This window comes from Streptomyces racemochromogenes (genome assembly GCF_044129415.1).
GTDB lineage: Bacteria > Actinomycetota > Actinomycetes > Streptomycetales > Streptomycetaceae > Streptomyces > Streptomyces racemochromogenes_A.
This window is the reverse complement of sequence record NZ_JBBDHD010000016.1, coordinates 1-95178: the sequence shown is the minus strand read 5'-3', so window position 1 is coordinate 95178 and position 95178 is coordinate 1. Positions and strand designations below refer to the sequence as shown.

General features: G+C 71.4%; 78 protein-coding genes and 7 pseudogenes. 41 read left to right on the top strand and 44 right to left on the bottom strand.

Annotated features, from left to right (window positions below; genetic code table 11):
• Positions 1–164: 164 nt before the first annotated feature.
• The gene (locus tag WDV06_RS09280) at positions 165–392 is read left to right on the top strand and encodes a hypothetical protein (RefSeq protein ID WP_395509162.1); all 228 of its coding nucleotides are present in this window, start codon (positions 165–167) and stop codon (positions 390–392) included.
• 113 nt (positions 393–505) lie between these two features.
• Here WDV06_RS09280 and WDV06_RS09275 read toward each other — a convergent pair whose 3' ends face one another.
• The 3 genes and pseudogenes from WDV06_RS09275 to WDV06_RS09265 all read right to left on the bottom strand — a co-directional run.
• Positions 506–751, bottom strand: coding sequence for a hypothetical protein (locus tag WDV06_RS09275; RefSeq protein WP_395509163.1), 246 nt, complete (start codon positions 749–751; stop codon positions 506–508).
• Positions 752–754: 3 nt separating this feature from the next.
• Positions 755–1060 (bottom strand): annotated as a pseudogene (locus tag WDV06_RS09270) (helix-turn-helix domain-containing protein); the annotation flags it as partial.
• Positions 1061–1134: 74 nt separating this feature from the next.
• A pseudogene (locus WDV06_RS09265) lies at positions 1135–1689 on the bottom strand (transposase); the annotation flags it as partial.
• A gap of 213 nt (positions 1690–1902) precedes the next feature.
• Here WDV06_RS09265 and WDV06_RS09260 point away from each other — a divergent pair.
• Entirely contained in the window at positions 1903–2640 is a 738-nt protein-coding gene (locus WDV06_RS09260) for a transposase family protein (protein WP_395509161.1), read from the top strand.
• A 166-nt stretch (positions 2641–2806) separates the two neighbouring features.
• Here WDV06_RS09260 and WDV06_RS09255 read toward each other — a convergent pair whose 3' ends face one another.
• Both WDV06_RS09255 and WDV06_RS09250 read right to left on the bottom strand, forming a co-directional pair.
• The gene (locus WDV06_RS09255; protein ID WP_395509160.1) at positions 2807–3475 is read right to left on the bottom strand and encodes a hypothetical protein; all 669 of its coding nucleotides are present in this window, start codon (positions 3473–3475) and stop codon (positions 2807–2809) included.
• A 31-nt stretch (positions 3476–3506) separates the two neighbouring features.
• A complete protein-coding gene (locus WDV06_RS09250; protein ID WP_395509159.1) occupies positions 3507–11141 on the bottom strand; it encodes a ricin-type beta-trefoil lectin domain protein in 7635 nt (2544 codons plus the stop codon).
• A gap of 484 nt (positions 11142–11625) precedes the next feature.
• Here WDV06_RS09250 and WDV06_RS09245 point away from each other — a divergent pair, with 484 nt between their 5' ends.
• The 5 genes from WDV06_RS09245 (at position 11626) to WDV06_RS09225 (ending at position 19170) form a co-directional block, all read left to right on the top strand.
• Positions 11626–14712, top strand: a complete 3087-nt coding sequence (locus tag WDV06_RS09245; protein WP_395509158.1) for a DNRLRE domain-containing protein — start codon at positions 11626–11628, stop codon at positions 14710–14712.
• A gap of 123 nt (positions 14713–14835) precedes the next feature.
• Positions 14836–15132: a hypothetical protein gene (locus WDV06_RS09240; protein WP_395509157.1), complete on the top strand. Its 297-nt coding sequence runs from the start codon at positions 14836–14838 to the stop codon at positions 15130–15132.
• A gap of 445 nt (positions 15133–15577) precedes the next feature.
• On the top strand, positions 15578–16180 hold the full coding sequence (locus WDV06_RS09235) for an HD domain-containing protein (protein ID WP_395509156.1): 603 nt from the start codon (positions 15578–15580) through the stop codon (positions 16178–16180).
• 1457 nt (positions 16181–17637) lie between these two features.
• Positions 17638–18294: a YncE family protein gene (locus WDV06_RS09230; RefSeq protein ID WP_395509155.1), complete on the top strand. Its 657-nt coding sequence runs from the start codon at positions 17638–17640 to the stop codon at positions 18292–18294.
• A gap of 3 nt (positions 18295–18297) precedes the next feature.
• Positions 18298–19170, top strand: a complete 873-nt coding sequence (locus WDV06_RS09225) for a potassium channel family protein (protein WP_395509154.1) — start codon at positions 18298–18300, stop codon at positions 19168–19170.
• 119 nt (positions 19171–19289) lie between these two features.
• Here the strand turns inward: WDV06_RS09225 and WDV06_RS09220 are convergent.
• Positions 19290–19904 (bottom strand): annotated as a pseudogene (locus WDV06_RS09220) (helix-turn-helix domain-containing protein); the annotation flags it as partial.
• Positions 19905–20001: 97 nt separating this feature from the next.
• Positions 20002–20798: pseudogene (locus WDV06_RS09215) on the bottom strand (IS982 family transposase).
• Between the two features lie 150 nt (positions 20799–20948).
• Between WDV06_RS09215 and WDV06_RS09210 the strand changes: the two are divergent.
• The gene (locus WDV06_RS09210; RefSeq protein WP_395509152.1) at positions 20949–21413 is read left to right on the top strand and encodes a barstar family protein; all 465 of its coding nucleotides are present in this window, start codon (positions 20949–20951) and stop codon (positions 21411–21413) included.
• Between the two features lie 7 nt (positions 21414–21420).
• On the opposite strand, the pseudogene WDV06_RS09205 reads toward WDV06_RS09210, so the two are convergent.
• A pseudogene (locus tag WDV06_RS09205) lies at positions 21421–22241 on the bottom strand (IS5 family transposase).
• Positions 22242–22686: 445 nt separating this feature from the next.
• Between WDV06_RS09205 and WDV06_RS09200 the strand changes: the two are divergent.
• Together WDV06_RS09200 and WDV06_RS09195 are read left to right on the top strand one after the other, a co-directional pair.
• Positions 22687–23052, top strand: a complete 366-nt coding sequence (locus WDV06_RS09200) for a hypothetical protein (protein WP_395509151.1) — start codon at positions 22687–22689, stop codon at positions 23050–23052.
• 50 nt (positions 23053–23102) lie between these two features.
• Positions 23103–23231 (top strand): annotated as a pseudogene (locus tag WDV06_RS09195) (DUF4253 domain-containing protein); the annotation flags it as partial.
• Between the two features lie 232 nt (positions 23232–23463).
• Here WDV06_RS09195 and WDV06_RS09190 read toward each other — a convergent pair.
• Entirely contained in the window at positions 23464–24330 is an 867-nt protein-coding gene (locus WDV06_RS09190; RefSeq protein WP_395509150.1) for an immunity 49 family protein, read from the bottom strand.
• A gap of 352 nt (positions 24331–24682) precedes the next feature.
• Here WDV06_RS09190 and WDV06_RS09185 point away from each other — a divergent pair, with 352 nt between their 5' ends.
• Positions 24683–24922: a hypothetical protein gene (locus WDV06_RS09185; RefSeq protein ID WP_395509149.1), complete on the top strand. Its 240-nt coding sequence runs from the start codon at positions 24683–24685 to the stop codon at positions 24920–24922.
• Positions 24923–24995: 73 nt separating this feature from the next.
• Here the strand turns inward: WDV06_RS09185 and WDV06_RS09180 are convergent, their stop codons facing one another.
• Entirely contained in the window at positions 24996–25811 is an 816-nt protein-coding gene (locus WDV06_RS09180; protein WP_395509148.1) for a sulfite exporter TauE/SafE family protein, read from the bottom strand.
• 607 nt (positions 25812–26418) lie between these two features.
• Between WDV06_RS09180 and WDV06_RS09175 the strand changes: the two genes are divergently transcribed.
• Positions 26419–26988 (top strand): hypothetical protein, encoded by a 570-nt coding sequence (locus tag WDV06_RS09175; RefSeq protein ID WP_395509147.1) that lies wholly within the window; start codon positions 26419–26421, stop codon positions 26986–26988.
• A 458-nt stretch (positions 26989–27446) separates the two neighbouring features.
• On the opposite strand, the gene WDV06_RS09170 is transcribed toward WDV06_RS09175, so the two are convergent.
• From WDV06_RS09170 to WDV06_RS09145, 6 genes are all read right to left on the bottom strand, one after another.
• Positions 27447–28898: an NAD(P)/FAD-dependent oxidoreductase gene (locus tag WDV06_RS09170; protein WP_395509146.1), complete on the bottom strand. Its 1452-nt coding sequence runs from the start codon at positions 28896–28898 to the stop codon at positions 27447–27449.
• A 75-nt stretch (positions 28899–28973) separates the two neighbouring features.
• A complete protein-coding gene (locus WDV06_RS09165; RefSeq protein WP_395509145.1) occupies positions 28974–30191 on the bottom strand; it encodes a helix-turn-helix transcriptional regulator in 1218 nt (405 codons plus the stop codon).
• Positions 30188–31939 carry a phenylacetic acid degradation protein PaaN gene (gene paaN, locus WDV06_RS09160; protein WP_395509144.1) on the bottom strand — a complete coding sequence of 584 codons (1752 nt, stop codon included), beginning with the start codon at positions 31937–31939 and terminating at the stop codon, positions 30188–30190. The genes WDV06_RS09165 and paaN overlap by 4 nt, the downstream gene beginning before the upstream one ends.
• A 354-nt stretch (positions 31940–32293) precedes the next feature.
• Positions 32294–33181 carry an SDR family NAD(P)-dependent oxidoreductase gene (locus WDV06_RS09155; protein WP_395509143.1) on the bottom strand — a complete coding sequence of 296 codons (888 nt, stop codon included), beginning with the start codon at positions 33179–33181 and terminating at the stop codon, positions 32294–32296.
• Positions 33182–33237: 56 nt separating this feature from the next.
• On the bottom strand, positions 33238–34419 hold the full coding sequence (locus WDV06_RS09150) for an FAD-dependent monooxygenase (RefSeq protein WP_395509142.1): 1182 nt from the start codon (positions 34417–34419) through the stop codon (positions 33238–33240).
• A 1-nt stretch (position 34420) separates the two neighbouring features.
• Entirely contained in the window at positions 34421–41659 is a 7239-nt protein-coding gene (locus tag WDV06_RS09145) for an amino acid adenylation domain-containing protein (RefSeq protein ID WP_395509141.1), read from the bottom strand.
• Positions 41660–41835: 176 nt separating this feature from the next.
• Here WDV06_RS09145 and WDV06_RS09140 point away from each other — a divergent pair, with 176 nt between their 5' ends.
• On the top strand, positions 41836–42648 hold the full coding sequence (locus WDV06_RS09140; RefSeq protein WP_395509140.1) for an alpha/beta fold hydrolase: 813 nt from the start codon (positions 41836–41838) through the stop codon (positions 42646–42648).
• Positions 42649–42752: 104 nt separating this feature from the next.
• On the opposite strand, the gene WDV06_RS09135 is transcribed toward WDV06_RS09140, so the two are convergent.
• Positions 42753–43958 (bottom strand): MFS transporter, encoded by a 1206-nt coding sequence (locus WDV06_RS09135; RefSeq protein WP_395509139.1) that lies wholly within the window; start codon positions 43956–43958, stop codon positions 42753–42755.
• Positions 43959–44101: 143 nt separating this feature from the next.
• On the opposite strand from WDV06_RS09135, the gene WDV06_RS09130 reads away from it, so the two are divergent.
• Complete coding sequence (locus WDV06_RS09130) at positions 44102–45013, top strand: LysR family transcriptional regulator (protein WP_387267251.1); 912 nt, start codon at positions 44102–44104, stop codon at positions 45011–45013.
• Positions 45014–45307: 294 nt separating this feature from the next.
• Here WDV06_RS09130 and WDV06_RS09125 read toward each other — a convergent pair whose 3' ends face one another.
• Entirely contained in the window at positions 45308–46300 is a 993-nt protein-coding gene (locus tag WDV06_RS09125) for a hypothetical protein (RefSeq protein WP_395509138.1), read from the bottom strand.
• Positions 46301–46789: 489 nt separating this feature from the next.
• Here WDV06_RS09125 and WDV06_RS09120 point away from each other — a divergent pair, with 489 nt between their 5' ends.
• Positions 46790–46975, top strand: a complete 186-nt coding sequence (locus WDV06_RS09120) for a hypothetical protein (protein ID WP_395509137.1) — start codon at positions 46790–46792, stop codon at positions 46973–46975.
• Positions 46976–46984: 9 nt separating this feature from the next.
• On the opposite strand, the gene WDV06_RS09115 is transcribed toward WDV06_RS09120, so the two are convergent.
• On the bottom strand, positions 46985–47653 hold the full coding sequence (locus WDV06_RS09115; RefSeq protein WP_395509136.1) for a TetR/AcrR family transcriptional regulator: 669 nt from the start codon (positions 47651–47653) through the stop codon (positions 46985–46987).
• A 57-nt stretch (positions 47654–47710) separates the two neighbouring features.
• Between WDV06_RS09115 and WDV06_RS09110 the strand changes: the two genes are divergently transcribed.
• The 4 genes from WDV06_RS09110 (at position 47711) to WDV06_RS09095 (ending at position 51790) form a co-directional block, all read left to right on the top strand.
• Positions 47711–49159, top strand: a complete 1449-nt coding sequence (locus tag WDV06_RS09110; protein ID WP_395509135.1) for an MFS transporter — start codon at positions 47711–47713, stop codon at positions 49157–49159.
• Positions 49156–49560, top strand: coding sequence for a cupin domain-containing protein (locus WDV06_RS09105; protein WP_395509134.1), 405 nt, complete (start codon positions 49156–49158; stop codon positions 49558–49560). The genes WDV06_RS09110 and WDV06_RS09105 overlap by 4 nt, the downstream gene beginning before the upstream one ends.
• 220 nt (positions 49561–49780) lie before the next feature.
• Positions 49781–50950 carry a hypothetical protein gene (locus WDV06_RS09100; protein WP_395509133.1) on the top strand — a complete coding sequence of 390 codons (1170 nt, stop codon included), beginning with the start codon at positions 49781–49783 and terminating at the stop codon, positions 50948–50950.
• Between the two features lie 147 nt (positions 50951–51097).
• Positions 51098–51790, top strand: a complete 693-nt coding sequence (locus WDV06_RS09095) for a DUF6882 domain-containing protein (protein ID WP_395509132.1) — start codon at positions 51098–51100, stop codon at positions 51788–51790.
• Between the two features lie 440 nt (positions 51791–52230).
• On the opposite strand, the gene WDV06_RS09090 is transcribed toward WDV06_RS09095, so the two are convergent.
• The 6 genes from WDV06_RS09090 to WDV06_RS09065 form a co-directional block, all read right to left on the bottom strand.
• A complete protein-coding gene (locus WDV06_RS09090) occupies positions 52231–52638 on the bottom strand; it encodes a TipAS antibiotic-recognition domain-containing protein (protein ID WP_395509131.1) in 408 nt (135 codons plus the stop codon).
• 252 nt (positions 52639–52890) lie between these two features.
• Positions 52891–53493: an alkaline shock response membrane anchor protein AmaP gene (amaP, locus tag WDV06_RS09085; protein WP_395509130.1), complete on the bottom strand. Its 603-nt coding sequence runs from the start codon at positions 53491–53493 to the stop codon at positions 52891–52893.
• A 65-nt stretch (positions 53494–53558) separates the two neighbouring features.
• Entirely contained in the window at positions 53559–54260 is a 702-nt protein-coding gene (locus WDV06_RS09080) for a DUF6286 domain-containing protein (protein ID WP_395509129.1), read from the bottom strand.
• A 33-nt stretch (positions 54261–54293) separates the two neighbouring features.
• A complete protein-coding gene (locus WDV06_RS09075) occupies positions 54294–54593 on the bottom strand; it encodes an Asp23/Gls24 family envelope stress response protein (protein WP_395509128.1) in 300 nt (99 codons plus the stop codon).
• 101 nt (positions 54594–54694) lie between these two features.
• Positions 54695–54874 carry a hypothetical protein gene (locus WDV06_RS09070; protein ID WP_395509127.1) on the bottom strand — a complete coding sequence of 60 codons (180 nt, stop codon included), beginning with the start codon at positions 54872–54874 and terminating at the stop codon, positions 54695–54697.
• Between the two features lie 60 nt (positions 54875–54934).
• On the bottom strand, positions 54935–55414 hold the full coding sequence (locus WDV06_RS09065; protein WP_395509126.1) for an Asp23/Gls24 family envelope stress response protein: 480 nt from the start codon (positions 55412–55414) through the stop codon (positions 54935–54937).
• Between the two features lie 191 nt (positions 55415–55605).
• On the opposite strand from WDV06_RS09065, the gene WDV06_RS09060 reads away from it, so the two are divergent.
• From WDV06_RS09060 to WDV06_RS09040, 5 genes are all read left to right on the top strand, one after another.
• Positions 55606–56250, top strand: a complete 645-nt coding sequence (locus WDV06_RS09060; RefSeq protein ID WP_395509125.1) for an RNA polymerase sigma factor — start codon at positions 55606–55608, stop codon at positions 56248–56250.
• Positions 56241–56903, top strand: a complete 663-nt coding sequence (locus tag WDV06_RS09055; protein ID WP_395509124.1) for a hypothetical protein — start codon at positions 56241–56243, stop codon at positions 56901–56903. The genes WDV06_RS09060 and WDV06_RS09055 overlap by 10 nt, the downstream gene beginning before the upstream one ends.
• A 40-nt stretch (positions 56904–56943) precedes the next feature.
• The gene (locus WDV06_RS09050) at positions 56944–57273 is read left to right on the top strand and encodes an Asp23/Gls24 family envelope stress response protein (RefSeq protein WP_395509123.1); all 330 of its coding nucleotides are present in this window, start codon (positions 56944–56946) and stop codon (positions 57271–57273) included.
• Between the two features lie 208 nt (positions 57274–57481).
• Positions 57482–58087 (top strand): hypothetical protein, encoded by a 606-nt coding sequence (locus WDV06_RS09045; protein WP_395509122.1) that lies wholly within the window; start codon positions 57482–57484, stop codon positions 58085–58087.
• A gap of 256 nt (positions 58088–58343) precedes the next feature.
• Positions 58344–58907, top strand: a complete 564-nt coding sequence (locus WDV06_RS09040) for a dihydrofolate reductase family protein (RefSeq protein ID WP_395509121.1) — start codon at positions 58344–58346, stop codon at positions 58905–58907.
• 160 nt (positions 58908–59067) lie between these two features.
• On the opposite strand, the gene WDV06_RS09035 is transcribed toward WDV06_RS09040, so the two are convergent.
• The 3 genes from WDV06_RS09035 to WDV06_RS09025 form a co-directional block, all read right to left on the bottom strand.
• The gene (locus WDV06_RS09035; protein ID WP_395509120.1) at positions 59068–59607 is read right to left on the bottom strand and encodes an SMI1/KNR4 family protein; all 540 of its coding nucleotides are present in this window, start codon (positions 59605–59607) and stop codon (positions 59068–59070) included.
• Positions 59608–59866: 259 nt separating this feature from the next.
• A complete protein-coding gene (locus tag WDV06_RS09030; protein WP_395509119.1) occupies positions 59867–60154 on the bottom strand; it encodes a hypothetical protein in 288 nt (95 codons plus the stop codon).
• 67 nt (positions 60155–60221) lie between these two features.
• Positions 60222–60476, bottom strand: coding sequence for a hypothetical protein (locus WDV06_RS09025; protein WP_395509118.1), 255 nt, complete (start codon positions 60474–60476; stop codon positions 60222–60224).
• Between the two features lie 595 nt (positions 60477–61071).
• Here WDV06_RS09025 and WDV06_RS09020 point away from each other — a divergent pair.
• Positions 61072–62409, top strand: coding sequence for a hypothetical protein (locus WDV06_RS09020; RefSeq protein WP_395509117.1), 1338 nt, complete (start codon positions 61072–61074; stop codon positions 62407–62409).
• Between the two features lie 120 nt (positions 62410–62529).
• Here WDV06_RS09020 and WDV06_RS09015 read toward each other — a convergent pair whose 3' ends face one another.
• Positions 62530–62811: a hypothetical protein gene (locus tag WDV06_RS09015; RefSeq protein WP_395509116.1), complete on the bottom strand. Its 282-nt coding sequence runs from the start codon at positions 62809–62811 to the stop codon at positions 62530–62532.
• A gap of 125 nt (positions 62812–62936) precedes the next feature.
• Positions 62937–63395, bottom strand: coding sequence for a hypothetical protein (locus WDV06_RS09010; protein ID WP_395509115.1), 459 nt, complete (start codon positions 63393–63395; stop codon positions 62937–62939).
• A 454-nt stretch (positions 63396–63849) separates the two neighbouring features.
• On the opposite strand from WDV06_RS09010, the gene WDV06_RS09005 reads away from it, so the two are divergent.
• The 3 genes from WDV06_RS09005 to WDV06_RS08995 all read left to right on the top strand — a co-directional run bounded on the left by WDV06_RS09005 (position 63850) and on the right by WDV06_RS08995 (position 64888).
• Positions 63850–64170: a response regulator transcription factor gene (locus WDV06_RS09005; RefSeq protein WP_395509114.1), complete on the top strand. Its 321-nt coding sequence runs from the start codon at positions 63850–63852 to the stop codon at positions 64168–64170.
• 113 nt (positions 64171–64283) lie between these two features.
• A complete protein-coding gene (locus WDV06_RS09000; RefSeq protein WP_395509113.1) occupies positions 64284–64463 on the top strand; it encodes a hypothetical protein in 180 nt (59 codons plus the stop codon).
• Between the two features lie 149 nt (positions 64464–64612).
• Positions 64613–64888, top strand: a complete 276-nt coding sequence (locus tag WDV06_RS08995) for an isoamylase early set domain-containing protein (RefSeq protein WP_395509112.1) — start codon at positions 64613–64615, stop codon at positions 64886–64888.
• 110 nt (positions 64889–64998) lie between these two features.
• On the opposite strand, the gene WDV06_RS08990 is transcribed toward WDV06_RS08995, so the two are convergent.
• From WDV06_RS08990 to WDV06_RS08975, 4 genes are all read right to left on the bottom strand, one after another.
• Complete coding sequence (locus WDV06_RS08990) at positions 64999–65811, bottom strand: phosphatase PAP2 family protein (RefSeq protein ID WP_395509111.1); 813 nt, start codon at positions 65809–65811, stop codon at positions 64999–65001.
• A 47-nt stretch (positions 65812–65858) separates the two neighbouring features.
• Positions 65859–66839: a YihY/virulence factor BrkB family protein gene (locus tag WDV06_RS08985; protein ID WP_395509110.1), complete on the bottom strand. Its 981-nt coding sequence runs from the start codon at positions 66837–66839 to the stop codon at positions 65859–65861.
• A gap of 42 nt (positions 66840–66881) precedes the next feature.
• A complete protein-coding gene (locus WDV06_RS08980) occupies positions 66882–68627 on the bottom strand; it encodes a bifunctional phosphatase PAP2/diacylglycerol kinase family protein (RefSeq protein WP_395509109.1) in 1746 nt (581 codons plus the stop codon).
• Between the two features lie 393 nt (positions 68628–69020).
• Positions 69021–69650, bottom strand: a complete 630-nt coding sequence (locus tag WDV06_RS08975; RefSeq protein ID WP_395509108.1) for a hypothetical protein — start codon at positions 69648–69650, stop codon at positions 69021–69023.
• Positions 69651–70011: 361 nt separating this feature from the next.
• Between WDV06_RS08975 and WDV06_RS08970 the strand changes: the two genes are divergently transcribed.
• The 9 genes and pseudogenes from WDV06_RS08970 to WDV06_RS08930 form a co-directional block, all read left to right on the top strand.
• A complete protein-coding gene (locus WDV06_RS08970) occupies positions 70012–70677 on the top strand; it encodes a DedA family protein (RefSeq protein ID WP_395509107.1) in 666 nt (221 codons plus the stop codon).
• Positions 70674–71279 carry a phosphatase PAP2 family protein gene (locus WDV06_RS08965; protein ID WP_395509106.1) on the top strand — a complete coding sequence of 202 codons (606 nt, stop codon included), beginning with the start codon at positions 70674–70676 and terminating at the stop codon, positions 71277–71279. The genes WDV06_RS08970 and WDV06_RS08965 overlap by 4 nt, the downstream gene beginning before the upstream one ends.
• Positions 71276–71953 (top strand): phosphatase PAP2 family protein, encoded by a 678-nt coding sequence (locus WDV06_RS08960; protein WP_395509105.1) that lies wholly within the window; start codon positions 71276–71278, stop codon positions 71951–71953. Before WDV06_RS08965 ends, WDV06_RS08960 begins: the two co-directional genes overlap by 4 nt.
• Before the next feature lies 1 nt (position 71954).
• Positions 71955–72620, top strand: a complete 666-nt coding sequence (locus WDV06_RS08955; protein WP_395509104.1) for a response regulator transcription factor — start codon at positions 71955–71957, stop codon at positions 72618–72620.
• Positions 72617–73228, top strand: a complete 612-nt coding sequence (locus WDV06_RS08950) for a hypothetical protein (RefSeq protein WP_395509103.1) — start codon at positions 72617–72619, stop codon at positions 73226–73228. The genes WDV06_RS08955 and WDV06_RS08950 overlap by 4 nt, the downstream gene beginning before the upstream one ends.
• A 72-nt stretch (positions 73229–73300) precedes the next feature.
• Complete coding sequence (locus WDV06_RS08945) at positions 73301–73984, top strand: sensor histidine kinase (protein WP_395509102.1); 684 nt, start codon at positions 73301–73303, stop codon at positions 73982–73984.
• Between the two features lie 191 nt (positions 73985–74175).
• A complete protein-coding gene (locus WDV06_RS08940) occupies positions 74176–74544 on the top strand; it encodes a BlaI/MecI/CopY family transcriptional regulator (protein ID WP_395509101.1) in 369 nt (122 codons plus the stop codon).
• Positions 74541–75482, top strand: a complete 942-nt coding sequence (locus WDV06_RS08935; RefSeq protein ID WP_395509100.1) for a M48 family metalloprotease — start codon at positions 74541–74543, stop codon at positions 75480–75482. Before WDV06_RS08940 ends, WDV06_RS08935 begins: the two co-directional genes overlap by 4 nt.
• Positions 75483–75638: 156 nt before the next feature.
• A pseudogene (locus tag WDV06_RS08930) lies at positions 75639–75842 on the top strand (imelysin family protein); the annotation flags it as partial.
• A gap of 181 nt (positions 75843–76023) precedes the next feature.
• Here WDV06_RS08930 and WDV06_RS08925 read toward each other — a convergent pair.
• The 5 genes from WDV06_RS08925 to WDV06_RS08905 form a co-directional block, all read right to left on the bottom strand.
• Positions 76024–77544 (bottom strand): ATP-binding cassette domain-containing protein, encoded by a 1521-nt coding sequence (locus WDV06_RS08925; protein ID WP_395509099.1) that lies wholly within the window; start codon positions 77542–77544, stop codon positions 76024–76026.
• Positions 77545–77805: 261 nt separating this feature from the next.
• Entirely contained in the window at positions 77806–79017 is a 1212-nt protein-coding gene (locus WDV06_RS08920; protein WP_395509098.1) for a COG4705 family protein, read from the bottom strand.
• 235 nt (positions 79018–79252) lie between these two features.
• On the bottom strand, positions 79253–80053 hold the full coding sequence (locus WDV06_RS08915) for a COG4705 family protein (protein WP_395509097.1): 801 nt from the start codon (positions 80051–80053) through the stop codon (positions 79253–79255).
• A gap of 58 nt (positions 80054–80111) precedes the next feature.
• Positions 80112–80537, bottom strand: a complete 426-nt coding sequence (locus tag WDV06_RS08910; protein ID WP_395509096.1) for a hypothetical protein — start codon at positions 80535–80537, stop codon at positions 80112–80114.
• A 668-nt stretch (positions 80538–81205) separates the two neighbouring features.
• Positions 81206–81679 carry a DUF6194 family protein gene (locus tag WDV06_RS08905; RefSeq protein ID WP_395509095.1) on the bottom strand — a complete coding sequence of 158 codons (474 nt, stop codon included), beginning with the start codon at positions 81677–81679 and terminating at the stop codon, positions 81206–81208.
• Between the two features lie 74 nt (positions 81680–81753).
• Between WDV06_RS08905 and WDV06_RS08900 the strand changes: the two genes are divergently transcribed.
• Complete coding sequence (locus WDV06_RS08900) at positions 81754–82479, top strand: MerR family transcriptional regulator (RefSeq protein WP_395509094.1); 726 nt, start codon at positions 81754–81756, stop codon at positions 82477–82479.
• 30 nt (positions 82480–82509) lie between these two features.
• Here the strand turns inward: WDV06_RS08900 and WDV06_RS08895 are convergent, their stop codons facing one another.
• The 5 genes from WDV06_RS08895 to WDV06_RS08875 form a co-directional block, all read right to left on the bottom strand.
• Positions 82510–83874 (bottom strand): cytochrome P450, encoded by a 1365-nt coding sequence (locus WDV06_RS08895; RefSeq protein WP_395509093.1) that lies wholly within the window; start codon positions 83872–83874, stop codon positions 82510–82512.
• Entirely contained in the window at positions 83871–84533 is a 663-nt protein-coding gene (locus tag WDV06_RS08890; RefSeq protein WP_395509092.1) for an HAD family hydrolase, read from the bottom strand. The genes WDV06_RS08895 and WDV06_RS08890 overlap by 4 nt, the downstream gene beginning before the upstream one ends.
• A gap of 5 nt (positions 84534–84538) precedes the next feature.
• Positions 84539–85897: a prenyltransferase/squalene oxidase repeat-containing protein gene (locus tag WDV06_RS08885; RefSeq protein WP_395509091.1), complete on the bottom strand. Its 1359-nt coding sequence runs from the start codon at positions 85895–85897 to the stop codon at positions 84539–84541.
• Between the two features lie 702 nt (positions 85898–86599).
• Complete coding sequence (locus WDV06_RS08880) at positions 86600–87676, bottom strand: cytochrome P450 (protein WP_395509090.1); 1077 nt, start codon at positions 87674–87676, stop codon at positions 86600–86602.
• Positions 87677–87918: 242 nt separating this feature from the next.
• Positions 87919–88059, bottom strand: coding sequence for a hypothetical protein (locus tag WDV06_RS08875; RefSeq protein ID WP_395509089.1), 141 nt, complete (start codon positions 88057–88059; stop codon positions 87919–87921).
• A gap of 222 nt (positions 88060–88281) precedes the next feature.
• Here WDV06_RS08875 and WDV06_RS08870 point away from each other — a divergent pair, with 222 nt between their 5' ends.
• The 3 genes from WDV06_RS08870 (at position 88282) to WDV06_RS08860 (ending at position 94954) form a co-directional block, all read left to right on the top strand.
• A complete protein-coding gene (locus WDV06_RS08870) occupies positions 88282–89799 on the top strand; it encodes a glycosyltransferase (protein WP_395509088.1) in 1518 nt (505 codons plus the stop codon).
• A 719-nt stretch (positions 89800–90518) separates the two neighbouring features.
• Positions 90519–93446, top strand: a complete 2928-nt coding sequence (locus WDV06_RS08865) for an AfsR/SARP family transcriptional regulator (protein ID WP_395509087.1) — start codon at positions 90519–90521, stop codon at positions 93444–93446.
• A 1163-nt stretch (positions 93447–94609) separates the two neighbouring features.
• Positions 94610–94954, top strand: coding sequence for a hypothetical protein (locus tag WDV06_RS08860; protein WP_395509086.1), 345 nt, complete (start codon positions 94610–94612; stop codon positions 94952–94954).
• Positions 94955–95178: the final 224 nt, after the last annotated feature.

Genomic DNA, 95178 nt, shown 5'->3' with positions numbered 1-95178 from the left:
CCCGCCATGTCCGTTCTCCCAGTTGACCGTTGCGGAAAGAAGATCGTTTCCCATGGCGCACCCGCCGACCACGACGGGACGCTCGAACCGCACCCCGCCGCACACCCCACCAGCGGCACACCCGGCGGGCGTGCCCGACCTTCCACGTCCTGAGGAGAACCATCGTGCCGACCCGTCGTGGCCCGCGTGGCAGCTTTCCCGTAGAACTGTTGGTGTTCCTGGCGATCCTGACCACCGGCATCATCCTGATCCTCGTCGGCCACATCTCCCCCGAGGCCCTCGCCGGCTACGCCTCCGCCCTGACCGGCCTCTACACCGCCTGGCGCCACTACCCCCGCAGCGAAGAACCCCAGCGGACTCCGCCCCAGGCCCCTCCCGCACCCGAGCCGTAACCACCACCCCCAGCACCCGGCGGTCTGTCGTGCTCGCGGCGGTATCGGAGCCGCCTGCCGACAAGGCAGGTGGCTCCGGTGCCCTCAGGGGCGCGCCCCATCGCCACGATCTTTCAGCGCAACGAGCCCAGCCAGGGTCTCCCGCAGGTAGTGGTCTCGTGGCACAGGTGCCGCTCGGGCCGGTCGGACCACAGAGCGCGCAGGTGGGCGGCGATCTGCTCGGGGCTCCACTCCAGGTCGAACCTGGCTTGGACCTCGGCGTCGAGGCGCAGCTTCGGTCTGCGTGGCCGCTCGGCCCGCTGTCTGGAGCGGTAGTGGACGAGGTCGGCGTCGTAGATGTCTTTGTCATGTTCGAGCATGTTGCGGCGTATCTCGCGGCTGACGGTCGAGGGTGAGCGGTCGAGCCGTTCGGCGATCTCGCATGCCCAGGCCGTGTTCGCGCAGGGTGGCGATGCGCGTGCGCTCCAGCAGCGACAGGTAGCGGCCAAGTGCACGGCCTCGGACACCCGCTCCGGCGGCAGGCCGCCGTTCTCCGACCGCCACTGATAGCCGGTCTTCCGCCCGATCCCAAGCTGCCTGCACGCCTCGACCGTGCCCACTCCTGCCTGCAGAAGGCGCCAGTACTCCGCCTCAACTTCGAGCCTACGCTTACGTCCCACCCGCGCCATCAACACACCCATCGTGATCAAGGAGTGTTGCGACAAGCGTTAGAACCCAGGAACTTGCTGAGGGTCACTTTTCAGAGACTGGCGACAACCCAGGGCCCAGCCCCGATGTAGGCACGGTCGGCGAGGACGGGGACGCCCTGGCGTTCGCATATCCGGATGATGCGGTGGGTGCGGACGGTCACGTCGTGCGTGCGGCCGGGCAGGGCGGGTGAGGTCCACAGCAGGTGGCCCGCGGGATCGGCCATGACCTGCACGTTCACACCGTCACGGCGGTGCTTTTGGGAGAAGTCCGCCCAGGTGTCGCCGACACGGTCGCACTCGGCGAGCGTCCTGTCGAGCAGGACGTAGTCCGGATCGGCTTCGCGTAGGACCCGCAGGAGGCCGGGCGCCCGGCCGGACATGTGCTGGACGACGGCCTTGACGTAGGCGTGGGCGGTGCCGACGGATATTCCGAAGCCGGCGGCGATCTGCATGAGCGTGTCGTGCCGGCGGAGGTAGACCAGGCCGACGAGGGCGCGCTGGTGGGGCGGCAGCTTGCAGCGGCGGTCACCCTCACGGGTGACGATGAGCATGGATACCCACTCGACCAGAGCATGAGGCAGGTCGAGTGCAGCAGGATGGGGAACCAACAGGGCTCCTGTGCCGATGGGTCGAGAATTCGAACACCTCCCTCAACGGCGCGGGAGCCCTGTGCGTTGCGGTCTCGGACTGGGTCACTCGATCAGTGAGCTCTTTCAGAGTGGCCACTGATCGGGTGACGAGCTGACGTCCCACAACACACAAGGCTCCTGTGCCGTTGAGAGAGGTGTTCGACGTCTCAACTCATCAGCTCAGGAGCCTCGTTGGTTCCCTATCCTGCCGCACTCGACCTGCCGCACGCCCTGGTCGAGCGGGTATCCATGCTCATCGTCACCCGTGAGGGTGACCGCCGCTGCAAGCTGCCGCCCCACCAGCGCGCCCTCGTCGGCCTGGTCTACCTCCGCCGGCACGACACGCTCATGCAGATCGCCGCCGGCTTCGGAATATCCGTCGGCACCGCCCACGCCTACGTCAAGGCCGTCGTCCAGCACCTGTCCCGCAGGGCGCCCGGCCTCCTGCGGGTCCTACGCGAGACCGATCCCGACCACGTCCTGCTCGACAGGACCCTCGCCGAGTGTGACCGCGTCGGTGACAGCCGGGCCGATTTCTCGCAGAAGCACCGCCGTCACGGCGTGAACGTGCAGGTCGTCGCCCATCCAGCGGGGAATCTGCTGTGGATCTCGCCCGCGCTTCCCGGCCGCACGCATGACCTGACCGCGGCCCGCACCCACCGCATCATCCGGATCTGCGAGCGCCAGGGCATTCCCGTTCTTGCCGACCGCACCTACATCGGCGCCGGCCCCTGGGAGACCACACCCATCAGACGGCTTCCCGGCCGAGACCTCACCACGACCCAGCAAACGATCAACCGGGCCCTGTCAGCGGCGCGGGCGCCGGTCGAACGAAGCATCGCGAGACTGAAGTCCTGGCGCATCTTCCGCAGAGCCCGCTGCAGCCCCAACCGCATGACCGTCATCCTCACCCTGGAGCGTCAACGCTGAAAAGGCTCAGTGGCCACTCTCAAAGAGATCAGTGAGAGGCAGCCTTAGGGTTACGGCTCCAAGAGATCTTGGAGCCGTAACCCTAAATCTTTTCCACTGCACCTTATCGCTGAAGGTTCAGACTTTCAACCTTCGAAAAGATGGCGTCAGATGAGGCACCCTATACCTATTCTGCCAAATCATTTTCCCGCATCCACACAAGATCACGCATGTAATCCGCAAATTTTCGGGAAGCCTTCGGCGCGACAGCCACCAGGGAGTCAAATGGACTCACCTCGAACCTACTCACCCAGATTCTTGCATAGGGGGGAAAATCACTCGCCGGAATGTCGACAAATTTTTCGCGATGCAAAAGAATCTGAGTTTCGGGGTCTCGGCGAATCAGATGCCCTGGCACGTAATGGAAGTCCGCATCAGAGAAGATGGCTTCCGAGATGTCCACAGCCCAGTCGATTTCACGGTATTTCCTAATGATGCCATCTGCCATCTTTTCGCGCCGGGCAAGACTAGCGTGAGGACCCATAACAATCACAGGGCCAACCTTGCCAAGAAATCTAACATTCCGAAAAACGCATCCGTAGACCCGATGAAGCTGCTTAAATCGCATCCCTTCAATGACCACGTTATCGAACATGACACCCTGGATCGAGCAGCGGTCGAATCCGCAATTTTCGATCGCGGCGTCCTTGATTACGAGGTTAAACTCTGGGTCGTCAAACTGAGCTAGGTGACAGGCAGAGAATTTACATCCGGCAATTCTGGTCGACTGGTACGTTCTATTTGAACCGAGAATCCTAATGTCCCTAAATTCTTCATTCTCGAAGCTGACCGTCACGCTGGCTCACTCATCCCTTCATCACTTGATATTACCTGAATACTTCAGCCAGGAACTCCGCTGAGGGGCTCCCATACGTCATGATCTGATGGCGGCTACTTATGTACGCACGCCGCATGTGTTCCGATATCGATGAGGTGCTAGGTCCCGTCAAGTCAACGCCGAAGGTATTCCCTCCTACTGTGATATGGAAATCAGGGACGGCCTGCCCGGGCATCGAATTTCCAAGATGGGAGATATTTCCGTCCGCGAGTATTGCCGGATCCGAGGCGACCGCACTTTCCACCGAGCTACCGAAGAACATGCGCTGCAGGAATGGCTTCTCTTGCCCTGCCGCTATTTGTTCCGGGCTGAGAGACGCCCGCACCTCGGAAGCACTGCGACTTGCGGCGCGATCGACGGCGGCTTGCATCCGTGCGAAGCTGGCGCGAGCCGGGACACCAAGGGCTGAGATCGGGTTTCGGCCGCAGTTGTGGACCAGGAGCGGTGTGGCCCCCGCCAGCACATAGTACGTGTGAAGGTCAGCGACAGTGAGGTTATGGACTGTGGTGTCAAGGGCAGTCCAGCGCTTGATCGCTGTGACCTGCACGTGTGTACCGCTGCTGGTGCGGAGCCACTGGCCAACCTTGAGGTCGGTTGCGTCGACCCATTGTGCAAGGTCGGCTACCCAGAATGGGTGCTTGTCGGTGGCAGTGATCACTTCGGTGGCAGATCCGACTGCACCATCGGCGTCGACCGTGACGTCGACGAGGTTCTTGGTGCCCTCGCCGTGGATCGCTGCGGTGACGTCCTTTGCGTTGGTTTCGCCAGTCTCAGGATCCGTGGCAAGGACCTTGTCACCCGGTTGGAGTTCATTGATCGGCTTTGTGGTTCCGTCCGCCATAAGGACGAGGGTTCCGGCCGCGAAGCTGTTGGGGATCGGGCAGGCCCCGCCTCCCCCAGATGCAAGCTTCGCTTCAACCCTGGCCGCGATCTTGGCTGCGGCCTTTCCGGCGCCCTTCGCGATGACCTTCGCCACTGCTGCAAGGTACGGGGACGCCGCTGCGGTGGCGGCGCTGCTGGCTGCTCCCCAGAGGGCGCCTTGAGCCATGTCCTTGAGCTGGCCCATGACGCTGTGGTCGGCGTTGGGGTCCATGTAGTTGGCGACCGCGGCGCCGGCAGCGCCGGCGATGGCGCCGCAGCCCGTGACGAGGGCGAAGCCGGCACCTCCTGATGCGGCGCCCGCCGCGCCCGCGGCGGCCACGCATGCCGCGCCGACGACGATTTCGGTGGTCATCGAAACGATGAAGACCTTGTTTTCCTGCCAGACCTTGTTGACCTTGGCGGCCGCCTTCTTGACGCCGCACATGGAGATCCAGCTGCAGCTCGAGGACTTCTTGCTCGCTCCGCCGGTGCCTGCGCTCTTTCCGCCGCCGCTTCCGCTTCCGCTTCCGCTGCTGTTGAAGCACCAGGAGCAGTAGTTGCCGGTGTTGGCGTTGTAGCTGCCGCTGTGCGTGCTGTAGTACTCGGCGCGTTCCTCCACGCGGTCGGGGGCTGCTTGGAAGCCTCCGTCGTTCATCCCTTCGAAGTACTTCAGGCCGCTCGGGTCCGAATTGCCGACGGGGTTGCCGTTGGCGTAGGTGTACCCGTTCATCTGGAGCGGGTCGGTGATGTCGATGACGGGGTCGACAGAGATGAAGCGGCCCGTGGTGGCTTCGTATTCGCGGGCGCCCAAGTGGGTCAGGCTGGTGTTGGTGTCGTCGATGCCCGCGCCGAGGAAGCCACGGCTTCCGGGCCAGTTACCGGGCTGAGCGCCGCGGGGGTTGCCGTACGGGTCGGCCTTGCGGCGGGTGATCGTCTGGCCGGTGCTCTGGTCGACGGTGGTCGTGGCGGTGCCGTGGTGGTCCGCCAGTTGGACGCTGAGCTTGTGGTTGTCGGGCTTGCCGCCGGTCTGGCGGACCGTGGTGGCGCCCGGGCCGGCGTAGTAGCGGACGGCGTCCAGGGGCTGGCCGGCCTTGTTGACGGTGACCTCGGTGTCGCCGAGGTAGAGGGTGCGGCTGCTGCCGGTCTCCTCGATGAGGCGGTTGCCCGAGGCGTCGTAGATGTAGATGGTCGTGGTGTCGAAGGTGAACTGCTGTGGGCCGGTGGTGTTGCAGGACCACAGCTGGAGGTCACTGCCGTCCGCGGCGTTGTTGGGGACGTCGACGCACTGGTTGGTGGCCGGGTTGTTCAGGGACTTGTCACCGGCGCGGTAGACGAACTTCTGCTTGTCGCTGCCGTCACAGGTGGCGAGGACCAGCTTGGTGCCGCTGGTGGTCAGGCATTTGTCCAGGGCGCGGACCGTGTTGCCGGTGATACGCCACTGCTGGGCCTTGGTCTCGTTGCACGGGTAGATCTGGACCGGGGTGCCGTCGGCGGTGCCGCCGCTTTCGACGTCGATGCACTTGCCGGAGGCTCCGATGACAGAGGCTGCTCCGATGCCCGGGCTGCTGGCGGAGGTGATCTTGCCTCGGCGGTCCCAGTTCAGGGTCTGGGTGTCGCCGTCGATGCGCCGGGTCTTGGTGTTGCCGGACGCGTCGTAGGTGTAGTCGGTGAGCGAGGTGACCGTGCGGCCCGGGGTGCGGGTGGTCTTCTCGGCCTTGGCCAGCGCGTGGGGCTGGGTCTTGACGGGCGCCTGGGTGCCGTTGCCGGTGACGGTGACGCCGTAGGTGTACGTCGTCTCGTCGTCCAGCGCCGGGTCGGTCAGGTCGCGGTTGATCAGCTTGGTGCGGTTGCCGATCGCGTCGAACTGGTACTCCTGCCAGAAGCCGTCACCGTCCGGACCGGGGGTGACGTCGGACAGGGAGGGGCCGGTGCATGACGCGGTCTTGCCGGTCCATGCCTTGGTGAGCTGGCCCATCGGGTCGTAGGAGAAGCACTGGCGGTCCTCCCGGCCGCCGGGCTGGGAGTCGGTGATGGAGGTGATGTTGCCGGCCGGGTCGTAGTCGTAGGAGACGTCGCTGATCCGGTTCGGCCCGGTCTCCCGGTCGGTGATCTGGTGGGTGACCTGACCGTTGTTCGGGTTGTACTGCGTCGTGGTCCACACCCGGTTCGGGGCGTTGCCGGACGCGGTGCGCAGGACCTCGCCGAACGGGCTGTACTTGACGTCGGCGGTGTACCAGGCGAGGCCGGACATGCTCTGCGGCAGGCCGTCGGCGTTGTACCGGGTGACGAGTTTCTCGGCGGCCAGGCCGCCGGGGGTGGCCGGGCTGGTGGTCGACTGGACCTTGCCGGTGGGGGTGTAGGTGACGTTGGAGGCGTAGGTGCCGGCGAGGCCCTTCGTGCCGGGCACGTCCGGGATGGTGATCTTGGATCCGGTCGGCCGGTACTCGGCGTCGTAGCTCGTGACCTCGCTCTTGTACGCGGTCGTGCCGTCGTAGCGGGTCGAGGAGACGGGCAGGCCCTTCGCACCGGGCAGGGTGTCGAACGCCCACGAGGCGACGAGCGGCCCGTTCACCGCGTCGTCATGCAGTTCGGTCGCACGGCCGAGGGCGTCGTAGACGGTGTACTGGGTGCGGCCGCTGGAGTCCTTGGTCCAGGTCTGGCGGTCGAGGTTGTCGAAGCCGAACTCGGAGCGGCCCGTGTCGGGGTCCTCGGAGGCGGTCTGGCGGCCGCGGACGTCGTACTCGTACGCCCACTTGTTGCCCGCCGCGTCCGTGACCGACGTCAGCTTGTTGCGGACGTCGTAGGAGTAGGTGGTCCTGTTCCAGGTGGTCAGATCGGTCGACGTGGCACGCTCGACGGCGGTGGTCCGGCCTGCGGGGTCGGTCCAGGTCTTCGACGCGGTGCTCCCCTTGAGCGGGGTCGTGCCGTCGACGGACATGGCCGAGCGCGTGAGGGTGTAGTCACCGCTGTACTGGACGGTGGTGGAGAACTGCGGGACGTCCGCGTACAGCGTGGTGGTGCGTACGGCACGGCCCAGACCGTCGTAGGCCGCCTCGGTCGAGTTCGGGACCTGGAAGTCGCTCTGCGGGACGAAGATCTTCTTCTCGGGTGCGCCCTCGGCGTAGTAGGCGCCGTTGGTGTGCCGGACGGTGCCGTTGGCCCCGTACAGGGTGTCGGTGATGATCCGGCCGCCGCCCGCGGCTTCGCCCTGGCTCTGGCGGGGGCGCAGCAGGCCGTCGTAGATGGTGACGGCCTGGGTGTAGGTGCCGTCGTCCTGGAGGATGCCGGTGGTGACGACGGGCGGCTCGTGCTCGGCGATCTGGTAGGCGAACGTCGAGGCCGGCTTGTCGGTTCCCGGCTTCTGCGACGGGGTCCAGACGGCGGTGGCACGGCCGAGGTCGTCGTAGGTGGTGGTGGTCTTGCGGGCGTTGGCGTCGGTGGTCTCGAGCGTGGCGCCGCGACCGGGGTCGCTCTTGGTGGTGACGGTCTGGCCGAGCGGGTTGGTGGTCGACACGGCGAACGGGGTGCCGCTGGAAGGGCTGTAGGCGGTGGTGGTGGCGTTGCCGGCGGCATCGTAGACCTTGGTGGCGCGGCCGAGCGCGTCGTACTCGGTACGGGCGCTGGTGATCCAGCCGGTGCCGCCTGCGTCGTTGGTGTCGACCTGGTAGATCAGGCCCTTGGTCGGTGCGGTGCCGAAGGCGCCGGGCGCGTCGTAGGAGGTGCGGGAGTCGGCCAGCAGGGCCCCGGTGGCGGTCTGCGTGCAGTCGCCTGCGGTGGTGCGGACGCGCTGGGGGAAGCCGATCAGGTTCTTGTCGGTGTTGTGGACGTACGTCGTCGTGGCGCACGTCTGGTTGGTGGTCTGCCAGCCGCCGGTGCCGTTGGGGCTGATGGCCTCGTTCTGGACGGTCTGGGTGAGTCCGTAGGTGGGCTCGAAGGTGGTGCGGGTGCGCAGGGTACGGGTGGCGCCGCCGCTGATCGTCTGGATCGCCTCGCTGCGCGAGGTGCCCGACCGGAACGCGTTCAGGGGTGTGGTGCCGTCGCGTGGCCGGGTGGCGGTCTGCTGGCTCCACGGCCAGGTCAGGCTCCGGGACTCCACGGTTCCGCCGGCCTTGGTGTAGGCGATGCTCTCCGCTACCTGGCCCTGGTACTGGGGCAGGTCCTCACCGAGGTCCTCGGTGTTGGTGGAGTCCTTGACGGTGATCTTCGGGCGGCCGGCGTCGCCGGACATGCCGCGGAAGAAGCGGGTACGGGTCTGGGACTGCTCAGTCGCGTCAGGCTTGCCCGCGTTGGCGGTGACACCCTTGTTCGTCACCACGCCGGCGTAGCCGCGCCACTGGCTGTAGGTGCGCAGCTCGGGCTTGGAGAACTCGTCGCTGTCCTTCGCCCAGGCGGCGTCGCCCTCATAGGCGTAGGAGGTGGTGACGTCGGGCTGGCGCGCTACGCGGTCCTTCTCGGTGACCTTGTCGACGACGTACTTGTTGAACCACTCCAGCGGCGGCTTCTGCAAATCACCGTCCGGGGACCAGTAGACCGGGAAGCAGCGGGTGGTGTTCTCCTCCGGCTTGGGGTGCGTGCCGCCGACCGGGCAGGGCGCCGAGTAGCCGACGACGATCTCGCCACCGGTCTCCGTGCGGATGGTCTCCACGCGCAGGCGGTCGAAGTCCGGCGTCGCGTCCGTCGCGCCGGTCGCGACGCGGTTGGGCATGTCCTTGACGTTCGCGACGAAGGAGATCGGCGGGAGCGTGGTGGACTGCTGGTTTCCGGCGCTGTCCTTGGTGGTGCCGTAGCCGGTGCGGGTGATGGATTCCAGCCAGAGCGGCGGGTGGGTGTCGGTGCGCTGGCGGGGGAAGGACTGGGTCAGGTTCCAGCGGTCCACCAGGGACAGCGCGGTGGAGCCTTCGGTGCGCTGGGCGTAGGTGGTGACGGCGGTCAGGCGCTTGCGGGTCCAGAACGTCGGGGAGCCGACGTAGCAGTCCTTGGCGGTGGGCTTGCAGTACAGCGTGGAGGGGGTGTCCCACCAGGGCTGCTTGTCACCGTAGTTGTTGCCCTCGAACTCGGCGTCCGAGCACTGGGTCGTGCCTTCTTTGATGCAGCGTTCGGCGACGGTGAACTCGACCTTGCCGGCCGGGGGGCCGGAGAGGTTGTCGTTGCGCAGGCCGTAGGTGATCTGCGTGGGGTAGCCGGCCCGGGCGTAGGTGACCGCTTCCTTGAACTTGGAGTTCTTGGCGTAGCGGTTGGTCTCCTTGGCCCAGTCGATGATCATGGCGTTGCCGTGGACGTCCTCGACGTAGTCGAGGTTCCAGCGCCAGCCCTGGTCGCAGGAGGAGGCGGCGAAGGTGCTCTGGTAGCAGGGCTCGCCGGGGTGGTTGCCGAAGACCGGGACGGTCAGGACCGAGTTGGTGACCGGGCGGCTGCCGGCGCCGTCGACGTCGTGGCGGCCGAAGAAGTAGCGGGTGCCGTCACGGGTGGTGACGATCCAGTACTCGCCGTCTTTGGCACCGTTGGGGACGGTGGTGTCGGTCTTGTGCTCGACGCGGGAGCCGTCGTCGGAGGCGGGGATCCAGTTGCCGGTGGCGGCGTCGTGGACGAGCTCGGTGGTGCTGCCGCCCAGGGACATGACGACGTTGTCGCCCGCCCAGCACAGGTCGCCCTTCTTCTTGTCGGTGGCGTTGTCGTTGTTCGGTGTGGACGGGTTCGCCTTCAGGTCGTCCGCGCAGGAGCGGTAGCGGCGCTCGATGTAGCCGGGCTCGTAGTCCCAGCCGTCACCGACCCACGACGCCTGGCTGTTGGCCACGGACGTCTTGCCGTCCACCGCCTGGGAGGAGTATGCGAAGCCGATCTTGGGCGTGGGTCCGGCCGGAGCCGCCGGGACCGTCAGCGGGTAGGACCAGGAGAATCCGCCGCCGCTGCCGCCCGCGGTCCAGGAACCGGACGGGGAGAGGGACGTGGCCTTGTACGTGCCGCCGGCGCCGGAGGCGCCGTCGGAGGCGGCGAGCACGGTGGGGCCGCCGCTGCCGCCGGCCATCGTGCGCAGGCCCTGGCTCGGCGCGGTGGCCGGGTCGATGGTCGCCCGGACGGTGCCGGTGGCGGGGTCGTTGGTGCTCGGGACGTCCTTGGCGACGGTGCACTCGGGGAGGTCCGGGGTGGTCAGGAAGCACGCGGGGAGCTGCTTGAGCTCCAGGCGGGTGGCCCACTCGGTGCCGTAGAGGTCCTTGAACTTCTTGTAGTCCAGCTGGACGTCGACCGGGGTGGAGCCCTCGGCGGGCGGGGTCACCTTGATGAGCGCGCCGTCGACGTTCGCGGCCTCGGTCGCGGTGCGCGTCTCGACCGCGACCGACCAGGTGCCCGACGGCGCGGGCGGAGTCGGGTTCTCTGCGGTCGGGGATGCCTTGCCGATGCTGACCGGCAGGGTGCCCGCCTGGACCAGCTGGTCACCGGTCAGGGCGACGCTGGCCGTACCGCCGGCCGGCGGTGTCACCTTGGACGGTTCGTACCCGGGCGGGGACTGGACGGGCGCGCCGGCCCAGCCTTCGAGTTTGGCGGCTTCGACCTTGTCGAGCTTGGCCTTCATGTCCTGCTGCAGGCCGGGCAGCTGGACGCCGCTGCGGTCGCCCGGTGGCGCCGCCCAGGCCTGGATCGGCAGGAGTGATACGACCAGCGCCACCGAGACGGTGAGGCCGGTACGCCCGGCGAGGCGCGCGCGTTTCGCGCGTGCTCTTCTGTTTCCGGGCAGGCGGAAATTATGCGCCGAGAACGGCGACATGTGGACCCCCCACGCTCTGCCCACGGGTGACGACACACGTGTGGCAGGAAACTGACAAATAGTCCGCTGATTCTGTGGCGTGACGCACAGGAAATCCATAGGAAGCGGTGCTGTGTGGCCTTTGTCACTTACTGCCCGCATACGACACCGCAAAAGTAATATTTCGGGCTCAGACCCGACATTCCTGCAGGTGACGATGTCGGTGCGATACGTCATGCTCTGCTCGCACATTCATGCGCGGACGGCCGGGTGGGGAGCCGGTATTCGCGCCGCCCGGTCGCCGGGCCCCATTTCGTTTGCGAGTACCCAGGGGTGGCTGAAAACGCGCGCCCGAGGGGGGAGAAGAACCAGCGTGTCCACAATCGAACCAGAGCCCGAGAATGGGCCAGATGGAGCCGCAGGAAAGCCAGTTGGGCGGCAGTCCTGGTATCGCCGGCGCAGAGCGTGGGGCGGGCTCGCCGCACTGCTGGCCGTAGTCGTAGCTGTGCCGGTCGTCCTGAACCACGACGGCGCCCGCAAGCCGGCGGCCAAGCCCTCGCCGAAGGGTGCTGCCACCGCTACGGAGGCGCGTCGGCTGGCGCGGGAGACGGGCAAGGAGGTCGAGGTCACGGGCGAGGCATCGGCGTACACCAGTACCTGGGCGCAGCCCGGCGGAACGTTCAAGTTGCGGGTGTCGAGCCTGGCGAACCGGGCGAAGGTCGGCAGCGAATGGAAGCCGATCGATACCACCCTCCAGCGGGTCGACGGCGGCTTTGCGCCGAAGGCCGTCAACGGGAAGGTCGTCTTCAGCGCGGGGACCAAGTCCCCGAACGCCGGTACCGGCAGCCGGGCCTCGCGTGGTGCCTCGCGGGTGGCGCTCGTCCAGCCCGCGGTCGCGAAGGCCGACACCCCCCAGCCGGCGTGGACCGATCTCGTACGCCTGAACCTCGACGGTCATGATCTGGCCGTCGCCTGGCCGGGTCCGCTGCCCGAGCCGGTGATCTCCGGCTCCCGGGCCCTGTACGAGAACGTCCGCCCCGGGATCGACCTGGTGCTGACCGCCCAGGACAGCGGATACACCCACGTCCTGGTGGTGAAGGACAAGCACGCCGCGGCCGACCCCCTGCTCGGCCAGCTGAACTACCGCCTGTCCTCCCCGGACCTGTCCTTCCACCTCGACGAGGCCTCGCGCTCGGTCAGCGCCCAGGACGCCAAGGGCGAGGAGGTCGCCGGCTCGCCCACCCCCTTCATGTGGGACTCCGCCGGAAAGGTGGCCGTCACCGAGGGCGAGCCCGTCCCGGCGCCGGCGCCCGAAGCCAAGGACCACCCGACCCTCGGCCTGTCCGGCCTCAATGGTGCCGAAGGCAACCACGCGAAGGCCGCCACTGCAGCCCTCAGCGCCGAGAACGTCCTGACGGTGACCCCGAACAGCAAGCTGCTGGAGGACGCCGACACCGTCTACCCCGTCTTCATCGACCCCTCCTTCAAGGGTCACAAGCAGAACTGGACGACCTTCTACAAGACCGAGGGCAACTCCAGTTTCTGGAACGGGCAGAACTACAACAGCGGCAGCGGCACCCCCGAGGCCCGTGTCGGCTACGAGTCCACTTCGGGCGGCACCTCCCGTGCCGCGTTCATCTTCGACTTCGGCAGCCAGCTCTACGGCTCCCAGATCCGCTCCGCGAACCTGCGGATGCTGCAGACCTACTCCTGGGGCTGCACCGCGAGAGCCTTCGACGTCTACCACGTCCCGCTGATCACCAGCGCCAGCACCTGGAACAACACCGACAACGCCGGCTTCTGGAGCAACCGCATCGCCGGCGCGTCCACCGGATACGGCTACAACAGCTCCTGCCCCGACGCGTGGGTCGGCATCGACATCAAGGCGAAGGTCGAGGAGGGCGCCCGCGGCGCCTGGCAGAACCTCACCCTGGGCCTGCGCTCCCCCAACGAGAGCGACGCGAACTACTGGAAGAAGTTCCAGGCCAACGGCGAGAGCGCCCCCTACATCGAGGTCGAGTACAACAAGGCACCCGACACCCCGGTCCTCGCGAACATGAGCACCTCCCCCGGCGGTGCGTGCGTCACCGGGCAGCCGTTCACCAAGATCGGCAAGACGGACGTGGACTTCCGTGCCAAGGCAACCGACGGCGACGGCAATCTGCGCCAGCTGAACTTCCGTATCTGGGCCGCCGACGGCTCCCAGTCCGTGGCCAATGAGTTCCGCGACACCAACAGTGACGGCGCCGCGAACGTGACGATCGGCTGGGAGAAGTTCACCCCCGGCAAGACGTACTACTGGCTCGCCCAGGCCATCGACTGGGACGGACAGTGGTCCGGCAGCGGCCCGCTGGACTCCGGCGGTGGCGGCTGGTGCACCTTCACCGTCGACCACACCCAGCCCACACCTCCCACGATCCGCTCCGACGACTTCCCCGCCCCCGGCCCCGACGGCGCCGAGTGGAGCAAGAACACCCTGGGACCCGGCAAGATCACCGTCATCGCGGGCGGCACCAACCCCGCGGACATCACCGAGTTCCAGTGGTCGCTGAACCACCCGATCTACGACAAAAAGGCGGTTCCCGCCGCCGGGTCGGACACCGTCACCGTCGACGTCAACCCCGACAACGCCGGACCCAACCTCTTCTACGTCCGCGTCGTCAACAAAGCCGGCAACCCCTCCAACCCCGTCACCTACACCTTCTACGTCCGCCCCCGCCCCGGCCTCGACGGTCCGGGCGACGTCACCGGCGACGGCAAAGCGGACATCCTCGCCGTCGACGGCAACGGCGACCTGCGCGTCTACCCCGCCGACGCCTCCGGCGACGTCGACGCCTGGATGCCCGCCGCCACCGACAACGGCAAACCCGCACCCGCCGGCTACTTCAAGAACGCGCTGATCGCACACTCCGGCGACTGGTACCCCGGCGACGGCATCACCGACCTCATCGCCCGCATGCCCGACGGCAAGCTCTACGTCTACCAGGGCGACGGCAACGGCCGCTTCGACATCAGCCGCCGCACCGAAATCCTCCTCCCCGCCGGCGCACCCGACCCGGCCACGCTCTCCCAGATCGTGGTCGTGCAGGACGTCGACGGCGACAAGTCCGAGGACATCTTCGCCACCGCCGGGGACACCTTCTGGGTCCTGACCGGCTACAGCGGCGCCTCCATCACCGAAGCCCGCCAGCTGTCGGCCACCAGCTGGACCAAGCGCGACATCATCAACATTCGCGACGTCACCGGGGACGGCGTTCCCGACCTCGTCTACCGCGACGACTCCACCCCCGACCGCGGCCTGGCCCTACGCCGCGGCAAGCCCGGAACCAACGGCGGCGCCGACATCAACTCCCTCGCCCTCGCCGTCAACTCCGCCGACGGCAAGGACCTCACCTACGGCACCACCGGATGGGACAGCACCACCTGGCCCCTCCTCCGAGGCACCCCCGACGTCAACGCAGACGGCATCCCCGACCTCTACCTCACCCGCAACGACGGCACCCTCCACCTCTACTACGGAGGCCGCACCGCCATCGGAAACGGCTGGCGCGTCGAGGAAGACGACTGGGCCAGCGCCCGCACCCTCGGCTAACCGCCGTACACGCAGGGGCCCGGCCGGGAGTTCCGGCCGGGCCCCTGCCGCAGGCCCGACTGTCTCGAAGCCGAGACCGACCCCACCCACGCTGACACCGACCGGAAAGAGTATCCCCCGCACATGCAGCAGCTCCCTGACCTCGAAAAGAACACACTCGACAAACCGGACCGATGGGCCAAGTTCCGAGGACTCACCTGGTGGCAACTGGTGCTCTCCCTCGCACCGATCCTCCTGCTGCCGATCGGCGGAGCCATAGGCGGCGCCTTCGGCGGAGCCGGCCTCTTCACGAACCTCTCCTTGGCCCGCAAGCCACTTGGCACACCGCTCAAGGCCCTGGCGATGCTGGGCGTGGCTCTCGCCTCCTACCTCGGCTACATCTTGGTGGCGGGTCTCCTCTACAACCTCATCAAGGGCTGACCTCCCGGCGGATGGCAGCGCCCTCACCGGCGAGGAGACCGCCGGCAGCGTCCTCGGCCCGCTCCCCGACAGCCACAGGGGGGCGGGCCTTCGTCGTGCGGCTCACCAGGAGCCCCAGGGCCCGGGATACCGGGTGCGGTACGGCTCGATGACGAGCTCGGATCCCGCAGCACCGGCCGGAGCTGCGCCCGGAGCCTCATTCGAGCAGTGGGTTCCCGGAGGTTCGTATCGCGTGTGAGGGAGGAGTCGCGCCGGGCGCAGCAGTACGCATAGACCTCGAACGTACGGCGGACGGGCTGGGGGCGGACACGCCGCCCTCCTTGCTCGCGCGGGCGACCTCGGCGCCGGAGTAGAACTTCCCCATGCGCCAGTCAAGCGACCGCGCCCGGGGTCCGTCTCCGAAGCTTGCCTGACGTGCACACCAAGGACCGGTACTGTCCCCCGGATGACTTCGATACGTTCCGACGTCCTGTCCCGCGCCCTTGACGCCCCGACGGAGCCGCCCTTGAAGCCGCTGCCACCCGAAGTGGCGGAACTGCTGCGCTCCCTTCAGGCCCCGCCCCGTCTGGCGGCCCACCTGCGCGCGGTCCACGACGTCGCGGTCGAACTGGTCGACTGGGTGGAAGACCGCTACCCGGATGTGGCGGTGGACCGCGCCGCCGTTCTCTTCGGAGCGGCAACCCACGACGTGGGCAAGACCGTGCACCCCGAGGAGCTCTCCGGGCCGGGGTCGGTTCACGAGGCGGCCGGGAGGGACCTGCTGCTGGAGCACGGATTCACGACCGACCTAGCCAGGTTCGCCGCCACCCACGCGAGCTGGGACGGCCCCGACGTGACGATCGAGGAGCTCCTCGTCAGCACGGCCGACAAGGTCTGGAAGGACAAACGCGTCCCCGACCTGGAGAACCGGCTCGTACAGGCGCTGGCCGCCGCCACGGGGCGCGAGCCCTGGGAGGAGTACCTCGCCCTCGACGACCTCCTCACCCGCCTCGGCACGGACGCCGCCCACCGGCTGGCCTTCCAGGCGGCCTTCCCCATCAACCAGTGACCCGCCCCGTACGCGCAGCGGCCACCCGTCCGACATCAGCAGGGCGCCGTCGGCGAGTTCCAGCAGACTCCGGGCGGTCACGTCGAGCAGCCCGGCTATCCAGCGGGCCGCCCACCAGCTCCACCTAGACGCGGCCCGGCACCGGACCCGGGTCAGGGTCGTCCAGGTCCGACCCGTACGCCCCTCGGCTCACCCACACGCGGCTACGCTCCCGCAGCCTTCCGCTCGTGGGCACTGCGCAGCGCTGTGACCAGGTTCCCGGCGAGGCCGTCGGCGTCCACGTCGTCGCCCTGCATGTCGCCAGGTAGGCGTCGATCGTCTGGCTCCCGATGTCGGTGCTCTCGTCCTCGGTCATGGCTCGGAGTCTGCCCCACGCGGGCGGGCCGCAAGGGCCGGATCAGGGGCGTTCGGCTGCTGGGGTGCGCTGCGTGGCCAGGGCTGTGCAGCGCGGGCGCCGGGATGCCACTCCTCACCGGAGCGGCCGCGTTGCCGTGTTCGGGGGACCAGGCCGTCGGGACCAGGCCGCCGCAGTCGTGCCGGGCGCAGGCGCAGCCCGCGGCCGGGCCGGCGTACGGCACACCGTGACGGACCACCCCGCCCGCCGCCCCCTCCGCGGCCGCGCCTCGCAGGCGGGCAGGCCACGCCAGCGTCACCTGCAGACCGCCCGACGCCGACCGAACCGGTCGATCACCCGCACCTCCGCCAACGCCGTCGTACCGGGCGCGGTAAGCCGGCGCACCGACGCCCGCGCCTCCCCCGCCGTCAGTGCCGCGAGGGTGTCGGCTCCTCGTCGGTGGACCAGCCGGACAACACGTCCTCGCCGGCCGGATCGTCGGCCAAGACCAGGTACGGCTCATCGAGACGGAACCGACGCGCAACTGCCCCCGTCCCGGCGCCGGGGTGGGCCGGTCGGCGGTGGTGTCCTGGCGCCGCCGACACGACGACTTCCCGACCCCGGTGGCGGGCACGGAAGTGCACCCGCAGTTCGACAGCGGCGCGGTGGTGGCCTGGCTCCTGGCCCACGGCAAGATCGAAGTACCCACGGGCGGCGCGCGGGGGTCGGGCCCCCGGCCGGGCCGTACGCACGGCCCGCCAGTCCACCGACGGGTGGACCACCTCCAGCAGCGCCACCTCCTAACGGCTGGCCTGGGAGGAATGGGCGGCGCCGAAGTTGGCCGCTCCACCAGCCGGCTCTCCGCGGCCGAGGAGCACACCCGCGCCGGCTACCGGTGCAGTGGGAACGACGGTGACGGTGGCGGCAGCCGTGCGAGGACGCACCCGGCCTTCGCGGCCAGGTTCGAAGAACTGGGGCGTCTGGGGCCGGCCCTCCGGGAGCGGTGACCTGCACGGCAGCCCGGTCGGGCAGAAGTGGGCGGCCCGGTGGACGGTGTGCCGTTCGGGTCGCCCAGAGCGTGAGCCTCACGCGGGATTCCGTTCCGGCGCCCTAGCGTGGCCCCATGACGAGGAGACAGCACATGGGGCGGCGAGCCGCCGTGGTGCTCTGTGTGGCAGCGGCGCTGGTGGGGCCGGGAAGCACGGCCGGTGCATCCGCCGAAGCGCCGGTGGCGGCCGGACTGTCCCCGCGGGCCGATGCCCTCGTCTACGTCGCCGACCTCCACTCCGACACGCTGTCGGTCGTCGGCACCCGCACCGGTGCGGTGGTGGACAGCATCCCCATCGGGAAGGGGCCGGACAGCGTGGCCGTCACCCCGGACGGCGCCCGTCTCCATGTCACCAATTCCGCGGCGGACACCGTATCGGTGATTGACGCCCGTGCCAGGACGGTCACCGGCAGCATCACCATCGGCAGCGGACCGACCGCTCTGGTGTCCAGTTCCGACGGCCGCCAGGTGCACGTCGCCGACATCGGGTCCGACGACACGTCCGTGATCGGTACCCGCCGCCGTGCCGTCACGGCGACCGTGGCGGTGGGACACGGCCCCAACGGCCTCGCCGTCGCCCCGGACTGCTCCCGGGTCCACCTCGGCAACTTCGACTCGGACACCCTGTCGGTCGTCGACACCTCGACGGCCCGCACGACGGACACGGTGCCCGTGGGCGACGGCCCAACGGGCATGGCGGCACCAGGTACGGCACGGGGGCCCAGGACCTGACGCATGGGCATCGCTCCTGAGGGACGGAACGAGTTCGGCGGGTCGGTGGCAGAGGGTGACAGCGACCGGCTCAAGCGGTTCGATGCGCGGATGCGGCTGCCGATGGTCGCGTCGGCGATCCTGCCGCTCGTCGTCGTCCCCGAGCCAGGCGAGTGGCTCAGCGCCACCGTCAACGTCGCGGCCTGGCTGGTTTTCCTGGCGGACTACGTGGTGCGCGTACGCCACCTGGAGAGGTACGCGAGCTCGGCACTCGGCCGCTTCGACCTGTTCGTCGTGATCGCCACGGCCCCATGGTTCCTGCTGCCCGCCGCCGAGGCGGGACGGTTCGTCATCGTCCTGCGCCTGGCGAGGCTGGCACGCCTGCTGCTGGCGGCCAGAGGAGCGCGACGGCTTCTGGCGCGCCTGGAACGGCTGGCCGTGGTCGCCGGCTGCGTGGCGCTCGTCGCGGTCATGGTCGCCTACCGCGCTGAGCGGCCCGTCAACCCGGAGTTCGCCACGTTCGGTGACGCTCTGTGGTGGGGCGTGGTAACGCTCACCACAGTCGGCTACGGCGACATCACCCCACAGACGCCTGCCGGACGCTGGGCGGGTTTCACCATCATGATCACCGGGCTCGCCGTGCTGGGCCTCCTGGCCGGTTCCCTGGCCAGCTTCTTCGGGGGTGAGGACGGTGAGAAACCGCTCACGGATCCCGGCGGACCGGCGCAGGAGACCGGCGCGCAGCCCGCCCCGGCAGCCCTGGAGCCGCTGGAGGCCCTGCGCGCCGAGATCGCCACCCTGCGCGGGCAGGTGGAGATCCTCACGCGGGCGGTCGCCCGGGCCGGTACGCATCTGCCGCGCCCCGGGGATGGCGGCGGCATCGACCCACCGCACTGACAAAAGGCACCCCAGGGCCATCGTCAGCCGGTCCGCCGCCACCCCCGCACCGATCGGCACCCGCAAACGCCGCGCGGACCACCTCCGGGTCGGCGGCCTCCACCACCGCCCGCGACCAGGCGGCTCTGTTCGGCCCAGCAGGAGCCGGCGGTGGGGCGGATGCCCAGTGGCCCGAACTCGTCGAAGGCGAACGTGCGGTCAGGACGCTCGTTGACCGCGTACTCGATCCGTTCCAGCTTGGCGTCGACGGCCGGCTCTGGGGATTCCTTCCAGGTCTTCGTCCTCTGGAAGGTGATCCCCCGGCGTGCCAGTAGGCACCGCAGGGCTTGGCGGCCGATCCGGACAGGCCGGGCCATGTTCCTGCACAGGTGATCGACCAGTTTGCGGACTGACCAGCGAGTGAAGGGCTTGCCCAGCACGGTGGGCCGGGTGGTGGCCGCCTGGATGACGAAGTCCTCGTCGTCACTGCTCACCAGGCGGGGACGGCCTCCCGCCCACTGAGGGTTGAGGCATGCGAGCCCAATCTCGTTGAAGCGGTGGATCACGTCCCGGACGGTGTCCTCGTCCGCCTGGACCAGCCGTGCGATCAGCGGGACCGTGCTGCCGCCAGCCGAGGCCAGCAGCATCATCGCCCGCCGAAACCGCGCCGAGCTCGTACTGCCTCGCCGAACAACCTGCTAAAGCTTCTGCCCCTCCTGCTCCGCCAGCCTCCGGACCCTGACCGGTCGCGCCATCCCGCCTCCCCTGCTGGTTGGACTCCCAACCAACACAACGAGCAAGCCGGTGAACCTATGCGGTCACAGCGCTAGACGAGTAAGTCCGAAGTGCTGATCAGTGGTCGTAGGCGACGAGTGACCTGGTCAGTGGTGTTCCGTAGGCTCGGTTGTGCCAGATGGCTGCGGTCAGAGCCAGGATGCGTTGTCCGACGCGGGCCAGGACCCCGCAGGGGTCCTGGCCCCGTGCCGTTCGAGGTCGAGCTGGCCCTTGAGGGTGTCGTTCACCGACTCGATGAGCTGCCGGATCGGTTTGAGCAGGTGCTCGCCGGGCCTGGGCGTCAGGTTGCGGTAGCTGGGCCGCAGCAGCGTCAGTCCGTGGCCGGCCATGAAGGCGTCGAGGTGCTTGGAGACGTAACCCTTGTCACCGATGACCGTCTGCCCGGGGTGGGTGAGCAGCAGGTCGGCGTCGTGGGTGAGCATGTCGGCAAGGACCTCACGCTCGTCGGTCTTCGGGTTGGCCAGAGCCCAGGCGACCGGCAGCCCGCCGGGTGTGCAGAGCAGGTGCAGCCGCAGACCCCAGAAGAAGCGGGAGTGGGAGGGGCAATAGCCGTATCCGGCCCAGCCGGCCAGCTCCGAGCGCTTGACCGTGGGCCGTGAGCGGGCGCACTCGACGGGGGTGGAGTCCACCACCCACACATCGTCGTGCCACAGGTCGGTGTCCCTGGCCAGGTTCCGGATGAACCGGATGATCTGCGTGCTGGCGGCTCGCAGGCGTTTGTTGTAGCCGGATTGTTGGGGCAGGTAGGGGAACTCGGCGGCGAGGTGGCGGCGGGCGAACCGCAGCCAGCGGGCCTCGGAGACGAACCCGAGGACGTACACTGCTGTCGCGAGGGTTTCGAGGTTTGTCGTCACAAACGAACCAACGAGACCCTCGCTTCATGCACCCGGCTACTTCGGACTTACTCGTCTAGGCCGTCTCGTTTGGATCTGGACCTTGCAGCTCGCTGCCGTCACTGGCTTTGACGGTGGTGGATGTCCTGGGTCACTGGAGGGAGGACGGCCGTGGAATTCCCGCCCTGTGTACACGTCGTTCCGGAGCAAGGTGCCCTGCCTGTCGATTTGCTGCTTCCCATGACCGGCAGGACGTACGTGGCGCGGCTCGACGGCCGGGAGATGAGCGACACGGACTCCGTCTTCCAGCAGTGCTACGACGGCCTGAAGCTGCCGGATTATTTTGGGTGGAACTGGGATGCCCTCTCCGACTGTCTGCGCGACCTGAACTGGCTGCCCGCGGAGCACTATGTACTGATCGTCGAGGCCGCGGATGAGGCACTCGCGGGCGATGCAGCCGAACGGCGGCTGCTCTTCAGGACGCTTCTACGGGCAGGTCAGAGATGGTCCTCCACACAGCGGCCCGAGGGCATGGACCTCAGCAGGCTCGTACTCGTCATGACCTGCGACGTCGCATCCGTTTCCGGCCTGCAGGTACAGCTGCGGTTGTGCTGGGAAGAGATGGTCTCGTCATAAAACGGCTTCATCTCGCAGACCAGAGGAAGATACCTGCGACGTGGAGTCCGGCCAGGTAGATGGTCGCGGTCTTCTCATAGCGGGTGGCGATGCCGCGCCACTGCTTCAAGCGGTTGATGCACCGCTCGACGGTTGCGCTCCTTGTACGCCTCGCGGTCGAAGGCCGGGGGCCGGCCACCGCCGCTGCCGCGACGCAGTCGGTGGCCCAGCTGGTCCGCCGGGATGGGGATCACCGCGCGGATACCGCGCTTGCTCAGGTGGTCGCGTATGGCGCGTGAGGAGTACGCCTCGGCCTGGTGCGAGGTCTGCCGCGCTGGCGTGGGACGCGCCGGCTGGCCATCACGTCCTGGAAGGCAGGTGCGTCACCGGCCTGGCCCGCGGTGAGCACGAAGGCCAACGGCCGGCAGCCGCCGTCGGCGGCGAGGTGAATCTTTGTAGTCAGTCCGCCGCGGGAACGGCCGATGGCATGATCACCGGGCTCGTCGGCCGGGGCCCCTTTTTGCGGGCCCCGGCCGCGTGCTGGTGGGCACGCACGATCGTCGAGTCCACAGACACGACCCAGTTCAGGTCCTCGTCAGCATCAGCCTGGGCCAGGAGTGCGGTGAAGACTCGCTCCCAGGTGCCGTCGACGGCCCACATACGCAGCCGGTTGCAGACGCCTCTCCAGTTGCCGTACTTCTCGGCAGGTAAACCCACTGCGACCCCGTTTGGAACTCCCAGGCGATCGCATCGATCACCTCACGGTGGTCCCTCCACCGGCCACCCCGCTCGGAGTCCGGTCCGGGAGAAACGCTCGATCCGCGCCCACTGCGCGACAGTCAACGGCACAAGCGGACCAACGAGCAGATGATCTGAACGAAACGGCCTAGCTCCGCTCGTGAACCGAGAGTGAAGACACGCCTACGACACCCCGCGCGCCAGCCACTCAGCACCCCCTTCATCAGCACTGCAGGCAATTGCCTGATAGTCAGAGACGACACGCCCGACTGGCTTGTGCCAGATCAGCCCGATGATCGCGCCGCCGTCTCCACGCACACGCTCTGCAACTGCCAACGTGCACCCATCCTCTCATCCACTCCGGGCCATCACCTCATGGTTCGCCGGAGACCATAGAGTGGCGCCTCGTCGTCCGCCGCGAACGGAGCGCCGTGGCCCGGCAAAAATCAGGTCCGCCTCCAGGATGCGCAGGCGGGCGGTGCGCAGGGCCTGACAGCCGTCCCACCGCAGGTCCCCTGCGAAGGCGACGACGCCGTCCTCGGTGCCAGCCAGCAGGGTGACTGTATGGGCACGTTCGCCCTCGCCGGCCACCGGGCTGCTCGGCGGCCGGCGGGCCACCAACCACTGGCGGTTCGCCGACCTGCTGACCCAACGCCACCCCGAGGTCACCGTCGCAGGCGACGCCCTCTACACCGACGAGGACGGGGTCGCCACCGATGCCGGAGCCGCCGCCAACTTCGACCTGTGCCTGCACCCGCTGCGCCGCGAACACGGCGCCTCCACCGCCAACGCCGTCGTCAGGCCGATGGTGCTGCCTCACCGCGAGGGCGGCCAGGCCCATACGACAACGACAGCGCGAAGGTTCCTGACGTCCTCCACTGGGAGCACCGGTTCGGCGCCCGTGTCGTCGCAGTGGGATTAGACACGCTGCACCTCAGCGTCGCCTCGCCACCATGAGAGGAGCAGGAGGCCCTCCTCGTCGCGGCCGAGCACTTCGCGCTCTGCTCGGACAACATCTGGCAGGGAGGCGGGCCGTACACACTGGCCGCGTACGCCGAGCAGATCACTGGCGCTCACCGCTGGGACTTCTGGTGGGACTGATCCGTCCCACGCCTAGGAAACGATCACCCGGCTGATGGGAAGCGAACTTCAAAGGCGTCCTTTGTGCGTGATCAGGGGCACTCGTGAACAGCCCGGTGGTGGAGCAGGGCATCGAGCGCCGAATCCGTGGCGGACTTGACGGCCGGGTACACCTGCCGGGCGCGGGACACGGCGACGCGGACGGCGTGCTTGAGAGAGCGGGTGACTACGGCGCCTGCGTCGGAGTCGGCTGTCAGGCGTCCACTTCACCAACCCAGCCGAACTCCATTAGTTCCTTGGGGAGATACTCGGACTCGACCTTGATCGTCATACCTGCATCACGGGCCATGCAGGCGATAGCGAGCGGGCCGAGCGCGACCAGGCCCTCACCGCTCCTCGAACGGGCCTCGTTCGCAGTCCAGTACTCCTTGTGCCACGTGAGCGCCTCGGCCAAGGCCTCGTTGAACCGCTCCTCGTCCCGCGTCGCATACCGGTGGAAGAGGTTGAGCGGCGGGTAGAGGATCTTCAGCGTCAACTCCTGGCTGGCGATCTGCACGTGCGCGGGGTCGGTTCCCTCTACTGCACGGACCAGGCTGTCCCACGTCTCCTGCCGCCCGAAACGGTGGTGCTGGATCGTCTCCACCCACGAGTAGATGTACTCGTCGAACTCCGCCCCGGACGCACGGAGGAAGGGCAGGGGAACCTGCGCGAGGCGGTTCATGCGCTCGCCCTCCCGGCAGATCGCGGCCAGGTAGAAGGAGGTGAGCCAGTTGACGGCGTGCAGGTACTCCTGAGGTCCCGTCACCGGCAGTTCCTTCTCCTCGCCGCTCACGCCGATGCGGCACCTGGCAGGCCCCTCGGTGGCCTGGCCGGCCGTGAACAGCGCGGAACCCGTCTGCATGGCGAGGATCCAGGCCTCCCAGGTAGTGAACCGGGTCGCAATGGGGTCCGCGAGGCAGTGCCACTTGGCTGCGACAAGTGTGAGCATCAGGGCGTCACGGCGGTCACCCTCGGATGTGCCGAGCCCCGCAAGTGCCTCCTCGGCACTCTTGACGATCGGCGGCATGGTCTCGGCCACATTGTCGGCGACGAACGCGTGGCGTGGAATGCACGTGAGCACGCACCCTCCTTCAGTTGATGTCCAGGTATTCTATGAGCACTCATATATGTGGAGTCGGTGTGGTCCAGTGCTTCACCAGCACGAACTTCGATTCTGAAGTTTCAGCGCATTGCGCAGCACTGTCGCGATCTTCGCGTCGCCTCCGCCGCGAGCTGTCATTTCACCGAAAATTGCGCGGACGTAGGGTCGAGTTCCTTCTTGAATCGATCCCCTACGCCCCGCCGCCATCACCCTATGTGAGGGTTTTCCCGATCCTCTGGATCTGCCCGCCTCTGGCGCCAGCCCAAATCCCCGGACCGGGCTTTTGCTTCCACAATGAGATGCTCGCCGTCACCGAGCCGGTAGGGCCAGTGTGAGCGAGCTGTCTGCCGACGTTGAGATGGCGCTGACCCAGGTCCTGGGCGGGCACGAGCGGCGCATTCCGTCCCGAGCCGTGATCGTGGCCGAGATGCTGGACGGCGACGGCGAACGGGCGCTGTCGATCATCACGACGCCGGGCGTCACGGAGTGGGACGCGCTCGGTCTGTGCCGGTACGGCGTCCTCTCGATCGAAGGTCCCGCTGCCGCGTACTTCGCCGGAGGGCCGGAGTGATCCACCGCGCCCCGATCACGACTGCGGTCCGCGTGCTGCCGGCGGCCGCGACCGCGAGTCGGTGTGAGCGGTGTCAGTCGTGTCGGGCGAGCTTCACGGCGGAGATGAGGAGGGTCACGGCCAGCAGGGGGATGAGGACGATGTCCGGGAACACGCCCAGCAGCAGTCCGCCCAGCACTGCGCCCGCGATCGAGCCTGCGGCCATGGTCGCGGTGAAGCGGAGGTTGGCGCCGAGGACGGCGAAGCTGCCGTCACGGCTGTAGCGGGCGAACGCGACGAGCATGGTCGGCAGGGAGACCAGCAGAGAGAGGCTTCCGGCGGTCTTGATGTCCTCCCCGAAGAGAAGAACGATCGTCGGGATCAGGAGCTCGCCGCCGGCGACGCCCATGATCGCGGCGACCACCCCGATGCCGAAGCCGGCCACGACTCCGGCGGGGATCTGGGCCGAGAGTGGCAGTTCGAGGGTGCCCAGGGTGGCGGTGTGCGTGAGGACCAGGGCGGCCGCCATGAGGACCATCAGTCCTGCCAGCACCTTGTAGAGGGTGGTGCTGCGCATGCGGACCGCCCAGCTGGCTCCGGCCCAGGCTCCCAGGAGACTGCCGGCCAGCAGGTTGGCCGCGACGGGCCAGCGGGCGGCGACGTCCGCGGCCGGGACCGCCATGAGCCGTGAGGGCAGCGCGACCAGGACCACGACCAGGCTCATCGCCTTGTTCAGGATGACCGCCGAGAGGGCGGCGAACCCGAAGACGCCGATCAGCAAGGGCAGGCGGAACTCCGCGCCGCCCAAGCCGATCATCCCGCCCAGTACTCCGATCGCGGCCCCGGCGCCGAAGACGGGGAGGGCTGAGTGCGTCGGACGGAGTGAGGCGAGGTTCTGATCGGTGGTCATGGCGGGCATCCTCGCTGGTAATCGCCGGTTGCTGCCATGACAAGAAGGCACCGGGTGTCCACTCGGGGTTCGTGCGGTTCTCCGAGCTTGACTCCCGTTGTCCAGTCGGCCGGGTGAGGATCAGCCGCGTACTGCCCGCGGCAGGGTAAGGCCGAGGTCAACGGGTGCCCGCCGGGTTCGGGCCGCGTCGGCCTGCTCGGTGGCCGGTGCCCCGGGATACCGCTCCACCGACCCCGAGCGAGGGGCCCGTCCGTGCTTCCATCTCCAGCCCGGCAGCACGACACCACCGCCCTCATCGAGGTCCTGGAGCAGATGAAGGTGTCTACCGCGGCGAGCGAGTGGTCCTGGTCTGGGACGGCCTGTCCGCCCACTGGAGGCGGGCGATGGGCGCCTGGGCAGCCGAACAGGACTGGCTCACCTTGGAGCGATTACCCGCCTGCGCACCCACTCAAGAAACGCGGCCCTGTACGGCTCCGGAAAGTTGGGCTTTCCTTGGAGGAGGCGGCAGTGAGGGGGGACGGTGGACCACTCGTCACCGCGGGGGTCAGGCAGGGCACGGCGGCCGAGGGAGCCGCGGTATGGAGGAAGGCACCGCAAACGCGTCCTCGTGGCTGCCGGCCTCCCGCTGCTCATCACGGGAGTGCTGCTCATCTTCCTGCTGCTCGCCGCCTACGAACCCGGCGGACGGTGGTGGACCATCGCGGGAGAGCTGGCGGCTTTCGGCCTGCTGGGATTCTCCTTCCTCAACCGGCATGTGCGCTTCCTGCCCGCGGCTCTTCTGCTGTGGGCCCTCGGAATGACGGTGGCGTCCTTCGACGGCTGGGTGCTGGAGGGGAGGGGCCTCGACGTCACCTGCACCGTGTTGAAGAAGGAATCACGGGTCGAGACGTCCACTTCCACGGATGCGAACGGTTATACCAGCACGCACTCGACCACTTACTACGACTACCGCCTCGGCTGTCCCGGCGGCCGGCCCGCGACCATGACGTCGACGACCAATGCCGGCAACGTGGGCCGGCCACTTCGGGTGGTGTACGACCCTGCGGGCCGCATCGATCCGGAGCCGGCGCGTGACACGGAGGGGACTGACGTGTGGGTCCCCGCCGGCCTGATAGCGGCGGCGGTGGTCGTAGGTGCCGGTCATGAGTTGTTGGTCCGCCGTCGGTGGCAGGGCTGAACGGGAGCGTCGGCGTTCTCGTCGGTGGACCAGGCCGACCGCGAGTCCGTGCCTGCCGGTGCCTCGGGAAGTCGTCGTGGCGGCGGCGCCCGTTCACCACCGCGGCCCGGCCCACCCTCGCCATTGCCGCCACCTCCGCCAACGACACCCGCTCCCACACTGGGGCCGCCTCAAGCGCAGCGAGCGGTGGTCATCCTGCCCTGCCACTCGTAGTCGACCTCCACCGAGCCGACCGGCAACAGCCACCCGAGCCTGACCACCTGGTCGAAGTCCAACCTTCGGACGCCGAGCCGGCGGGCGGCCTGGTCCGGGTGGACGTCGGGGAACTCGACGGCGCCGCCGAGGTAGACCAGGAGACCAGCCTTCAGGCGCGCAAGGGCCAGTCCCGGCAGCGCCGCCGGGAGGGGAGGGGGAGGTGAGCGCCGCCCCGGCCGGCGTCCGGGCGGCCGGAGGCGCGGTCAGCGGCGGAAGCTGGAGGGGTCCAGCGAGGCGAGGCGCCTGACCAGGGAGGGGACGGGACGGCCGTGGTCCTCGCGGTGTTCCACCGCCCGCAGGGCGGGGATGACCAGCCGGGCTCCCGGGTAGCGGACCGGTTCCGGGGGGAGCCAGCCGCCCGGCGGGCGGGTGAAGGCGGAGCCGGACCATTCGTCCTTCGTGCCCAGGACGAGCGAGGCCAGCACCTTGGCCATCAGCCGGGACGGGCCCACACCGTCCCCGGAGTAGCCGGTGGCGTAGCAGACCCCGGGGACGGTCTTCAGCCAGCCGGCGAACGGCAGCGAGGTGGTCGAGTACTCGACCGGCGCGGTCCAGGCCATGTCCACCGGGGCGTCGGCGAGTTCCGGGAAGAGCCGGCCCAGCTGCGCGTGGAGCTCGGCGGGCCGCAGGGCGTCGCCCCACAGGGTGTCGGGTCCCGCATGGCCGTAGGCCACGCCGGAGCCGCCCTTGCCGAAGACCAGCCTGCCGTCCGGGGTCGTGCGGTAGTAGTTCAGCCGCCGCCGCGCGTCGCAGACCGAGGTCCCGCCGTCCCAGCCGAGCGCCGCGAGCCGCTCCGGGACGGGCCGGGTCAGGACGGTGTCGCTGGCCACGGTCACCATCCGGCGGCCGAGGTCCTCCAGCTGTGCGGCCCAGGCGTTGACGGCCAGGACGACCCGGTCCGCGAACACCCGGCCGTACGGCGTGTGCGCGGTGGTGGCGCCGCCGGGCGCGTTGCGCAGGGCGGTCAGCGGGGTGCGTTCGTGGATGCGGACGCCCTCGTCCAGTGCGACGCGGCGCATCCCACGGGTCAGCTTGGCGGGCTGCAGGGTGGCGCAGCCCGGGTCGATGACGCCGCCGAAGTGGCTGCGGGTGCCGACGATGCGGCGCGACTCCGCCGCGGAGACCTCGTGCAGCGGCTCGACGCCGGCCCGCCGCAGGTCCTCCAGGGTCTGCCGCCAGGCCCCGCGCTGGGCGGGGGCGGAGGCGGCCCACAGCCAGGGGTCGCGCCGGTGCTCGATGTCGATGCCGTGGGTCCCGGCGAAGTCGAGGATGTCGTCGACGGCCCGCGCGGAGGCCTCGCCGATGCGGCGTGCCTCCTCGTGGCCGCCGATCGCGACCAGGCTGCTGAACCGTGCCCACATCGGCATCAGGTAGCCGGCGTTGGCGCCGCTGGCGCCCGCTCCGCACACGTCGGCCTCGATCAGCACGACGTCCGTGCCGGGGGCCCGCCGCAGGATCTCCAGGGCGGTCCACAGACCGGTGAAGCCGCCGCCCACGACGAGCACGTCGCAGCGCACCTCCTCCAGCAGCTGCGGTGCGCGGCCGTCGTCGGGTTCGGCGGCCAGGGCGTCGCGGAGCCAGGCGGTGCGCCGGGCCGGCGGCGGGGTGCCGGGGCGGGGCCAGGTGCCGGTGAGGAGGAGGTCGGGGTCGGTCACGGGTACGGCTCTCCACGGTCGGTACGGGTGGGTTGGGGGGGTGGGCGGGTTGGGGGGTGGGGGGTGCGTGCGGGGTCAGTTCTGGCGGGCGCGGGCCGCCCTGCCGGTGGGGTCCAGGTGCTCCGCCGCCGTCAACAGGTCGATCCGCGAGCTCACCCCGTAGGCCTTGAACAGCTTGCGCAGGTGGTAGTTGACGGTGTGCGGGGACAGCGCCAGGCGCCGGGCGATCTGCTGGTTGGTGAGGCCCTCGCGCACCAGCCCCACCAGCTCCCGCTGCTGCCGGCTCAGTTCGGGTCCGGCGGGCAACGCCGGCGTGAGCCCCGTCGTGGTCCGTAGGGCCGCGGCCTCCCGCTGCAGGGACAGCCGCAGCGACTCGGGCACGGACTCGACGACGAGCCGGCGCAGCAGCGGCCCGGCGAAGACGGCCCGGTCCCCCTCGTGGCGCACGACACCGGTGGCCGCGACCTCCTCCAGGGCCGGGAGCAGGGCCGAGACCGAGGTGCGCAGCAGCAGGGCCACGTCCTCGTAGACGACCTCGCACCCCAGGACGGCCGCGACGCGCAGCAGCTGACGGCACTCGGGGGAGAACCGCTCCAGGGTGGCCCCCGCCCGCAGGGACAGCCGGGCGGGCAGCCGGGTGGTCAGCAGCCGGGCCTCCCCGTCCACGGTCGTGAGGGAGCCCTCCTCCCGGAGCCCGGCGAGCAGTTCGAGCAGCAGCCGCGGGTGTCCGCGGGCCTGGTCCAGCAGCCGGACCAGGTCGGGCGACGGTTCGACGCCCAGCAGGTCGCGGGCCAGGTCCAGGGCGTGGGACGGGCTGAGCGGGCCGAGGGACAGCCGCTCGCTGCGCCCCGTGGGCCCGGGCGGCAGGACGGGGCCCGTGCCGGGCCGGTGGGAGACCAGCCAGACGACGGGCCGCTCGTCGCCGCCCTGCTCGCGGGCGTGGGGCCCGCGCGGCGGGGTGTCGGGGGCGGGCCGGGCGTCGTCGACGAGGACGAGGACGGGCCTCGTCGCGGCGGGGCAGCGGCCCGGCCGGCCCCGGGCGTGCCCGGCCGCGGCGCCGCGGCGGCGCCCCGGCGGCCGGTCCGTCCACGGGTCGGGGTGGTAGCGGACGTAGCCCAGCCCCTCGGCGAGGGCGGCGGCCTCCCGCAGCAGCCGGGTCTTGCCGATGCCCGGCATCCCCTCGACCGTCAGCAGGGCGCGCCCGGCGCGGCGGCCGTACTCCAGGAGCTCGCGGACGGTCCGCATCTCCCGCTCGCGGCCGCGCAGCGGCAGGTCGGTGAGGGTGCCGTTCATATCGAACCGCCGTAGCGGCGCACGCCGACGGTGTGGAAGCGCGCCGTCACGAACCCGGGGTCGCAGTACACCGCGTTCCCCGACGGGTTCATCCCCGTGCCGTGCAGATCGGAGTAGACGGCCGACTGGGAGATGTACCAGTCGCCCATCAGGTTGGCCGAGAGCATCACCCCAGCCTCGGCGCAGGCCCGTTCCATCGCCGCCTCCACCTGCGGCGAGGTGGAGTAGAGGCCGACGGAGAGCGCGCCGCACTCGCGGGTGGTGCGAGCGACGAGCTCCACCCCGGCCGCGGCGGAGTCCACCGCCACCGCGAAGACCACCGGGCCCTGCCACTCGGACAGCAGGACGGCCCGGTCGGCCTCCCGGTCCGCGTCGAGGGTCACCACGGCCGGGGTCCGGACGACCGCCTCAGGGTGGCGGGGGTCGCGCACCGCGCGGGAGGGCACGGCCACGGGCCCGGCCGCTCCGGCGGCGACCCGCTCGACCCGGTCCCGGACCGCGGGCCCGAGCAGCGCGCCCAGGATCCCGCACGCCCGCGCATCGTCGTCCAGCAGTTCGGCGAGGGCGCCGCCCAGGTCGGCGACGACCTCGGCGAAGGAGCGGTGCCCCTCGTCGGTGCCGATCCCCTCCCGGGGGATCAGCAGGTTCTGCGGGCTGGTGCACAGCTGCCCGCTGTAGAGGGAGACGGAGAAGGCGAGGTTGGCGAGCATGTCACGGTAGTCGCCCGTCGACTCGACGAGCACGCTGTTGACCGCGGACACGGAGGTGAACACGCGTGCCTGCCGCGCGTTGTCCTCCAGCCAGGTCCCGAAGGCGGTGGTGCCCGCGTAGTCGACGAGGCGCACCTCCGGCCGGACGGCCAGCCGCCGGGCCAGTCCCTCGCCGGTGTGTTCGGCGGCGAGGCAGACGAGGTCGGCCGGGAAACCGGCCTCGGTGAGCACCTCGCGGGCGATGCGGACGGTGAGTGCCAGCGGCAGGACGGCCGCCGGATGCGGTTTGACCAGAACGGGGTTGCCGGTGGCCAGGGAGGCGAAGAGGGCCGGGTAGGCGTTCCAGGCGGGGAAGACGCTGTTGCCGATGACCAGCGAGATGCCGCGGGGCACCGCCGTGAAGGTCTTGGCGATGCTCAGGGTCCGGCCGTCGCCCATCGGCTTGCGCCAGAGCGCGGAGGCGGGCATCCGGGTCTGCTCCTCCAGGGCGCGGGCCACCGCCTCCAGACCGCGGTCCTGGGCGTGCACCGCCCCGGCGTGGAACGCCATCAGGAAGTTGTGGCCGCTGGTGTGCACGGCCGCGTGGGCGAACTCGGAGCTGCGGGCGTTGATGCGGTGCAGGATCTCGGTGCACACCTCCGCCCGGGTCCGGGGGCCGGCGTCGCGCCAGGCCGGCAGGGCGGCCTGCATGGCGGGCAGCAGGACGTCGGGGTCGCAGTGGGGGTAGGAGACCTCCAGCAGGCCTCCGTACGGGGAGCGTTCGCCGCCCGTCTCCGGGGCGGGGCCGACCGTACCGTCGCGGCCGGGCTGGCCGAGGGCGAACTCCCGGCCGAGGAGCGCGCGGAACGCGGCCTCGCCGGCCTCCCGCGCGCCCGGGCCGTAGGAGCGGGGGTCCTCCGGGTCCTCGGAGTACGGGGACCAGTGCGCGCGGGTGCGGAGGGTCTGGCGGGCCCGCTCCAGGGTGTCGGCGTGGCGGGGGGCGGGACGGGCCGGTTCGGCGTGGGTTCCGGGAACGGGTGGCGGCAGGGTGTGCGCCATGGTCCACATCCTTGTCGAACGGGTGGGGGGCGGTCCGAGGACGAACCGTGGGAGGTCGAAACTCCCGACGATCACGGTAAATCGGCACTTTCGGACCCACGTCGGAGTCTGGTCACGGTGGGATTTGACGGGCCGTTCACACGGCCCTGGGCGGAATTGACGCGTCCGGTGTGGGGTCGGGGCCCTGGCGGAACCTGAACCACCGGCCGGACGAGGCCCTTTGGGCCGCCCGCCGAGGAGGGGGGAACAAAACGTGATGAGGGCCATATTGCGCTACAACTCACTGCTATCGGCCGTGCGGTGGCTCGATAGCGTCGCTCGGCCCTCCCCGGCGGGCGTACCGACTGGCGGGTTCTACTCGGTGATCGGCCGCAGGTACCGGTCCAGCGCCGCGTCGGGCAGCACCCGGGCGAGCACGCTCACCCTGCGGGCGTCCGGCCCGACCCGGTAGCGGGTCCGGGGCCGCCGGGCCGTGAGGGCCACCCGCACCGTCCGCGCGAAGTCCTCCGGCCGGGTGGTGCTCTCCCGCGCCTGCTTCTCGTTCTGGTGCAGGAAACGGCCGAAGGGGACCCGGTACAACTCGGCCACCGCTTCCGGAACTCCGTCCATCGAGGCCCGCGCCACGTCGGAGACCTTGCCCCAGATCGGCGTCATGATGGCCCCCGGCTGCACCAGGGCGACGTCCACCCCCTGCGGGGCCAGCTCGCGGCGCAGGACGTCGGTCAGTGCTTCCTTGGCGAACTGGGCCGCCGCGTACGCCCCGAGGAAGGGGATCGCCACACTGCCCAGGCCCGAGGTCACGTTGACCACGCGGCCGCGGGTGCGCCGCAGCAGCGGCAGGAACGCCTGGGTGACGGCCAGCTGCCCCACCACGTTGGTGTCCAGCTGCGCGCGCAGCCGGTCCGGCGAGACGCACTCCAGCGGCGCCGACACGCACATCCCGGCGTTGTTCACGAGCCCCCACAGACCCGCCTCGCCGACCTCGGCCGTGACCCGTTCGGCCGCCGCGGCCACCGACTTCTCGTCGGTCACGTCCACCGCCACGGGCACGATCCGGCCCGAGCCGCCGTCGGCCTCGGCGAGGGCGGCCCCGTCGGCCTCCCTGCGGACCCCGGCGAAGACCCGGAAGCCCGCGTCGGCGAGCTGGAGCGCGCAGACCCGGCCCAGGCCGGAGGAGGCCCCGGTGACCAGGACGGACCGGCCGCGCGGGGACAGGGCGGGGCGCTGCGGGACGGACGGCACGAACTTCCTCCTCGGGGAGCCGGCGGAGCCGGGGGAGCCCGGAGAACCGGGGGCGGTCATCCGGCCACCGCCGGGAAGGTGAGGGCGTCCTCCAGCGTGCGGGTGAGCCGGCGTTCCGGCATGAACCGGAAGTAGGCGTCCCGCACCGGCCGCCGGATGGGGTCCTCGGACTGCTCGAAGGTGCTGATGCCGCGCGAGGCGGCGACCATGCCGCGGGTCCGCTCGCGCCGCTCGTCCTCGTACCGGCGCAGGGCCCGCGGCAGGTCGCTCGCACCGCGCAGCGCCCGGCCGAGGACCACGGCGTCCTCGATGGCCATGCCCGAGCCCTGGCCGAGGCTGGTCAGCATCGGGTGCGCGGCGTCGCCCAGCAGGGTCACCGGGCCCCGGCCCCACCGCTCCAGGAAGGCGCGGTCCCGCGAGGGCACCGCGATGATCGACTCCTCGGGGGTGGCGATGACGGCCTGGCGCACCTCGTCGGCCCATCCCTCGTAGCAGTGCAGGATCTCCGCCTTGCCGCCCTTCCAGTCCCGCGAGAGCTCGGCGGGCATGTTCTTCGTCCCCCACCAGTACAGCCGACCGCCGCCCATGTCCACGAGGCCGAAGCGCTTGCCGCTGCCCCAGAAGTGGGTGACCGAGCCCGGCGTGAACCGGGGGTGCGAGAACGGTACGACCGCGAGCCAGCAGACATAGCCGCTGTCCTGCGAGTCCTCCGGGCCCACCAGCTGCCTGCGCACGACCGAGTGGAAGCCGTCGGCGCCGATCAGCACGTCCCCCTCGGCGGTGCTGCCGTCGTCGAAGGACAGCCGTACCCCGCCGCCCGGCACTCCGTCGGTCTCGAAGCCGGTCGCGGCCGCGCCCAGCCGGATCGGGATGCCCTCGGCGGCCTCCAGCAGCGACTGCTGGAGGTCGGCCCGGGTGATGAGGACGCTCGGCACCCCCAGTCGGCCGATGATCTCCGGGAACGGGAACTCCCGGATCAGCCGGCCCGTGGCCGTCTTCACCTGGTACGAGCGCAGCGCCTCCCCGCGCTTCTCCAAGTCGATGCCGACGCCGAGCGAGTTCAGCGCCCCGACGGCGTTGCTCATGACGGACAGCCCCGAGCCCGCGGCCCGCAGCTCGCCCGCCCGCTCGTGGACCTCCACGTCCAGGCCCGCCTCGCGCAGGGCGATCGCGGCGGTGAGGCCGCCGATGCCCGCCCCGAGGACCAGGGCCTTCCTGCGTTCTGTCTGCTTCGTCATCTCACTGTCCGATCAGTTCGGTGACGACCCGGACCATGTGGGCCACGTGCGGCTCCTCCATGATCGTGAGGTGGTCGCCGGGTACGTCCACGACGTCGAGCCTCCCGCTGGTGCGCTCCCGCCAGCCGTTGCTGGGGTCGGCGTGCATGCTCTCGATCGCCGTGTGCATGGAGTTGAGTACGTCCGGCAGCGGCTCGGACGCGTGGATGAGGACCATGTCCTGGTCGACGACCTCGGGCCGGTAGGCGAACGCCGCCTTCCAGTTGGCCTCGTACACGTGGAACAGGCGCCGCACGACGGCCCCGCCGCTTCCCGCGGGCAGGACGCCCTCGTCGATGGCCAGCCGGGCGATGAAGTCGAACTTCTCGTCCAGCGTGGTCAGCTCGGCCGGAATCAGCTCCAGTGGCGAGTCACCGCCGCGGCGCAACCACAGCAGCTCCCAGAAGAACCAGCCCAGCAGGGCCTCGTCGCCCGTGGTCAGCCGCCGGCCCGGGTTGAGGGCGGTGGTGTCCAGCAGGACGAGCCGGGCGATCTCCTCCCCGGCGGCCCGCAGCTGCCGGGCCATCTCGAAGGCCACGAACCCGCCGAAGGACCAGCCGCCGATGACGTAGGGACCGCTCGGCTGCACCCGGCGCATGGCGTCGATGTAGCTCGCCGCGATCTCCTCCACGCTGCGCAGCGGCTCGGTGCCCGGATCGCCGCCCGCGGCCTGGAGGGCGTAGAACGGCCGGTCCTCCTCCAGGTACTTGGCGAAGCGGAGGTAGCAGAGCACGTTGCCGCCCATGGGGTGGACGAAGAACACCGGGCGCTTGGACCCGGCCGGGCGGATCGGCACCAGCGGATCGAAGGCCGTCGTCGCCCCGCCCGCGCGGAGCCGCCCCGCCAGCTCGGCCACGGTGGGCGCCGAGACGAACTCGGACAGCGGGACGCTGATCCCGTAGCGCTGCTCGATCTGGACCACCAGGCGCATCGCGGTGAGCGAGGTCGCCCCGAGGTCGAAGATGTTGTCGTGCACCCCCAGCCCGGTCAGCTGGAGCAAGTCGCCCACGAGCTCCACCAGGGTCTGCTCGTACGCGTCGCGCGGCGCGGCCGCGGTGTCCCCACCGCCCGCGGCGGACAGCGGGGCCGCCCGCAGGGCGGCGTCGTCCCGCTTGCCGCTCGGGGTCAGCGGCAGGGCCGCCACCCACTCGAAGTGCGAGGGCATCATGTACTCGGGCAGCACCGTCCGCAGCTGCTTGCGCAGCAGCGCGAGATCCGCCCCGTCCGGGTCGCCGGTCAGGAAGGCCGCGAGGAAGGAGTCGTTGCCCTCCCGGCGGCGGGCCACGACGGCGGCCTCCGAGATCCCCGGGTGGCCCGCGGCGAAGCGGGTGATGGCCAGCTCCACCTCGGCCGGCTCCACCCGGTAGCCGCGCACCTTGACCTGCGCGTCCGCCCGGCCCAGGCACACCACGTTCCCGTCCGGCAGGACGAAGCCGAGGTCGCCGGTGCGGTACAGGAGCTCCCCCGCCGCCGCGTTCGTGGGGCAGGGGTGCGGGACGAACCGCTCGTCGGTGAGGTCCTGGCGGCCGATGTACCCCTCCGCCAGGCAGGCGCCCGCCAGGTACAGCTCGCCGCGCACCCCGGCCGGGACCGGACGCATCCCGCGGTCCAGGACGTGCACCCGCGAACCCGTGATGGCCCGCCCGATCGGCGGCAGCGCCGGGAAGGCGGCCGGATCGCCCGTCATCGTGTACGTGGTCACCACGTGCGACTCGGTCGGCCCGTACTGGTTCTCCAGCAGCACCCCCGGCAGAGCCGCGCACAGCCGCCGGATCTCGTCGGTGACGCGCAGCTGTTCGCCGGAGGAGAGCAGGGCCCGCAGGGAGCGCGGGACCAGGCCGAGCGCGTCGGAGGCTTCGGCGAGCTGCTGGAGCGCGACGTACGGCAGGTACAGGCGCTCGACCCCCGCCCGGTCGAGCAGCCGCAGCAGGGCCGGCATGTCGCGGCGCTCCTCCTCGGAGAGCAGCAGCAGGGTCCCGCCGCCCGCGAGCGTGGAGAAGATCTCCTGGAACGACACGTCGAAGCTCAGCGGCGCGTACTGCGCGGTGACCCCGCCGGCCACGCCGCTGGGGACGGAGTTCTGCCAGGCGACCAGCTGGGCCAGCGAACGGTGCGGCATCGCCACGCCCTTGGGCGCTCCGGTGGAACCGGACGTGAACAGGACGTAGGCGATCGAGTCGGGTGTGATGTCCTCGGTCACCTCCGCCGGGATGCGCGGCAGGTGGGGCCGCCCTTCCTCTTCGCCGAACAGGTCCTCGGCGGCCAGGACCAGCCCCGGGACTTCCACGACCGAACGGTGCGCGGCGCCGGTGACGACCCGGAACGGCCGGGCCTGCTTGATCATCGAGGTCAGCCGGTCCACCGGATAGCTCACGTCCAGCGGCACGGTCGCGGCGCCGGCCTTCATCACCCCGAGGATCACGGCGACGGTCTCCGGGGAGCGGTCCATGGCGATGCCGATCCGGTCACCGGTCCGGGAGCCCAGCGCGAGCAGTTCGCGGGCCACCCGGTCGGCGGCCCGGTCCAGCTCGGCATAGCTCCAGCGGCGGTCGCCGAAGACCAGTGCCGTGGCCCCGGGGGTGCGTGCGGCCTGCGCGGCCACGGCCCGTACGACGTCCGGCGGCGCGGCGGCGGTTCCCGTCCGCCCTTCCGCGGCGGGTTCCGCCGCGGGGGCCAGGAAGCCGAAGTCCGGTGTCTCGTCGGGGTGGTGGACGAGGCGGTCCAGGATCGCGGTGAACCGCTCGGCGTACAGGTCGGCCTGGGCCGGGGTGAACGTCAGCCCGTGGTGGTCCAGCCGCAGCCGCACGGAGCCGTCCACCGGGTCCGTCATGGCGTTGACGAGCAGCTGGAAGTTGGTCTCCTCCCAGGTGCGGAAGTCCAGCAGCCGGACCCCGGGCAGTTCGAACACCGTGGCCAGCTGGCGGAAGTGGATGTAGTTGAAGGCGGTCTCCAGGACGGTGGCGCCCCGGTCCTCCTGGATCGCGCTCAGCGGGTACCGGCGGTGGGCGTGGCTCTGCTGCTCCTGCCGGAACGCGGCGCGGACCACGTCCGCCCAGCTGTCGGCGGCGATGCCCAGCCGTACGGGCATCGTGTTGAGGAAGAGGCCGGCGATCCGGTCTCCGCCCTCCAGTTCGGGCCGCCCGTGGGTGACCAGGCCGGTGGTGATGTCGTCGGAGCCGGAGAACAGCCCCAGGGTCAGGCAGTGCGCCGCGAAGAGCACCGACTTCACGGGCAGGGCACGCTCCCGGGCGAACAGGTTCACCTGCGAGGTGAGGCCGGCCGGCAGGTCCACGATCCGGGTGATCTGCGTGTCCGGGCCGGGCGCCTCGTGGCCGCGGAACGGCTCCAGCCGCAGCAGCGGCGCGTCGCGCAGCCGCTCCCGCCAGAAGGCCCGGGTCCGTTCCGACTCCAGGGCCTCGCGCTCGGCCCGCACATGGTGCGCGGCGGACGGCAGGATCGTTTCCGCTACGGGCTCGACGGGGTGGCCCAGGCCGTGCAGGTAGTCCTGGAGCAGCTCGGCGACCAGGGTGGCGACGCTGCCGCCGTCGAGGATGGCGTGGTGGAAGCTCAGCACCATTTCGAGGGTGTCCGGGCGGACGTGGGCGCGCAGGTGGTACAGCGGCGCCCGCTCGAAGACGTAGCGGTGGTGGCGCCGTTCCTCGATGTGCGCGCCGATCTCGGCCAGTGCCTCGGCCTCCTCCCGGCCGCGCAGGTCGACGACGTCGAACCCGCCGGTCACGCGGTGGTCGACGATCTGCAGCGGTTCGGAGAACGAGCCCAGGTCGAAGGAGGAGCGCAGCACGGGGTGGCGCTCGACCAGCCGCTCGAACGCCCGCCGGAAGCCCTCCTCGTCCCACGCGGCCGTCACGCTGTACTGGAAGACGTCGCGGTAGACGGCCGAGTCCTGCTCGGCCCGGCTGTGGTAGAGCAGCCCGAGCTGGAGGCGGGTCAGCGGGTACGCGTCGGCCCGGCCCTCCAGGCGGGCCCGGTCCACGCCGGAGACCAGCGCGAACGGGGGGAGCACGGCCTCGGGAGCGGGGGCGGCGTCCCTGGTGGCGAGGGCCGCCAGCTGGGCGACGGTCGGCTGCTGCACCAGGTCCGTGAGGGAGAACACGATGCCGGCCCGCTCCGCCCGGGAGCGGATGCGCAGCATGGTGATGGAATCCCCGCCGAGCGCGAAGTAGTCGTCGTGGACGCCGACCCGGTCGGCCCCGAGCACCTCGGCCCAGATCGCGGCGAGGGTCTCCTCGGTGGCGTCGCGCGGGGCCGTGTACCCCCGGCCGGAGGTCACCGAGGGGGCGGGCAGGGCGCGGCGGTCGGCCTTGCCGTTCGGGGTGAGGGGGATGGCGTCGATCCGGATGAAGTGCGCCGGGACCATGAACTCGGGCAGTACGGCGGCCAGGTCCTGGCGCAGCTGGGATGCGCCGAGCTCGGTGTCGGCGACGTAGTAGCCGACCAGGACGAGGCCGCGGTCGCCCGACCGGTGGTCGACCACCACGGCGTCGCGCACGCCGGGCACGGAGGCGAGCCGGTTCTGGACCTCGCCCAGCTCCACCCGGTTGCCGCGGATCTTGACCTGGCCGTCGATGCGGCCGAGGTACTCCAGCGTGCCGTCGGCCAGCCATCGGGCCAGGTCGCCGGTGCGGTAGAGCCGTCCGCCGGGGACGAAGGGGTCCTCGGTGAACTTCTCCGCCGTCAGCTCGGGCCGCTCCAGATAGCCGCGGGCCACGCCGACGCCGCCGATGCACAGCTCCCCGGGGACCCCGGCGGGCTGGAGGCCGCCGTGCGCGTCGAGCACGTACAGCCGGGTGTTGTCGATGGGCCGGCCGATGGGGACGCGGCGGACCGGGCCCTCGCCGGCGGGGCAGTCGTAGAAGGAGACGTCGACGGTGGCCTCGGTCGGGCCGTACAGGTTGACCAGGCGGGGCGCGTCCGCGCCGCGGCCGGCGAAGACCCGGTTGAACTGCTCCACGCGCGCCGCGGGCAGGGCCTCGCCGCTGCAGAACACCCGGCGCAGGGAGCCGGCTTCGGCGCGCAGCTCCGGGTCGTCCTCCAGCAGGTCCAGGAACGGGCCGAGCATCGAGGGGACGAAGTGCAGGGTGGTGACGCGCTGTTCGGCGATGGTGCGCAGGATGCCCCGCGGGTCGCGCTGGCCGCCCACGGGCAGCAGGGCCAGGCCGGCGCCCTCGATCGCCCACCAGAACAGCTCCCAGACGGAGACGTCGAAGGAGATCGGGGTCTTCTGGAGCAGGACGTCGTGCTCGCCGACCGGGTAGGCGTTCTGCATCCAGGCCAGCCGGTTGACCACCGAGTGGTGCTCGACCATGACGCCCTTGGGGCGGCCGGTGGAGCCCGAGGTGTAGATCACGTAGGCGAGATCGCGCGGGCCCGCCTGCTCCGCCACCGGCCCGTCCGGCCCGGTCAGCAGTTCCGCGGTGGCGAGGACCGGCACCGGCAGGTCCCCGGCCCGGCCGGCGTCGTCGGCGAGGACGGCCTTGGCCCGGCTGTCCTGGAGCAGGAAGGCGATCCGCTCGGCCGGGTAGCCGGGGTCGACGGGGACGTAGGCGCCGCCGGACTTGAGCACGCCGAGCAGGGCGACGATCAGCAGCGGGGAGCGGTCCATGAGGACGGCCACCCGGGCCCCGGCGCCCACGCCCCGCCGGCGCAGGGCGTGCGCCACCTGGTTGGAGCGGGCGTCGAGCTCCGCGTACGTCAGCGACGGGGTGCCGTCGGCGGCGGTGACGGCGGTACGGCCGGGCGTCCGGGCGGCCTGCTCGGCGATCAGGGAGTGGACGGTCCGGTCGTGGGCGTAGGGGGTGTCGGGCCCCTGCCACAACCGGGTCAGCTCCTTGTGCTCGGCCTCGTCGAGGACCGGCAGGGTCACCGCGGGCCGGTCCGGTTCGGCCAGCCCGGCGGCGAGCAGCCGCAGCAGGTGTCCCGCGACGGCGGTGACGGGGTGGTCCTCGTCGAACACGTCCACGGCGTAGTCGAGGTCGACCCGCAGCTCCGCGTCGTCCTCGAAGGCGTGGACCATCACCGCCAGGGCGTCCTGGTGGTGCACGGGTGCCAGGACGACGGAGTCCAGCGCCGTGCCCGGCAGCGGGGCGGGGCGGGGGTGGCGCAGGTAGGACAGGGTGATGTCGAACAGGCGGCGGGAGCCGGCACCGGCGGCCGGGAGGTCGCGCAGCACGTCCCCGAGGGACAGCCGCTCGTGGCCGCGCAGCGCGTCCGTACCGCGCCGGACGGCCGCCGCCAGCCCGGGCAGGGTGGTCTCTGGGCCGACCGGCACGCGCAGCGGCAGGTTGTTGGCGAGCTGGCCGACCGTGTCGCGCTCGGCGTCCGTGTGGCGGTTGCGGAACGGGACGCCGAGGACGAGTTCCTCCGTGCGGTGCACGCGGCTGAAGTAGGCGGCGAAGGTGGCCGCCAGGTACGCGAACGGGGAACCGCCGGCGTCCCGGATGCGCCGGACCAGACCGGCGTCGACGGCGAAGGTGTGCCGGGCCCGGCGCTGCCCGCCGACGGGTGCCACGGTGGCGCGGGTGAACAGGGCGGGCTGGACGCCCGCCAGCGTCTCGCGGAAGAAGGCCCGGTCCTCCTCGAAGGCGGCGGACCCCCGGTAGGCGGCCTCGGCCTCCACGAGGGAGGCGACCGGGCGGCCCGCCGTGGAAGCCGCCACGGGAGCCGCCACGGGAGCCGCGCGGCCGGTCAGGGCGGAGTAGCGCTCCCACAGGCCGAGGCTGACCCGGTTGAGCGCCCAGGCGTCGGCGATCAGGTGGTGGGCGTTGAGGTGCACATGGACGACCGAGGCGCTCTCGCGCAGGATCGCGGCCGTGAACAGTCGCGAACGCCGCAGGGTGAAGGGCCGGGTGAGGGAGTCCTCCCGCCAGGCGGCGCAGGCCGCCGCGGGATCGGCCTCGCCGGACAGGTCGACGTACGTGACCCAGGGGTCGGCCGCCTCCTCACCGTCGGCCGCGGCGACCCACTGGCAGGGGGTCCCCTCGTGTTCGTCGAAGCGCAGCGAGAACGCGTCATGGGAGCGCAGGGCCCCTTCGAGGGCCTCCTGCAAGCGGTCCGCGTCGGCCTCGCCGGCCAACCGCTCGTGCAGGACCACGTTGAACTGGGGGTCACCCGGCGCGGTGGACTCGGCGACCCAGATGTCCTGCTGATAGGCGGACAGGGGGAGCTGGCGTATAGCGGGCATCGGCCTTCCTTCGCTAATTCGGACGGCCGGATGTTTTCGCCGTCCGATGCCCAGGAGCCTACGTTTCCCGCAATCCGGTCCACCACTACTCGTATGAGTAGACGCGGACTACCCGTTCAAGTAGCCCGGCCGGGGAATATGTGATCCGCGCAATATTGGTTCAAGGATTTCCGTAGATGGTCGCTAACATCTCCCTCATGACCTCCACACCTCCTTCCCGGAAATCCGTCCTCGTGCGGGGAAGCGGCCCTGGACTGCTGCTCGCGCATGGTGCGGGCAGCGACATCGAGGACAGTTTCGGCCCCGTCATAGAAAATCTCGCGGCCCGCCGGACCGTCGTCGGGCCCGATTATCCGGGCTCCGGCGATAACCCGCTCCCGGACGTTCCCCTGACGCTGGACATGCTGGCCGACCACATTGTGGAAAGCGCTGTGCAATCCGGCGTGCATTCCTTTGCAATATCCGGATTCTCGATGGGGACGACGGTGGCCGTACGGGCCGCCGTACGCCATCCCGAACGGGTTACCGCGCTGGTTCTCTCGGCCGGGTTCGCCCGGCGCAACGCACGTCTGAAGCTGGCGGTCGACACCTGGCGGGCGCTGGGCGCGCCGGGCGGCGACGGCCGGGTCCTGGCCTCCTACCTCTCGCTGCTCGTCGGCGGCACCCGCTGGCTCGACGCCCGCTCCGAAGGAGAGATCGGGGAGCAGCTGGAGCTGTTCGCCGCCGGCATGCCGCCGGGTACCGACGCACAGCTCGCGCTCTTCGACGAGCTCGACGTCCGGGCCGATCTGGCCCGGATCGATGTGCCCGTCCTGGTCGTCTCCCCGTCGGGCGACCTCCTCGTCACTCCCCTTCACTCCCGCGAACTCGCGGAGGGGATCCCGGGGGCCCGGCTCGCGACCCTCGACTGCGGTCACGCCATCGCGGCGGAGCTCCCGGCCGAGTGGGCCGCGCTGATCGACGGGTTCCTGTCCTCCGTCGGGGGCTGACCGGCCGGCCCCGGGCGGGGCCGGCCGGTGGTGTGAGCCCGGCGTCCGGCCGCGCCGGCCCCGGTAGGAGCGGCGCGGCCCGGGGGAAGACGCCGGGCCCGGTCTCAAAGCCGGCCGGAGTCGGGGGACTTGCCGAGCGCGGTCACCAGGAGGGCGGCCGCCGCCAGGCCGCCGCCCAGCCACATCACGGCGGTGACGTCGATCCCGTCGGCGGTCAGCCCGCCCAGCAGGGCGCCCAGGGCGATGGCCCCGTTGAAGACGCCGACGAACAGGGCGGACACGCCTTCCCGCGCCTGCGGCGCCGAGGCCAGCAGCCAGGTCTGGGTGCTGACCGACACTCCGCCGTACGACAGCCCCCACACCGCGAGCAGCACCCCGGCGCTCAGCACGGAGCCGCCGAGCAGCGGCATCAGCGCGACCGTCGCCGCCAGCACGGCGCTGATCGCCAGCAGGGTGCCGCGCGGCGAACGCCCGGCGCCCGCACCGGAGGCGAAGTTGCCCGCGACGCCGGCGAGTCCGTACACCAGCAGCAGGGTGCCGATCATCCCGGCACTCGCCCCGGAGACCTCCTCCAGGACGGGCCGCACGTACGTGTAGGCGGCGAAGTGGCCGGTGACCAGCAGGGCCACCACGGCCAGTCCCGTGCGCACCCGGGGGCTGCCGAACAGCCGCAGCACACCGCCGAGACGCACGTCCTGTTCGGCGGGGAGCCTCGGCAGCAGGGCTGCCAGCGCGACCAGCACCACCAGCGCCAGCACGCCCACGGTGACGAAAGCCGTCCGCCAGTCGGCCAGTTCACCGATGTAGGTGCCCGCGGGCACCCCGAGCACCGAGGCCACGGCGATCCCGCTGAAGACGAGCGAGGTCGCCGGCCCGACCGACTTCGGCGGCACGAGCCGCACCGCCAGCCCCGCCGCGATCGCCCAGACCCCGCCCATGCCGACGCCGACGAGCACGCGGGCGGCCACCATCACCGCGAAGTGCGGCGACCAGGCGGCGAGCAGGTTCCCCGCGGTCAGCACCGCCATCAGCGCGCACAGCACGGTCCGCCGGTCGAACCGTCCCAGCAGCGGTGTCAGCAGTGGTGCCGACACCGCGCCCACCAGACCGGTGATGGTCAGGGTCAGGCCGGCGGTGCCCTCGGTCACCTGCAGCGCGTCGCCGATGGGCGTCAGCAGGCCCACCGGCAGCATCTCCGACGTCACCACGGTGAACGTCGCGCTCGCGACCGCCGCGACGCCCATCCAGCCGCGTGCCGCGGACCCTTCGGGTCCCCCTGTGGTCTCCGCAATTTCCTCAGTCTGTGCCATGCCCTCAGCCAACCCGCCGCGACCTGCGGGAACAACGGCCGATCCCTCATCCTTCGATGAGCTGGGCTACTCGATGAACCACGGCCGGGCCGGGACCTGCCGTACACAAGCCGTGTAGAAAGGGACATCATGGAGGGAACAGCATGAGCGGTGTGGAGATACGGGAACTGGAGGCCTTCCTGGTCCTGGCCCAGGAGCTGCACTTCGGCCGGGCAGGGGAACGGCTGTACGTCTCGCAGAGCCGGGTGAGCCAGCTGCTCAGGTCGCTGGAACACCGCATCGGCGCCCCGCTCGTCGAACGCACCAGCCGCCGGGTGGCACTGACCCCGCTCGGCGAGAGCTTCCTCGCCGGCCTGCGCCCCGCGTACGAGGCCCTGCGCGCCACCGTCGACGACGCGCGGGCGGCCGCCCGCGGGATGGGCGGGGTCCTGCGCATCGGCTTCCAGGGAACGGTCGACGACTACCTGAGCCGGGCCATCGCCCGCTTCGGCGACCTCTACCCCGAATGCGCCATCGACATCGTGGAGATCCCGCTCTCCGACCCCTTCGGGCCGCTGCGCCGCCAGGAGGTGGACTGCGCGGTGGTCCTGCTGCCGGTGGCCGAGGACGACCTGGTCCTCGGGCCGGTCTTCTCGCGGCAGCCGCAGACCCTCGCCGTGTCGGTGCGGCACCCGCTCGCCGCCCGGGAGTCGCTGTCCGCCGAGGAACTCGCCGACTGCCGGCTCATCGGCATCGGCGGGGGCGCCCCGGACTACTGGCGCAGCGCCCAGGCGCCGGCCCTGACCCCGGGCGGCCTGACCGTGCCGGCCGGGCCGGGCGTCAACACCCTCCAGGAAGGGCTGAGCCTGACCGCGGCCAACCGCGGCGCCATGCTGCTGTGCCGCTCGACGGCCGAGTACCACGGCCGCCGCGACTCCCTCACCTTCATCCCCGTCGAGGGCCTGCCCGACTCCGAACTGGGCCTGATCCGCCACCGCCTGAGGCCCTCGGCCCAGGCCTCCGCCTTCGCCGAGGCCCTCGCCGAAGCCACCGGCCCCTCACAGCCGGCCGCGTAACGTCCGGCGCGGGCCGCCCGCCGGCCGGTCAGTGACCGGGCTCTGGGGTGATGGTGTGGCCGTCGCGCAGTTCCACCACGCGGTCGGCGAGTCGGCGTGCTCCGCGAGGCCGACCAGGGCGAGCAGGGTCCGGGCGCGTTGCTCGCGCTCCTTGGCGGGGACGCGGTGCACCCGCTTGGGAACGCCGCCGTTCTCGTCTTCGTGTGTGCCGGTGGGTCCGGTCCTGAACGCGCGGCCTTGCCCTGCGCCCGCCATCTCGCAGGCGATCGTGCTGGCAACGGGCCTGCAGGGCCGTCAGCCCCGCACGACGGTGCACAGCACCGGTGTATGGATGCCGAGGTGAGCGGCAGAGTCGGCCACCGTCGCAGCGAGCCAGCCGACAGCGTCACAGGACCACTCCGCCAACTCGCCGGAGAGCGTCACCCCGTGCGAGGGGGGACCGTTCCAGAAGCGGTCGTCGAACGGCGGCGCCGGGAAGACTCCTGGGGGAACGACCTCATCGATGTGGCCGGCGAACACATGCTGGTCCGCGGGAACGATGCGGCGGGCGAACCGGGACGCCATCGAGGGGATCGCCGGGTCGACGCCGCCGTCGATGCGGACTTTCACCGGCACCCGTGCCCCGGGGTCGCACTCCCCGAACCAGTCCGGTGTCCTCATGGAGGGCACCAGCGCGTACGGCGGCCGAGCCGAGGCGTCGATACCCTGCACCGGCAGAAGAACCTGGACCGCGGTGAGGTGCACGGCGCCGATCCGTTCTGTCGTGTCCTGCGCGCAGCGCAGGAACGGTTGCACGGGAAGGGGCCGGTCGTCGGCCAACGCGCTCACTTCGACGTGGAACCACGAGATCGGGTTCTGCTCCGGAGCGGCAAGGGGGTGGCTCCAGCCTGCGTCGTTCATGGCCCACAACCCCGGCGCGACGTGCGTGCGCTGACCGGAGGCGTTCCCTTCCCCGGAGCCCGACCTGTCGTCGAGCCAGCCCATCGCCAGTGATCGCTGATGGAACAGCTGGTACGCGTCGTGCTCCGACGCGGGATCGTGCCACGCGTGCGCGAGGAGCTCTCCGTAGAGTGCGGCGAACAGGGTTCCCGCGGTGCCACGAGCGGCGGGCGCCACGCCCGGCTGCCCGACCGCGTCCCGCTCCGACATGTCGCTCTCCCTCTGGACGGACTGACGACCACCTTCGGAGGGGCCCGACAGAGCCCTCTGGGAGACTCGGCAGTTCACTTCAGCCTGGTGCATGGGCTTCTCTGCGGTGTCGATCTCGTCGATCACATCGATGTCCACGTGATTGCGCCACGACGGGCGTGGGGTGTCGCGTTGTCCCTCCCGCTGACCGGCGTGCATCCAAGCGCCGCAGCGTGCCGAGTCGTACCTGGTTCGCCGGCCGCACCCATGTCGATCACTCGACCGGAACCGTCCAGGTAGACAGCGGACGCGTCGTAATGCAGCTGCCCGGAGGTGCCCTCGGCCTGATGATGACCGGCCGCGGCAGAAGAGTCTCGGTCCATTGGCACGGCTCGACCCGGGAAAGGAGGAAATCTACCTCTATGGGATGAACCAGGGTGCCGCCCGACAGTCGACTCGGAGATGCCTCCACGTCCCGCCCGCCACCGCGGCTGCGGCGAAAACCGTCGTCGCCACCCTCCTCCTCCACACCGGCCGCCCATCCGCCCCCGGAACCGCAGCTGCCCGCGGCCGCTGCCAGGACACAAAACCACGGCCGGCTGCGGGGCCGCCCTCGCTGCCAACCTCCCCCGCGCGATCCTCGCCGACGTGACCGGGATGCACCGCCACACCGCCCTCCGCTGGGTCGCCTACGCCAGACGCGACCGGGCCGAGTACCTCGCCGCCCGCGCCGAGGAGGCCACCAGCAGCAGACCGCAGCAATCACGAGAACGGCTTGGTGAGGGTCCGGGCGGAGACGTCGGCACCGGATCGGCGCTTGAGGATATGAACTGAACGAGCAGGTCAGCGGGGAGCCAGGAGGCCGTCCACCAGAGCTCGGAGCCCGTCCAGGTAGGTGTCCTCAGCGGTCAGTGGTGACCACTGGTCCGCGACCTGTGCCAAGCGGGGTAGCTCGCTCGGGTCGAGCTCGGCGAAGACTCGGTCCCGGTAGGTGGGACGGTCATCGTCTGTGCGCCGCCGGGCCGCTGCCACGCGGACCACGATCTCTCCGGCGGTGTAGTACCAGATCGCGCGGTAGCCGTGCACTGCCCGCTCGGGAGACAGGCCGGATGCGACCAGGCCGTCAACGATCTGCTCGACAAACCAGAGAGCGGATGTGGCCATCAGGTCGTCGGCGGTCAGCACCTCCACGATCCACGGGCAGGCGGCGAGCGCCTCGTGGATCGCGGCAGCGGCGACGACGATCCGCTCGCGAGGCAGAACGGGGAGTTCGGGTCGGTGCAACGTCCGCGTGGCGTAGTCGTCCAGCAACAGGACAAGCAGTTCTTCCTTGTTGCGGACGTGGTGGTACAGCGCCATGGGCGTACTGCCGATCTCCATGGCCAGCCGCCGCATGGTCAGCCGGTCCACGCCTTCCGCGTCCACGATCCGACGGGCTGCGGTGACGACCTCCTCGCGGGAGATGCGGGGAGGTCGGCCGAGGGTTTTACGCGGTGCGGACGGTTGCGGCATGCCCTCATCATCCCCCAGGTGTCGACAACGTCGCTCCCCTGACGCTAGTTTCTTTACATGTATAAAAACTCACGAGGGCGCCCCGGAGTGGTACTGGCAGCCGTGGCCGTCGCCCAGTTCACCGTCGCCCTGGACTTATCCGTGGTCAACGTCGCCCTGCCCGCGATCCGCACCGCGCTGGGGTTCGCACCGCTCGACCTGTCGTGGGTCGTCCATGTCTACGCGCTCACGCTCGGCGGATTTTTGCTGCTGGGAGGCCGCGCATGTGACCTCTACGGCCGACGACGGCTGTTCGTGCTCGGCTTGGTCTTTTTCGGTCTGTGCTCGCTGGCGGGCGGGCTCGCCCAGGCGCCCTGGCAACTGATCGCCGCGCGCGCCGGCCAGGGCCTGGGTGCCGCCGCGGCTACGCCGGCCACGCTGGCGATGCTCACCACCACCTTCCCCGAGGGCCCGCAGCGCGTGCGCGCACTCGGGGTGTGGAGCGGGGTGAACGCCGCAGGCGGAGCACTCGGCGTGCTGGCGGGTGGGCTGCTGACCGAGTACGCGGGCTGGCGCTGGGTGATGCTGATCAATCCGCCCATCGTCGCGGTGGCTCTCGCGCTGATCCGCGCAGGCGTGCCCGGCGAAGCACGCACCGTCCGGCGCGAGAGGCCGGACGTGCTCGGTGCCGTCCTGGCCACCGGTGGAGTCGGGCTGCTGGTGACCGGTGTCGTGCGCACCGACGTCCAAGGATGGGAATCCCCGGCCACATGGACGATGCTCGTCGCCGCCACCACGCTCCTGGCCGCCTTCGTCGTCACCGAGTCCAGGGCTCCCGCACCGCTGTTGCGCCTGAGCCTGCTGCGCAGCCGCGGGGTCGCCGGCGCCAACGTGATGGTCTTCTTCTCCACTGCCGGCCAGTTCGCGGCGTTCTACTTCGTGTCCCTGTACATGCAACAGGTTCTGGGCATGGGTGCCGCAGCAACCGGTGCAGCATTCCTGCCCTTCTCCGCAAGCTTGGTCGCGGGCAGCATCGTCGCGACCCGCGTCACTGCGGCACGCACCCCCCGTGCGTCCCTGGTGCCCGGCGCCCTGCTGGCCGCCGCGGGCCTGGCCTGGTTCGCCTTCATCAGCCCTGACGGCGACTTCCTCACCGACGTGCTCGGCCCCTGCATCATCACCGGCATCGGCGTCGGACTGGTCATCGCCCCCATCGTCGCCGCCGCGACCACCGGCGTCGCCCCTCATGAGTCCGGCATGGCCTCCGGTCTCATGAACAGCTCCCGCCAACTCGGCGGCTGCATCGGCCTGGCCGTCCTGGCCACCATCGCCGCACACCGCACCGGCACGGCAACCGACCCCGCCGCGATCAACGACGGCTACGCCCTGGGCCTTGCCATCGCCGCCGTCCTCTTCGTGCTCGCGGCCATCGTGGCGATCGGCGTGCTGCCCCGCCTCCAGACCGAAACACCTGCCCCGCAACCTGCCACCACCGCAGAGAACCGACTGGAAGGAACGCCTTCATGACGACAACACCCCTCTCCCCCATCGACCTGTTCGCCTCGGCGCTGCACATCCACCCCGACGGCAACGTCCGAGCCGCCGAACGACAGATGACGAGCAGCGACTCCGGCGCCTGGCAGCTCGCGACGTTCCATGTGGAGACCGGCGCCGACGTTCACGCCGACCACTGGGAGATGCACCCGCAGGCCGAGGAGGCCGTGTGCTGCCTGACCGGCGGTGTCCGCCTCTACTTCCGTCCCGACACGCCCGATGACGCCGAGGACATGGTGCAGTTGCAGCCCGGCAGCGCCGTGATCGTCCCCCGTGGCCGCTGGCACCGCCTGGAACTGGACGCCCCCAGCGACCTGATGTCGATCACCCTTCGCCATGGCACCCGCCTCGAAGAACGCACCGACACTCGCTGACAGCGGGGTGGCCCGGCCGGGCTCGCCGCCGGGCCGCCCTGCGGGCAACTGTCCTGGGGAAGGCAACGTCCTCGTGCGAACCGATGCCACGTCTGTGGAGCAATGCCTCGCAGTGTGCTTGCCCCCCCTACGTGAGCTGGGCTTTTCGTTCCCTGAGTGAGAGAGCAGGTGTGACCGAACCACCGCCCCGGATGTCGGTGCCGGCTGCTTACATGAGCCCATGGACACCGTGCACACGACCGCCGCCCTCCTGCCGGACCCCGCCGAGCTGCGCGCGCACCTGCGCGCGCTGGCCGTGCTGGACCAGGCGATCTGCCGCGACCCGCGGTTCTCCCGCTACTCCTTCTCCACCACCTGGGGGCCCGGGACGGAGGCGGCCCTGATGGACAACGGCTCGGGCGACGACTTCTCCGTCCTCTTCACCCCGGCCGGTGTGCTCGTCCGCGGCTTCGACCACGAGTCGGAGATGAGCCCGTACGCCACGGACGACGAACAGGTCTGGCCCGGCGTCATAGACGAGGTGCCCGACGCGCTGCGCCCGCTCCTGGACGACCCGGCCTTCGTCGACGAGGGCCTCGGCGCCCCGCGGGTCACCGCCTGCCTGTGGTGGGAGACCGGCGGCAGCGCCTGGCGCGCCGGCTCGCGCATCGAGTTCCCCTCGGGCAGCCCGGACCCTGACGGCTCCGGGCACCTCTTCCGCCTCCTCACCGACCGCTCCCCCGAGGCCGTCCGGGCGCACTTCGAGGAGGACTACGGGCAGCCCGTCCCCCTCGACACCGTCCGCCACGTCCTCGCGGGCCACCCCTTGACCCCCGAAGCCGCCCACGGCCTCAACCCGGCCGCCCTCTCCGACGAGGCCCTGCTCCGCCGGATCGCCGCCGACCCCGAGGTCGAGGCGTACCTCGCCTGCGACGGCGAGTTCGACCTCACGCGGACCGACCCCATCGAGTCGATCGCCCTGCCGGCCGGTCTCCCGGTGGAACCCGTGGCCGGCTGCAACGCGGGAGGCACCCACTACCTCTGCGGCCCGGCCGGCTCCGACCGCGTCCGCCCCGTCCTCTACACCGACTCCGAGGGCCGGGCTTCCCTCATCGCGGAGTCCCTCGCCGAGGCCCTGACCCTGGCCATCGTCCTCCCCTCCTGGCACGACGCCCTGGCCGGGTTCCGTCCCCCCGCGCTCAACGCCGACTACCTTGAGGACAACCCGGACCACCCCGAGGTCCGCGACCGCCTCCTCGCCGCCCTCCGCCTTCCCCCGGCCACCGAGCGCGAGGTCCTGGGCCGCCTCCTCACCACGGCCGCCCACACCGTCCCGGACGGCTTCCTCCCTTCGGTCGAGGGCGAGGAGGACGCGGCCTTCGAACCGATGCTCCGTCTGCCGGCCGAGTAGGACAGCCCCGCCGCGCGCCGCCTTCCAGACGCGACGCAGGGCCGGCCTGATCGGGCCCGTCGCTGGTGGCTTTCGACCTGGGTCGGGACTGCTTCAGGGCAGGACCCTGCTCCGTGCCCGCGACCGACGTCCCCCTAAGCTGCCCAGATGATCACTGCCTTTTCCGACGCCTTCCTGGACGCCGCCGAGTACCACGCGGCGTGGGGCGCCCAGCAGCTCGAACTGATCGGCCAGGCCGTCCCGGGCGGCCCGTGGACCGCGGACCTCGACGAGTGCCGTTACGAGTCCGGCGGCCGGACCCTGCGGGTCGGGCTGCTGGGCAGCTACGACACGGCCGAGCAGACCTGGCTGTGGGGCTGGGCCAACCCCGGGCTGCGCGGCAGCGCGGTGATCGCGGCCGGTGAGCGGATCGCCGAGTTCGGCCGCCGACACGGCGTCGCCGAGCTGGCGCAGGAGGGCGTGGACCTGGCCGGCTTCGCCGATCCGCGCCATGCCGCGGAGGCGCTGGCCTTCCTCGGCGCGGCGGTGCTCGGTGCACCCGGCTACCTCGGCCAGGAGGCCGGCCCCGGGAGCCGGGTCTACTTCGTGCCGCAGGACCCGCAGCTCCGGCCGGCCGGATTCGACCCGGTCGCCATGCCGCGCCACCTGCTCACCGGTGCGCAGCTGTTCGCCCGCTCGCCGCGGCGGGTGGTCCAAGGCTGGTTCGCCCTGCACGGCGTCCCCGTACGGGAGGAAGCCGACCGGACTACCGCGCAGCTGCCCGGCGGCGGCACGGCGGTGGTCTCCTTCGACGAACTCGGCCGGATCTCGGGCGTCGACGTCGGACCGGTCTCAGCCTAGATCGCGGCATCGCCGATCACGCCCGGCAGCAACGTCGACGGGCCGCTGCGCGAAGCGGCCCGTCGACGCGGAAGGCGTCCTTGACGGGGCTGGCCGAGCCGAAAGCTCAACGGACGGGCGCCCCCGCTCGTACCCGGACGAGGCCGCCCACGCCATAGACCTGCCCGGTGCGGCCCTGACACGGGACCTGTCGGCCGTCACGTTCGTCGACTCCTGCGGCCTGGGCGTGCTCCTCGTCCTCCGTCACCGTGCAGGTCTCGCGGACGCGACACTGGAACTGGCCATCAGGGCAGTGGACCAGAACGGCCCTGAGTCGAAGGTGCTCCGTCTCGTTGAGGGTCTCCGGCCGGCGGAGGATCCATCCGGCGACATCGGCATCAGACCCCAGCGGGCCTCTCAGGCCCTGGCCGCGCACGCATGTCCCGGCCCGTGTCGCCTGACTACGCCGAAGCCTCGGCGCCTGCGCTGGGGGCGAACCCGCTCCCCTGCTCGGCGAACACCTTGATCGCGGCGCCCAGGAACTCCACCAGCCCGGGGTGGTAGGAATCGTGGAACGCCCTCATGGCATCGTCCTCGGCGTAGAAGAGCGACATGCCGACGTAAGCCTCCCTGGAGGGGGTGTAGAACCGGCAGGCGATGTCGAAGTGCCTGCGGACGAGCTCCTGGATCTGTGGGTCCCCGGGCAGGGCGCCGCCGTCCAGGAGGGCCGTGATCTCCCGGTACAGGACGTCCCAGTCCTGGTGGACCCTCTCCCTGTCCACATGTTCCCAGTCGTTGGTCTCGGCAAGGCTCTTCGCCTGCTCCTCGGCCAACGACCGGCGACATTCGTCCTCGTAGCTGTTCCCCACGGCACCGCTTCCCGTTGTTGCAGCCTCTGCGGTGGACCCGAGAGACCGCGGACATCGACATCGACGGACCGTCGGTGATCAACTGCCGGCCCAGGCCGGAGGATGACACACAGCCACCGGGACGGCCAACCAATTTCTGGACCCTCCGGCGCTCCGTCCCGGTGCGCCGGCGGCCGGCCAGATCTTGGCCGCTGCCCTTCCCCGGCCGTGGACGTGGACCGGGCTCCTCAGCGGGTCCGGGCGGTGGGAGCGCTATTCGGCGCGGTGGGCCTTGTGCGGGGTCACCCGTAGCTGTGTCTTCGCGGGAAGTCTCCGGCCGGTGGACCGGCGGGCGCGTTCCAGCGGTCCGTCGCTCAGCGCCCTCAGGACGGGGCCGGGCTCGCTGTCGGGGGTGAGGGTGAGGTCGAGGTGGGCTTCGGGTCGGCTCGTCGGGCCGACCATGCGCGCACGGGCCCGGTGGACGCCGGGCACGTGCCGGGCGTCGGCTGCGAGAGCGTCGCGGAGGGCGCGCTCGCGCAGTTCCACCCCGTCCACCGCAGTGGGGCCGCCTACGGGCGTGTGGCCGGGGCGGGTGCGGCGCAGCTGCGCCAGCAGCCACCACAGGGCGAGCAGGAGGACGACGGCCAGGACGGCGATGACGGCGGGCCACCACCATCCTTCGCCCGTCCAGCGGGTGCGGTCGGCGTCGTCGAGCAGCACTCCGCCGGGCGTGGTCAGGGGCCAGCCGTCGGGTGGTGTCAGGTGCCGGCGCCGGTACAGGTCGAAGCTGCCCGTCAGTATCAGGAGGCCGGTGCCGAGCAGGACGATGCCGACCAGGGTCAGCAGAACTCGGTTGACGGCGGATTTCGTCTTCATGGGACCCCACTCCTGTCACGCTCGCCGGCGTCCGTCCGCGGACGGGTGTTGCAGGTCGGTGCAGATCATTTCGGTCGGGCTCGGACCCGCACCTTGAGCCGGGGAGCGCGAACGAGGGCGCATCGGTCGAGTTCCTCCCGCAGCGCCACCACGAGATCGCTCTTGACCTCGGCAGCGGCGCGGAAACGCACGTCGGCGCGGGCCCGGACGCGGTGCTGGGAGACGCGGATCCTGGCGGCGCTGACGCCGGGGACGCGCATCGCGGCGTCCCGCAGCAGGAGTGCGGCGGCGTCGCGGTCCAGTACGGCACGCAGCCGGGCGTCGGGAGTCCTGAGGGGAAGTTGGTTGCGCAGGCCGGGGGTGAGTGCCAGGAGGATCAGCCACAGGCCGAGGACGGCCATGACGGCCGCGCCGATCCGGATCGCGACGTCATCCAGCGGGCGGGTGGCCAATTCGTCGGCCAGGCGCGTGCGCCAGGCTGCGGCCGGCCGGCCGGCCCGGACCCGGACGATGTCGAACAAGAGGGTCCCGGCCGCAGCTGCGACGAGCAGGGCGGTCAGGGCGGCGGGTACGCGGCGTACGGACCACGGCCGCCTGGTGGTGGCCGGCAGCGGGCCGGCGGAAGGGTGCTCGGCCCGTTGCCCCACCGTGCGGGAGGTGACCTCGTCGGCGGATGTGCGCTGCTCCCCTTCGGCCGCGGCGAACTGCCGGCGGTCGGTGGCCGAGGGGCGCTCCCGGTCGGCCGGGCGGTCTGGGTCTCGTTCCATGCCGGGCTCTCCTTCCGGGGGATGCGGACCGGTTCACTCCACGCGCCGCCGTACCGGGCCGTCGGCCGGAACCAGACGCTCGATGGCGAGAGTGACTTCCGTGATGCGCATCCCGGTCAGATGGGCGACCCTGTCGCTGACGTACTGCTGCACCTGACGGGACGCGGTGGCCAGGTCCATCGGGTAGGGCATCTCCAGAGTCAGTCCCAGCCGCGCCGTGCCGCCGCCGGACGTGACCGACGCGCGCGGAGCGGCCAGTTCCACGTGGACGGCTGAGGTGTCCGTCTGTGCGGCCAGTGCCTCCTGTGCGGCGCGGACCGCGATCCGGGCCACTACCCTGTCCGGGATCAGCGTGGCCCCGCGTTCGGCCGTGGGCAGCACCGGCCGGGAATCGCCTGAGACGTCCCGGGTCGCGGCAGGTGCAGGTTGTGGGGTCACAGCCGGTTCCGGGGCCGCGTGAAGTCGGACAGCTCCAGGTCGCCCTGCAGCACGCGGCCGATGATCAGGCCCACCAAGCCCAGGAACGCCACGAGCAGAAACGCCCAGAAGCCGCCGAAGAATGCGGCAAAGCCCAGGGCCATGCCGGCCGCCAGGCCCACGGTTGCTGCGCTCATTTCACTCACCTGAATTTCGCGTCGGTTGTTTCTTCACCCGGCGAGTCCGGGATGCGAGGGTCACTGAACGCGCCCGTCGGCCACCTCCTGGTCCTCGTCGTCGGGCAGGTGGACGTCGTCGACCGAGACGTTCACTTCCACGACCTCAAGGCCGGTCATGCGTTCCACGGCCGTGATGACGCTGGTGCGCACATCGGCGGCGATGTCCGCGATGGCGACGCCGTACTCCACGACCACGTCAAGGTCCACGGCGGCCTGCCGTTCGCCCACCTCGACCTTCACGCCGCGGGAGACGCTGGAACGGCCGCCGGCGACTTTGTCGCTCACCGCCCCGAGGGTGCGGGCCATACCCGAGCCGAGGCTGTGAAGGCCCGGTACCTCGCGGGCGGCCATTCCCGCGATCTTTTCGACCACGCTGTCGGCGATGGTCGTCCGGCCCCGCGTCTCGGGGGCCGTTCCTGCGCCGGTGCGGCCCGTGAGGGCGCTGCTCACAGCAGGTGACTCACTCCCGCCCCCGGCGGGGCTGATGGTGTCCGACATGGGAACCTCCCCAGAAGGTCCGTCCGGGCGCCGGTACGGCGCTCATTCCTTAAGACACCGCCCACCGTCATTCCTCACACGGCTCAAGCCGTGGGCACCGCCTACCATCGAGGAGTACGTACGCAAGCCGCGACCAGCGTCTTCACGCGACCAGCGCCTTCAGCAGGTCATCAGCAGGAAGCGAGCGGCGGATGCGCAACCGGAGCGATCCCCCACCCCCGCTCGGCACGGGCCCCCCGACGCGGCCGCCGAAGCCGGCGTCCGCCGACGTCACCGCAGAGCGGGCCCTTGCCGACACCCTGGACGACGGCGTGCTCGCGGTCCGGGCCTCGGAAGGCGACGACGACGCCTTCGCCATCCTTGTCCGCCGCCACAGCGGCCGACTGCTCGCCCTGGCCCGGCATCTCCTCGGCAATCGTACGGACGCCGAGGACGCGGTCCAGGACGCCTTCCTCAACGCCTGGAGGAGGCTGCCGGAATTCCGGCACAGTGCCGCCTTCGGTACCTGGATGTACCGGATCGTGACGAACCGCTGCCTCAACGTACTGCGCCACCCACCCCACCCACTGGCCCTGGACACCCTCCCCGAACCCGCCGACGTGAACGCGAACAGCTCACCGCCCCAAGTCGCCGAAGCGGACGCCGCGGCGGCCGCCCTGGCGAAAGCGCTCCTGGGATTGCGCCCGGAGCTCAGGGTGTGCTGGGTACTGAGGGAACTGCATGGCCTGCACTACGACGAGATCGCCCACATCGTGGGCTGCAGCGAACAAACGGTGCGCGGCAGACTGTTTCGCGCACGGCGCGCTCTGATGGAGGCGATGCGCCCATGGCGGTAGACGACCCGCACCCCACCTCCGGCGATGCGCCCGAAAACGTGGGTGCCCTCGGAGCCCAAGCGCCTCGGCGCGCCGAGGACGCCCAGGCGCTGGCAGGCGGCGAACTGCTGCCCTGCGGGCGCCCTCTCGACCGTGCCTGGAACGAGGCCCGCGACGCGGCCGACGCCGCCGATCCGCACAGCAGGCACTGCCCCTACTGCCGTGACGCCATCGAAGGACTGACAGCCCTGGACCGGGCGACCAGGGCCCTGCGCGCCGAGGAGCAGTCCGACAGCCACGGCCTCGCCACCCGGATCATCGGTGTGGTCCGCGCCGAGGCTCGGCTGGGCAGCCTGCTGCTCCTGGACGACCCCGACCACGACCTGCGCATCTCCGAGCGTGCCGCCGCGAAGGTCCTGCGCCGGGCTGCCGACACCGTGCCCGGCATCCGCGCCGCCGGCTGCCGCATGACCCCCGCGAAGGGCAGCCACGCCGTCACCATGACCCTGGCAGCCACACTCGACCGGCCGTTGCGGGGACGAGCGCAGGAAGTACGCGGAGCCGTCCTCCACGCGGCCGAGCACGTCCTCGGCCTCGCCGTGACCACCGTGGACGTGGAGATCAACGCCGTGCTGGAACCCTCCCGCGTACCGGCGGCGAAAGGGCGGAGCTGAACCTATGATGACCCCCTCCCACCGCGAGAACATCCACCGGGTGGCAGCGAGAGCCGCCCTCGACGCTCCGGGCGTCGCCGCGCTCCAGCCCACGCTCGCCGACCGGCTGGCCCTGGCGGCCTTCCCCGTGCACCGGGCCAAGGCCGCAGGCGCCGCCCCGTACCACGAGGCCGCCGGTATCCGCTGCGAACCCACTGCGGACGGCGGTTGGCACGTGGAGGTGCGCTGCATCCTGCACGCGGACCGCCGCGTCGTCGATGTCGCCCGGCAGCTCCGCGAAGACGTGCGGACCGCCGTCGCCGCCTACCTGGCCCGGCACGGCTCGGCCGCACCGGTCACCGTCACGGTCACCGTCACAAGCACCGTGTAGCCCGCCCCGGGCTCGCGGCGCCCAGGCCCCCGGGGACATCCAGAAGGACGACCGGCCGGTCATGCCGCCCTGGTGTGCGACGGGTTCTGGATGGGGAGGGTGCCGCGTACGGTCGGGTGGCGGGTTGCGGCTTGTCCGTCGGGATGGACGCCTCACCCCGTTCGAGATCGGTCTTGTCCTTCGAGGCCGCCGGAACAGGAGAGCCCTGATGCGCCTTTACGCCCAGACTCGAACACGTCGCTGCCTGCAGATCCTCGCCGATCTCATCGCTGTGGTCCTGGTGGCGGCCGCGGTGAGGTTCGCCTTGGCCGTCCACGACAGGATCATGCTGCTGGCCGAGCCTGGGCGCCGGGTGGAGGACGCGGGCGGCCGGCTGGCTTCCGGCCTCGGCAATGCAGGGGACGCGGCCTCGAACGTTCCACTGGTCGGGGGCATCCTCAAGAAGCCGCTCCAGTCCGCGGCCGAGGCCGGCGACGGTCTCTCCGATGCCGGGCAGTCCATGCAGGACGTCGTGGGACAGATCGCCAATCTCACCGCGCTCGCCCTGATCTTCTTCTCTGTGCTGTGCGTGCTGGCGATGTGGCTGCCCCCACGGGTGCGCTGGATCCGCCGCAGCGCTCACCTCCAAGGCCTCCTCGACGCTCCCGGCGGTGCTGACCTGCTCGCCCTCCGCGCTCTGACCGGGCCGGTGAAAGCCCTGGCCGCCGTCTCCCCACCGCCGGGGGGCCTCGCCGATGCCTGGCGCCGGCGGGACGAGCAGGTCATCGACGACCTGTCCCGCGTGGCGCTCGGACAGGCCGGCCTGCGCCCCTGATGACGAGGGCCACGGCCCGGGCCTCGCCGCGGGCGGGATGAGTCGTGCGCAGGCCTGGGCTGCCTTCCGTCGACCGGGACGTCAACCTCGATGGACTCCTTGACCTGCGACACCGTGTTCCTCCTGGCGTCGGATACCTCAAACGGCCGAGCCGGCCCCTGACGTGGGCCGGCCCCGATCGCGCACCGATGAGTTCGCCGCGCCGCGCCGGTCCGCACGTATGGGACCGGGATCGAACTCGTGGAAGGCTGGCGCCATGCGGAAACTGATCTACGGCATGAACCTGTCCCTGGACGGCTACATCGCCGCGCCCGGTGACGACATCCGCTGGAGCGTGCCGAGCGAGGAGCTGTTCCAGTTCTGGTCCGACCAGTTGCAGGCGACCGACCTGACACTGTACGGGAGCAAGCTGTGGCAGACGATGAGTTCTTACTGGCCCACGGGCGACCAGCAGCCCGACGCCACCCCGGCGGAAATCGAGTACGCGCGCCGCTGGCGGGACATGTCGAAGGTGGTGTTCTCCTCCACCATCGGCGAGGTCGACTGGAACACCCGCCTCGTCACCGGCGACGCGGTCGCCGAGATCAGCCGGCTCAAAGGCGAGGACGGCGGCCCGATGGACATCGGCGGTGCGACGCTCGCCGGGGCGGCCATGCGGGCCGGGCTGATCGACGAGTACATCCTGGCCACCGCGCCGGTCCTGGTGGGCGGCGGCACGCCGTTCTTCAGCGCGCTGGACAACTGGGTGAACCTCAGCCTGGTGGACACCCGCACGTTTCCCTGCGGCGTGATCCTGACCAGGTACGAGACCAGGCGCTGAGCGCCGTCACCGCCTGCCCCCGTCCTGCACTGGCGCGCCCTGCCCAGCGGAGGCAGCCCGGCCTTCACCGCCACGGTGGCGACCGCGCGGGCACTACCGGCCTCCCGGCGTGAACCCCGAAGCACCGCCGTCACGGTGTGAACGTGCAGGCCGTAGCGTCTCAGGACCAGACAAGTCGACCTTCGGTGAACCGACAGACCGGGGAGCTTCCATCGGCGATCCTCGTCAGCGTCTGCGCCACGGAGTCGAAATACTGGGCCATCGACTCGTACTCGCCCGTGACCGTGATCTCACCCACGAACCAGCTGCCGACGCGCCCGTCCCGCACATCGATGAACTTTCCCCTCCAGCCGTCCTGGTCCGACAGGAACGGGATCCACTCGTTCCGCCAGAACGGGTAGTCGGGCTGGTCCGGAGGGTCGAATCCGCAGGACGTGGAGCGGTTCGCGTAGAGCCTCTCCATGGCCCGGACACCCAGGAAGAAGCTTCCCTCGTCGGGGAACCCGTCGAAGCCGCAGCACATCACGTCGTCGTCGAAGTCTTCCTCCGGCAGGTCCAGACTGTTCTGCAACAGCCACGTCCGCAGGTCCGCATGCAGGCAGATCCCCATCCGCCCTTCGGCTGCCGCGAGCATCCGCTCCGTCGCGGGCCCCGGCAGATCCGCGTGGTCGGACGGCGCGTGCTCCCGAAGAAGACCCATCACACGCGACCAACTCTCAGCCACACTCATCGCGCTCTGCCCTCTCCACAGGGATGACCCCGTCCGGCTACGCCACTGCGGAGGTTGAGAAGTTACCGGCCGGAGAACCTTGCAGGGATGGTACTTCGACCGTGCGTTCCATCCCTCCCCATGTTCGTCTTCCGCACCGAAGCGCAGGGCCGGCCGCTCAGCGAAGTGCCCGCCCGCGGCCCCCCGCCGCGCGGCACGCACGTTCCGACGAAGACCGCCCCGGTCGCCCTCACCATGGCGGGCCGTATCGCGCGAAGGCGAGCAGACCGACGATCGAGGCACCGATCCCGCAGCTGAGCCCACCCCAGCCGGGGCTGCGCCGCGACCAGGCGCAATACAGCAGGCCCGCGGCCGTCAGAGCCAGGCCGGTTCCCAAGCAGGGCCAGCCGAGGCTGTTGCGGACGCTCTCGGTGCCGAATTTGAAAAGTGGGAACGTGATGCCGATGAGCCCCATCGGTATCGCGAAGAATCTGTCCACCGCTGTTGAACCCGACCGTTCGGGCCGCTGGTCTGTCATGCCTGAGCGTCGATTCCCTCCGGCCGCCCTCGGCCCGGAAGGCCGAGGGCGGCTCAGCGTCCTGTTGCTATCCCTGGGCCATCTTGACGAGCTCGTCGAACGTAGCCTCCTGCTTGATCTCGTCGGCGATCTGCCGGATCGCGGAGAGTTCGGCCGGGGTGAGTTCGACGGTTTCGCCTTCGGTGACCGGGACCGTGGCCGTGATCGCGCCGGCCGGGCCGGCGGCCTGCCGGTGCTGTGCTGCCGAGGCGAGAGGTGCTGCGGCCACCAGCGCCGCCGACGCGATGACGGCAGTCGCGGCTATCCGCATGTGGGTACGCATATGCGCGGGGATTCCTTCCGAGGAAAATACCGGCGGGCAAGCGGAGCTCGCCCGGAAAGGTGTTTCCGGCGGCGGCAGTTCGCACTGAGGTCCACCGGAGAACGAAATCCAGTGTTTCGATTCCTCGCTGGCGCGAACAGGTGTACATGGGGGCCGGCGTACGGGGGTACACCAGCGGCTGACATCCGCACACGGCACCGCGACCCCAGTTCTCCCGGCCGCGACCGGACGGCGCTGTCCGGTGCGTTCGGCGGCTGCACGATCCGGCCGGGCCGAGTGGCAAGCTGTCGGCCCTATAGGTATCGGTGCCCCCTCCGGGGCGGGGAGCGGGGTGGCGGCGCTTTGGCAACGTCGCGGTGGCCGGGAGGCGGGTGGTCGACCACGGTGCGGCGCACCGCGCGCGGGGCCGCCCCGGACCCGCTGTGCCCTGGACTTTCCTGCGCCTTGACGCCGGGCTCCGGGCGCCGGCCATGCGTGCGCGGGGGGTGCCCAGGGGGGTGCCTCGACGGGTCGCCCCGGCGCGGAGGGCTCCGTAGCATCGGAAACGTCCAGGCCGGTCTTCCGGCCCCGTTCCCCTACGCCGAGGCTTCACCCCGTGACGCTGCACCCCCTCGCTCAGCTGCGGGCGGCAGCCGGGCTCTCTCATCCCGCCTATGCCCGGCTGGTCGCCGAGACGCACGAGGCGCTCGGTCTCGGCCCGATGGCCGCACGACGTGAGAAGGTCTCCCGCTGGGAGTCGGGCCGCACGATACCCGGGCACTCCGCGCAGCTGGCGATGGCGCACATCCACCACGTCCCGGCCACCGAGGTGTGCCGCCTGGGATGGCCCCACTGGCTGTACCTGGCCAGCCGTGACGCCGGCCTGCTGAGCGCTCCCCACACCGGCGAAGGCGCCGCGCTCGTCCTGGACAGCACCCTCCACCTGGCCGACGCACCCCGCTCGCCCTCCCTCCTGCTGGAAGGGCGGGCGCTGGCCGAACAGGTCCACGGCGCGCTCGTTCGCCTCGCCGAGGCCGCCGACGCAGCGGTCCTGGACGCAGCCGGCCCCCTCACCGAGCGCCTGGCCTGGGCGCAGGGCCGCATCGAGGCCCTGGAGGAACACGAGAACGGCACCCTCCTGCCGCTTCACGCGCTCTACACGGCGGCCCTGTCCGAGCACCGCCACCTCGTCACCCTGATCACCACCCCACCTGGTGGGGTTCCCGTGTCCGGGCTCCTCTACCGCCTCGCCGCCCGTACCAGCATGCTGTGCGCGTGGCTCAGCAGCGCTGCCGGCGAAGAGACCCGCGCCGAACGGCACGTACTGGCCGCGCTGCGTGCCGCCGCCGCGTCGAGCAGCCGACCTCTTACGGCGGCCGCCCTGACGCGTCTCGCGTTGCGTCACCTGCTTGCCGGCAGCCCCTCCGACGCGCTCATGCTCCTGCAGGCCGCCCGCGCCGCCGAACCGCGTCCCGCGCCGGGGACCGACGTCCAGTTCCACGGCCACCGCGCGCTCGCCTTGGCCCACCTCGCGGACAGCGCCGCGTCCCGGCAGGCACTCGACTACGCGTCCCGGGCCGTCACCCGTGGCGCGACCACCGCCGAAATGGCCGCCCGGCATCACGCGGTGGCCGTCAACCGTGCGCTGGTCTCGCTCCACCTCGGCCGGCTGAAGACCGCTCGCAGACAGTTCGGGCCGCTCACCGAGCGTCTCACCACTCCGCAGTCCTGCCCGCCCTCCCCCTACACCGCCCAGTGGTTGCGCTACGCCGTGGAGACCCACCTGGCCCTGGGGGAGGTCGACGTCGCCGTCCACGCCACCCACCGGGCCCTGGATCTCGCCGGGGCGCTCCCTGAGGGTTTGGCGATGCAGTTCCGTCAGGTGCTCGGTTCGCGACAGGACGAACCGCTCGTCCGCCAGGCCCTCGACCGCCTGCGCGGCCCTCGGGAATGAACGGGGCGGGCCGTAGCGGCGGCCACCCACCGGTATCCCCAGCGCGCCACCGAGGCGGAGCACCCGCGGATCGGCTGCGCCCGGTGCGCGGGTAGCCCCCGCGGGGGCTACCCGCGGGGGCTACCCGTGGGGGGCAAGGGCCGTCGCCGTCCCGGCGGTCCACAGGACCAGCAGGACCCACATGCCCGGTGAGGGCCTGCTCCCGCGGACCAGGGCGAGAGACATGCCGGCGAGGACCGCCAGCAGGGCCAGTCCCTGCAGTCCCCAGGAGACGGCGACGAGATCGGGGTGCGTGCCGTCGCGGCCGGCCCGGCGCAGGACGAGAGCGGGTATGACCAGGAGCACGCCGAGGGACGCGATCAGGTCCTGGAGGCTGGAGGTGCGGTGGGGGGGCTGGGTCATGACGGGTCCTCAAGTACAGCGGTGGGGGGGGGGGGGGGGCGGGGGCCCCCGGGGGGGGGGCGGGGGGGCCCCGGCCGGCGGGGGGGGGGGGCGGGGGGGCGCCCCCCCCCCCCCGGGGGATCAGGTCAGCTCACCATGGAGGCGAGGAGGTCGATGACCTCGCTCTGGACGTAGCCGCCGGCGGCCCAGTAGGCGCCGCGGACGAGGATGTTCTGGTTGCCCATCCACTTGTCGAAGGCGTCCTTGCCCTCCTTGGCCTTGCCGATCGCGCCCTTGAGGAGCTTGGGCGACTTCTTCAGCGCAGCCACGATCTTCTTGGCCGCCTCACTCTTGCCGCTGAACGCCGAGACGTCCGGGCTGCCGCTCTGTGAGGTCTGTGCGAGCTCCCGGTTGATCTCGTCGACGAGGCGCTTGATCTCGGCGGTCTCGGACGGGCTGAGCTCGACGGTTTCGTTGCCGGCGACGGCCACCGCCGGAGCCTGCACGGCGGCCGGCGGGGGCGCGGCCGCGGCGAGAGGAGCTGCCGCCACCAACGAGGCGGTCGCGATGACGACGGCGGCGGCGGTCCGCAGGGGGGTGCGCATGATGTGTGTAATTCCTTCCCTAGGACGCCGGGAAGCAAGCGGAATATCCGGTCCAGAGCGTTCTGGCCTTGCTTTTTTCGGTTTCCCGGCGACGGGAAGAAGCCTCTCCGAAGCAAGGAGGGCAGGACAGTGGACTTCGGGGCCGGTGGCCGCCGGTCCACCCGTCACGGCTGGGCCTGTACCGGCGGGCCACGGGCCGACGTGAGTGAAAGGGGCAGGCAGTGCCTTGGGAGGTGCCTCGGAGCCTGGCATGCACCGGACAGCACTCCCTACGATCACGTCACCGGCGGAGAGGGCAACGTGATCCAGAACGATGCGCGCACGCTGACCCACGCCTCGCGCGCAGGGCCACGGCCACTGGATGACGGCCACAGGGGGACGCGTCCGCGGCCCGCACCGGTGCCCGCCGACCCCGACGCCGCAGCACACCACCGCACGTGAAGGACATCAGACAGTGCCCACACCCGGCGCCATCGACCGCTGCACCTGCGCAGCACCCTCCCCCACGCAGAACCCCCGCGACCTGTCCACCCTCACCGATCGCGAAGGGTCCGTCCTGCTGCTCGTGGCGACCGGCATGGGGAACATCCCCATAGCCCGGCGGCTCGGCATCACCGAACGCACCGTCAAGAAGCACATCACCAGCCTGCTCCACAAACTGCGCGTGACCTCCCGGCTCGAAGCGGCCCTCATCGCGCACCATCAGCACCACGACCTCTGCCGCGCCAAACGCCCCTCCCCCACCTTCCTCCCCAACCCCACCCCACCCACCTGACGGCCGGACACGGCCCGCGAGCGGCCGTCAGGCTCGTATCCAACGCGCTGCGGCACGCAGGAGGCCTCACCGGCCTGCGGATCACCGTCTCGGCCCGCCAGGTCACCGTCGAGGTGTCCGACCGCTCGCCGCTGCGGCCCCACATCCCGTCGGCGTCCCCTCACACGCCCGGCGGCTTCGGCCGGCGCCTGGTGAAAACCCTCGCCCCCACCACCTTCATCCGCTACCACCGCGGCGGCACAACCATCGTCGCCACCCTTCCCACCCACGCCGGGCACCCGCCCGTCTCCTGAACCAGCCCCTGCAGCCCTGCCGGAACGGAAGCGGCGCCGGCTGCGAGGGGAGAGTGACACCGCTCTACCATCCGGAGGCGTCGGAGTGCGGCGCGGCCCCGGGCCGCCCACGATGGCCGGGTACCTTCCCACCCGTCAGGAGCACACTCATGCTGGAACGCACCCTGCGCAAGGCCCACACCGAGGTCACCTTCATCCTGCCCGCCGACACCCCGCCCGGCCCTGTGAGCGTCGTGGGCGACTTCAACGACTGGCAGCCCGGCACCCACACCCTCACACCCCGCAAGGACGGCAAACGAGCCGTGACCGTCCAGCTGCCCGGCGAGAACACCTACGCCTTCCGCTACCTGGCCGCCGGCGACTACTGGTTCAACGACGAAACCGCCGGCGACCACGACGGCCCCAACAGCCGCCTCCACACCTGACACACCCACCCGCCGCCACACCCCCGTGGCCGGTCACCACCCCGCGACCCGGCCGACCCGCGCCTCCGGTCTTCCCGCCCGGGGCGGACCGACTCGGTCCGCAGCGGTGGTCAGGTGCGGTCAGGGCGCCCCACCGACGGCTCGGGGTGGTCGGAGCGGATCTCCGGCTCCAAGCCCTGCGCGGGCGTGGTCCGCCGCCGTCCCACGTCCGCCCGCCAGGCCTCGAAGGCCAGCGTCGTCGCCGTCACCACGGCGAGTCCCAGCAGCCAGCCGCCCACGACGTCGCTCACCCAGTGCACGCCGAGAGCGACTCGGGTGTAGCCGACACCCACGACCGAGACCGCGGCGAGCGCCCACGGCAGCGGCCGCCAGCGGCGGGGCACCAGGGGCAGCAGGGCCAGCAGCAGGACCGCGCAGGACGTGGTGGCCGTCATGGCGTGCCCGGAGGGGAAGGAGAACCCGGGCGCATGGGACACGGGATCGGGCAGGTGCGGCCGGGCTCGTGCGACCACGTTCTTCACCAGCAGGCCGAGCAGGCCGCCGGCGATCGCGGTGACGGCCGCCCACAGGGCCAGCCGTACAGCGCCGCGGGCGAGGAGCCACACCACCAGCACGGCCACGAGCAGCCGCATCGTCACCGGATCCCACACCACGTGGGTCAGGAAGTCGAGCACCCGCACCCACCCGGGATGCTCCAGTGCCGCCGCGTGCAGCCGCTCGGCCGTCCGGTGGTCCAGCCGGCTCAGTGGCGCCCACTGCGATTCGACCAGCACCAGGGCGAGCGCGAAGGGCACCGACACGAGGGCGGTCGCCGCCACCGTCGTCAGCAGCCGTGCGCCGAACCGGGTGTCGGGGCCTGGGCGGACGGAAGCGAGCCGGGCGAGCAGACGTCCGGTGGTGAAGGGCCGTGTCAGACGGGTCATTGTCCTGATGGTTCCTTTCGGATTCCGCCGCGCGGCGGGGCACGTGCTCAGACGCCGGGATCCGCCGTGACCGGTTCGGTCACCCCGGCTCGTACGGCCTCCAGTTGCGCGGCGAAGGACAGCCCCAGGAACAGGGCCAGGGAGGTCAGATAGGACCACAGCAGCAGGGATACGAAGGCGGTGAGGGGACCGTACACGGTGGCGAAGGAGCCGTTGGCACCCACGTACAGGCTCAGCCCCCACGTCGCCAGCAGCCACAGCACCAGGTACACCGTTGCACCGAAGGCCAGCCAGGTGTAGCCGGGCTGGGTGCGGCGGGGTGAGAGGCGGAAGATGGCACTGGTGGCGAGGAGAGCCAGCGTGACGCCCACGGGCCAGCGCAGCAGGTCCCAGGCGCGGATGGCGACCGGGTCGAGGTGGTACACCTCGGCCACGGCGCGGCTGAGGTGGGCGCCGAGGACGGTGACGGCGAAGCTGAGCCCGAGCGGCAGTCCGGCCAGCAGGGACATGACCAGTCCCCGGGTGTACTTGTGCAGGAACGGCCGGTCGCGTTCCGTTCCGTAGATGCGGTTCGCCCCCCGCTCCACCTGGCACAGCGCGGTGGTCACGTTCACGAGGGAGAACAACAGACCGAACCAGAGGGCGGCCTGGCTGCCGTCCCCGGCCTGATGCCGGCTTTGTGCCAGGGCGTCGTCCACCACTCCCTGGCTCGGCCCGCTCGCCAGCCGCCGGATCGTCAGCTCCGCTATCCGGCCGATGGCTTCGGTGTGCAGCGCACCGGACAGTCCGATGACCGCGATGGCCATCGGGACGATGGACAGCACGGTCTGCAGGGCCAGCGCCCTGGAGTGGCTGAAACCGTCGGCGTACCGGAAGCGGATGAAGGAGTCCCTTACGAGGCTCCAGCCACCGTGGCGCCGCAGCACGGTCAGGGCCTCCTCGGCGGAGAGCTCCTCGCCCTCCACCTCCAGCTCGGCCGGCACGACCGCCACGTCACGGCGTTGCGGTACGCGTGTCGCGGTTCCCATACCCGTCACCCCCTGTAGAAGTCATTGCTCCTCGAACCCGGCTCAGCCGCCGACGGTGTGCGTGACCGGTTCGGCGTGCCCGGCGTTGCCGGCGCCGTCCTCCGGCGTCCGCGGCGGGAGCCAGATGCGCAGCGCGCCCGGTTCCACCTCCGCGCTGAGCCGGGTGCCGGCGCCGATGACGTCGCCGTCGAGCTCGCGCGGCTGGGCCCGGGCGAAGCGGATGTCGACGCGTACGGCGCTGAAGTACTCCAGTGCGCCACCCGCCACGGTGCCGTTCGCGCCGTCAGGCCCGGGGACCGGTCCGCCGGGCAGCATCCGCGCCGCCAGGTGCTTCGCCGCCGCGAGCCAGCCACGGACGCCGCGAGGGTCAAGCAGCACCACGTCCAGCCGGCCGCTGTCGGGCCGGGCATCGGGCAGCAGGGGCAGACCGCCCTGCAGGCTGCCGACGTTGCCGATGACGACCATACGGGCGCGGCGCTCGCGTACGGGGCCGCCGTCCAGGCGGATCGACAGGCGCATCCGGGGATCGCGCAGGTGCCGGGCGGCGGACAGAACGTACGCGGGCCAGCCGAGGCGCTCCTTCAACCGCGCGGAGGCGTCACCCACCGTGGCGGCGTCGAACCCGGCTCCCGCCATGACGGTGAAGCGGGCCGCTGCGAGGCCGTCGGCCCGGACCCGGCCCACGTCGATCCGCGCGGTGCGTCCGGACAGGGCCGCCTCCAGTGCCGCGACCGGATCGGAGGGCAGCCGCAGGTTGCGCGCCAGCAGGTTGCCGGTGCCACAGGGGACCACGACGAGCGGGATCCCCGTGCCGGCCAGGGTGTCGGCGCAGGCACGTACCGTGCCGTCGCCGCCGCAGACCACGACGAGGGCGGTGTCCTCGTCGGCGATGCGCTCGACGAGGTCGCCTGCGGGGTGTTCGGCGGCCGTGGTCGTCCAGGTCTGGTCGGTGTAGCCGTGACGGCACAGGACGTTCCGTACCCGCTCGGCCAGTTCCGGTCCGCAGCCGTGCGGGTGGCGCACCACCACGGCCCGCCGGGTGGCTCCGTGGTGGGGGGCGTGGCGGGCGGCCGGGACGGCGGCGGGGAGGGCGGCCGGGAGGGCGGCCGGGCGTGGCCGGGCGGGCAGCAGCAGTGCGTGCGTGACGACGAGCAAGGTGCAGGCCCCGTTGAGCAGGCCGCCCATCACGTCGGAGGGGTGGTGCATCCCCCGGTAGAGGCGGGAGCACGCCACCAGCAGCGGCACCAGGAGCAGGGCGGTGACCAGCGCCTGCCGCAGCCGTCGTCGCTCGCCGGGCACACGGAGCGCGACGAGGACGGCGAGACCGCCGAAGAGCGCCACCGACGCACCGACGTGCCCGGACGGGAAGCTGGAGGTCGGCGGCGCGGCGTCGAGTTGCGGCACGTGCGGTCGCGACCGTTCCACGACCAGGGTGACCAGCAGGAAGACCGCCGACTGCGCGGCCACGGCCGTGGCCAGGAACACCGCCTCCCGTACCCACCGCCCCGACGAGAACGCCAGCATCGCGGCGACGGCGAGGACGGTGAGGGCGATGATGCTCTGTGTGCCGGCCAGCAGGGACAGCCACTCCGAGAAGGCTGTGAGGGGGCCGCCGCGGTGCGCGGCCAGGCCGCGGTTGACCGCGTCCTCCGCCGAGACGGGCCACTGGTCCGCGAGTGGACCGGTGAGCATCAGTCCCACCCCGGCCATGAGGGCGGCCTGCACGGGCAGTAGCCCCAGGACGGAGAGACGGCCCCGCCCCGGGGCCGCGCTGCGTTCAAGTCTCATTGACGGCGTGTAACCAGCGCGGGGCCGCTCATGCGTGCCGGTTCACGAGCAGCCGCGCCTCCGGCCGATTGGTGGGGCAAAGAGTCCATGCCGAACCGGCGAACCGGCCAAGGGCTCCCGGGGTCAGGCACCAAAACCCAGGCCGGTCAGCCAGGCGTTCCCGCCGCTCGGGCATCACCGACGGGACCGTGTCCACCGCACGGGCTGTGTCCGGCCAACCCGCGGCCGGCGCCGCGACCGGCTCGATGCCGGACACCTCCGGGCGCTCGCCGCGCTCGGGGGACAGGACTGGGCTGCGGGGTGAGTGGGGGTCGCCTGCCCCGGCGCAGGTTTCCGAAGGCGAAGTGCTCGCCCTCCCGAACAGCGCGGTGTTGCATGCGCGCCGCACGAGTATCACAGAGGCTGACGGTTCCCGCCCTTCCTCGGCACCGTGATCACCGCAGGAATCGCCATCCGGCTCAGAACGTGACCGTCAGTGGCCCGCTCTGCGCAGCCAGCGCAAAGTCGTGACGAGTTCCTCGCCGAACTCCTCGCACAGCGCCAGCAACGTGCGACCGGCAGGGCGGTCAAGCCATCCTCCGGCGCAGGGAGGGCCTGCAGAGCCCTGAGGCACGCCGATTCGACAGCGGAATGCCGGGCGGCGAAATAGCTCCGGCCCCGCGCACTGCCCACCAGGCGGGCAAGGTACCGGCGGTGCGACTGCTCTGACGGGTGGGGATGGAGCGAGCCCTCGACGAGCCCGTCCAGGTAGCTCGCCAACCCGGACGAGGCCTCAGCCATGCGCTCGATCTCGTCGGAGTCAGGGTTGTCCAGGAAGTTACCGAAGGTCAGCAGGTTGTCGATGACCTCCAGCCGAATCAGCTGGGTCGTGTCCGGGTCCACTTCGGACGAGAACAGCGAGGCGGCGAGCAGCTCGGCGACGCCCTGCCGGTATGCCTGCTCCGACTGCTCGACTGGAGCCTGTGTTGCCAAGCGAAACAGCGACTCCAGCAGCAAGACGTCGATGCCCCACGCTTCCTCCATATCGACCCCTTGAGGCGGCGTACACCATGCCGACGCATGTCCGTTGCGTCCAGATGGGTACCTGCACCAAGGGCCCTCCCGCAACCGACTGGCGCCCCACCCAAGTGCTCGTTGGGCGAGGACACACCGGCCCACGCCCATCAGGAGTAACCGCCAGCCCTGACGGGCGGGGTGAGAGGGCTGTCAACCCCAGGAGCCGGGACGACTCCGCCTGCAGAGCCGTACCCGATCGCATCCCGGGCCCGCTCGTCTCTGCACGCTCGATCGTCTACAGTGCAGTAGACCGTCTACTTGGCTGTAGTCGACGGGGCCCCTTCGGGACGTCCCCCGTTTCCGAACCAGTGAGAGGCCGACCTGATCCATGGCCACGTCCGCTTCCGCCACCCTCGCGGTGAACCTCCTCGACGCCCATTCACTCCTCGCCACGTTCGGTGTAGTCGGTATCGCGGTGGTGATGTTCGCCGAGACCGGCCTGCTGATCGGCTTCTTCCTGCCCGGTGACTCTCTGCTGTTCACCGCGGGCCTGCTGTGCGCGGGAACGGCCGGCGGAGACGTGAAGCTGTCCCTGCCCGCGGTGCTCGCCGCAGCCGTGATCGGCGCGCTGGCCGGTGCCCAGTGTGGCTACCTCATCGGCCGCCGGGCCGGCTCCGCCCTCCTTGCCCGCAGCCGCTCAAAAAAGCTCCACGAGGGCGCGGCACGGGCCGAGGAACTCTTGGAAAAGTACGGACACGCCAAGGCGATCGTGCTCGCCCGGTTCGTTCCGGTGGTGCGCACCGTCCTCAACCCTGTCGCCGGAGCCCTGCGGATTCCGGGTCGCGTGTTCACGTGCGGGCAGGTCGCTGGCGGCCTGCTGTGGACGGTCGGGCTGGTCCTGGCGGGTTACGCCCTCGGTTCGTCCATCCCGAACGTCGACACGTACCTCCTGCCGATGGTCGGCCTGATCGTGGCGATCTCGCTGCTGCCCGTGGCGATCGAAATCCTCCGCTCCCGCAGGGGCGGCAAGCACCAGAACGGAACAGCGCAGTGACCTCCGGCCACAACGGCTCCGGCCTCGACGGCAACGCCTACATCGACATCACCGACCTCGCCCACCGGACCCCGGGCTGGCTCAACGACGCCATCTCCACCTGGTCCCTCTACGGCCTGTCGCTGTTCGCCGTGCTGATGCTCGCGGCATGGTGGGGAGCCCGCCGGACCGGTTCGCCCTCGGCCGTCACCGCCCTCGCGGTCCCGCTGATCACACTCGCCGGGTTCGGCGCCGACCTGCTGCTCAAGCTTGTCTTCCGTGAGGACCGGCCCTGCCAGAGCCTGCACGTGGCCGTGCTCGAAGCCTGCCCCGGCCCCGGGGACTGGTCCTTCCCCAGCAACCACGCCGCCATCGCCTCGGCAGCCGCTGTCGCGCTGCTGTTCGTCTCCCGTCGCCTGGGGGCCCTCGCCGTGGTGGCGGCGGTACTGATGGCCGCCTCCCGGGTATGGGTCGGGGTGCACTACCCCCACGACGTCCTCGCGGGACTCGTCGTCGGGGCGGTGGTCGCCGCCGTCTGTGCCCGGGCCGTCAAGCGGCGGCAGAGCGCGCTGGCCGACCGCCTCGGGCTGGGCCGCCTGCGCCCGCTGCTGACCGCCCCGTGAGTCGCGCCTTCCCGCCCGGGCCCGTCGACCCGGCCGCCGGCCGGGCGGGCCGGGTGGGCGTGTCGGCCTTCGTGCTCCTGGCCGCCCTCACGCTGTGGGTGACGCGAGCCCACGGGCACCTCCTGCCGGCCGACGCGGGCCTGCACGCCTGGTCCGTGGCGCATCGCCCGGCCCCGGCGGTGGCTGCGGCCCGCGCGGTCACCGATACGGGGACCGGCGTCATCCCCTACGCCGCGCTGTTGCTGGTCGGCCTGTACGTGGGGCGTACCGCTCGCCAGAGGTGCGGCCTCGCGTCGGCTCTGATGGTGTGCCTCGGCGCGGGGCAGGCCCTTCGGTACGCGGCCATGTCAGTGGTCGCGCGTCCGCGCCCGCCGGTCGGCGACTGGGCCGCTCACGCTTCGGGCTGGTCCTTCCCCTCGGGCCACACGACCACGGCCGCGATGACCGCGGGCCTCGCCATCGCGGCGCTGTCTCTCGGTGGCCGGAGGGTTTCGCGCCTCGCGATCTGCGTGATCGGGCTGTGGGGGGCGGCGGTGGGGCTTTCGCGCGTGTACCTCGGCGTCCACTGGTTCACGGACGTGCTGGCGGGCTGGCTGCTGGCCGCCGGGTGGGTGTGCCTCGTGGTCCGGACGTACCTGCGTCGGGCTCCGGCCGCGGGCCGCGGGGAGGCGTGACGTGGACCGACGCGTCCTCGTGGTCGAGGACGACCACCCCTTGCGGAGCGTGATCCTGCGGGGGTTGCGGGAAGAGGGCTTCGACCCGGTGCCCGCACCCGACGGGGCCACCGCCCTACGGCTGGCGCGCGACCGCTTCGACGCGGTGGTGCTGGACGTCGGACTGCCCGACGCCGACGGCAGGGACGTCTGCCAGGCCCTGCGGGCCTCGGGCTTCACCGCGCCGGTGATCTTCCTGACCGCGCACCGCCACCTCACCGACCGCCTGGCGGGCTTCTCCGCCGGCGGGGACGACTACCTCGCCAAGCCCTTCCACCTCGTCGAACTCGCCGCCAGGCTGCGCGCCGCCCTGAAGAGGGCCTCCGGCGCACCGTCCGCAGCGGCAGTGGGTGACGTCATCCTCGATCCGGCACGGTTCACCTGTACCGCCGCAGGCAACCCCGTCGACCTCACCCCGACCGAGTTCCGGCTGCTGGCCGCACTCCTCGCCGCCGGCGGCGCGCTCGTCTCCCGCCGCGAACTCCTGAGGGCCGGCTGGCCGGAGGGAGCGCAGGTCAGTGAGAACACCCTCGACCAGTACCTGAGCCGGCTGCGCCGCAAACTGCGCACCGCGGGCAGTGAGCGAACGATCACGACCAGCCGAGGGATCGGACACCGTCTGCCATGACGGCACGCGCCCCGGACCGGCGCCGGCCGCCGACTCTGCGCAGCCGGCTCTCGCTGATCGCCGTTTCGGTCGCGGCCCTGCTGATGGCCGTCCTCGTCGTCGCCTTCAACGCCATCGTCCGCCACCAGCTGGACCAGCGGGCGGACGACCACCTGCGCACCAGAGCGGCCGCGGTCGCCTCAACGGTGGACACCAACGGCCGCAGGGCCCGTGTCGTGGAAGTGCCCGACGACGACGCGCTGGACTCCGACGTGTGGATCTACGCGGGCAGGGAGCGACTGGAGTCCCCTCCCACCGCGGCCGACGGCGGGCCGTTGAACCAGGTAGCCGACGCCCTCGCCGCCGATCGACAACCGCACTGCATCACCGTTTCCGCCTCCGTCCAGGGCCCCGTGCGGCTGTGCGCGTCGCCAGTCACTGGAAGCGCACCCGCCACCGTGGTCGCAGCCGTCAGTCTCGTCCCGTACCGGACCTCGGCGGACACCGTCCTGCACGCCACGCTCGCGCTGGGCGCAGCCATGCTCGTCCTGACCTACGCCCTGACCCGTCTCGCGGTCCGCCGTGCCCTGCGCCCCGTGCAGGCCATGACGGAACAGGCCGCCGCGTGAAGCGCGCAGCCCGGCGACGACCGGTTCGGCACCACCCGGCGCCCGGCCGAACTCGCCGCGCTCGCCACGTCCTTGGACGCGCTCCTCGACAAGATCCGGGCCGGGCTCCTCCACGAGCAGCAACTGACGCGGGAGCTCTCCCACGAACTGCGGAACCCGCTCGCCCGCATCGTGGCCGAGGTCGACTGGTGGCGAACCCGCCCCCGCTCCTCGGAGGAGACGCGGTACTCACTCGCAGTGGTCGAGGATGCGGCGTCGTCCATGAGAACGATCTGCGACACCCTCCTGGACGAAGCCCAAGGCGCAGCTTCCACCCACCGGGGCCCGGCCGACGTTCATGCCGCTCTGGTCCGGCTGGCCGGTCCGAGAACCACGTCATCGGCGGTCACCCTCAGGATCGCACCACCGATCGGACGGCTCATGGCCGCGGCCCCGGCGGCGATCGTGGAACGAGCGGTCAGCCCGTTGCTGGAGAACGCCCTGCGCTACGCGCACTCGCAGGTCACCGTCGTCGCCCGCTTGGAGGCAGCGGGTATCCGTATCGAGGTGACGGACGACGGCCCAGGCGTTCCCCCGTGGTTCGCTCCGCAGCTCTTCCACCCGGGGCGGAGGGCCGAGCTCGGCGACGGGCATACCGGAGCCGGCCTGGGGCTGTCGCTCGCGCGACGCCTGGCCCGCTCCGCCGATGGCGACGTGCACCACGACGCGTCACACCGCGAAGGCACCCGCTTCGTGGTGACCCTGCCGACTGCCTGACGGGCCGCCTCGCCGAGCGCGTCACGGCGCGGGCGGCCCGAAGCCCCGTCCTCACTCCGTGCCGCCGCTCCCAGCGGTCACACGCGGTGCCGAACCCTTTCTTCAGCCTCCTGCCGGAGAGCCACTACGCTGTCTACACCACAGTAGTCAACCTGCGTCGATGCAGGGATCGAAGCGGTCTAGGGGGACCCATGTCCGACGAAGGCGAGCGCCGACCCGCTGGGGAGCTTGAGTCCAGCGTGCTCGCCGCACTGTGGGCGGCCGGGACGGCACAGACGGCCGCCCAGGTCAGAGCGGCTCTCCCGCAAGACCTGGCACGCACGACGGTGGCGACGCTCCTGGGACGGTTGCACGACAAGGGACTGGTGGGACGCCGGCCCGGCGGACGCGGCTTCGTCTATTTCGCCGTTCAGGACACCCACGGCCTCGCCGCTCGCCGGATGCACCGCGAACTCGACGGGGGCAGCGACCGGAGCAAGGTGCTGGCGCGGTTCGTCGAGGGCCTGGATCCGCACGACGAGGCCGAACTGCGCCGCCTCCTCCAGGAGGACCGTCCGTGATCACACTGCTGGTGGTCCCCCTCTTGCTGCCCTGGGTCCTGCCGCCCCTCGCACGGCGGACTGCCGAGCGGGTGCGACCGGACATCGCCCTGTGGGCGGTGGCCACCAGCACGGCCGCTTTGGCGCTCGGGGTCGCCGCGTGCCTGGGCACCCTGCTGCTGCCGCTCGCGCTGCGCCTGCCTGTACTCGCCGCCCTCGCCCATCTGCTCCAGCCCGTCCAGGCGGGCCCGGCGTCACTCGTGTTCTGCGCGTCGGTGCTGGCGGGCGGCGCGATCGCCGTGAGCCTGACCGCGGGCGCCCGCGGTGCCAGGGCGGAGCTGAGACGACTGCGCGCGGTCCGGAAGCTGGTGGCGGGGATGCCCGAGGCCGGGGGCCTGTGCGTAGTCGACGACGAGCGGCCGGACGCTTTCGCGCTGCCGGGCTGGATGCGCCGATCGGACCGGATCGTGGTCACCGCCGGCATGCTCCGGGCCTTGGACCCGGGCGAGAGGGAGGCGCTCCTGGGGCACGAGCGGGCCCACCTGGCGGGCCGCCACCACCTCTTCCTGTCCGTCGCCCAGCTCGCCGGCTGGTGCCATCCGGCGCTGGCCGCCGTCGTTCCGGTCGTCTCGTTCGCGGCCGAACGCGCAGCCGACGAAGCCGCCGCGCGTGCGTGCGGGGACCGGCGACTGGCCGCCCGGGCCGTGGGGCGGGCAGCACTCGCCGCGGCGTCCCTCCGTGGCGGCTTGCAGGCGCCCACGGCGGCGGCCCGCGGCACCACCGGACCGGTGCCCGCCCGGGTCAAGGCGCTGCTCGCACAGGCTCCGGTGCGGCGCGTCGTTCCCGCCCTGCTGGCCATGGCCCTTCTGTGCACGGCTGCGGGCGCATCCGCCCTCGGCGGGGCCGTATGGCTGCACCGCGGGGTGGAAGTGGCGCAGGGCGAACACCCCTCGGACTGAGTCCTTGCCGGCACCTCTTCGCGCGGCACCGCTCGTGACCCGCTCCGGGCTGATCAAGCCCCACCCATCTGAATCGAGGCGTCCATGTCTGCCGCCTCCCGCCGGCTGCTCCTCGGCATCGGCAGCGCGACCGCCGTCGCCGCCTCACCGGCGGGATGCACGCCGCCCAAGGCCGAGGAGTTCACCGACGCGGTCCGGGCCGGCGACGTGGAAGCCGCGAAGAAGGCCTACGCCGCCTCCCGCATGGGCTGGGAGCGCACCGAGCCGGTCGCCGATTCCCTCAGGGACATCGCCCCGAAGGTCGACGTCCGCGAGGACGGCCTGGAGGCCGGCCAGGACCCGGCGAAGGACCTGTTTGGGCGTCTTCAACTTCCAGCCGGACCCCACCGTCCTGCCGTCCACGGTGTGGGCGCCGCACGTCGTGCCGGTCATGCTCGTCTTCCTCCTCCCGGAACGCAGCGGTCGAGCGGCCGTTTCGGCGGCCGCGAGCAGTCGGCCCGTACCTCGGTAGGAACGCGAGGGGGACGGCGTACGCAACCGGCTATCGCGGGATCTTGCCGTGTGCCCCTCCGCCGCGTGCCCGGTCGCGGAAGTGGCCGTAGGCCATGAAGGCGAAAAGCACGGCCAGGAGTACCGCCGAGGAACCTGCGGTACCCAGGTCGAGACCTCCCTTGGCGGTGGGCTTGGTGAGATAGTCGCCCGCCGTGGCACCGAAGGGGCGGGTGAGGACGAAGGCGATCCAGAAGAGGACGACGTTGGGGACGAACGGCACCCGGATCAGGGCGACCAGGACGAGGAGGACGCCGGTGATCAGCAGGACGCTGCCCATGTAACCGAGTCCGGAGCTGTCGGAGAGGAAGTCGCCCATCGATGTGCCCAGGGTGTTCGAGACGAGGATCGCCGACCAGAACAGCGCCTCCCCGCGAAAGGTCACGATGTCGCGGATGACGAAGGTCTGGCCGGTGAACTTCCAGACGACGAAGATCGCGACGAGCAGGGAGACGAGGATGGCCGCGCCGGTGGGATAGCCGAGCCCGAGACCTTGTGGTCCCCACCCCAGGGCAGTGGTGCCCTTCGCGAGGTACTTGGAGCTGGCGTCGCGGTTCATGAAGTCCGACACGGTGGTGCCGACCATGCTCGTGGAGACGATGACGGGCCAGTAGAAGAACGGGTTGTGGTGCTTGGCCCGCAGCTGCACCAGCAGGGTCACCAGGAACATGAGGAACAGGGCGATCGTCGTGAGGAAGTAGCCCAGGCGCAGGGTCTGGGCGAACAGGTCCCCCGCGGTCTCTCCCAGGGTGGTGGCGGCGATCTTCATGATCCAGAAGGCGAGGGTGACCTCGGGCAGCTTCCGGACCACGTACCGGGCCGCCTTTCCTCCCACCGGGGACGGCGGGCCCGGTGAGGGATCAAGACGTCCTTCGCGCATCGCCCAGCGCTCGCGGAGCCGTCCTGCGACCTCCGGGTCCCGCGTGGTGACCACGAGGGCTGCTCCCGCCTCGTCCGCAGCGGCGAAGAGTACGTCCATGACCCGCCGGCCCGCGGCGTGGTCGAGGTCGCCGGTGGGATCGTCCGCCAGGATCAGGCGTGGGGCGGTGGCCAGGGTGCGGGCGATGGCGACGTGCTTGGCCTGGCCGCCGGAGAGTTCGGCGGGCATCTTGTGGGCGAGTTCGGCGGCTGCCACGACAGTGAGGCAGTGCAGCGCCCTCAGACGCGCGGATTCCTTGGGAACACCGGCCAGAACCAGCGGCAGCGCGGCGTTCTCCGTCACGTTCAGCGTCGGCACGAGGGTGGGTACCGCCAGCACGACTCCGACCTTCCCGCGGGCCGGTACTCGGGGAAGCCCCGGCCAGCTGATCTCTCCGGCCGTGGGTTGGACGACGTCCGCCATGAGGTGCAGCAGGGTGGACTTGCCCGATCCCGAAGGGCCTGTGATGGCTATCCGGTCGCCGGCGTGGACGTCGCACGTGGCACTGTTCACGGCGCCCGGCGCGGCCGGCTCGTCGCCGTGCGTGCGGGCCGCTTCCCGGCAGCGCAGGAGCAGGGTGCCGGCGGTGGTCACGGCAGGCTCCCGCGGCGTCCCGGCCGGTCGTCTCGGGAGGCGGGCACGGCGGCAGGAAGGGTGATACGTCGCATGATCATGGCGCCTTTCCGGAGACGAAGCGGACGGCAGGTCTCCTCCGACGCTAGGCAGTCGCTGGTTAGAGTCCGGCCCGTTCCCGGTGAGACGACGGTAAACCCCCGGATCAAGCGCCCGCGCAGGCACTGCTTCACCGGCCGCCCGCCCCGGCGCACGGACATGCGCCGGGGCGTCGACGGTCCCTCAGGCTGCTCCACCGAGAGAGGCGAGGAGCGTCTTGAGCGCGTCGACCTCGGTGCCCTTGTCGGGGCGCCGGGCGCGCACGGCCCTCAAGACCTCGTCGATCCGGCCGTCGAGGAAGTCCCACGCCTTCTCGCTCATGGGCTCAAGGGTGGACTGGTCGTCGTCCCACGCGGTCTCCAGGTCGGTGACGCGACTGGTCGCGGCGCGCTGGTCACCCGAGTCGACCTTCGCCAGGGTGTCGGCGGTGATGGTGCGGAACGTGGCGATATCGGCCGGTGGGAACGGTGCCGTCGCCTCCTGCGGGGTGAGGTGACCGGCCACGGGCGCCGGGGTGTCCGCTTCCTCGCTCGCAGCGCTGTGCGGCTGGTGGTTCGCCCAGGCGAGCAGGGCGGTGGCGGCGACGGCCACGACGGCGTAGTAGGCCAGCATGCCCCGCTCACGTGCCGGGCTCGGTGTCCGCGGGGCACGGGCCGGTTCCTGGGCCTCGATGACGTCACTGCGGCTGAGCGTGAGGTACGCGACCGTGGCGAGGATGGCGACCAGGAAGATCACGCTGGTCAGTGCGGTGCCCATGCCCAGGCCGTCGCCACTGGGCGATCCGAGCCAGTCGCCTAGGTTCGCGCCGAGCGGGCGGGTGAGGATGTAGGCCAGCCAGAAGGAGAGCACGGCGTTGGCGCCGAGACGCCGGCCGACGACGACCGCGGCGATCAAGCCGAGCGGCAGGAGCACGGAGACGCCCGCGGTCCAGCCGGTGAGTTCGAGGGTCCAGTCCCCGGTGGCGGTGCCGAGGGCGAAGGTGGTCAGGACCGCGAGCCAGTAGAAGAGCTCGCGGGGCCGGGTGGTGACGCTGTGGACCGACAGGGTCCCCTCTCGCACGTACCAGATGCCGAAGACCAGGGCGAGCATGCCGGCGAACACGCCGCTGCTCAGGGCCAGGGGCACTCCCAGGCTGTCGGTGAGGAGGTCGGTGTAGAGGGTGCCGGTCACGCTGACCACCACGACGGTGAGCCAGTACACGAACGGGACGTAGCGTGCGGTGCCGAGCTGCCAGGCCAGGACGGCTGCCAGGGTGCCGGTGAAGATCAGTGCGGTGTTCAGCAGGCCGACACCGAGGTTCATGTTGATCCAGTCGGCGAAGCTCTCGCCGACCGTGGTGCACAGGATCTTGATGATCCAGAACCAGATCGTGACCTCGGGCACCTTGTTCAGCATCCGCCCGGCAGGCGTCCCCGCGCTCTCGCCGACTCGGGGCCGGTCGTCCGAGTGGGCGGTTGCCCCTGGAGCCGTAGGGCTCCCCGTCGTTTCGTAGGTCATGCGGCCCGACTGTGTCACCGGGAACCTGAACGCATCCTGACTGCCCCACCGGTCACCGGATCGTGACGACAGCGATGCCCCTGCCCCCTACTCGGTGGTGTACGCGACCGAGTAGGAGACAGGGGCAGAAGGGTCAGGACGAAGACCGTGTCGCGCGGCGGTCGGCCGGGCCCAGCCACAGGACCACGGCGACGATGATCACGGCGAGGACCAGGCTGACCGGCCCGGTGCCCAGCCCGAGGCCCCCGCGCTCGGCGCCGACGCCGGCCCAGTCCGCGAAGGAGGCGCCGAGGGGACGGGTGAGCACGTAGGCCCACCAGAAGCCGAGCACGGGCGGGAGGGCGAGCAGCCGGTGGGCGAGCGCCGGCAGGGCGATCAGGGCGGCGAAGAGCAGTCCCGAGGGGAGGTATCCCCAGCCCAGGGTCGCCGCGGTCAGGTCGCCAACGGCCGTGCCGAGGGCGAAGGTGGCCATGACCACGGTCCAGTAGAAGACCTCGCGGCGTCCGTCGGCCACGGTCTCCACGGCGAGGGTGCCCTCGGTCCACCTCCAGACCATGAAGACCAGGCCCAGGATCAGGGCGAACGCCGTCGCGGACACCGCGTACGGCACGCCGAGGGCGACGTGCGCGACGTCGGCGGCCATGGTCCCGAAGACGCTGACCATCACCACGGCGGACCAGTAGACGGCGGGGACGTAGCGGCGTGCGCGGGCCTGCACGACCAGGGCGGCGGCCAGCAGGAGGCCGGCCCCGGCGACCGCGGGAACGGGCCCGAGGGTGCGTGCGAGGTAGTCGGAGGTGGTCTCGCCCATGCCGGTGGTGAGGATCTTGACGATCCAGAACTCCGCGGTCACCGCGGGGACCTTGCTCACCGCGGAGCGAAGGGCCTGGGGGTGGGCGCGGCGGTGCGCCCGAGGGGTTGTCGTGACGCCCAAGACGGCGGCACTCCTTTCTGCGCGGCGCGGCGGGGCCGTGGCGCTCGATCGGTGCGGTTCAGCCGCCCAAAACGGTGTTGCCGGTCAGCGTGCCGCCGGCGCCGTCGACGGTCACGGCGTGCCGCACGCCGTCGGGTCCGACGACGACGATCCGCCAGCCGCGGCCGCCGCCCTGCTCCGTGACCGGTGCCAGCGACTCGACCTTGCCGTCGTCGACCGCCGTGGCGGCCTTGTTCACGGCGTCCGCTGCGGAGAGCGAAGGCAGCGGTGCCGGTGCGCCGTCGGTCGAAGGGACACGCGCGTCGCCCGCACGTCGGCCGCGCCCACCGTCCCTGTACCGGCCGTCGCGTCCCTCACGGTGCTCGGAGTCCTCGCGGGATTCGTTGCTCCGCTCGTGGTCTCCGGCCGCCATCTTGCGCTCGCCGCGTCCTTCCTCCTCGTGGTGGTGGATGGCCGCCGCAGCCGCGCCGCCGCCGAGCACCACGACCGCCGCGGCACCAGCCGCGGCCCATCGTGCTCCGCGGCCGCGGAGCCGAACCTTGCGTGCCGGCTTCCGCGCCGTGGTCCCGGTGCCTCCCTCTCCCGGCTCGCCGCCATTCATGAACTGATCCTCGGATTCACTCACTGTGACCACCCCTGCCTCTTGGCGCGGTCCGGGGCCTGCACCCGGACGTCGCGGCACAGCATCGTCGGGGCCCGCTGAAGAAATCCTGAAGACCTGAAGGTCCCTTCAGGTTGGCGGCTCCGCCCGGGCGGAGCCATGAGCGACATGGTGGCGCGGCTCCGAGGCCCTCTCGCGGCCGGAGGCGGTGTCCCGCCCCCGGTTCTCGTGAACATCGACCCGCCGCCTCGGCCGGTGGCTCCCGAAGTCATGTGTTCGTTCTCGCGGAAGGCAGGCGTGTCTCGTCCAATCCGGTCGTTGGTCTGACCGGCCGCGCAGTGTGCAACCTGGGAGGAAGTCGGAGGGCAGGGCTATTGCTGCGGTTGTCGCGATTCCGGGCATCGGCAGGTGGATCGTGGCAGCGGTCCTCTCAGGACTCGCCTCGGCTCTCGGTGGGCCCGTGGCCCGGGGAGCCGTCTGAGATGAGCGTGCGGGACGGGGTGGACCATGGCGACCCCCATGTGCAGTTGGGGACAGTGAAGGCCCCTTCATCATGCCGTCGGTTCAGTGCGTCGCTCGTGGCGTGAGCGGGCGAGGTGGTGGGCGGTTCGCAGCAGCTCACGGGTTGCGGCCTGCGTGCGCTCGCCCGGGTTCACCACGGCCAGCCAGCCCAGGCTGCCGTACACGGGGTGCGCGATCACGGTGTCGGCTGCGCTGGGGTCGACCTCGCCGCTGACCGGTTCGCGCGGCGCGTGCCCGGTCCACCGGATGAACGCGTCCTTGCCGGCGGCGATGTTCACACGGAACGCGCCCGGCCTGTCCAAGCGGGACGACTCGTCATCGGGGTAGTCCTTGGTCACGACGGTGGCGAAGGGCTGGGACGCCGTCGGCGTGACGCCGTCGGGAGCGTAGTAGAAGAACGTGTCGCCCCAGCTGATTTCCGGTGTGCCGTCGCCGGGTGCGGGCCTGAGGGTCAGGACGCCGTCGAGGGTGTTCACGAAGCCGATGATCTCTTCACTCGTCATGTGCTCCAGTGTTCCCCTCACGTGCTTGTGGAGGCTTTCGGCCGCCGGAACCGCCTCTGGCATAGGGTTTTCATATGGCGAGTCTCAAGTCGGGTGGTATGCGCACCGCTGATGTCGCACGTGGCGTCGGATACTCCGTCCAGCAGATCCGCAACCTCGAACGCGACGGGGTGCTCCCACCCGCAGCGCGCACGGCCACGGGATACCGGACCTACGGCGAGCTGCATCTGCAGTGCGCCCTGGCCTACCGGTCCCTCGCCGCGGCGGCGGGGCCGATCGAGGCCAAGAAGATCGTCCGGGCCTTCCATCAGGGTCCGACCGCGCAGGCCCTGGCCCTCCTCGACGCGGCACACGCCCGACTCGACCGGGAGCGGGCCGAACTGGCGCAGGCCAAGGACGCCGCACGTGCGATCTCCCGCGAGCCGATCGACGACGTATGCGCCTCGGACGCGATGAGCACCTCCGAGCTCGCCGCCGCCCTCGACGTACGCCCCTCGACGTTGCGGCACTGGCATGCGGAGGGCCTCGTCGTCCCCGACCGCGACCCCGCGCGCGGAACCCGGCGCTACACACCGGCCCAGGTGCGCGACGCGCGGATCGTGCACCAGTTGCGCAAGGCCGGATACCGCATCACACCGCTCCGGGCCCTTGTGCCGCAGCTCCGCGATGGCCGCCGAGCGCGGGACGTCGATTCGGCGCTGGCCGCCAGGGACGCAGCAATCACCGCGCGATCCGCGGCCCTCCTCGACAGCGCGCCGGCCCTCCGCGCCGTGCTCTCCCTGCGGGGGCGAACAGACTGATCCGAAGACGGCCGTGAGGACCCGGCTCGGTCAGCGGTCGTCGGCGCGTGGTGGGGTGGTGGTGCGGGCGGTGGCTTGGAGGCGCAGGCCGCGCGGGATGAGGGTGGCGACCAGTTTGGGGCGGACGCGGCCGGCGCCGGGGAGGGGGCGCAGGTGCCAGTGGCTGGTGATGGTGGCGAGGGCGAGGGTGGCTTCGATGAGTCCGAACTGTTCCCCGATGCACTTGCGGGCGCCGGTGCCGAAGGGGACGAAGGCCTGGCGCGGTGGCTGGGGGCGTTCGGGTGCCCAGCGGTCGGGGTCGTAGTGGCCGGGGTCGGGGTGGAGGTCGGGGCGGTGGTGGATGAGGTAAGGGCTGTAGATGACGGTGGTGCCGGCCTGGACGGGGTGGCCGTTGATCTCGGTGTCGGTGGTGACCGTGCGGGTGACCATCCATGCCGGCGGGTAGTGGCGCAGGGTCTCGTCGACGACCTGGCGGGTCAGGGTCAGTCGGGGCAGGTCGGCGTGGGTGGGGCGGCGGCCGGCCAGGACGGTGTCGACTTCGTGGTGCAGGCGCTCTTCGAGGCCGGGGGCCTGGGTGAGGGTGTGCAGGGCCCAGGACAGGGTGCAGCCGACGGTTTCGGCGCCGCCCATGAGGAAGGTGACGGCCTGGTCGGAGATTTCGGCGTCGGTCAGTCCGCGGCCGTCGGTGTCGCGCGCGCTCAGGAGCATCGAGAGCAGGTCGCCGTGGTCGGTGTCGGTGGTGCGGCGTTGGGCGAGGGCTTCGTCGATGGTGTGGCGCAGGCGGGTGCAGGCCTGGAAGTAGCGGCGGGTGGCGGGGGTGGGCAGGCGGTCCAGGGGTGGCGGGGTGAGCATCCTGCGGAAGATGCCGGCCATGATGGTGGCCAGGTCCTGGGCGATGCGGGTGCGGGCGGTGGGGCTGAGAGCGTCGGAGAACAGGGCCGCGGCCACGTTGCGGGCGGCCAGGGCGGTCGTTTCGGCCATCACGTCGAGTACCTGGCCTTCGCGCCAGGCGGCGACCTGGATGGCGGTCTGGGCGGCGATGATCTCGGTGTAGCCGGGCATGCGATCGGGGTGGAAGGCCGGCTGGACCAGTCGGCGCTGGCGGCGGTGACGGCTGTGGGGGCAGGTGCCGAGGCCGTCGCCGAGGGACTCGCGGTAGCGGTCGAAGAGTTGGCCGCCCTTGTCGAAGACGCGGTCGTTGCGGAGCACCTCGTGCATCAGGTGCGCGTCGCACAGGACGACGACGTCCGTCGGGCCGATCCGGACCCGTACGACGTCGCCCTGCTGTGGGAGGGAGGTGAGGAAGCCCAGCGGGTCGCGGAGCAGGGGCAGGAGGTGGCCCACCACGGGGCGCGCTCCCGACGCGGTGGGGATGGGGGTGCCTGCCGTCGTCATGGCCGCTCCTGGCGTTCGTCGAGGGGGAGGGTACGGCCGCGGTCGGGCGCCGGGGCCGGGTCGGGTGCCCGGTCGGGGTGGAGGGTGCGGGTGGGGTGGCGGACGTCGATGACGTGCATGCCCGCCGCGCGGGCGGCGGTGACGCCCTCGTCGGTGTTCTCGTAGACCAGGCACCGCGCGGCGGGCACGCCCAGTCGGCGGGCGGCGGCCTCGAACGCGTCGGGGGCGGGCTTGAGACGGGTGACGTCCTCACGGGCGACCACGACGGTGACCACGTCGGAGAGCCCGGCTGCGGCGAGTCCGGCGCGCACGATGGCGCCGTCGTTGGCCGAGGCGACCGCGACCGGCCCCCTGCGCGCGGCGGCACGCGCCAGGGCCACCATCGGCGGGATCGGGGCCGCCAGGTGGGCGTTGGCGAGCCAGTGGGAGCGGGCCGAGCGCACCACGTCGCCGTCGGAGCAGCCCAGGCGCACTCCCAGGTCGGTGTGCAGCCGTTCGCGCAGGGCCGTCAGGTCCGCCAGGGGCGCCTCGCGCAGCCAGGCCAGGGAGGCGGCGTGGAAGCCGTGTGCGGTGAGGGCGGCGTGGACGGCGCGGGCGTTGAGGTCGCCGGTGTCGACGAGCGTTCCGTCGAAGTCGAAGATCTGGGCCGCGTACGGCATCCGGGTCACCTCCCGCAGCGGGCCAGGCCCCGCAGCACGTAGGCGGGTGCGAGGACGGGGACGTCGACGGGGATCGGGCGGGGGGCGGCGGTGTCGGCGGGGGCGTCGAATCCGCCGTCGGGGCGCTGACATGCGCTGAGGTAGGCGAGGGCTGAGGGGATCGGGCTGGTGCGGTGGAGCATGCCGAGGGCGGCGAGGGCGTAGCCGGTGCTGATGGGGTCGCTGGCGCGGCCTGGTTGCTGTCCCCAGCCGCCGTCGCGGTTGTGGGTGTGTTCCAGGCGGTCGGCGGCCCGGCCGAGGGCCTGTTCGACGGCCTCGGCCAGCGGTGGAGGCAGCGGGAGCCGGTCGCGGACGGCGGTCAGGCCGTGAGCGGCTCGGGAGATCGCGTTGCCGTCCGCGAGGCTCCAGCCGCGCTCGAAGGTGCCGTCCGGTCTCTGGCTCCCGGCCAGCCACCGGACGCCGGCCGCGATCTGCCGGGCGTGTGGTGCGGGGTGCTGGGCGAGTACGGCGAGGGCTCCGCCGGTCATGGCCGACTCCGAGGGGGTGCCCCGGCGGTAGGTGGGCCATCCCCCGTCGTCGTTCTGCAGGGCCCGTACATAGGCGTAGCCGGCCGCCAGGTGCGGGGCGTAGCGGACGGGATCGTGGTGGTGCAGGAAGACCATGGCCGTGTAGGTGGTGTCCATGTCGGTCTGGGTGGCCTGCGGTGTGTAGGACCAGCCGCCGTCGCCGGCCTGGCGGGCGGCCAGCCAGTCGGCGGTGCGCGCCAGCGTCTGGCGGTCGGTGCCGGCTTCGGTGAGCGCGGTCGCGGCGATCGAGGTCACCCAGGTGTCGAACGACTCGGCCACGCTGAACCCGCCGTCCGCGTGCTGGGTGGCCACCAGCAGGTCGATCCCCTGCCGGACGGCCGCCCGGTAGGCCGGGTAGGGGCGCAATGCGTGCAGGAACAGCAGGTGGGGCAGGTGGTTGCCCTCGAATACGCGCGGCTTGAGCAGCAGGTCCGCGAGGGCGTCGAGGTCGTCGTCGGCCACCGGGTTGCCCGCGGCCCGGTCACGGATGACCCGGCAGGCCGTCAGCTCGGCCTGCTTCCAGGTGTGCAGGCCGTCCGCGGGGTCGGTGGTGGGCGGCGGGGCGGGGGCGCTGCCGGCCCCGGCGGCATGGAGGATCGCGTTCATCAGCAGCCGCTTGCGGCCGGCGGTGTGGTGATCGAACCCCGCCAACAGGTCCCGGCCGGACGGCATGCCGAGCAGGGCCCGGTCCAGCGGGGTCAGTTCCCCGCTGCCGGTGGCGGTCGCGCGCAGGTAGGAGCGGACGCCGGCCAGGGCGTCGGGGTGGCGGTCGTCGTCCTGTAGCAGGCGGCAGGCCAAGACGGACTCCAGAACACGACTGCCGCAAGCGGAACGAACCGGCCCTTGGTGATCGATCCGCGCGCAGAGGTACTCACGCAGCCGATCGACCAGCGGCGATGCTGTCGCGGCGGGCGGAAGAAACGTCACTGCAACCACAGCCCACGTATTCCGGGCGCCACCACGCGAGGTATCTCCGTCATCTCCGCTTCCCTGCCAGGGCCGAGCACCGGCCACACATGATCCAGCTCGCACTACCCACCGCACCCGGCCAGGAAACAGACGGTCAGAAGCCCCCCGGCGCACGACAGAAGCAGGGGCAGCTCACCCGGCCACAGCGGTCCCGGACGGGTCCAGTCGCCGCCACGGCAGGTCAGGGCGCACGCTGCCCGGAGACCGCGCCCTCGCCCACCGCCGCGCCCCCGGCCCGGGGCCGGCGGGGCCCGGGCCGCGATGGCCGGGCGGGCCGGTCAGATAGTGGTCGTCGCGTCGTACAGCCGGGAGGGACCGCCGCCATTTGATGATCAACTGACCGGAATCCGGGTGGATGTGACCGAAAGCCATCGCCCAGACGGCGGCCGGTGGCGCCGACGGCCTCGCCCGGGACACAACGCGACGTCCACGGGACGCAGCCGAGCACGGTCGGCACGGCCGGCGCTCTCGTCATCCCTCAGTCGGCCACGTAGGCCGACCCTGCCGGGCGCTGGGACGAGCGGGCCCGAGTCACGCGCCCGCTGAATCCAGAGCGACGGGGAGTTCGTCGAAGCCATGGAGCCGGAGGGAGTTCCGGTACCGGACTGGTCGGTCGGGGAGAAGGGCGAGGCCGGGCAGGTGCAGCAGGTGACCGAGAGCGGTCTGGAGCTGGACGCGGGCAAGGGCCGCGCCCAGACAGTGATGGGGGCCGCGTCCGAAGGCCAGGTGCGCCTTCGATGCGGGTGCGGGAAGGGAGCGGTGGGGGTCGGGGCGGACGGCCGGGTCGCGGTGCGCCGAGGTGAGGCTGAGCAGCACCGTGTCCCCGGCACCGATCCGTGCACCGGCGAACGTGAGGTCCGTGCGCGCGAAGCGGGGGGCGGCCGTGGCCGTGGGCGCGGTGTGCCGGAGCACTTCCTCGACGGCGGCGGGCAGTAGCCGCGGGTCGCCGCGCAGCGTGTCGGCGTGGTGGGGGTGGGTGAGCAGGTGGAGCGCGCCGTGGCCGATGGCGTGGGTGACGTTCTCGATACCCGCCCACCAGATCTGGAACGCGAGGGAGACCAGTTCGTCCTCGGTGATCTGCCGGTGGGTGTCGTGTGCGGTGACCCAGGCGCTCAGCAGATCGCTTCCGGGCTTCCTTCGCCGCAGTGCGATGAGGCGGGTGATCAGGTCGAGGACGTGGTGGACGGCCGTGTCGAGCTGGGAGTGGCGGCTGTGCGTGACCATGGCCGCCGTCCATTCGGCGAGGGCCGGCCGGTGGGCGCTGGGGACGCCGAGCAGGTCGGCGGTGACGGTCAGCGGCAGCGGGATGGCGAAGTCGGTGATCAGGTCGGCCGAGGGCCGTGCGGCCAGGCCGGCGGTCAGCTGCGCGGTGACGGATCGTATGCGGTGGCGCATCGTTTCGGCTCGGCGCGCGGAGAAGGCCGCGGCGGCGAAGCGACGCAGGCGTTGGTGGCCGGCGCCGTCCCTGGTCAGGAGGTTGTCGTGCAGGGGCTCGGGGAGGGAGAAGCCGTCGTGTACCGGGCGGGTGTGTACGGAGGACGGGTCCACCGTCAGCCGGGGATCGCCGAGAGCGGCACGGACGTCTGCCTCGCGCGTCAGGAGCCACAACGGCGCACCGCCGGCTGCCTGCCGGCGGCGCACGGGGGCCTCGGCCCGGAGCGAGGTCGGTAATGGGTGCGGGTCCCTCCGCGCACCGTCCATGATCACGAGCCAGGTCCCCGCCCTTGCGTCAATGGCCGGCCGCGGCCGCCCCACGGCCGGACGGCAGGCGAACCGATCCTGCGGTGGTTGCCTCTTGCGGCGATCGGCCGCCCGTCGGCAGAACTGCCGGCGTACCGTTGCAGCTCGGCTCAGGGCTCCAGTTCGAGGGCGAGGCCGACCTTGTGGCCTCCGGTCCTGGTCGCGGGGGCGGCCGGTGCGGGGCTCTCCGCAACCGAGGGGGCTTCCTGCTCGGTGGGTTCAGGGCTCGTGGGCGTGTTCTCCGCGGCCATGGTGGCTTCCTCCCGGTGGAGTCGGTGATCACGCAGCATAGGACAGCCGTCGGCCGCTGGAGTCGCTTTCGGCAAGACTTCGCCCGGTGCGCGCCACCCGCAAGCGCTGGACGGGGCGGCCTGCCGGGACCCGATCGCCCCGGCCCACGGATGCCGATGGACCGTGATGATCAAGGAACTGATAGTTCTTCTCATGCCTACGAAGGCGATGGGGGAGGTGGCATGACGGGGCTCTTCGACACCGACGTGATCGCGGCACTGGCACGTGGCGGTGCCGAGACGCAGCGCCGGATCCTGGAGCGGTGGCCGGACCGGATAGCCGACGAGATGGCCGACGGCTTCACTCGCCGGCATCCGGACATGGCGGCGAAGTCCGGCTTCGCCCGCTGGCAGCTCGTGGCCCTGACCGTCGTCGTGGTGGGCGTCCTGACGGGCGTGGTGCTCGTGCCGCTGCCCACGCTCGCGCTGCTGACCTCGGTGGTGACGGGCTACAGCCTGCTGCACGGCGTGGTCGCGCTGAACGGCCTGCTGGCGGGGCGCCGCCACGGCGGGCTCGCGGATCCGCCGGTCCCGGAGGCGGACCTCCCCTCCTACACCGTGCTGGTGCCCGCCTACCAGGAGGCCGGGGTGATCGGCGGCCTGGTGCGGCACCTGGCCGCCCTGGACTACCCGTCCGACCGCCTTGAGGTGCTGATACTGGTGGAACGGCACGACCCGGACACCACCCGGGCGGTGCTCGCCGCCGACCCGCCCCCGTTCGTGCGCGTAGTGCAGCTGCCACCCGGGCCGCCCCAGACCAAGCCCCGCTCCGTGAACCTGGGCCTGATGCTGGCCCGCGGCGAACTCCTGGTGATCTTCGACGCCGAGGACCGCCCCGATCCCGCACAACTGCGGCACGTCGCGGCCCGGTTCGCGGCGCGCGGTCGGCAACTGGCCTGCGTCCAGGCCCGACTGCTGTTCCGCAACCCCGCCGACAACTGGCTGACCAAACAGTTCGCCATGGAGTACGCGCTGCGGTTCGGAATTTCCCTGCCCGGCCTGGCGCGCCTGCGGCTGCCCATCCCCCTCGGCGGGACCAGCAACCACTTCCGCACCGACACCCTGCGCGACCTCGGCGGCTGGGACGCCTGGAACGTCACCGAGGACGCCGACCTCGGCATGCGCTGCGCCGCACTCGGCTACCGCACCGAGACCATCGAGACGATCACCTGGGAAGAGGCCCTCGACACCATCGGCCCGTTCGTACGGCAGCGCACCCGCTGGTTCAAGGGCTTCCTGATGACAACAGCGGTGCACACCCGCAACCCCCGTCACACACTGCGCCGGTTCCAAGCCTCCGGAATCCTGGTCCTGCTCGGCATCGTCGCCGCCGGCCCGGTCACCGCTCTGGTCCAACCCCTCATCACCGCCCTCACCGTGGCCGCGGTGTTCGACCGGAGCTGGTCCTCGGCCGGCTCCGCCCTGATGCTTCCGGTGCTCGCCGCGCAAGCCGGTTCGGCCGCCCTGTGGATCGCCATCACCTTCGCCGCCGCCAGGCGCGCCCGGCTCGCGGCCCCGTGGCACGCCGTGTTCGTGCCGCTGTACGCACTGCTCTGGTCCGTCGCCGCCTGGCGTGCGGTGCACCAACTGGCGGTCGCCCCCTTCACCTGGGAGAAGACCCCGCACGCGAACGACCGGGCCGCGGGCTCACACGAGCAGGACCTCCGCTGTGAGCCGGGCAGCCGGATGACGCTGCTGTGACCAGGCGGCGACCTCCGCTGGCCGCCGCACGACCTGGACGAGAACCCAGGAAAGATATGTCGTGCCTGGTCGGTCGTCGAGCCGGCGCGAAGACGACCAGTTCCACCGCCCTCGACCCAGACGATGACGACCCTTCGCCACCCCCGCCCGCGCTACCGGCGGGGGTGAACGCCACGTCGGTGCCGCCGCAACCTGCAGCGATGTCCAGCGGCCGGTCCTTGTCTACAAAATCCGGCATCTCGGCCCCGGCGGGACCTACGACTTCAAGAACCGGCCCACCTGTGGCTACTACCTCCGCAGCGTCACCGCCGGAATCATCGACAGCAACCCCTAAAGCGGCACTCCGCAGACGACCTGTGGCACCCCGGGCGGCAGCGCCTCCCTGACCGAGAGCGAACCCAACGACACCCGGGCCACCGCCGACGACGCCACCGCCGTCACCTCCCCCGCCTCCCTCACCGGCACCTTCGGGGGCGCGGCCCCGCCGGCAGCCCGGATGGCCCGGAGCGCCCGGAGCGCCCGGAAACATCGGCATGAACCTGGCGTTGTCGTGATGGTGTTGTCTCAAGACTCCGTCGCCCGCCCGCGGTCCCGCGGCTCTCCGTCGGTGCGGACAGCACCGCAGGTTGGCCCGGGCGGCAAACCGAACAGTTTGATGAGGTGATCGACTTGCCCGGCTGACACACTACGGGCATGCGTTGGCCGTACCGGGGGGTCCGATGAGGTTCAGTGTGCTGGGGTCGCTGGCGGTGTGGGACGGGGCGGGAGCGATCCGACCCCTGCCCCGGCCGATGCCCCGGGCCCTGCTCGCCGTGCTCCTGCTCGACGCCAACCGCACAGTGCCGTCCCACGAAGTGATGGCAGTGCTGTGGGGTGAGAAGCCTCCGACCACGGCCGCCGCCTCCCTGCACAACCACGTGGGCTGGCTGCGGCGGACCTTGGGGGACGAGGGAGCGGTGCGGCTGAACTCGGTCGGCCAGGGTTTCGTGCTCCGCGTCTCGGAAGGGGAGCTCGACTGCGACGATTTCGAGCGGCACGTCCAGCGGGCCCAGTCGGCCTTACGCGCCGAGGAGTGGGCACGTGCCGCGGCCGAGGCGCAGGCAGCCCTCGCTCTGTGGCGCGGCACGCCGCTGGCCGACGTACCCCGTCTCGCCGAGCACACGCGCGTCGAGGCGCTCAGGGAGCACCGGCTCCACGCCTACGAGTGCCTATTCGAAGCCCTGCTCCAGCAAGGCCGGTTGGAGGGCATGTCCACCGAGCTCGGGGTGCTGGTCAAGGAGCACCCCTTCCGAGAGTCCTTCCACCGCCAGCTCATGCTCGCGCTGGCACGCGGCAACCGCCAGGCGGACGCACTCGCGGTCTTCCAGAACCTGCGGCGGTCCCTGGTCGACGAACTCGGGGTGGAGCCGGCGGCCGCGGTCCAGCAGGCCCACCAACAGATCCTGTCGGAGGAGCGCCTCCCCCCGCCGGCCGCGGGCCCCGTCGCGCGGCCGGCGGCAGGCGTGCGGACGTCTCCCCCGCCACAGCCCAGCCTCCCGCCCGCGCAGCTCCCTTCGCCGCCGTCCCACTTCGTCGGCCGCGAGGAGGACACCGCCGAGCTGCGCGCCGTGCTCCTCGCCGAAACGGGGCACACCACCGTGGCGGTGATCAGCGGCATGGCCGGGGTCGGAAAGACCGGCCTGGCCCTCCACCTGGCCCACCAGCTGCGCCAGGACTTCCCACACGGTCAGCTCTACCTCAACCTCCACGCCGCCACTGCGGGGATGGACCCGCTGGAGCCCGGGACCGCGCTGTCGGCCCTGCTGCGCGGCCTCGGCGTGCCACCCGGCCTGGTCCCCTCCGACACCGCCGAAGCCGCCGCGCTCCTGAGGTCCACGCTCGCCGACCAGCGCGTCCTGCTCCTCCTGGACGATGCGGGCTCGGCCTCCCAGGTCAGGCCCCTCCTTCCAGCCGGGTCCGGGTGCGCGGCGCTGGTCACCAGCCGGCGGCCGCTGACCGCGCTGGGCGCCGCCGGGCACGTCCGCCTGAAACCGCTGTCGGCACGGGCCGGCGCACTACTGCTGCAGAGGGTGTCGGGCCGTACCACGCCCCGCGCCGAGTCGGCGGCAGCCGACCGGCTGACGGAGCTGTGCGGGGGGCTGCCGCTCGCCCTGCGCATCGCGGGCGCCCGGCTGGCGGGCCGGACCGCCCTGACGGTGGAAACCCTGGCACGCCGCCTGGCGGTACAAGGGGCTCGGCTCGACCACCTGGAAATCGAGGATCTCAGCGTGCGCCGCTCCCTGGCCGTGGCCTACGACGCGCTGCTGGCCTCCGCGGACTCCGTGGACCGCGATGCGGCGTGCGCTCTGGAGCGCCTGGGAGCCCTGGACCTGCACGACTACGGCACCGATGTGACGGCCCAGCTCATGGGCGTGCCGGCCAACCGGGCCGAGCAGGCACTGGAGCGCCTGGCCGAGGTGGCCCTGCTCGACGAAGTGAGCCTGGGCAGGTACACCCCACACGACTTGGTGCGGGACTTCGCCCGCGAGATGGCACCGGCCCCCGACGCCGGGCACGCCCGGGCCGACGCCGCCGAGCGCGCGCTGGAGTGGTACCTCGACTCCGTTGAGGGCTGCCGACAGAGCCTGCGCTCGGCCAGTGCGGGGCAGCCCGACGGTCCGGGCCCTCGATTCGCCAGTGCGGCCGCCGCGGTCGCCTGGGCAGACGGCGAATTGGAGAACCTGGTCCTCCTGGCCGAAGAGCCCGGCTGCGGCCGGCTGGGACTGCGGCGCACGCTCGCCCTGATCGAATGCCTGTGCCCTTACCTCGCGGACCGCGGCCACGCGGAGAAAATGAAGCGGCTGGCCGGCCACGCCGTCTCACTCGCCCGCCGCAGCGGGGAGCCGGAAGCGGAGCAGCGGCTGTTGTTCCAGTTGGCCGTGGCGCACTACTCCGAAGGGAAGCCGGCGGCCGCGCTGGCCTGTCTGGACGAGGCCGGTGCCCTCTTCAGGGGGAGCGGTCCCGACCTCGCCATGATGAGGCTGTTCGGAAACCGCGCCGAGTTGCTGGCCGTTCTGGGACGCCACGACGAAGCCCGCGAGAGCCTGGACCGCAGCCTGGCGCTGCGGCCCGACGGCCTCAGCGACTTCCACGACGCGCTGCACCTCGGGCAGCAGGGCAACGTCATCGCCCACACCGACCCGCGGTTGGGGCTCGCGTACCAGCACAGGAGTCTGGGCATAGCCCGGCGGCTGGGGATACCCGCGCTACAGCTCGTGGCGCTCTGCAACGCGGGTACGGCGCACCTGTCCCTGGGAGAACCGGCCGAGGCACTGTCGTGCTTCGAGGAAGGGCTGCGGATCCCGGCTGACGGCGGCGCCCACTGGAACTCGGAACGCGAGATCCGGCTGGGCCAGGTCCTGGCCCTGGTCCGGCTCGACCGGCTGGAGGAGGCCCGCGCGCGGTGCACGGAGTTCCTCGCGTCGGCCGAGGCCCGCGGCGACCGGCACGCCACGGGCCTCGTCCACTACGCCCACGGCCACGTCCTGCAGGCCGCCGGCCGGACCTGGGAGGCCCACCGGCTGTGGCGGACCGCCCTTGAGTCCATGGAAGGCACCGACGGCCCCGTGCTCCGTGAACTCCGCGACCTGCTGACTGCGACCTGCTGACTGCCTCCGGGACGCGGGGCGACCACCCTCAAAGCCGCCTCAGCCTTGACCCGCCGTCCCCGCAACCGGGATCGCCCGGGTCGGGTGTGGAGAGAACGGTCCCTCATGCGGTCGACCGCGACGCACGGGCGGAGGAGCTCAATCGCTTGCCGAGACCGGTGCCGCGTCCGATGACGGCGGGCTCCGGGGAGCACGCGGCCCCCGCGCTGTGGGTGCTCGCCGGGGCACTGTCCGGGCTCATCCCGGAGGCCGCCGAGCTCTGGAGGTCATCCAGGCCCCGTCGCCACGTTCCGCGAACACATCGAGCATGCCCCGGCCGCAGCCGCGCCGAGTCCGCCGTGCCGACACCGCGGCGGACTCGGCGGTGCTGAGCACCGGCCTGCGGCCGGTGCGCACTCCCCCACCAGCCGCCCGCCATCGAGGGCCAACCCCGAGGGGGCACAGGGCCGACCGAGACAGCCGCGGGTTCTCTGGCGGTGGCCCTGACCGCCTACGGGCCGGCAACGTTTCGGGCCCGGGCGACCGTCGGTGTTGAACCACACGGCGACGTCGGACCGGTCGACGAACCGGGAGAGGCCGTCGTTACGGCCCAGGCTGATGCACTGGGCCGCGTACAGCCGGTTGAGGGTCTCGGGCCGCTCGCCCCCGACCACGCTGAGCACCGTGTCGGCGACCCGGGCACCCATCGGCATCGCCGCCTGGCAGCTCATCCGCAGCGGCAGGCCCGATGGCGCGGCCGAGCCCGCGCCGCGAAGAGGCGGTCGAGCGCGACCAGGGTCCGGGCCACCGAACGGCGGCGCCGGTGGTGCAGGTACGGACCGAGCACCCGCCGCAGACCAGGGTCACGCGCGGGCCGCCTCCGCGAGCTCGACCGCGGTCTCTATGCCCGTCGGCCCGGTTCCCACCACCGTCATCGGAGCCGATGCACGGGTGAGAGCCTCGGGCGTGGAAGTGGACGCCTGGCAGGCCGGTGGGCCAGTACGCCGTGCACCGCGCTACAGGAGGGTGCCGTGGGCCTCATGTTGGTCGGCTGTTGCCGGGCTGTTGGTGGGGACCAGCACAGTGAGTTCCGTGCGCTCCGCAGCGAGCAGCACCTGTACCTGTGACGAGGCAAGCAGGAGATTGCGTCGTCCAGCCACCTTCCTGAAGAACTTGGAGTCACCGTGAAGAAGATCGGCCAGGCTGTCGTGACGACCCTCGCGATAGCCACCTTCGGCCTGCTCGCCGCCGGCCCCGCGAGCGCGGCCTCCTCCGTCTGTGAGGGATACACCTGCACCAGCGGAAGCGTGCCCGCCAACGGCAACCACCAGGTCTGCTTCTCCGGCACCCACACCGCCCTCGCCTACTGGGGGCGGGCCGAGCTCTGGGACGCCGACACCGGCGTGATGGTCGGCTCCTTCGCCACCAACCCCCTGGAGACCAAGAGCGCGTGCGTGGGCGGTCTGTACGGGCAGCACTACTACGAGCGTGGCACCGGCGGGTTCTTCTACGGCAAGGTCTGGAACTGAACCACAGTTGTGGAGCACGATGAGCGGCCTCTGCCTGTAGGCCTTCGGTCAACCGGGGACGCCGTCCGCTGACGGGGAAGCGGTGGCGTAACGGCCGCTCCCGTCGGGCAGGACCGGCCGGGGGGGGGGGGGGGGGCGGGCGGGGGCGCGGGGGGGGGGGGGGGGGGGGGGGGGGGGGGGGGCGGGGGGGGGGGGGGGGGGGGGGGGGGGGGGGGGGGGGGGGG

Bases quoted from the DNA above. Each gene is read 5' to 3' on its own strand.
- WDV06_RS08970 (WP_395509107.1), top strand. From the start codon at position 70,012: ATGGCCACGTCCGCTTCCGCCACCCTCGCGGTGAACCTCCTCGACGCC.
- WDV06_RS09145 (WP_395509141.1), bottom strand. From the start codon at position 41,659: ATGCCCGCTATACGCCAGCTCCCCCTGTCCGCCTATCAGCAGGACATC.
- WDV06_RS09180 (WP_395509148.1), bottom strand. From the start codon at position 25,811: ATGACCACCGATCAGAACCTCGCCTCACTCCGTCCGACGCACTCAGCC.
- WDV06_RS08990 (WP_395509111.1), bottom strand. From the start codon at position 65,811: ATGACCCGTCTGACACGGCCCTTCACCACCGGACGTCTGCTCGCCCGG.
- WDV06_RS09105 (WP_395509134.1), top strand. From the start codon at position 49,156: ATGACGACAACACCCCTCTCCCCCATCGACCTGTTCGCCTCGGCGCTG.
- WDV06_RS09235 (WP_395509156.1), top strand. From the start codon at position 15,578: ATGACTTCGATACGTTCCGACGTCCTGTCCCGCGCCCTTGACGCCCCG.
- WDV06_RS08995 (WP_395509112.1), top strand. From the start codon at position 64,613: ATGCTGGAACGCACCCTGCGCAAGGCCCACACCGAGGTCACCTTCATC.
- WDV06_RS09130 (WP_387267251.1), top strand. From the start codon at position 44,102: ATGAGCGGTGTGGAGATACGGGAACTGGAGGCCTTCCTGGTCCTGGCC.
- WDV06_RS08900 (WP_395509094.1), top strand. From the start codon at position 81,754: ATGGCGAGTCTCAAGTCGGGTGGTATGCGCACCGCTGATGTCGCACGT.
- WDV06_RS08950 (WP_395509103.1), top strand. From the start codon at position 72,617: ATGACGGCACGCGCCCCGGACCGGCGCCGGCCGCCGACTCTGCGCAGC.
- WDV06_RS08920 (WP_395509098.1), bottom strand. From the start codon at position 79,017: ATGCTGAACAAGGTGCCCGAGGTCACGATCTGGTTCTGGATCATCAAG.
- WDV06_RS09060 (WP_395509125.1), top strand. From the start codon at position 55,606: ATGCGCAACCGGAGCGATCCCCCACCCCCGCTCGGCACGGGCCCCCCG.
- WDV06_RS08980 (WP_395509109.1), bottom strand. From the start codon at position 68,627: ATGAGACTTGAACGCAGCGCGGCCCCGGGGCGGGGCCGTCTCTCCGTC.
- WDV06_RS09115 (WP_395509136.1), bottom strand. From the start codon at position 47,653: ATGCCGCAACCGTCCGCACCGCGTAAAACCCTCGGCCGACCTCCCCGC.
- WDV06_RS08975 (WP_395509108.1), bottom strand. From the start codon at position 69,650: ATGGAGGAAGCGTGGGGCATCGACGTCTTGCTGCTGGAGTCGCTGTTT.
- WDV06_RS09225 (WP_395509154.1), top strand. From the start codon at position 18,298: ATGGGCATCGCTCCTGAGGGACGGAACGAGTTCGGCGGGTCGGTGGCA.
- WDV06_RS08985 (WP_395509110.1), bottom strand. From the start codon at position 66,839: ATGGGAACCGCGACACGCGTACCGCAACGCCGTGACGTGGCGGTCGTG.
- WDV06_RS09045 (WP_395509122.1), top strand. From the start codon at position 57,482: ATGCGCCTTTACGCCCAGACTCGAACACGTCGCTGCCTGCAGATCCTC.
- WDV06_RS09030 (WP_395509119.1), bottom strand. From the start codon at position 60,154: ATGACAGACCAGCGGCCCGAACGGTCGGGTTCAACAGCGGTGGACAGA.
- WDV06_RS08870 (WP_395509088.1), top strand. From the start codon at position 88,282: ATGACGGGGCTCTTCGACACCGACGTGATCGCGGCACTGGCACGTGGC.
- WDV06_RS09165 (WP_395509145.1), bottom strand. From the start codon at position 30,191: ATGAACGGCACCCTCACCGACCTGCCGCTGCGCGGCCGCGAGCGGGAG.
- WDV06_RS09250 (WP_395509159.1), bottom strand. From the start codon at position 11,141: ATGTCGCCGTTCTCGGCGCATAATTTCCGCCTGCCCGGAAACAGAAGA.
- WDV06_RS09035 (WP_395509120.1), bottom strand. From the start codon at position 59,607: ATGGGTCTTCTTCGGGAGCACGCGCCGTCCGACCACGCGGATCTGCCG.
- WDV06_RS09015 (WP_395509116.1), bottom strand. From the start codon at position 62,811: ATGACCCAGCCCCCCCACCGCACCTCCAGCCTCCAGGACCTGATCGCG.
- WDV06_RS09275 (WP_395509163.1), bottom strand. From the start codon at position 751: ATGCTCGAACATGACAAAGACATCTACGACGCCGACCTCGTCCACTAC.
- WDV06_RS08940 (WP_395509101.1), top strand. From the start codon at position 74,176: ATGTCCGACGAAGGCGAGCGCCGACCCGCTGGGGAGCTTGAGTCCAGC.
- WDV06_RS09230 (WP_395509155.1), top strand. From the start codon at position 17,638: ATGACGAGGAGACAGCACATGGGGCGGCGAGCCGCCGTGGTGCTCTGT.
- WDV06_RS09150 (WP_395509142.1), bottom strand. From the start codon at position 34,419: ATGACGAAGCAGACAGAACGCAGGAAGGCCCTGGTCCTCGGGGCGGGC.
- WDV06_RS09025 (WP_395509118.1), bottom strand. From the start codon at position 60,476: ATGCGTACCCACATGCGGATAGCCGCGACTGCCGTCATCGCGTCGGCG.
- WDV06_RS09135 (WP_395509139.1), bottom strand. From the start codon at position 43,958: ATGGCACAGACTGAGGAAATTGCGGAGACCACAGGGGGACCCGAAGGG.
- WDV06_RS08890 (WP_395509092.1), bottom strand. From the start codon at position 84,533: ATGCCGTACGCGGCCCAGATCTTCGACTTCGACGGAACGCTCGTCGAC.
- WDV06_RS09100 (WP_395509133.1), top strand. From the start codon at position 49,781: ATGGACACCGTGCACACGACCGCCGCCCTCCTGCCGGACCCCGCCGAG.
- WDV06_RS09065 (WP_395509126.1), bottom strand. From the start codon at position 55,414: ATGTCGGACACCATCAGCCCCGCCGGGGGCGGGAGTGAGTCACCTGCT.
- WDV06_RS08875 (WP_395509089.1), bottom strand. From the start codon at position 88,059: ATGGCCGCGGAGAACACGCCCACGAGCCCTGAACCCACCGAGCAGGAA.
- WDV06_RS09080 (WP_395509129.1), bottom strand. From the start codon at position 54,260: ATGGAACGAGACCCAGACCGCCCGGCCGACCGGGAGCGCCCCTCGGCC.
- WDV06_RS08905 (WP_395509095.1), bottom strand. From the start codon at position 81,679: ATGACGAGTGAAGAGATCATCGGCTTCGTGAACACCCTCGACGGCGTC.
- amaP (WP_395509130.1), bottom strand. From the start codon at position 53,493: ATGAAGACGAAATCCGCCGTCAACCGAGTTCTGCTGACCCTGGTCGGC.
- WDV06_RS08865 (WP_395509087.1), top strand. From the start codon at position 90,519: ATGAGGTTCAGTGTGCTGGGGTCGCTGGCGGTGTGGGACGGGGCGGGA.
- WDV06_RS09040 (WP_395509121.1), top strand. From the start codon at position 58,344: ATGCGGAAACTGATCTACGGCATGAACCTGTCCCTGGACGGCTACATC.
- WDV06_RS09095 (WP_395509132.1), top strand. From the start codon at position 51,098: ATGATCACTGCCTTTTCCGACGCCTTCCTGGACGCCGCCGAGTACCAC.
- WDV06_RS09110 (WP_395509135.1), top strand. From the start codon at position 47,711: ATGTATAAAAACTCACGAGGGCGCCCCGGAGTGGTACTGGCAGCCGTG.
- WDV06_RS09240 (WP_395509157.1), top strand. From the start codon at position 14,836: ATGCAGCAGCTCCCTGACCTCGAAAAGAACACACTCGACAAACCGGAC.
- WDV06_RS09055 (WP_395509124.1), top strand. From the start codon at position 56,241: ATGGCGGTAGACGACCCGCACCCCACCTCCGGCGATGCGCCCGAAAAC.
- WDV06_RS09010 (WP_395509115.1), bottom strand. From the start codon at position 63,395: ATGCGCACCCCCCTGCGGACCGCCGCCGCCGTCGTCATCGCGACCGCC.
- WDV06_RS08895 (WP_395509093.1), bottom strand. From the start codon at position 83,874: ATGACGACGGCAGGCACCCCCATCCCCACCGCGTCGGGAGCGCGCCCC.
- paaN (WP_395509144.1), bottom strand. From the start codon at position 31,939: ATGGCGCACACCCTGCCGCCACCCGTTCCCGGAACCCACGCCGAACCG.
- WDV06_RS09070 (WP_395509127.1), bottom strand. From the start codon at position 54,874: ATGAGCGCAGCAACCGTGGGCCTGGCGGCCGGCATGGCCCTGGGCTTT.
- WDV06_RS09140 (WP_395509140.1), top strand. From the start codon at position 41,836: ATGGTCGCTAACATCTCCCTCATGACCTCCACACCTCCTTCCCGGAAA.